We start from the raw sequence: 112831 nt of genomic DNA, 5'->3' as shown, positions 1-112831 counted from the left end.
GCCCGGTGCGCATCGACATCCCCGAGGTGCTGGTGCACCTGCGCTCGAAGGTCGTGGACAGCCACCGTGGCGACCGGATCCCGAAGCCGGAGGCGGTCGCGTTCAAGGCGGCCGGCTGGGCCTTCGGCGACGCCAAGCGCCTGGCCGCGGGGGAGCGTGTCTCCGGGATGGCTGGCAAGGTGCTCGGAGGACGCGCCGGCCGCAAGGGAAAGGTGCTCGGCCGGCTCCCCGGCCCGGGGGCGGCATGGACCGACGCCCGAGACCTCCCGGTGCCCCCGGCGGAGTCCTTCCGCGAGTGGTGGAACCGCACCGACGGCGGCCGCGACGAGGGGAGCGCCCGATGAACGCGCGGGAGGAGATCCTGGACCGGGTCCGAGCCGCCCTCGCGGACGCGACCCCGGCGCCGGAGCCGGTCGTCTCCCCGGCCGGAGCCGGGGGCGAGGACCCGCGGGAGGTCGTCCTGGACCGGTTCGCGGAGCGGGTCGCCGACTACCGCGCCCAGGTGGTGCGGTGCGCACCCGGCGAGGTCGCCGCCGCGGTGGCGGCGGCGGTCCCGGACCGAGCGCGCGTCGTGGTACCGGACGGGCTGGCGGCCGAGCTGGTGGCCGGCCTCGCGCCCGAGCAGCTGGTCGCCGACGACGGGCTCACCGCCGACCAGCTGGACCGGGTGGATGCGGTGGTCACCGCGTGCCGGGTCGGCATCGCCGAGACCGGCACCATCGTGCTCGACCACGAGCCCGACCAGGGCCGGCGCGCCCTCTCGCTGGTGCCCGACCGGCACGTCTGCGTGGTCCGCGCCGACCAGGTGGTCCCCGACGTGCCGGACGCGGTCGCGCTGCTGGACCCGCAGCGCCCGCTGACCTGGATCAGCGGACCCAGCGCGACCAGCGACATCGAGCTGAGCCGGGTCGAGGGCGTGCACGGGCCGCGGACGCTGGTGATGGTCCTCGTCGAAGCCGAGGGCGGCTGATGACGATGACGGTGCCCGGTCGCGCGGATCTCGCCGACGACGGCTGGGAGCCCGCGGATGAGGACCTCGCCATCCTCCGGCTGCTCGCCGAGGGCTTCACCACCGACGTGATCGCCGCGCGGGTGGGGCTCTCGGAGCGCACCGTGCGGCGCCGGCTGCGCCAGTGCGCCGACGAGCTCGGGCTCGACTCCTCGATCGAGGTGGTCGTCCACGCCGTACGTCGCGGCGTCATCTGAGATCGACCACGGTGTCGACGAAACGTCGAGCAGGTGCCGGCAGCATGCGGTCCGTGCGCCAGGTCAGGCCGATCGTCCGGCGCGCCAGCGGGCTGCTGATGTCCAGCCCGACCGTGCCGGAGGCGCCGGCGAGCTGAGCGGGCACGATCCCCACGCCGAGCCCTGCGGCCACCAGACCCTCGATGGTGGCCAGGTCGGCGCTCTCGAAGGACACCGGGAGACTGACGCCGGCCTCGGCGAGCATCCGGTTGACGTGGCTGCGGTAGCCGAAGCCGTTCGGCGTGGTGACCAGCTCGTCGCCGGCCAGGTCACGCAGCGAGATGCGGCGTCGTCCGCGTAGCGGGTGTGAGGCCGGGACGATCGCCTGCAGTCGCTCCTCCTGGATCGGAGCCCAGGCGTAGGGTCCGCTCGGGCGCACGGAGGTGATCGCGACCTCGACGCCGCCCTCCTCCAGATCACGCTGGATGTGGTGGGCCGGCTCCTGGGTGAGGACGACGCGGATCGCAGGGGCGACCTCGTGGAACCGACCCAGGACCCGCGGGACCAGCGAGGTCGCCATCGAGTCGAGGAAGGCCAGGCGCACCACGCCGCGCTCGGGATCGAGTCGAGCGTCGAGGTCGACGAGCAACTGCTGGTATCGACCGGCGACCTCCCGGGCGGTGGCCACGACGAGCTCGCCGTCGGGGGTGATCCGGAGGCCGTTCGGCACCCGGGTGAACAGCGTCGTGCCGAGTTCCCCCTCCACCCGCGCAAGGACCCGAGACAGGGTCGGCTGCGGCACCCGCAAGGCGGACGCGGCGTCGGTCACCTGCAGGTGTTCGGCCAGGACCACCAGCCACTCGAGATCGCGGATGCGCATCCCAGTAGCATACCGAAAACGTATGTGAGGTGAGCAGAGCTGCATTGGTGGTATGCAGGTTCAGCGCCGATCCTGGTTCGGTGAGCATCGCTTCCGCACCCGCGTCGACCCGAGCCGAGGAGCCACTTCCGACCGGTCACCTACCGGGCAGCCACGCCTATCGGCGGGTCCTCGCCGCGACGTTCGCCGCCGGCGTGGCGACCTTCGTCCTCCTCTACGACACCCAGGCTCTGTTGCCGGCCCTGCACCGTCAGTACGGCGTCACCCCGTCGGAAGCGACCCTCACCCTGTCGCTGGCGACCGCGGGACTCGCACTCGCGCTGCTCGTCGCCGGCCCGGCCTCGGAGGTGCTCGGCCGCACCGTGATGATCCGGACGGCGGTCTGGGCCGGCGGGGTCGTCGCGGTGCTGACCGCGCTCGCCCCGACCTGGCACCTGCTGCTCGGGGCGCGGTTCCTGCAAGGAGTGGTGATCGCCGGGATGCCGGCGGTGGCCACGGCCTACCTGCGTGAGGAGATGCACGGCTCGGTGCGGGCTCGCGCCGCGGGTCTCTACATCGGCGGCACCGCCGTGGGCGGGATGGCGAGCCGGCTGATCACGGCCCCGGTGGCCGAGGCGCTCGGGTGGCGGGCCGGCCTGGCCGCTGCAGCGGCCCTCGCGCTGGCCTGCGCGGTCGTCGTACAGCTGGCGCTGCCACCCTCGCGCCGCTTCCGGCCGCAGCGGCTGGACCGCCGTCGGCTGGTCGCGATGTCCTCGGCAGCGATGACCGACCGGGGTCTGTGGGCGCTCTACCTGCTGGGTGCCTGTGCGGTCGGGATGCTGGTGGCGGTCTGGAACGCGATCGGCTTCCGGCTCACCGCGGCGCCCTACGGGTTCGGTCTCGGTGCGGCGAGCCTGCTCTACGTGGTCTACGCCGGCGGCACCGTGAGCTCGGCCGCAGCGGGACGCTGGGCGGACCGGTTCGGCGCACGGGCGGTGCTCCCGGCAGGGTGGCTGCTGGCCGCGTCCGGAGTCGTGCTGACCGCAGCAGGGTCCCTCGCTCTGGTGGTGCTCGGCATGGCCCTGCTCACCGCCGGATTCTTCGTGACGCACTCGTTGGCGAGCGGATGGGTGGCGGCCCGGGCGCACGCCGTGGGCGCCAGCGCGAGTCAGGCGGCGGCGTTCTACCTCTGCGCGTACTACGTGGGCTCGTCGGTGTTCGGCAACGTGGGCACCCTGGTGTGGTCGGGCGGCGGCTGGGCCGCGGTGACCGCGCTGGGCCTGGTCCTGCTGGCCGCCTGCGGTGGCCTGAGCTTCTGTCTGCGGCGGACCCCGGAGCCGGTCGATGCCGGTGGCAGGCCGGTCGCCGGCAGCTGAGGGTTGGGGCCCGGGGGACGACCTGGCCGGATCCGGCCAACCTGCGCCGCAACGGTTGCCCCCACGAGTGACCACCGCCACACTCCGTCATGAAACGTTTCATGACTCGGAGTGGAGTTTCCATGCGATCAGATCGACCCGTCTCCCGGCCCCGGCGGGCCGGGCTGGCCGCCCTCGCCGTCACCCTCTCGGCCGGCACCCTGGGTGCACTCGCCCCCGGCGGGGCCCAGGCGGCGCCCGCCGGTGCCGCGCCGGACCAGCCGACCGGCCTCGTCGTCGACGACGTCGCGCACCCGCTCAACACCGACCTCACCCCGCGGTTCGGCTGGCTGCCCCAGGACAGCGACGGCAACGAGATCCAGAGTGCCTACGAGGTGGAGGTCCGTGATGCGTCGGGCGGCGTGGTCTGGGACAGCGGCAAGGTCGGCTCCGGCCAGCAGTCCTACGTCGACTACGCCGGATCCGAGCTCGAGCCCGGCGAGGCCTACGACTGGCGGGTGCGGACCTGGGACCGGACCGACCAGGAGTCCGGGTGGGCGGACGCCAGGTTCGAGACCGGCCTGGGCGACGGCGACTGGGAGGGCGCGGAGTGGATCCGGCGTCCCCCCGGCAACCCTGACCAGAACACCGGGCCGCTGCAGATCGTCGACGGCAAGGGCCGGATCACCGGCAGCAACAGTCAGCCGATCACGATCGCGGCCACGGGAGAGGACTGGACCGACTACGTCTACTCCGTGGACGTCACCGTGGTCAGCAACGCCGCCGCGGTGGTCTTCCGCACACCCGACGATCGCAGCGGTTACATGTGGCAGCTGCACGACGCCGACAACCAGCTGAAGACGCACCGGATGGTCAACGGGAGCTTCCCGACCGACGCTCGCCGTTCGACGCCGCTCGACGTCACCGCGGGGACGACGTACCGGCTGAGCATCCGGGTCGAGGGCCAGACCTTCACCACCAGCATCGACGGGGTCGAGGTCGACTCCTGGACCGACCCGGCAGCCACCGGATCGACCGCCGGGACCATCGGGTTCCGCCAGGCCAGCGGATCCCGCGGGGCCGAGGTCGCCGAGTTCGACAACCTCGAGGTGACCTCGCTGGACGGCAGCGAGACGCTCTTCACCGAGGACTTCTCCGGCGACCTGTCCGCCTGGGCCGCCCCCACGCCGACCCGGGAGGCCGACGAGTACACGCTGGCCCGCACCGAGGTCGCGGTCCCCGACGGCGAGATCGTGCGGGCCCGGAGCTATCTCTCCGCCAGCCACATCGCCGAGCTCTACCTCGACGGCGAGCGCGCCGACCGGATGACCAACTACGGCTACCCGGGCGAGGGCTACTACCAGGCGGCGGACATCACCGACCTGGTCACCGCCGGCGAGGACCTCTCCGTCGGGGCGATGCTGCACTGGTTCAGCTCCGGGCAGGGGCGCGCCGCCGGCGAGCCGGGTCTGCTCGCCCGGATCGTCGTCGAGTACGCCGACGGCTCCGAGTTCGTGGTCAGCACCGACGACACCTGGAAGGTCCGGCGCGGCCCCTACGAGCTGGAGGGCACCCGCAACGGCGAGGGCCTCTACATCGAGCACCTGCGCGGCGACCAGGCGGCCCGGATCGGCGACTGGACATCGCTCGGGTACGACGACAGCGGCTGGTCCGACGCCGTCGTGCTCGGCGCACACCCGGTCGCCCCGTTCACCCACCTCGAGGGCCAGCAGACCCGGCTGACCGAGGAGGTCGTGCACCCCGAGCGGATCCTCACCGCCGACGACGGCACCCCGGTCGCCGACTTCGGTGTGGTGATCCCGGCGCGCCCCGCGGTCCACTTCGAGGACGGTGTGGAGGGCCGCGAGATCGAGCTGCGCGCCAGCTATGGGCTCGCCGCGGACGGCCGGGTCTCCACCGCCGGCACCGACACCCAGGGCACCCGGATGACCTGGCCCTACACCCAGACCGAGGGCGCCCAGGACTTCGAGGCCTTCGGCCACCTGGGTTTCCGGTACCTGGAGATCCCCGGTGCCGGGGAGGAGATCACCGCCGACGACGTCACCGCGACGATCGTGCACACCGAGGTGCCGGAGGGCGGCGCCTCCACCTTCGACAGCTCCGACGACACCCTGGACTCGGTCTACGACCTGATGCAGCGCTCGCTGCTCTACTCGGTCCAGGAGACCTTCGTGGACACCCCGACCCGGGAGCAGGGCCAGTTCCTGCACGACACCGTCAACATCTCCCACGGCCTGATGACCTCCGCCGGTGAGCGGGTGGCCAGCCGACAGGCGATCCGTGAGTTCATGCTCAGCCAGGCTCGCTACTGGCAGACCGGCAACGACGCGGGCCGCTACAACGCCGTCTACCCCAACGGCGACGGCAAGCGCGACATCCCGGACTTCACCGAGGTCGTGCCGAGCTGGATCTGGAACTACTACCTCGACACCGGTGACCGCGCCCTGCTGGAGGAGACCTACGACGAGCTCGTCGCCACGGCCGGCTACGTGCGGCGCCATATCGCCACTGACGGAGCCACCGCCGGTCTGGTCACCCGACTGAGCGGCGGCTCGGGGCAGTACCTGTACGGCATCGTCGACTGGCCGGCGCACGGGCGCTTCGACTACGACATGAACGCCACCGCCCGCACCACCGTCAACGCGTTGGGCGTGGACGTCCTGCGCACCGTGGGCCGGATCGCGGAGGAGCTCGGGAAGCCGGCCGCGGAGGTCGACGCGTTCACCGCGGACGCCGACGCACTGGCGGCGGCGATGAACGCAAAGCTGCGCCGCGAGGACGGCGTCTACATCGACGGCATCGTGGCCGACGGCAGCCAGTCCACCCACGCGGGCCAGCACTCGACCTCCTATGCGATCGCGTTCGGCATCGCCCCGGCCGCGGACGTGCCCGCGCTCGGTGAGCACCTGGCATCGATGGGCATGAAGCAGGGCCCGATGACCGCCCACGTGCTGCTCGAGGCGCTCGCCGACTCCGGGAACCGGGAAGGTCTGCTGCGCCTGCTGACCAACGAGGACGACTTCGGCTGGGCAGGGTGGCTGGCCCAGGGCGGCACCTTCACCCCGAGGCCTGGGAGCTCAGCGGCTCGGCCAACAGCGCGTCCCACGGGTGGGGTTCGGAGGGCATCGTCGAGATCCACGAGTCGGTCCTCGGCATCGAGGTCACCGACCCCGGCGGGGCCGAGGTGCGCATCTCGGTGCCGGACACCGGCCTGGGCGAGGCGTCGGGGTCCCAGCTGACCCAGCGCGGACGGGTCAGCTCGTCCTGGACCCGTGACGGCGACGCGGTCGCGCTGAGCACCACGATCCCGGTGAACGTCTCCGCCGTGGTCGCGCTGCCCGAGGCACCCGAGGGCGTCGCCTACGAGGTGAGCGGGCCCGATGGCGCCGAGGCGGAGGAGCTGGGCACCGAGGCCGGCGTGACGTCGTACCGGATCGGGTCGGGGGAGTGGAGCTTCACCCAGACCGAGGACACCCCGGACCCGGACGCCCCGATCTCGGTCGAGGTGCCGTCCGTCAAGGGCGACGCGGTGGTCGGCGGGCGCCTGCGCGCCGACGACGGCGAGTGGGACCCGGCGGGCGCGACGACCACCGTGCAGTGGCTGCGCGACGGCGCCCCGATCTCCGGGGCCACCTCCTGGACGTACCGCCCGAAGGCCGCCGACGTGCGCGCCCGGCTGAGCGCCGAGGTCACCGCGGAGTACGACGGCACCACGGCGACCGCCTCCTCGGAGCCGACCGGTCGGGTGGTGAAGGCCACGAGCACGGTGCGGGCCAGCGTGAGGCCGGGCAGCGTCCGCGCCGGGCAGCGGGTGACGGTCACCGTGCGAGTCGGCGCCCACGGTGTGCAGCCCACCGGCACGGTGACCGTGCGGTCCGGGAAGGCCAAGCGGATCGTGCGCCTGCGCAACGGCCGGGCCAGTGCCTCGTTCCGGGCGAACGGCAAGGGCTGGAAGGTCGTCCGGGTCGCCTACGCCGGGTCCGACGCCGTCGCCCGCAGCGGCGACCGCGCCCGTTACCGAGTGCGCTGATCCGCGGGCGGCCGGGGTGGGGACGGGCCCACCCCGGCCGCGCGCGCGTCGCGCTCCCGTCATGATGGAGCCATGGGTACCCGCCTGTTCGCCGCCCTGATCCCGCCCGAGGACGCCGTCGAGCACCTCGACGCGTTTCTCGATCCGCGCCGGGACGCCGCCGACTTCCGCTGGACGCTCGCCGACCAGTTCCACGTGACGCTCGCCTTCCTGCCGGACGTGGCCGAGGACCGGGTCGACGACTACATCGACCGGCTGGCCGACGGGCTGGAGCGCACCCCGATCCCGGACCTGCGCCTGGCCGGTCCGGTGGTCTTCCCCGACGCGGCCGCGACGAAGGTGCTGGCGGTCGGAGTGCAGCCGGTCAGCGAGGCGGCCGACGTGGTGGTCGAGCGGATGGCGGGCCGCGCCCGCAACGCGGCCGTCCAGGTCGGCACGGTCGTCGACGGGCAGCGGTTCCGGGCCCACCTCACCGTCGCGCGGCTGCGTCGACCGGCCGACACCACCGACTGGGTGCGGCTGCTGGAGACCTACTCCGGCCCCGACTGGCCGGTCTACGAGGTGGCCGTGGTCGCCTCCCACCTCGGCGAGGGCCCCGGCGGCCGGCCGCGCTACCAGACGCTGGCCGAGATCCCGATCGGCGGCTGAGCGCCGTACCACGAGTTGTGCCGTCGTTCGGTGGCACCAGGAGCCACCGAACGACGGCACAAGCCTCGTTCAGCCGGATCAGCTGAGGTGGTGGACGATCTCCTCGACCTTGTCCTTGGCGTCGCCGAAGAGCATCTGGCTGTTCTCCCGGAAGAAGAGCGGGTTCTGCACGCCGGCGTAGCCCGCGGCCATCGACCGCTTGAACACGATGACGTCCTTGGCGTTCCAGACCTCCAGCACCGGCATCCCGGCGATCGGGGAGGTGGGGTCCTCGGACGCGGCCGGGTTGACCGTGTCGTTGGCGCCGATCACCAGGACGACGTCGGTCTCGCCGAAGTCGTCGTTGATCTCGTCCATCTCCAGCACGATGTCGTAGGGCAGCTTGGCCTCGGCCAGCAGCACGTTCATGTGACCGGGCAGGCGACCCGCGACCGGGTGGATGCCGAACCGTACGTCGACGCCCTTGGCGCGGAGCTTGGCGGTCAGGTCGGCCACCGGGTACTGCGCCTGGGCGACGGCCATCCCGTAGCCCGGGGTGATCACCACGGACGAAGCGCCGGCCAGCAGCTCGGCGGCGGCGTCGGCCTGGATCTCGCGGTGCTCGCCGTAGTCCTTGTCCTCGCCGGGTCCGGCCTCGATGCCGAAGCCGCCGGCGATCACGGAGATGAACGAGCGGTTCATCGCCTTGCACATGATGTAGGACAGGTAGGCACCCGAGGAGCCGACCAGCGCACCGGTGACGATCAGCAGGTCGTTGCCGAGCAGGAAGCCCGACGCGGCCGCGGCCCAACCGGAATAGCTGTTCAGCATCGAGACCACGACCGGCATGTCGCCGCCGCCGATCGAGGCGACCAGGTGCCAGCCGAGCAGCAGGGCGAGCAGGGTGATCGCGCCGAGCAGCAGCGTCGCGCCGGTGGAGGTCTCACCGCCGATGAAGTGGTGGGTGTCCATCGAGACGTAGATCGCGGTCAGGATCGCGAAGAGGACCAGCGAGCCGACGTTGATGTAGTTCTTGCCGGGCAGCATCAGCGGCGCCGACTTCATCTTCGCGGACAGCTTCAGGTTGGCCACGATCGAGCCGGTGAACGTGACCGCACCGATGAAGATGCCGATGGCCACCTCGGCCTCGTGGATGTTGATCAGCGCCTTGATGTCGCCCAGGGCGACCGAGTCACCCTGGGAGAGGTGGGCTCCGCCGATGTGGCCGTTCCAGCCGATCAGCACCGCGGCCAGACCGACGAAGGAGTGCAGCAGCGCGATCAGCTCGGGCATCCCGGTCATCTCGACGATGCGCGCGCGCCACAGGCCGATCACGGCGCCGACCGCGATCGCGGCCAGCATCAGGGTGATCACCAGCGCCCGGTGGTCGACGTACTTGCTGACGTCGATGGTCGCGGCGACCGTGGCGACCAGGGCGACCGCCATGCCGACGATGCCGTAGGTCAGGCCGTTCTTGGCCGACTCGTGCTTGGAGAGCCCGGCGAGGGAGAGGATGAAGAGCAGCGACGCGACGATGTACGCCGCGACGGTGACGGAGTTGATGTCCATGGCGCTCAGGCCCCCTTGCTGAACATGCTGAGCATGCGTCGGGTGACCGCGAAGCCACCGAAGATGTTGATCGAGGCCAGCAGGATGGCGACCGCGGAGAGCGACACGATGAGCAGGTCGTCACTCGCGATCTGCACCAGCGCCCCCACCACGACCACGCCCGAGATCGCGTTCGTCACCGACATGAGGGGCGTGTGCAGCGCGTGCGCCACCTTCCCGATCACGTAGTAGCCGATCACGATCGAGAGCATCAGCACGTTGAAGTGCTGCGGGATGTCACCCGGGGCCGCGGCGTTGACCAGCCAGAACAGCGCGATCGCACCGAGCACCAGGCCGACCTTCGTGCCGGCCGACATCGGCGGCTTGGCCGGCGCGGGCTGCGCGGCCGGGGCAGCGGCGTCCGGCTTGGGCGCGGCGGAGACCTGCACCGCCGGGGGCGGCCACATGCCCTCGCCGTTGTGGACCACGGTGATGCCCCGCTGGACGACGTCGTCGAAGTCCAGCGTCAGCACGCCGTCCTTCTCCGGGGTCAGCAGCTTGAGCAGGTTGACGACGTTGGTGCCGTAGAGCTGGCTGGTCTGCGCCGCCAGACGCCCGGCCAGGTCGGTGTAGCCGAGGATGGTGACCCCGTTGTCGGTCACGGTCCGCTCGTCGGTGACCGTGAGCGCGGCGTTGCCGCCGTTGGCCGCGGCCATGTCGACGATCACCGAGCCGCCGGCCATCGCGGCGATGGTCTCGGCGGTGATCAGCTTCGGCGCCGGGCGCCCCGGGATCAGCGCGGTGGTGATCACGATGTCGGCGGCACGGGCCTCCTCGTCGTACATCGCCGCGGTGGCGGCCTCCTGGGCGGCGGTCATCTCCTTGGCGTAGCCGTCGGAGGAGACCTCCTGCTCCATCTCGACGTGCACGAACTGCGCACCCATCGACTCGACCTGCTCGGCCACCTCGGGCCGTACGTCGAAGGCGCGGACGACCGCGCCCATCGCCGAGGCGGCACCGATCGCGGCCAGGCCGGCGACGCCCGCACCGACCACGAAGACGCGGGCCGGCGGGACCTTGCCCGCGGCCGTCACCTGGCCGGTGAACATCCGGCCGAACTCGTGCGCGGCCTCCACCACGGCGCGGTAGCCGGCGACGTTGGCCATCGAGGAGAGCACGTCCATCGACTGGGCGCGCGAGATCCGCGGCACCGCGTCCATCGCCAGGCCGGTGACACCGGCGGCCCGCAGCTGCTCCAGCAGCTCGGGGCTGCGGGCAGGGGCCATCATCGAGATCACCGTGGACCCCGGACGCATCCGGGCGATCTCCTCGCCGGTGGGGGCGTTGACCTTGACCACGACGTCGGCACCCCACACCTCCTCGGAGGTGCCGACACGGGCTCCGTCGTCACCTGTCTCGGTGTAGGCGTCGTCGAGCTGGTCGGCGGCGACGCCGGCGCCGGACTCGACGACCACGTCGTAGCCGAGCTTGCGCAGTTGGGCGGCTGTCTTCGCGGTCGCCGCGACCAGCGTCTCGCCGGCCTTGGACTCGCGGGGAATGCCGATGAGCACCGTTCCTCCAGGTGATCGGGGGCACAAATCGATCGTCAACGTACACAGCCCCCACGCGCGCGGGTCGGCGTCTCACGGTCAGTGGGATGTGACCTGGGACTCAACGGGCCGGAAGATCGATCCAATCCCCGCTGGTTCGTTCCAAAGCCGGGCGCGCCCCCGCACCCGAGGAGGTACGACGCTCAGCCGCCCGCGATGCCGTAGAGCCGGTCGCCTGCGTCGCCGAGGCCGGGCACGATGTAGCCCTTCTCGTTGAGGCGCTCGTCCATCGCCGCGGTGACGATGGTGATCGGCACGTCGAGGTCGTCGATCTGGGCGGCGAGCTTGTCGCAGCCCTCGGGGGCGGCGAGCAGGCAGACCGCGGTGATGTGGTCGGCGCCGCGGTCGGTGAGGAACCGGATCGCGGCGGCCAGGGTGCCGCCGGTCGCGAGCATCGGGTCGAGCACGTAGCACTGGCGGCCGGAGAGGTCGTCGGGCAGCCGCTCGGCGTAGGTGGAGGCCTCCAGGGTCTCCTCGTTGCGCACCATGCCGAGGAAGCCGACCTCGGCGGTGGGCAGCAGGCGCATCATCCCGTCGAGCATGCCGAGCCCAGCACGCAGGATCGGCACCACCAGCGGCCGCGGCGAGGCCAGCCGGACGCCGGTGGTCTCCGCCACCGGGGTGGTGATCCGGTGCGGCTCGACGCGCACGTCCCGGGTGGCCTCGTAGGCGAGGAGGGTGACCAGCTCGTCGGCCAGGTTGCGGAAGGTCGGCGAGTCGGTGTCCTGGTCGCGCAGGACGGTCAGCTTGTGGGCGACGAGCGGGTGGTCCACGACCTGGGTGCGCATGCACCGAACCCTAGATGATCGCCACGGCGAGCGGCGCGTCGATCGCCCGCGTGCGACCGGGCCGCACGGGTCAGAGCAGCAGGCTCGCGGCGACCGCGAACATCACCAGCGCGATCACCACGTCGAGTACCTGCCAGGCACGCGGCCGGGCGAGCAGCGGGGCCAGCCGGGTGGCCCCGAAGCCGAGCGCGGAGAACCAGACCAGGCTGCCGGCCGCGGCGCCGGCCCCGAACCACCACCGGCCGACGCTGCCGTGGGTCTGCGCGATCGAGCCGAGCAGCACCACGGTGTCCAGGTAGACGTGCGGGTTCAACCAGGTCAGCGCCAGCGTCTGCAGCACCACGGCACGGGCGGTGCCGCGACCGTTGCCGGCGGCCTCCAGCTGCTCGGTCCGCATCGCGCGGCGCAGGCAGGCCACGCCGTACCCGATCAGGAAGGCGGCGCCGAACCAGCGCAGCGCCTCGATCAGCCACCCCGCCCGGTCCACCAGCACGCCGACGCCGGCGACCCCGGCCAGGATCAGGACCAGGTCGGAGAGCGAGCAGACGGCCACCACGGGGAGCACGTGCGACCGGCGGATGCCCTGGCGCAGGACCAGGGCGTTCTGCGCCCCGATCACCACGATCAGGGAGAGGCCGGTGAGCATGCCGACGACGAAGGTCATGGGGTCGATCCTGAGGCGCGGCGGCCGACAAGGCCAGCGAATGTTTCTCAGGATCGTTAAGTGATCCTTAGGATGGGTCGGGTGGAGCCTCAGCCGAACCAGCTCGCCGCCCTGGTCGCGATCGCCGAGCACGGCACCTTCGAGGCCGCGGCCCGCGCGCTGCACGTGACGCCGAGCGCGATCAGCCAGCGCATCCGTGCGCTGGAAGCCCAGGCGGGCCGGGTGCTGGTCACCCGCGGCGCTCCGTGCCGACCCACCGACGCGGCGACCGGGCTGGTCCGCCTCGGACGCCAGCTGCGGCTCCTCTACGACGAGGCCGACCTCGGCGACCACGCGCCGACCGAGGTCAGCGTCGCGGTCAACGCCGACTCGCTGGCCGGGTGGTTCCGCGGCGTGCTCGCCGACGTCGGCGGGTGGGGCGACGTGGCCCTGCGGCTGGCGATCGAGGACCAGGCACACAGCCACGAGCTGCTCCGCGGCGGCGAGGTGATGGGCGCGGTCACCAGCGATCCGACCCCGGTCCAGGGCTGCTCGGTCCGGCCGCTGGGCACGCTGACCTACGTCGCCGCGGCGGCCCCCGCCCTGCTCGCCCGGTACGACGCCGCGCCGGACTGGCGGCGGATGCCGGTGGTCCGCTTCAACGACAAGGACCTGCTGCAGGACCAGGAGCTGGCGGCCCACGGGGTCCCGGCGCCGCCGCTGACCCACCGGGTGCCGTCCAGCGACGACTTCCTCGCCGCGGTGGTCGCCGGGCTGGGGTGGGGGATGCTGCCCGCCCACCAGCTGGTCCCGGCCGAGGAGCGCGGCGAGGTGGTCCGGATCGGCCGGCGGGCGGCGAGGGTCCCGCTGCACTGGCAGCGGTGGCGGCTCGACTCACCGGTCCTCGACCGGCTCACCGCGAGTGTGCTCGCGCACCGGCCCGGGTGAGCGGTCCGGCAGCCGTCCACGTCGCTGCGTCCAGTTGCCCTGCGGAACTGTCTGGCGGGTTGGGGGTCGGCCGTGCCACGCTGGACGCCCACGAGCCGAGCGGTGCGGCGATGGAGGCGGCGATGAACGACCTGGACGAGGTGGACGGGGCTGACGAGGTCGACTTCGCCGTGGCCGCCTACCGCGCGGACGGTGACTGGCAGGTCGCCGAGCTGACCCTCGACCACGCGCAGGACCTGCACACCCTGGTCGCGGCGCTCCGCCGTTTCCCGCTCGAGGAGGGGGCGGTCGGTCTGGTCGCGGTCGACGAGGACTTCTGCCTGATCGTCCGGGTCAGCCAGCACGAGACGCGGCTGATGCTCTCCGACATCACCGCCGCCACGGAGTGGGCACTCGCCGCCGAGGCGGTCGAGCTGCTCGGCCTGCCGCTGCCCGAGGACGACGAGGACGAGCCGGAGCCGGCCGGCGATCTGGACCTGCTGAGCGACCTGGGCATGTCGGCGCTGGACCTCGCGGTCCTGCTCGACGACGACGACGCCTACCCCGACGAGATGCTCTCCGACGTCGCCCGGGTGCTGGGCTTCGGCGACCTCTTCGACGACGCGGTGGGGCTCGCCTCGGCGTGAACGGTGGACGTTGGCGGCCCGCGATGCAGGCCGCGCTGGTGCAGGCGCGCGCCGCCCTGGCGGGCGGGGACGTGCCGATCGGCGCGGTGGTGCTCGACGCCGACGGCACCACGGTGGGCGTGGGGCACAACGTCCGCGAGGCCGAGGGTGACCCGACCGGTCACGCGGAGGTCGTCGCGCTGCGGGCGGCGGCCGCGGCTCTCGGCGAGTGGCGCCTGGCCGGCTGCACCCTGGTGGTCACCCTGGAGCCGTGCACCATGTGCTCCGGTGCCGCCGTGCTGAGCCGGGTCGACCGGGTCGTCTTCGGCGCCTACGACGACAAGGCGGGTGCGGTGGGCAGCCTGTGGGACGTCGTACGGGACCGTCGGCTCAACCATCGGCCCGAGGTGGTCGCCGGGGTGCTCGCCGAGGAGTCGACGGCCCTGCTCGAGGAGTTCTTCGCCCGCCAGCGCCGCTGACCGGGCTCAGCGCAGGGTGGCGGCCTCGGCGGCGAGCTTGGAGATCCGCTCCCAGTCGCCGGCGGCGACCGCGTCGCCCGGCGTGATCCAGGAGCCACCGACGCAACCGACGTTGGGCAGCGCGAGATAGCTCGGCGCCGACGCGGGGGTGATCCCGCCGGTGGGGCAGAAGCGGGCCTGCGGCAGCGGCCCGCCCACCGACTTCAGGTAGGGCGTGCCGCCGGCGGCCTCGGCCGGGAAGAACTTCATCTCCTGCTGACCGGACTCCAGCACGGCCAGCACCTCGGAGACCGTGGAGGTGCCGGGCAGGAACGGGACCCCGGTCGCCTGCATCCCGGCGAGCAGGGTCGGGGTGCAGCCGGGGGAGACCAGGAACCGGGCGCCGGCGGTGACCGCCGCCTCGGCCTCGGCCGGCGTGGTGATGGTGCCGGCACCGAGCAGGATCTCGGGCACCTCGCTCGCGATCGCGCGGATCGCGTCGAGCGCCACCGGGGTGCGCAGGGTCAGCTCGACCGCGGGCAGTCCTCCGGCGACCAGCGCCCGGGCCAACGGCACCGCGTCCTCGACGCGGTCCACGACGACGACCGGCAGCACCGGCACGGCGTCCAGCACGGAGGCGGTGGTGCCAGCGGGCTCAGTGGGTGTGGGCAGGCTGGACAACGGCGGCCTCCTCGGCGGCGGTGGGGACGGGGACGGGCAGTCCGAAGACGGACGCACCCTGATCGGCGGGACCGATCGTCGCACGGAACGCGGAGAACAGGTCGCGTCCGGTGCCGGCCCATTCCGCCTCGGTGGGCGCGTGGCCGGTGGCCGGGCGGTCGGCGAGCACGATCGCCTCGCCGTCGGCGTCGACGATGGTGAGCACATCCGCCTCGGCGTCGAGGGTGATCAGGTCGCCGTCGCGGACCCGGCTCAACGGTCCGCCGAGTGCCGCCTCCGGCGTCACGTGGATCGCGGCGGGCACCTTGCCCGAGGCTCCCGACATCCGGCCGTCGGTGACGATCGCGACCCTCTGGCCGCGGTCCTGCAGCACGCCGAGCGCAGGGGTGAGCTTGTGCAGCTCGGGCATCCCGTTGGCGGCCGGTCCCTGATAGCGGATCACCGCGACCAGGTCCTGACCGTCGAGCTCGCCGGCGCCGAACGCGTCCAGGAAGTGGTGCTGGTCGTCGAAGACCCGCGCCGGGGCGGAGACGTAGCGGTGCTCGACGGCGACCGCGGAGGTCTTGATCACGCCGGTGCCGAGCGGGCCGCGGACCACCTTGACCCCGCCGTCGGCGGAGAACGGGTCGTCGGCGGGGCGCAGCACGTCGGTGTCCAGGCTGTGGTCGGTGCCCGGGCGCCAGGTCAGCTCGCCGTCGATCAGGACCGGCTCGGTGGTGTAGCGGCGCAGTCCGGGGCCGGCGATGGTCTGCACGTTCTCGTGCAGCAGGCCGGCGTCGAGCAGGGTGCGGACCAGGAACCCGATCCCGCCGGCGGCGTGGAAGTGGTTCACGTCGGCGGAGCCGTTCGGGTAGATGCGGGCCAGCAGCGGCACCACGGCGGAGAGGTCGGCCAGGTCGTCCCAGGTCAGCTGGATGCCCGCGGCCCGGGCGATGGCGACCAGGTGCAGGGTGTGGTTGGTCGACCCGCCGCTGGCCAGCAGCGCGACGCAGGCGTTGAGGATCGCCAGCTCGTCGACCATCTCGCCGAGCGGCGGGGCGTCGTCGTGCTGCGGGGTGAGCGCGACCGCCCGCTCCGCGGCGGCGTCGGTCAGCGCCTCGCGCAGCGGCGTACCGGGGTTGACGAAGGAGGAGCCCGGCAGGTGCAGCCCGAGCACCTCCATCAGCAGCTGGTTGGAGTTCGCCGTGCCGTAGAAGGTGCACGTCCCGCGGGAGTGGTACGACGCCGACTCTGCCTCGAGCAGCTCCTCACGCCCCGCCTTCCCCTCGGCGAAGAGCTGGCGCACGTGCGCCTTCTCCTTGTTCGGCAGGCCCGAGGTCATCGGACCGGCCGGCACCCAGACCGACGGCAGGTGGCCGAAGGAGAGCGCGCCGATCAGGAGGCCGGGGACGATCTTGTCGCAGACCCCGAGCAGCAGTGCGCCGTCGAACATGTCGTGGGACAGTGCGATCGCGGTGGACATGGCGATCACGTCGCGGCTGTAGAGGGAGAGCTGCATCCCGTCGCGGCCCTGGGTGATGCCGTCGCACATCGCGGGCACGCCGCCGGCGACCTGGGCGATGCCGCCGGCGCGGATCACGGCCTGCTTCAGCACCGGCGGGTAGTCGCCGTAGGGCTGGTGCGCCGAGAGCATGTCGTTGTAGCTGGTGACGATGGCCAGGTTGGGCTTGCCGCCGCGCTTGAGCTCGGTCTTCTCCGCGCCCTCGGCGGCGGCGAACCCGTGGGCCAGGTTGGCGCAGGCCAGCCGGCCGCGGGCGGGCCCGCGCTGGCCTGCGGCCCGGATCTTGTCCAGGTAGGCGGCCCGGGTGCCGGCGCTGCGCTCGATCAGCCGGTCGGTCACCTCGGCGAGCACCGGGTGCAGCGGGACCGGAGTGGTCGTGGGGGTGGTCGGGATGTTCACTCAGCTCTCCTGCCAGGCGTGGCCGTCGGCGGCCAGCAGCGCTGCTGCCTCACCGGGACCGTGGGTGCCGTCGGGGTAGGGGATCGGGGTGGTCTCGGGTGCGGTCTCGGCCAGCTCCTGCCAGCGCTCGAGGATCGGGGTGACCCAGGCCCAGGCGGCCTCCACCTCGTCGCGGCGCATGAACAACGTCGGGATGCCGCGGATGACGTCCATCAGCAACCGCTCGTAGGGGTCCGGGCAGCGCTCGTCGAAGGCGGTGGCATAGCTGAGGTCCAGCGAGGTGGGGTGCAGCCGGATGCCGCCGGGGCCGGGCACCTTGGCGGTCAGGTGCAGCTGCATCCCCTCGTCCGGCTTGAGCCGGACGGTCAGCCGGTTGGGCTTGGTGGTGCCCTCGCTGTGCGGGAACATCGCGTGCGGCGGCTCCTTGAAGACCACCTCGATCGCGGACTCGTCCCGGGCCATCCGCTTGCCGGTGCGCAGGTAGAACGGCACCCCGGCCCAACGCCAGTTCTGCACGTCCGCGCGCAGCGCGACGAAGGTCTCGGTGTCGGTGGCGTGGCCGATCTCCTCGGCGTAGGAGGCGTACTGGCCGCGCACCACCCGCTGGTCGACCCCCGGCCCGGTGATCGGCGCCAGCGCCTGGAGCACCTTCAGCTTCTCGTCGCGCACCGTGTCCGGGCCGACGTAGGTGGGCGGCTCCATCGCCACCAGGCAGAGCAGCTGGAGCAGGTGGTTCTGCACCATGTCGCGCAGCGCGCCGGCGTCCTCGTAGTACGGCGCCCGGTGCTCGGCGACCCCCGGTGCCTCGGCGACGGTGATCTGCACGTGGTCCACCCAGCGGGAGTTCCACAACGGCTCGAGGAAGGTGTTGGCGAACCGGGTGACCAGCAGGTTCTGCACCGACTCCTTGCCGAGGTAGTGGTCGATCCGGAAGATCTGGTGCTCGGCGAAGACGGCGCCGACCGCGTCGTTGATCCGGCGGGAGGACTCCAGGCCGTCGCCGATCGGCTTCTCCAGCACCACTCGGCAGTCCGGGGTGACCATGTCCATCGCGGCGAGGTGCTCGGCGATCGCGCCGTAGAGGCCGGGGTCGACGGCCAGGTAGTAGATCCGGGTCGGGGCCGCCGGGTCGACGCCGTCCCGGGTGTCGCCGTCGGTGGTGAAGCCCTGGGTCACCGCGGGCGCGCGCTCGTGGTCCTTGAGCAGGCCGTGCAGACGGTCCCAGCCGTCGGTGCTGTCCACGTCGAGGGCGACGTGGTGCAGGCGGTGGATCAGCCGGTGCAGAGCGCCGACCTCCAGGTCGTCCTCGGGGATCGTGTCGAAGAGGACGCGGCTGACCATGTCGCGGTAGCCGGCGTCGTCGAGCGCGCTGCGCGAGACGCCGATGATCCGGGTCTCCGCGGGCAGCTGGCGCTCCCGCTCCCGGTGGTAGAGGCCGGGCAGCAGCTGGTACAGCGCGAGGTCGCCGGTCGCGCCGAAGACGGTGAAGTCGCAGGCAGGCAGCACGAGGTCGGGGGTGTGCTCGGTCATCGGAGTCAACGGTAGTCGTCGGGTCGCTCTCAGGGAACCCCACTTAGGTACTTTTCAGACAAAAGTGACCCGACTACAGTGTGGAACATGTCCGAAGCAGTGCTCGACGAGGCGGAGGCAGCGGCGGTACGCGCCGAAGGGCCCCGGGAGGCGGTGCGGGAGGCGGCGCGCGAGCTGGGTCGTGAGCTGCCCAGCGCCGGCGACCTGTTGCAGCTGCTGCGCACCGGACGGGCCACCACCCGCTCCGACCTGCGCCGGCTGACCGGACTCTCCCGGACGGCGATCGTCAACCGGGTCAGCGCGCTCTCCGACGCCGGGCTGGTGCTGCTCGGTGCCGAGCTCGCCTCGACCGGCGGCCGGCCCCCGGCAGCCTGGTCTTCAACCACACCGCCGGCGTGGTGCTGGCGGCCGCGATCGGCCGCTCCCGCTCGCAGGTGGCCGTCTTCGACCTCGCCGGCAACCAGCTCGCCGCGTCCGCGGTCGACCAGGAGATCGGGGCCGGGCCGGACGAGGTGATGCCGGTCGTCGCCGAGCAGCTCTCCGCGCTGCTCGAGCCCGGCTCCCCGCCGGTGCTGGGCATCGCGATCAGCCTGCCCGGCGTGGTCGACGCCGAGCACGGCACGAGCATCGACACCCCGGTGCTGCCGGGGTGGAACGACGTGCCGCTGGCGCCGTACCTGACCGCGGTGGCCGACGCCCCGCTCTTCCTGGCCAACGATGCCGACGCGATGGCGCGCTCGGAGTATCTCGGCCACGCCCACCCCGACGGTGGGATGCGGAACCTGCTGGTGGTGAAGGCCTCCACCGGGATCGGCCTCGGCGTGCTCGCCGACCGGGCCCTGGTCGCCGGCTTCCGCGGCGGCGCCGGGGACCTCGGCCACACCAAGGTGGCCGACGCGGCCGGACGTCCCTGCCGGTGCGGCGACACCGGCTGCCTGGAGACGATCGCGGCCGGCTGGGCGCTGGTCGCCCGCCTCCAGGAGGAGGGGCGCGCGGTGAGCCACGTGCGGGACCTGGTCACCCACGCCCGCGACGGCGACGCCGAGGCCAAGCAGCTCCTCCGCGAGAGCGGCCGGCAGGTGGGCGAGCTGCTCGCCGTCGCGATCAACCTGCTCAACCCCCAGGCCGTCGTCCTCGGCGGCGACATGTCCGAGGTGTACGACGTCTATGCCGCCGGCATCCGCGAGGCGGTCTACGCCCGCTCCTCGGCTTTCGCCACCCGCGAGCTCCAGTTCCTGCCGGCCACCTACGGCGACCGCGCCGGCCTGGTCGGCTGCGCGGCACTGGCGATCAAGCGGGTGCTGAGCCCGGCCGCGGTGGACGCCCGCCTGCTCACCGGCTGAGGCGCGCCCGGCACCCGCCACTGGGTCCGTGCGGCAGGATCGAGCCATGGAACATCGACCCTTCGGATCCACCGGCCGCACCGTCTCCGCCGTCGGCCTCGGCACCTGGCAGCTCGGCGCGGACTGGGGCGAGGTCAGCGAGACCGACGCCCGCGCCGTACTGGAGGCGTCTGCTGAGGCAGGGGTGACCTTCTACGACACCGCCGACGTCTACGGCGACGGGCGCAGCGAGCAGATCGTCGGCCGCTTCCTGGCCGACCACGGCGGCCCCGAGGGATCGGGCTTCACCGTGGTCACCAAGATGGGCCGCCGGGCCGAGCAGCTGCCCGACAACTACGTGCTCGACAACTTCCGGGGCTGGCTCGACCGCTCGCGGCGCAACCTCGGGGTCGAGGTCATCGACCTCGTCCAGCTGCACTGCCCGCCGTCGGCGGTGATCGAGAACGCCGCGACCTACGAGGCGCTGGACACGCTGGTCGCCGAGCAGGTGATCGCCGGCTACGGGGTGAGCGTGGAGACCTGCGACCAGGCGCTGGCCGCGATCGCCCGTCCCGGCGTGAGGTCGGTGCAGATCATCCTCAACGCGTTCCGGCTCAAGCCGCTGGACCGGGTGCTCCCCGCCGCCGCGGCGGCCGGGGTCGGCATCATCGCCCGGGTCCCCCTCGCCTCCGGGCTGCTCACCGGCAAGTACGACGCCAGCACGACCTTCGCCTCCGACGACCACCGCAATTACAACCGCGACGGCAGCGCGTTCGACGTCGGGGAGACCTTCTCCGGGGTGGACTACGCCACCGGGCTCGAGGCGGCGGCAGCCTTCACCGAACTGGTCCGGGACACCGTCGGCGACGACCTCACCCCGGCCCAGGCGGCGATCGCCTGGTGCTGGCAGCAGCCGGGCGTGACCACGGTGATCCCCGGCGCCAGCCGGCCGGCCCAGGCGGCCGCCAACGCCGCCGCCGGCGAGGCCGGACCGCTGCCCGCGGCGTTCCTCGACGGGGTCCGTGCGCTGTACGACGAGCGGCTGCGGGAGGCGATCCACCCGCGCTGGTGAGGCCGGGGTGCGATGAGTCCGGGCGGCGGTGTCGGTCGCACCGGGTATGAACTCCTCCATGACCCCTCTCGTGCTGACCCCCGATCCCGTGACCGGCGTCGAGACGGTCGAGGTGCCGCCCGGCATCACCACCGTCGAGCTCCGCCACGGCGGCGTGACCATCGACCGCCTGCCGGCCCTCTTCGACGCCGGATACGCCGTCCTGGCCGGGCTCGGCCCGATCGGCCCCGGATACGCCGTCTACGACGGCGACCCGAGCGTGACCTTCGACCTGACGATCGGATTCCCGGTGGCCCAGGTCCCCGGGGAGCTGCCGGACCGGGTGGTGGTCACCGAGTTCCCGCCGGGCCGCGCCCTGATGCACAGCCATGTCGGCGGCTTCGACGGCCTCGTCCGTGCCTGGAGCGAGCTCTCCGCCCACCCCGACGCGCAGGGCCGGGCCCGCTCGATCGAGATCTACGTGAACGATCCGTCGGTGACGCCGGCCGAGCAGCTGCGCACCGACCTGCTGGTGCCGCTGGGCTGATCGGACCGCCCGCCGGGGTCGCGGGGAGGGCACGATTTCGGCGGCCGGACCCGCTTCGGTAATGTTTCCCGCGGTGGCGTGTCCGAGAGGCCGAAGGTGCATCACTCGAAATGATGTGTGGGGCAACCCACCGTGGGTTCAAATCCCACCGCCACCGCAGCGATGTCCTCGCGGACATCACGATGGCCCGGACCTGATCAGGTCCGGGCCATCGTCGTCTCTACGGGTGGGCCGTCAGGGCGTCGCGTCGTCGTTGCGCACGGCGTGCTTGGCGTCCGCCGCGACCTCACTCGCCTTCTGCGCGGCGGCGTCTCCGACCTCGTGCGCCTTCTCCGCGGCGGCGTCACCGACCTCGCTCGCCTTCACCGCGGCCATGGTGCCGAGGTCGCCGGCCTTCTCCTTCGCGACCTGCTCGCCCTGGGCGACCTTCTCCTGGACCCGCGGGTCCTTCCAGACCTTCTGGGCCGAGCCGGTGATCTGCTCGTACCTCTCGCGGCCCGCCTTCGCGCCGAGGACATAGCCGGCGCCGAACCCGATCACGAACATGAGCTTCCCGGACATGTGCTCACCTCTTCTGCTGGGGTGCTTCCAGGCTAGCCGCGGGGCGAAGCGGCCGACTCCACCCGTTCGGGTTGCTTCCGCGAGCACGGGCCGAAGGTGGGCAGGACGGCTCGCCTCAGCGACGCTTCCGCACGCGCCACACCCGACCCGGCAGCTCCTCCACCTCGTAGTCGGGGTCGTGCACCCGATGGTGGTGCCACGGGCAGAGCAGCACCCCGTCCGCCAGATCCGTCCTGCCGCCCTGACTCCAGGGCTGACGATGGTGTGCGTCGCACCAGGTCGCCGGGACGGTGCAACCCTCGGCGCGACAATGTCGGTCGCGCAGTCGGAGCGCCTTGCGTTGCGCTGGGCGGAAGAGTCGGTCGGCGCGGCCGAGGTCGAGCACCTCGGAACGGTTGCCGAGGACCGCGGGGACGATCTTCGCGGCGCAGGCGAGGCGACGTGCCTCGCCTGCGGACAGGTTGGGCAGTGGCCGGCCCTCCACCTCGGGGGTGGGGAGGTCGAGCAGGGTCGCGGTGGCCAGGTCGGAGCGGAGCTGCTCGAGCGTCATCGTCACGATGACCGTGGTCGCATCGCCGGCCTGCTCCGGCAGCCGGGACGGGTCGGTCCGCTCCAGGAGTTGGACGAAGGCGTGCGCGAGTCGGCGCGAGTGGGGCACCCGGAGCGCCTCGTTGGTCGGGTCGCCCGGCTTGCCACGAGGCGAGGTGAAGGCCTCCAGGTAGGTGCGCAGGCGGGACGCCGCGGAATCCGGGATCAGACCGCTGATCCGCGTCGTTCCGTCCCCGTCCCGGCGCAGGGTGAGGCGCGACCTCTTCCAGGCACTGGCCTCCTCGTCCTGCAGGCGCCGGGCCCCGGCTGCCTCGGCGACCTCCGGCGCGACGTGGTCGAGGATGGCGCGGCCGAGGTGGCGCAGCTCGCTGGGTGAGTGGCGGGCGCACAGGCGGACGAGGTTGAGCTCGGCCTGGCGGCGGGTGTCCTGCTCGATCCAGTCCGGCAGTGCGTCGAGCGCCTCGACCACCACTCGGGCTTGGTCGAGGTTGGCCCGCCCGCCGGCCAGCGCCTCGGCGACGGCGGGGTGGTCGGCATCGAGGGAGTGCGCCAGCCTCTGGTCCGCGCGGGCGCGGCGCAGGTCGGCGTTGAGGCGGCTGGCCTGCCAGGCCGCGACGTCTCGGCAGGCGGTGTCCTCGGCGAGGTCCCCCGCCGCGGCCGTGACCCGGAGCCGCAGCGCGGCTGCCTCCGACTCGAGTGCGGCGAGATCGCGGAGCGCGGCCTCCTTCTCGGCGAGGGAGAGGTAGGTCGGCTGCAGATCGCGTGCCTCGCGCAGGGCGTGGCGCGATCGGTCGACGGCGTGGTTGATGGGATGGGTGACCGTGCTGCGTGTGCTGCTCAACCTCCGCACCTCCTGCGTGCCCGAGACAAGGTGACCTGCTGCTGTCCAGTCTCCGGGAGCGGTCCGACACATTCCCGGGCCGATGCCGTCCGGCGCGGGCGTCGCGCTCGCCGGTTGACCACCGCGGGATGCTGGGAGCGTGGCCGACCGAACGCGCGACGCTCGCGCCGCCGAGCACCCGATCTTCCCCCCGATCTTCGTGGTGCACCGGCACGACGCGTCCACCCTGCACTTCGACCTCCGGCTCGAGGTCGAGGGAGCCCTGGCCTCCTGGGCGGTGCCCAAGGGGCCGTCGCTGGACCCGAGGGACAAGCGGCTCGCCGTACGCGTCGATGATCACGACCTCGACTACGCCGACTTCGAGGGCCGCATCGGCGCCGGGTACGGCGAGGGCACCGTGATCGTGTGGGACACCGGCACCTTCGAGAACGCCACCGAGAAGGACGGGGAGGCCGTCGGGCCCGCCGAGGCGCTGCGGGCCGGTCACCTCAAGGTGGTGCTGCACGGTGAGAAGTTGCGCGGCGCCTTCGCGTTGACCCACACCAGGATGGGTGGTGACGAGGCGAACTGGCTGCTGGTCAAGGTCGACGACGAGGCGGCGGACCGGCGTCGCCGGCCGACCTCGACCCAGAACGAGTCGGTGCTGAGCGGGCGGACCAACGACGACCTGGCGTCCGGGTCCTAGGTCAGCACTTCGCGGCGGAGTTCCCGGCGCTGGGCGAGAGCGCGCGCAGCCACCCCTCGCCGATGTCCCACAGCGCGATCACCGCCGCCGTCACGGCGACGATGGTGTGGGTGAGCCCGGGGTCGAAGCCGGACCAGTCCTGCTGCACGGCGTCGACCATCGCCGGGTTCAGCAGCTCCTCGGCCCGGCTGAGGTGGATCAGGATGCCGGCGAACGCCAGCGAGAGCGCGGTGTTGGCGGCGGCGAGGGGGACGGTCCAGCGGCCGGTGCGGTACTTGGCGATCTCGAGGACCGCCTCGGCGACCATCAGCGCCAGCAGCAGGGGCAACCAGAGCGACCAGAGCTCCGGGTCGAGGATCGGGACGGACTCCCCGTCGGCGCCGTCGATCGGCGAGCGGAACTGCTGCCAGATCAGCAGGGCAGCCATGAAGGCGAGGAAGGCCAGACTCGTGACGGTGTCGCGGAGCCGACCGGGATGGGTGGGCAGCGGCGGCAGTTGGTCCGGGGTCCATTCCACGTCGAGGGAGTCGCGCAGGGCGTCGTGACCCGGCCCGGACCGTTCGATCAGCACGAAGGTGAGGGTCAGCCAGAAGCAGATCTGGACCAGGGCGGTGAGTCCGGCCCAGACGGCGCCGCCGATCACGTGCCCGATCGGGTCGCCGTCGAGCGCGTCGACAACGCCGACCGCGATCGTCACTGCCGGGACGGCGACGGCCAGGAGTTGCGCCAGCGTGCGCTGGAACGCGGGGTAGAGGTCGGGTCCGATCAGGTAGAGCCCGCGGCCGGAGTAGCCGGCGGCGAGGCGAGCGGGGTCGCCGAGCTCGGTCAGGGCGGCTCGCTCGCGGGCGTCCGTGTCGAGGTCGGGGCGCTCGTGCTCGAGCGCCTCGAGTCGGTCGGCGATGCCGCCGCGCAGCTCCTCGGCGACGTCGTCGCGCTGGGCTGCGGGCAGCCGGCGGGTGGCGGCGTGGACATAGCGCTCGGTCAACGTGGCGCCGGCGCGCTCGGTGGGGAGGGGAGAGGCGGGCATGGTGCTCACCGGAGCCTTTCGATCGACGTGTGCAGCGCCTGCCACTCCCGCAGCAGCGCATCGAGAAGGGCCTCGCCGTCCGGGCTGACCCGGTAGAACTTCCGCGGCCGCGACTCGTCGGTGTTCCACGCGCTGCTCAGCAGGCCCTGTTTCTCCAGGCGCCGCAGCAGCGGGTAGAGCGTGTTCGCGTCCACCGCGAACCCGGCCTCGGACAGCCTCTCGAGCAGCGCGTACCCGTAGGTGGGCTCGCGCAGGATCGCCAGCGCGGCCACCACCGCGGTGCCGCGTCGCAGCTCCTGGAGGTGGCCGGCGAGGAGGTCGTCCATGACGCGCACATTACTGTGTGTCACACACCATTGTCCATCGCGCAGCGTCGAGGTGCGGATGCAGATGCCTGCGCCCGGTGGCGCGCCCCATCCGGATCGGCGCGGAATTCGCCGAAATCCGGGCCAATCCGCATGGGGCGCGCGAAAGACCTCAGCCCAGGACGGTCCGGGTGCTCGCGGCGTTGACCGGGCGCTTGCGGGAGAACGCGCTGAGGTCGATCTTCAGCCCGGTGTGCTCGCCGACGTGATGGACCGGGTCGCGGTCGTGGTCGTGCCCGGCCTCCACCGCGGCCACGATCTCGGCGAGGAACCGGCCGGCCAGCGGCGCGTTCTTGAACTGGTTGCCGCTGGTGCCCATCGCCACGTAGAACCCGTCCGCATCGGTGCGGTCGTAGATCGGCGTCCAGTCGTCGGCCACGTCGTACACCCCGACCACTCCCGAGGGCCGGTTGGGCATGCGCAGCTCGGGCAGCCGCCGCGCGGCGCGGGTCACCTGGGCCTCGTAGCGGGCGTTCGTCACGTGCAGGTCGGCGTCGTCGGGGTCCTCCAGCCACTCGAAGGGGTCGCACTCCGGCTCGGTGCCGCCGACCACCCAGGCGCCGGCGGGGCCGGGCCGCATGTAGGTGCCGAGGTCGATGTCGAAGACACCCGGACCGGGCTCCTCGTCGGTGCCGTGGCCCGCCGGCCGGCCCACCTGGTGGACCTCCTGGCGCAGCGGCCGCACACCGACCGTGAACTCCTCGCCGACGCCGGCCATCCGGTTGAACGCGCCCGACCAGGGGCCCGCGGCGTTCACCACCACCGGCGCCTCCACGCGCCGCCCGTCGGCCAGTCCGAGCGTCCAGACCGACCCGACCCGCTCGGCGGAGGTGACCTCGGCCCGGAAGAGGGTGCGCGCCCCGCACCGCCGTGCCGCCTCGGCGAGGTTGTCCGCGGCGAGCCGCGGGTCGTCCATGTAGCCGGCGTCGGGGGTGTGGATGGCGCCGAGCGAGCTGGACGCCTCCTCCCAGAAGGCGTCGTCGGTGATCGGGTGGTTCGGCCAGTAGGCGCCGACGTCGACCTGGGGGAACCGGCGGGCGAGCTCCCCGGCGTCGTAGTAGGCGAACGGCACACCCGCGGCCCGCAGCAGGTCCTGGCTCTGCTCCAGCGGGACGGCGGGAACGTCGAGGTGCAGCATCCCGGTCCGCCGGAACCTGGTCAGCGGTGGCGTGTCCGCCGCGGCCGGGTCGAAGCCCAGGTGCTCGGCCCACTGCTCCCAGCAGAACTTCGCCTCCCAGGAGGTCGCGACGGTGTCGAAGGTGGAGTAGAGGAACCGGATGACGGCGCTCGACGCGCTGGTGGAGCCGTGGCCGGCGCCCCCGGCCTTGTCGAGCACGAGTACGTCGCGGCCCGCGCGGCTCAGCTCGTAGGCGATCGCGGAGCCGATCACACCGGAGCCGACGACGACGGCGTCGGCGGTCAGCGAGGTGGACATGCTCACCGGTCCTTCCCTGGGTTGACGTGCGGACGGATCTCGGGCGGCAGGCTCACGCGTCGACGACGATGTCGCCGATCGGGGTCGAGCAGCAGGGCAGGAAGCGCCCCGCCGCCACCTCCCGGGGCCGGATCCCGCCGGCGTGGCGCATGTCGACGTCTCCGGTGAGCAGGGTCGACTTGCAGGTGCCGCACAGGCCCTGGGCGCAGCCGGTCGGCAGCCGGACACCCGCGGCCGCGGCCGCGGCCAGCACCGTGGTGCCCGGGCGCAGTCGACCTCGCGGTCGCTGCGGGCGAAGCGGACGGTGGCACCCACCCCCTGCTCCGCCGCCGGTGCGGCGGTGTCCTCGGTCGGCGCCGGGGGCCGTCGATGACGAAGCGCTCCTCGTGCCGTCGCGCGGGGTCGGCGCCGAGGGCGTCGAGCGCGTCCCGGGCCGCGGCCAGGTAGCCGGGAGGTCCGCACAGGAAGACCTCCCGCTCGGTCAGGTCCGGCACCTCGGCGCGCAGCACCTCGGCCGACACCCGGCCCCGATGACCGTCCCAGGTCGCGTCGGGGGCGTCGGACTCGCACACCCACACCACGCGGACGCCCGGCTGGCCGGCGACCACCGCGTCAACCTCGGCCCGGTCGATCAGGTCCACCGGCGTGCGTGCGTGGTGCACCACCACCAGGTCGACCTGCTCGGCGAGGTCGGCGACCGCCCGCAGCGTGGACAGCGTCGGGGTGATCCCGCTGCCCGCCGACATCAGCAGGTACGACGTCGCCGGGTGCTCCACCACCGAGAACTCGCCCAGCGGCCCCCGCACCCGCAGCCGGTCGCCCGGCGCCAGGTGGTCGTGCAGCCACGACGACATGCGTCCCCCGGACTCCCGCTTCACGGTCAGGGTCAGCAGGTGGGGGCGGGTCGGCGGCGAGGAGATCGTGTAGCAGCGCTCGACCTGCTCGCCGTCGATCGTGGCGGTCAGCGTGACGTACTGCCCCGGCGCGAAGACGAACCCCGTGCGCGGACCCGGGGGAGCGGACCGACCGGGTCGAGCACCAGGGTGACCACGTCGTGGGTCACCCGGCGCACCCGGCGTACCGCGACCTCCAGGTCGAAGGGCACCGGCTCGGCCAGCACCCCGGCGCCGAGCGATCCGGCGACCGCGACGAGCCGGGGCGGTGGTGCCGGCGGGTGGAACGGTGCTGCCGACAGTTCGCTCATCGGGCAGCCTCCTCACGCACGCGGGCGTCGTACCAGCGGAGGAACGACTCGACGTGGCGCTCGGCCCGGCTGTAGGGACCGGGCAGGTAGGCCGGGTCGGTGACCCCGGCCTGGGTGCGGGCGACGAAGGTGGCGTCCTGCTCGTTGGTCCGCCGCCAGACCTCGGTGAGCGTGGGGACGTCGTAGTCGACCCCCTCGACGGCGTCCTCGTGGACCAGCCAGGTGGTCCGGACCAGGGTGCGGTCGACCGCGACGGGCAGCACCGAGAAGGTCACCACGTGGTCGGCGAGCAGGTGCACCCAGGCGTTGGGCTGGGTGTGCAGGGAGAGTCGGCCCATCCGGTGGTCGGGGAGCTCCCCGAGCAGCCGGCTGACCAGCCGGCTGCCGTCGCGGCTGAACGACTCCCCGGCGCCGTCGAGCGGCTCGCGCTGGACCCAGAAGCCGACCGGACGGTCCTCGAGGTCCTCGACCACGGCGTGCGGCAGGGAGCGGACGTCGCAGGCCCGCTGCAGGTCGGCCTCCGCGAGCAGGTACCGGTCGTGGTCGTGCTGCAGGTGCGGCGGGATCTGATCCGGATCGAGCCCCCAGGTGGGGAAGAACGTCCGGGTGAGCTCCGGGTGCCCGCCCTCGCAGTGGTAGCACTCCCGGTTGTTCTCCATGACGAGCTTCCAGTTGCCCTGCTCGACGATGTCGGTCTGCGCGGCCACCTTGGTGCGGGCCAGCCCGTGGGGTGCGACGTACGGCGCCACCACCCGGTCGACCTCGGCCAGGTCGGACGACGGCTCCGGGGAGAGGCTCACGTAGAGCAGCCCGGCGAGATCGTGCAGCGCGACGGCGCGCAGCGCGAGGCACGACGTGTCGACCTCCGCCGACAGCTGCGGGGCGTGCAGCAGCCGACCGTCGGTGCCGTAGGTCCACTGGTGATACCCGCAGACGATGTTGCCGACCGACCCGTGGTCGTCGGTCACCAGCCGGGAGCCGCGGTGCCGGCAGACGTTGTGGAACGCCCGGACCTGCTCGTCGTCGTCGCGCAGGACGAGCACCGAGGACGCGCCGAGGTCGACCGTGAAGTAGTCACCCGGCTCCCGCACCTCGGCGACCGAGCCGACGAAGAGCCACTGCCGCTGCCACAGCAACCGCAGCTCGCGCTGGAAGAGGCCCGGATCGGTGTAGAGCGGCGCCGGCAGCGAGTGGCCCGGGACGCGGCCGTCGAGCGCGGCGATCAGGGGGTCGGGGACGCGCCCGGGCCGGCCGCCCCGGGCGGCTCCGGGCGCTGCGTCCCCGCCGGCGTCGGTCCCACGACAGCGGTCATCGCATCTCCTCACACGGTCAGGCAGAGCCGCAGTGCGTCGTACACCGCGGCGTGGATGTTGCGACTGGCGACGGCGTCGCCGATCCGGAACAGCTGGTAGCGCCCGTCGGCATGGCGGACGGTGGTCTGCGCGGCCCCCGCCAGCAGGGCGTCCTGGTCGACCTCGCCGAGGTTGGTCGAGGCCGGCACCAGGTCGAGGTAGAGCTCGTCGTTGGGCGTCGTGCCGTGCTCGACGACCACGTGGTCAACCCTCCGCTCGACCAGTGCGTCGGAGTAGTCGCTGGCGAGCACGGCGACCAGCCCGCCCGCGTCGCGGCGTACGGCGCTGAGCCGGCGCGCCACCGTGAGGCGCACGTCGTGGTCGGCGAACGCGGTGAGGTACGCCGGGCTGTTCATCGAGCCCACGGCGATCCCCACCGTCCGCTCGGGGGTGACCAGCTCGACGGAGGCGCCGATCCGGGCGAGGTGCTCGGCGGCGTCCAGCGCCGGCTCGCCGCCGTGGTCGTCGTAGACCAGGACCCGCTCGCCGGGGCGCACCGCGGCCGCGCCGCCCATCACGTCCCAGGTGTCGTGCACCAGCTCGCGCCCGGTCGGCAGGCAGGAGGTGTCCGGCACTCCGCCCGTGGCCACGATGACCACGTCCGGATCGAGGGCCTGCACGCCGGCGGCGTCGGCGTAGGTGCCGAACCGGAATTCGACGCCGCTGTGCTTGGCCTCCTGGACCCGCCAGTCCACGATCCCGACCAGGTCGCGGCGGCGCATCGACGACGCGGCCAGGAGAACCTGGCCGCCGGGACGGTCGGCGGCCTCGAGCAGCACCACGCGGTGGCCGCGCTCGCCGAGCACCCGCGCGGCCTCGAGCCCCGCGGGACCCGCGCCGACCACCACCACGTCCCGTCGGCGACGGGCGGGCGGGGTGAGGTGCGGCAGCTGCTGCTCGCGACCTGTCGCCGGGTTGTGCACGCACTTGGCGTCGCCGGAGTCGTAGATCGCGTCCAGGCAGTAGCTGGCACCGACGCACGGCCGGATCCGGTCCTCGTCGCCGCGGGCGACCTTCGCGACCAGGTGCGGGTCGGCCATCTGCGGCCGGGTCATCCCGACCAGGTCGAGCAGGCCGTCGCGGACGGCGTGCCGCGCGGTCGCCACGTCGTTGATCCGGGCCGCATGCATGACCGGTACGTCGATCCGCCGGCGCACTTCGCCGGCGAACTCGAGGAACGGGGCCGACGGCGTGCCCATCGACGGGATCGTCTGCGCGAGCCGGGCGTCGGTGTCCAGGCCGCCCTTGATCACGGAGAGGAAGTCGACGCCGGCGGCGACGTAACGCTCCAGGACGCCGATGGTGTCGTCCATGCCGAGCCCGTCGGGCAGCCGCTCGTCCATCGCCATCCGCACGCCGAGCACGAACTCGGGTCCGACCGCCTCCCGGATCGCCCGCAGCACCCGGAGCGGGAACTGCAGGCGCGCCTCGGGGTCGCCCCCGAACTCGTCGTCGCGGTGGTTGGTGGCGGGGGAGACCCACGCGTCGAAGAGGTGGCTGTAGGACTCGATCTCGATCCCGTCCAGGCCGGCCTGCTGGCAGCGCTGGGCGGCCTCTGCGTAGTGGCGCACGATCCGGTCCACGTCCCAGGCCTCGGCCACCTTGGGGAAGGAGCGGTGCTGCGGCTCGCGCAGCCGGGACGGGTAGACCAGGGGCAGCCAGTCCCCGGTGAAGTTGCTGGTACGTCGACCGAGGTGGGTGACCTGGCACATCACCGCGGCCCCGGCCTCGTGGACGTCGTCGGCGAGCCGGCGCAGCCACGGCACCACCTCGTCGCGGTAGAGCAGCATGTTGCCGAAGGCCGGCGGGCTGTCCGGGGACACCACGGCCGAGCCGCCGATCATGGTGAGCGCCACCCCGCCGCGCGCCTTCTCGAGGTGATAGAGGCGGTAGCGGTCCTTCGGCATCCCGTCCTCGGTGTACGCCGGCTCGTGCGACGTGCTCACCACCCGGTTGCGCAGCACCAGGTGCCGGAGCTCGAAGCTCGTGAGCAACGGATCGATCGACGCCACGGCACCATGGTGAAACCGAAGAAACGTGCAAGAAAAGCGCACAGTTTTCACTTTCATCGTGCAATCTGGTCGCATGATCGATCAGCGTCTGCGGATGCTCCGGGTGGTGGCCGACCAGGGCACCATCTCGGCGGCCGCGGACGCGCTCGGCTACACCCCCTCGGCGGTGTCGCACCAGATGCGCACGCTCGCCCGGGACGTCGGCGTACCCCTGCTCGAGCACCAGGGGCGCGGCATCCGGCTCACCGGCGCCGCGCGCACCCTGCTGGAGCGCAGCCACCACCTCTTCGCGGAGTGGGAGGAGATCCGCGCCGAGGTGCAGCGCACCTCCGACTCGGCCTCGGGCTACCTGCGACTGGCCGGCTTCTCCACGGCTGCCTCGACCCTGCTGCCGCCCGTCGCGGTCGCGGTGCAGCGCACCTTCCCCCGCTCCGTGGTGCGGATCCTGGAGGCCGACCCCGAGGAGTGCTTCGACCTCCTGCTCGCCGACCAGGCGGATGTCGCGGTCGTGATCGGCACGGGTCTGCTGCCGCCGAGCTCGGACCCGAGATTCGACCAGCTCCCGCTGATGGAGGACCGGATCGACCTCCTGGTCTCGGCCCAGCACGAGCTCGCGAGCCGCGGCCGGGTGCGGCTCGCCGACGCGGCGGACGAGCCCTGGATCATGGACCGGCCGGGCCGGCCCTACCACCAGATGGCGCTGGCGGCCTGCGCGGCGGCCGGGTTCACCCCGCAGCACGCCCACGAGGTCGTCGAGTGGGACACCTGCGTGGCGATGGTGGCGTCGGGGCTCGGGATCGCCCTGGTCCCGAGGCTCGCCCGGATCCCGGCCGCCGAGGTGGTGCGGATACCGCTGCGCGGAGAGGCCAGTCCGGTGCGCCACGTCCGGACCAGCGTGCGGCGCGGGACCGCCGGCCAGCCCGAGATCGCCTGCGCGCTCGCCGAGCTGCGCAGCGCGGCCGACCTGCTCGGCTGATCCGAGGTATCTGAATAGCGCGGGGTCGGCGTCGCGTCGTACGATTTCGTCCCGTTATGGCTACCGACGCATCGGCCGAGAACGCGGCCCCCGACGACGACAAGCTCGACAAGAGCGTCCTACTCACCGCCGGGGTCGTTGTCCTCGGCGCGATCATGTCGATCCTCGACATCACCGTGGTCTCGGTCGCCCTGGAGACGTTCCAGGAGGAGTTCGACGCCACGTCGGCCGAGGTCGCCTGGACCATGACCGGCTACACGCTGGCCCTGGCCACGGTGATCCCGCTGACCGGCTGGGCCTCCGACCGCTTCGGCACCAAGCGGCTCTACCTGCTCGCGGTCACCCTGTTCACGATCGGCTCGATCCTCTGCGCGGTCGCGGACTCGCTTCCCATGCTCGTCGGCTTCCGCGTCGTGCAGGGCCTCGGTGGCGGCATGCTGATGCCGCTCGGCATGACGATCCTGACCCGGGCCGCCGGACCGCACCGGGTCGGACGGGTGATGGCGATCATGGGCATCCCGATGCTGCTCGGCCCGATCTTCGGCCCGATCCTCGGCGGCTGGCTGATCGAGGCCGCAAGCTGGCACTGGATCTTCCTGATCAACCTGCCGATCGGCATCGCCGCGATCATCTACGCCTCGATCGTGCTGCCCAAGGACAACGTCGAGCCGTCCGAGACCTTCGACTTCGTGGGCATGCTGCTGCTCTCGCCCGGTCTGGCCCTCTTCCTCTACGGCGTCTCCTCGATCCCCGAGGCCGGCACCGTCTGGGACGCCGAGGTGCTCGCCACCGGCATCGCCGGGCTGGTGCTGATCGGCCTCTTCGTGCCGTGGGCGCTCAACCAGCGCAACGTGCACCCATTGGTCGACCTGCGCCTCTTCGCGAACAAGAACATGACCGTCGCGATCATCGCGATGGCGCTCTTCGCGATCGCGTTCTTCGGCGCCAGCCTGCTCTTCCCGCTCTACTTCCAGCAGGTGCGTGACGAGTCCGCGCTGAGCGCCGGCGCGCTGCTCGCGCCGCAGGGCATCGGCGCCATGCTGACCATGCCGATCGCCGGCACCATCGCCGACCGCAAGGGGCCCGGCCGGGTGGTCATGGTCGGCATCTGCCTGGTCACCCTGGGCATGGGGCTGTTCACCCAGCTCGACGAGGGCACCTCCTACGCCTACATCCTGGGCGCGCTCTTCGTGATGGGCATGGGAATGGGCGCCACGATGATGCCGATCATGAGCGCGGCCCTCGCCACCCTGACCGCGCACAGCACCGCCCGCGGCACCACGCTGCTGAACATCACCCAGCAGACGGCCGCGTCGATCGGCACCGCGCTGTTCTCGGTGATCCTGACCAACTCGCTCAACGGCAAGGACCAGGCGGCGCTCGGGGCGGCGAACATCGAGCGGCTGGCGGGCGACCCCGAACGCCTGGACACCCTCGCCCAGATGACCGGCATCCCGCTGCAGCAGTTGCAGGCGATGAGCGTGGACGAGCGACTCTCCGCCGTCGCGCAGGGGATGGGCGTCACCCTCGACCAGTTCCAGGCCCTCGCGGCCGACGGGCTCGCCCAGATGGCCGACTCCTTCGCCACCGTCTTCATCGTCGGCACTGCGCTGGTCGCCTGCTGCCTGATCCCGGCGTTCTTCCTGCCCCGCAAGGCGGCGGAGGAGCCGGTGGACCCGGCCATGATGATGGGTCACTGAGCGGCTCCCGACGCGACGCGCTCCGGCGCCCCGGCCCCCGGGCCGAGGGCGCCGGAGTCGTTTCCGGGGCCGTGCGCGGGCATCCCCACGGTGGGCACCCGGGCCGCGGCGTGCCGGGTGCAGGCAGGATGGGGTCATGACCTGGTTCGACTCACCTGCCGACGCGGCGGCCCGGCTCACCGCGACCGGCTACCTGACCGACCACGCCACGGCGACCACCACGTTCCTCGCCGGCGCGCTGGAGAAGCCGCTGCTGCTGGAGGGGCCGGCGGGGGTGGGCAAGACCGAGCTGGCGAAGGCGGTCAGCCGCGCCACGGGTGCCGAGCTGGTCCGGCTGCAGTGCTACGAGGGGCTCGACGAGGCCCGCGCCCTCTACGAGTGGAACTACAAGAAGCAGTTGCTGCGGATCCAGGCGCAGACCGGCGGCGCCGGCGACGGCGTCGACTGGTCCGCCACCCACGACGACATCTTCACCGAGGAGTTCCTGCTCACCCGGCCGCTGCTGACCGCGATCCGCCGCGAGGAGCCCACCGTGCTCCTGATCGACGAGGTCGACAAGACCGACATCGAGGTCGAGGGTCTGCTGCTCGAGGTGCTCAGCGACTTCCAGGTCACCATCCCCGAGCTCGGCACCGTGGCCGCGGTACGACGCCCGTTCGTGGTGCTCACCTCCAACGCCAGCCGCGAGCTCTCCGAGGCGGTGAAGCGGCGCTGCCTCTACCTCCACCTGGACTACCCGGACGCGGCGCGCGAGCGGGACATCCTGGTCAGCCAGGTGCCCGGGATCGACGACAAGGTCGCCGAGCAGGTGGTGCACACCGTCGGCCGCCTGCGCGAGATCGACCTGAAGAAGGCGCCCTCGATCGCGGAGTCGGTGGACTGGGCGCGCACCCTGATCGCGCTGGAGATCCGCGAGCTCGACGACACCGCGATCACCGACACGCTCGGTGTGGTGCTCAAGCACGCCTCCGACCATGAGCGGGCGGTCAAGGAGCTCAAGCTGGGCCGCACCGTGCCGGGCAAGCGCTGAGCATGGCCGCGTCGCCGTCCCCCGGCCGCGAGCGCTCCGGGCTGCTCGACCGGCACCTCGCCTTCATCGAGGCGCTGCGCGGTGCGGGCCTGTCGGTGTCCCTGGCCGAGGACCTCGACAGCGTCGCCGCGCTGGGACTGCTGCACTGGAGCGACCGTGCGGAGGTGCGCGAGGCGTTCGCCGCGACGCTGCTGAAGAAGCAGGCGCACCGGACCACCTTCGACACCCTCTTCGACGTCTACTTCCCCCCACTGGTGGGCGACGGCGCCCGCGGGTCCGGCGCACCGGGTGGCGATGGCGGGGGTGACGACGCCGGCGAGGACGACGACGCCGGACCGCCCGCCGTCCGTGACAACGCCGCCGCGCTCCAGGAGTTCCGCGACCGACTGGCCGAGATGCTGCAGGCCGGGGAGTACGACGAGGCCGAGATGCGCCAGATGGCGGCGGAGATGATCGGCCGGTTCGGCGCGATGCCCGGCCGCGGTCCCGGGCTGTCGTCGTGGTCGGCCTACACCGCCTTGCAGCGGGTGGCGCCGCAGGAGCTCACCGACCAGATCGTCGCCGCCCTGCTCTCCAACCAGCTCGACGAGGACGAGGCCACCCGCACCGCGGCACGCCGGATCGGCAGGTTCACCCGCCAGGTCGAGGACGACGCACGACGCCGGATCGCGGAGGAGAAGGGGGCCGACCACGTCGCCGACGTCACCGTCCGCCCCAGCATCGACACCCTTGCCTTCACTTCCGCCCGCCGCGCCGACCTGGAGGAGATGCGCAAGGAGATCTTCCCGCTCGCGCGCAGGCTCGCGACCAAGCTCGCCAAGGAGCAGCACGCCAAGCGGCGCGGACCGCTCGACTTCCGTCGTACGGTGCGGGCGTCGATGGCCACCGGTGGCGTCCCGCTGACCACGCACCACCGGCCGAAGCGGCCGCACCGCACCGACCTGGTGGTGCTCTGCGACGTCAGCGGCTCGGTCGCCAACTTCGCGCAGTTCACGCTGCTCTTCGTCTTCGCCCTGCGCGAGGTCTTCCAGTCGATGCGGGCCTTCACCTTCATCGACCACGTGCACGAGGTGACGCCCTACTTCCGGCCGGGCGCCGATCCGGCCGACGTGCTGGCCGACCTCGCCGCCAGCACCAGTCACGCCGCGCTCTGGGGCCGCACCAACTACGGGCGGGCGTTCACGAAGTTCGACGAGGACTTCGGCGACGCGCTCGGCCCGAAGACCACCCTGCTGGTGCTCGGTGACGCCCGCAGCAACTACTCCGACCTGCACGAGGAGACGCTGGGCCGGATGGTCTCCTCGGTACGACGCGCCTGGTGGCTCAACCCCGAGCACCGCCGCAACTGGGGCACCGGCGACTCGGCGGCGCCCACCTACGCGGAGGTGATGCCGATGCTGGAGTGCCGCAACCTGGTCCAGCTGGAGGACTTCGTGCACCGGATCGTCGGGAGCGCCCCGCCGCGCTGAGCGCGGAGCCGCGCCGGATCAGCTGCCGAGGTAGCCGCGTTCGCGCCACCGCTGGTACGTGGCCCGCAGCGCTGCGTGCGGGGCCCGGTCGGCCTGGTGCGCGCCCGCCACCGGCCCCGCGCCGGGGGCGCTGTCCCCGGCGGCCGGCTCGGCGTCGTACACGATCGTGATGCGGTCGCCGGAGGAGGCGTTGACCAGGGAGCCGAGCAGCGCGACCGGGTCGTTGCGGTCCTCCAGTGCCAGCACCGGCAGCCCGGCGGGCAGCGCGGGCACCAGCGCGGTCGGTGCGCTGGTGGTGACCACTTCCTCGACCACGAAGGAGAGGGTCGTCCGGGTGGCGATGTCGATCGCGGCGACACCTCCGGGACCGGTGCCCGCGAGCAGCACCCGGGAGATCGACGAGCCGATCAGCACCTCCTCGAGGTGGCGCACCACGTCGTCGGCGTAGCCGGTGAGGTCGCCGGCGACCAGCCGCAGGTGCCGTCCGCTGCCGGGGAGCGGATCGGGTCCGGGGAGGTAGACGATCGCACGGCCCCCGCCGACCGGTTGCACCGCGACCGGCTGCGGGGTGCGCACCAGGCGCTCCACGAGCTCGCCCAGCCCGCGGGGCGGGTCCACGGTGCTCAGGTCCGCCGCGGGCAGGTCGTGCTCGGCATCGGCGAGCGTCGCGGCGGCACCGGGAAGCGCCACGGCGGCATCGGGAAGCGCCACGGCGGCATCGGGCAGCGCCACGGCGGCATCGCGCAGCGCGGAGCTGAACCGCGCCGGGAGCCGAGGTACCGCGATCGCCCGCAGGCCGCCGCGGCGGACCGCCTCCGCCTGCTCGCCGGCCAGCGCCGGCGCGGTGAGCAACCCGCGGACCAGCAGGCTCTCGGCGAGACCGCCGCCGGTGGTGACGTGCTCCATCAGGTCCGGGTTCGCGGTGGCCAGGTCGCCCAGGAAGGCCGCGATGCCGTCCCGGTCGAGCGTGTCGGTCTCGATCAGGCCCGCCGCGACGATCTCGCCGCCGAGCTCGACCTCGGGCGCGAGGTAGCCGATGGCGCGGCCGGCGATCGTGCCGAGGGTGGCATAGGCCACCGCCTGCAGGTCGTCGATCCACCGGTAGGTGTGCACCGTCGCGCGCAGCGCGGTGGCGTCGACGTCCAGGTCCTCCGCGCGACGCAGCAGGCCGCTCGGACCGTCCAGCGCGGCACGCAGCTCCTGCTCCGCGGTGGCCCAGGTGGCGGTGCTCAGCGGCGCGGAGTCGGCCACGTCCGGCTCGGCGAGGATCGCGTGACCCGCCTCGGCCCAGGCACGCAGCTGCTCACCGGCGCCGTCCAGCTCAGCGGCCAGCGCCAGCATCTGGGTGTACCGCTCCTCGAGGTCGGCCGCCTCGACGGCGGTCATCGGAGCTCCGCGCCGCTCCGTGGAGGCCGCGGCCACCGGGTCGTCGCGACGGTCGTTCATCGCCCCGCCTCGGCCAGTGCGGGGGTCAGCACCGCGCCCAGTTCCGCCGGCTCGACCGCACGGACCTCGACGCGCAGGGAGCCGTCGACGTGATGCGGCCGGAGCGCGTGCCACCCGTCGCCGAGCAACGTCCACGAGACCACTCCGGCTCGGTCGGGGCCGGCCTCGCCGATCCGGGCGACCAGCGCCCGCAGGCGGCCCCGGGCCTCGCCGGCGAGGGCCCGCAGCGCGGCAGCGGTGTCGACCTCGGTGAGCGACCGGTCGTCGGCGCGGACCTGGCCGGTCGTGCGCTGGACCAGCAGGTCGACCAGGTCGTCGCGGCCCTCGTCGAGCGCTTCGGCCGCGGCGTCGGCCAGCTCGAACGGCAGGTCGAGCCGAGCCGGCACCCGCGAGCCCGGCAGGGGGACCTGGTCGGGCACGGCCGCGACCCGGGTGAGCTCCGCCGCCCAGCCCTCCGCCGCGAACCAGGCGAGCTCGAAGGCGAGTCCGTCGAGCGTCGCGAGCGCCGCCACGGCGCCGCCCGCCTGCCGGTGCCACGCCTTCAGCTGGGTCGCCTCCGGCACGCCGAAGGCGACATCGATGTCGAGTGCCGTGGCGGGCGTGGCCAGCAGCCCGATCGCTCCGGCCAGTCCCGGGGAGAGGGCCCCGCCCTCGAGCAGCCCACGTCGCTCCAGGGAGTCGGCGGGGTCCCGCAGATCGCCCAGAGCGCGCCGGTGAGCCGTCTCCTCCGCGAGCGCCGCGGGCCCGCCGAGTCGCTCGGTCAGGTCGGTCAGGCCCGGGCGGGCGCCGCTCTCCACGACGGCCGACGCCTCGGGGCCGAACGGCAGCGGCGCATCGCCGCACAGCCGGGCCGCGTGCCGCAGCTCTGCCAGGGTCAGCCCGATCCGCCGGGGCGCGGCGTCCAGCGTCCCGGGCTCGCCGCGCTGCGGCGCCGTGCCGAGGTCGATCGTGGCCACCCTGAAACCCTCCGAGACTCCGGCCGGGTCAGCGACCCGGCAGCTCCACATCCAACCAGTCGCGGTGGCCGCGCGGCGGCGGTACGACGGCGGCGAGTCGCTCGTCGTCGGGGTCCGCGGCGCTTCCGGTGCCTTCCGCCTCGGCGGCCGCGGCGTTCGCCACCCGGGCCTGCGCGTCGGCGATCGCGCTGCGCGCCCGGACCTCGATCCGGTTGATCTCCTCCTTGACGGCGGTCACCGCCCGGCCGTGGGCGTCCAGCGCGTCGGCGGCGGTCTCGTGGCGGCTGGCCACCGAGCGGAGGTGGGCGGCGCGCGCGGCGACCCGCTCGCGCATCGCGTCGGCCGCCCGGCCGGCCCAGCCCAGCGCCTCGATCCGCGCCACCAGCCGGTCGGCGAGCGCCTGCAGGTCGGCGGCGTGCTCCCGCAGCCGGTCCGCCCGACGCGCGATCACCGCGCTGTCGCCGTACGACGCCGGGCGGGTCATCGGGCCGGGAGGGTCGGGCGATCGCCGGCGCCCTGGGTGTCGCGCACGCGCGGCTGCGCCGTCGGCGCCTTCGCTGCGCTCATCGTGCTCCCAGATAGCCGTCGATGCGGTCGAGTGCCGTCACGATATCGGCTCCGGCGCCGGCGAAGCTGAACCGCAGGAACCGTCCACCGTCGACGGTGTCGAAGTCGACCCCGGTGGCGACGGCGACACCGGTCGCGGCGAGCAGGTCGTGGGCGAAGGCCATCGAGTCGTGGGTCAGATGGCTGACATCGGCGTAGGCGTAGAAGGCGCCGTCGGCCGGGGCGAGGCGGTCCAGCCCGATCCGACGCAGGCCGTCGAGGAGCAGGGCGCGGTTCGCGCCGTACCGGCGGACGTGGGCGTCGAGCTCGGTCTGGGCCTGTGGGGTGAAGGCGGCGAGCGCGGCGCGCTGGGCCAGCACCGGGGGGCAGATCGAGAAGTTGCCGGTGAGCACGTCGACCGGTCGGCGCAGGTGGTCCGGCGCGAGCATCCAGCCCAGACGCCAGCCGGTCATCGAGAAGTACTTGGAGAACGAGCCGAACACCACGGCGTCGCGGCTGGTCTCCCAGGCGCAGCGGGCCCACCGCTCGTGCGCGTCGGCGTACTCGATGCCGTGGTAGATCTCGTCGGAGATCAGCTGGACCCGGTTCTCCTCGCACCAGCGGGCGATCGCCGCGAGCTCGTCGGGGGAGAGCATGGTGCCGGTGGGGTTGGCCGGGCTGGCGACCACCAGGCCGGCGAGCGGGGCGCTCGCGTGGGTGGCATCGAGCTGCTCGACCGTCGGCTGGAACCGGGTGTCGGGTCCGGTCGCGATCTCGACGACGTCGCAGCCCAGCGCCGCGAGGACGTTGCGGTAGCAGGGGTAGCCGGGGCGGGCGATGGCGACCCGGTCGCCGACCTCGAAGGCGGCGAGGAAGGCCAGCAGGAAGCCGCCGCTGGAGCCGGTGGTCACCACCACCTCGTCGGCGCTCACCTCGATCCCGTCGCGGGTCCGGTGGTGGGCCGCGATGGCTTCGCGCAGCTCGGCGATCCCGGTGGCCGGCGTGTAGCCGAGCGGGTCGCCGGAGCCGAGCAGTCGGATCGCCTCGGTGTTGACCGGTGCGGGGGCGCCGGTGCTCGGCTGCCCGGCGAGCAGGTTGAGCACGTCGCCGTGGGACTGCTGGCGGCGCGCCGACGCGGCGAGCAGGTCCATCACGTGGAACGGGGGGACGTTCGCCCGCTGGGCGGATGCGAGGCGGTCGAGACTCGTCATGGGGCCATCGTCTCCGACGCCGATCGGGGGTGGGTGAGGTGGTACTTGTCGGCCGAAACCCGCGCGACACGCCGATGCGCCCCGGCGTGTCGTGCGGGTTTCCCCGGCTGACCGGTGAAACCCGCACCGCTCAGGCGTTCCACCGCAGCACCACAGCCGTCTCCCGCTCGAACCCGAGCGCGGAGACGGTCGCGGTGTCCAGACGCAGCAGCCGACCGTCGCCGACGGGCAGACCGAGCCATCGGGCGGCGAGGGCGCGCAGCGAGTGACCGTGGGCGAAGACCAGGGTGCGCCGGACGCCGCGGGCACGTCGTACCACCCGGTCGAGGCGGGCGGCGACCTCGACGTCGCTCTCCCCGCCCGGCGCCGGGTGGGTCCAGATGGTCCAGCCGGGGACCTGCTCGCGGATCTGGGCGGTGGTCAGGCCCTCGTACTCGCCATAGCTCCACTCGGCCAGGTCCGGGTCCACCTCCGCTTCGGCGAACCCGGCGAGCTCGGCGGTACGACGTGCCCGCCGGCGCGGACTGGACAGCACCAGGTCGAAGCGTTGCGGGGCGAGCCGGCCGGCCAGCGCCCGGGCGCGGTCCTCGCCGGAGGGCAGCAGCGGCAGATCGGTGACGGAGGTGTGCCGCCCCGCCTCGCTCCACTCGGTCGGACCGTGCCGGACCAGCCACAGCTCGACGTCGTCCACGGGGCCAGTCTCTCCCGTCGTCCGTCCGAGAGTCACGCGCTCGCGGGATCCGGGGTCAGCCGGTGGCCCCGGCGGCGTGCCGGCCGGCCCGCCGCCCGAAGTACGAGCCCTCGCCCAGCTGGGTGCCGGAGCAGTAGCCGTTGCCGTCCTGGGCGATGTTGGAGGCGCAGGCCCCCGCGGCGTAGAGGCCGCCGATCACCGAGCCGTCGGTGCGGCGTACCCGTCCGTCGACGTCGGTGGCCATGCCGCCGAGGGTGAAGCCGGCGTAGAGCGCGACGCCGAGCGTGAGGTCGTAGACCCCCACGGCCCCTCGGTCTGCGGCGCCAGCCAGTCGGGGTGCTTGTGCAGGTCGGGGTCCTCGCCGCGGGCGGCGTACTCGTTGTAGCGCGCCATCGTCGCGGTCAGCGAGCCGGCGGGCAGGCCGAGCCCCTCCTCCATCTCCTCGATCGTCTCGTAGCCGTCCTTGAGCGGGACCAGCGGCATCCGCTGCTCCTCCATGTGCGCGCTGTCGGCGATCAGGTACGCCGTCGCACCGGGCTGCTGCAGCACCTGGTGGGAGGTGCGGGCGTGGTAGGAGTCCTCGGCCACGAACCGCTTGCCCTCCTGGTTCACGATCAGCCCCTTGACCAGCGAGGACGGCGGGTAGAACGGTGCGGTGATGAAGGGCTCCTCCATGTGCTCCAGGGCGGCGCCGACGGACTCGCCGAGCCGGATGCCGAGCCCGTCGTCGTAGGTGGAGCCGAGGGTGAAGAGCTTCTCGCCGAGGGCGGGGGTGTAGCGGGCGACCATGTCGGCGTTCATCACGAACCCGCCGGCCGCGATGACCACAGCGTCGCTGCGGATCAGCCCGGTCCGCTCGAACGAGCGCCAGGCGAGGCCGACCACGTCGCCGTCCTCGTCGACGCAGAGGTTGGTGGCGCCGGTCTCGAAGCGGACGTCGACCCCGGCCTCCAGCACCCGGTCCCGGAGCAGGTCCATCACGATCCGGGTGCCCTCGGTGTCGCCGGGCACCGGCACCTTGTGGCCGCGCGGCGCCGGCGGGATCTCGTCGCGGTAGGGCCAGACCTTCTCGTTGCCGGTGAACATCAGCCCCTCGGTGCCGGGCTGGATCACGGCCTTGCCGGGGAAGTAGCTGCGCTCGAACTCGAAGCCGAGGGACTCCAGCCAGTCGAAGTGCTCCACCGAGGACTCGGCGTAGGCCCGGATCTTCTCCTTGTCCGGTGCCTTCGTGCTGGCCTCCAGGTAGGCGATCATCGCCTCGACGGAGTCCTCGTGACCGGTCGCCCGCTGCACCGCGGTGCCGCCGCCGAGGTAGAAGTGACCCCCCGACATCGACGAGGTGCCGCCGTGCACGGCGGCCCGCTCGAGCAGCACCACCCGGGCGCCGGCGCGGGCCGCCTCGAGCGCGGCGCAGCCCCCGGAGATGCCGAAGCCGACCACGAGCACGTCGCACTGCTCGGCGTCGGCGAGCGCGCTGGCGGGCACGGTGGCGGGGATCGCGAGGCCGGCTGGAGTCGTCGTCATGCCCCGAATCTAGAACAAGTTCTATCTTGATGCGAGCCCTGGTGGACACCTGTCCAGTCCGGGTGCGGTCGATGCCTGGTCCCGTCGGCTCCCCGGGGCCGTCCGCGGCTCCGCGTCCGGACGACGACGGGGGAGCCGGACCGATAGACTGCGGCTCCGCCCGCCCGACCGCGAGGTGACATGACCTTCGACGTCCACCAGCTCGACACCTTCGTGTTGGGTGGCGCGGTCGTCACACTGCTGGCGGTGCTCGCGGTGCGGCTCTCCACCCGCGCCGGGCTGCCCAGCCTGCTGATCTACCTGCTGATGGGCGTGCTGCTGGGCGAGTCGGTGGTCGGCATCGGGTTCGAGGACGCGCAGCTCGCCCACGCCCTCGGCTTCGCCGCACTGGCGGTGATCCTGGCCGAAGGTGGCCTGACCACGAGCTGGCGGGAGACCCGACCGTCGATGCGGCTCGGACTGGCGCTGGCCACGATCGGCGTCACCGTCTCCGTCGGCGTGGTGGCGGTCGCCGCCCACTACGTGCTCGGACTGCCCTGGGAGCTCGCGGTGCTGCTCGGCGCGGTCTGCTCGCCGACGGACGCCGCCGCGGTGTTCTCGGTGCTGCGGGTGGTGCCGCTGCCGCGTCGGCTGACCGGGGCGCTGGAGGCCGAGTCCGGTCTCAACGACGCGCCCACCGTGGTCCTGGTGACGCTGATCTCCAGCGGCTCCGCCCTCGAGCACGGCGTGCTCGGCATGGTCGGGATCATCGCGTTCGAGCTGGTCGTCGGCATGCTCTTCGGGCTCGCCGCCGGATTCGGCGGCGCCTGGGTGATGCGCCGCGCCGCGCTGCCGTCCTCGGGTCTCTACCCGATCGCGGTGCTCTGCCTGGCGATGATCGCCTACGGCGCCTCCTCGGCGGTGCACGCCAGCGGCTTCGCGGCCGTGTACGTCGCCGCGCTGGTCCTCGGGAACGCGGACCTGCCGCACCGGCTGGCCACCCGCTCGTTCGTCGAGGGCCTGGCCTGGATCGCACAGATCGGGCTCTTCGTGATGCTCGGGCTGCTGTTCTCCCCGGACCGGATCAGCTGGTCCACGATCGGGCTGGCCGTGCTGGCCGGCCTGATCCTGACCTTCGTCGCCCGGCCGCTCTCGGTCCTGCTCAGCGCGGTGGTGCAGCCGATGTCGCTGCGCGACCTCTCGTTCATCTCCTGGGCGGGCCTGCGCGGCGCCGTACCGATCGTGCTGACCACGATCCCGCTGGCGGCCGGGGTCGAGGACGCCGACAACCTCTTCGACATCGTCTTCGTGATGGTCATCATCTACACGCTGCTGACCGGGCCGACGCTGCCGACGGTCGCTCGGGTGCTGAAGGTGGCCCGGCGCTCGGAGCCGCGCGACCTGGAGGTGGAGGCGGCGCCGCTGGAGCGGGTGGCGGCCGACCTGCTCCAGGTCACCATCAGCCCGGCGTCGAAGATGCACGGCGTCGAGGTCGGCGAGCTGCGGCTGCCCACGGGCGCGAGCGTCTCGATGGTGATCCGCGACGGCGCCGCGATGGTCCCGGAGCGGCGGACCGTGCTCCGGCACGGGGACGAGCTGCTGGTGGTCACCCCGCGCAAGCAGCGCGAGTCGACCGAGCGTCGGCTGCGTCAGGTCAGTGCCGGCGGTCGGCTGGCCCAGTGGCTCGGCGACTGAGCGGCTGGTGACCGAGCGGCCGGTGACTGAGCGGCTGGTGACTGAGCGGCTGGGCAGGTAGCCGCGCCGCACCGGTCAGGGGGTCTCCTCGGCCACCAGGACGGGGGCGCACACCGTGGTCTCCTCGGTGGCCTTCACCCGCTTGCGACCCTTGGTGACGTGGTCGAAGCGTTCGCCGACGACCACGGTGACGCCGGCGGTCCCGGCCTCCTGGTCGACGATCTCGACACCCTTCCCGAGATAGCTGCGGACCAGCGCCACCGACGGGTTCGACCGGTCGCTGGTCCAGATCTGGGCGCTCAGCGTCTTGGCGCCCGCCACCGAGACGTTGCCGCTCTCGCCCTTGCCGAAGCCACGCTCGACCAGGGCGTCCATGGTCTCGCCGGCCAGCCCGTTGCGGCCGCTGGCGTTGAGCACGCTGACCAGCACCTGGCCGGGGCGCACCGACGAGCCGGCCGAGACCGTCGTGTCGGTGCACAGCGGGGTCTCCTGCGCCTCCGGGAACGGCTCGGTGACCCGGCTCCAGGCCCAGGTGATGCCGCCGAGGAAGAGCACGGCCAGGACCACCAGGGTCACCGCCGAGCGGCCGGTCGCCGACAGACTCATCAGCCCTCCATCCGGATCACCCGAGCGTGCAGCACGTTGCGCTGCTGGAGCGCCGCGCGCAGGGCCCGGTGCAGGCCGTCCTCGAGGTAGTAGTCACCGCGCCACAGCACGACGTGGGCGAAGAGGTCGCCGAAGAACGTGGAGTCCTCGTCGAGCAGTGAGGTGAGCTGCAGGGTGTCCTTCGTGGTGACCAGGTCGTCGAGGCGCACCTGGCGCGGCGGAACGGCGGCCCACCCCTTCGCGGTCAGCCCGTGGTCGGGATAGGGACGCCCGTCCCCACGCGCTTGAAGATCACGTCGCCGGAGTCTAGTCGCCGACGGGTGAATGACGGTGTTCCGCGCGGCCACCCGGGTCGACCCGGAGCTCCGAGCGTGCCGCGCGGAGGGTCCGCGCCCGGCCGCTCGTGGAGCCGGTGGAGGAGACCGTCTCAGGCGGACCAGCGGACGGCGTCGTCGACGAAGTCGGCCAGCGCGTGCACGCCCCGCAGGTCGTCACGTTCGGTCATCAGCGTGGTGAGGTTGCGGGCGTGGCGGTCACGCAGCGCGTTGCGACGGGTCTGGGCGGCGGTGGCAGCGTCCTGGGCAGCCTGGTGGGCTGCGACCTTCTCGGCGTCCGTGGGTGCGGCACCGGGTCGGTAGAGGGAGGCGATCAGCTCGGTCATGGGAAGATCCTGCGCCGCCAAGATCGCCAGAAGGTTGACCCCCGGTTACGCCTGGATGTCCCGGGCCCGTGAGGGTGTGAGACGCCTCACCGCCGGGGGTCTCCGGCGGGTGTCGGAGGCCCGGGACCCGCTCAACGGAGGGCCAGGCACCCCGAGGTGGCGGGCTGCCAGCCGAGGCCGTCGTGCTCGGCGATGCGCTTGTCCATCGCCTCCGCGATCGCTCCCGGCCACGGCGCGGTCTGGCGCGGCTCGACGAGCACGTGGAGGAAGATCTCCTCGAAGACGCAGGCGAGCCGCTCGTTGGTGTCGTCGAGCAGGTAGACCAGCGCGTGCGCGGCCCTCTCGGAGCGGCCCAGCAGGCGCACCCGGACCGACATCTGGTCGCCGGTCTTGAGCTCGTGGAGGTACCGGACGTGGTGCTCGGCGGAGAGGCAGGCGTGCCCGTCGGCGACCGGCCAGTTCCACGGGATGCCCAGCTCGGCCAGTGACTCGTCCAGCCCCTCGCTGCCGATGCCCAGGTAGTGCCGCACGTTCAGGTACCCGTTGATGTCCTCGAACGCCGTCGGCACCGGCTGGTCGGCGTAGGCCGGGAGAGGTGCGAGTTCCGCGTACGTCGGCTGCGTGCTCATGCAGGTGACCCTACTCATCCCGCCGCCGACCCGCCGCCGGCCGCCGCCGACCCTTGGCCGGTGCGCGGCTCAGAGCGCCAGCGCGTCCGCGATCTCCCGGGCCAGCACCTCGCTGGTCCGCTCGACCATGGTCAGCACGTCGCGGAAGCCCGCCTCACCGCCGAAGTAGGGGTCCGGTACGTCGCTCCCCGGGCGGATCGGGTCGAAGTCCCGGAAGAGCCGCAGGCGACCGTCCGCGGTGGCGCCGCCGGTCTGGTCCAGCGCGCGCAGGTCGCCGAGGTTGGTCGCGTCCATGGCGAGCAGCAGGTCGTACTCCTCGATCCAGGCGGCCACGACCTGCTGCGCCCGGTGCCGGGAGGTGTCGTAGCCCTCCTCGGCGAGCAGGGCCGCGGCCCGGGCGTCCATCGGCTCGCCGACGTGCCAGTCGCCGGTGCCGGCGCTGACCACGTCGACCTGCTGGTCCAGACCCACCCCGCGGATCCGGTCCTCGAGCACCACGTCGGCCATCGGCGACCGGCAGATGTTGCCCAGGCAGATCAGTGCGATCCGGTAGCGACCCGGGGTCCGCGGCTCGGGAACGGTCACGACTCGACTCCGATCATCGCGTCCAGGAACCAGGTGGTGATGCTGATGATCAGGGCTCCGCCGATGGCCGGCCAGAAGCCCTCGACGTGGAACCCGATCCCGACCAGGTCGGCCAGCCACGCGGTGAGCTTCAGCAGCAGCGCGTTGAGCACGACCAGGAAGAGGCCCAGCGTGACCAGGATGAACGGGATCGACAGCAGCGTCATCAGCGGCTTGACGAACGCGGTCACCGCGCAGGAGATGAGCGCGACCAGGAGCAGCGGCACGATCTTGTGCTCGATCTCGGCCTGGCCGTTGCGGGGTCCCTCGAACCAGATGCCGCCGATCAGCTGCGCGGCGAGCGCGAGCGAGGCTGCCGTGATGGCCCAGCGGGAGAGGAAGGCGAGCATGCGGGCAAGTGTGGCATCACCGGCCACCTCGGCGGTGCGCTCCGCTCACTCCAGGCCGAGCGCGCCGATGATCTCGACCTCGGCGTCGTCGATGTGGTGGCGCAGGAACGAGCGGGCGCCGTCCTCGCCCTCGATCCGACCCGATTCCAGCAGGTCGACCAGCGCCTCGTGGGTGTCGGCCTGGTCGTGCGCGTTGCGGTTGAGCCGGTCGACCTGGGCGAGCGCCAGCTTGAGCTCGTCCATCAGGGCCTCGGCCATCTGCACCAGGCGGCTGCTCCCGGTCAGGCCGACCAGGGCGACGTGGAAGGCGAGGTGGCGCTCGTTGAGCTCCTCGTACGACGCGCCCTCGCGCACCGCCCGCGTGTAGGCGTCCAGCGTGGTGCGCACCCGGAGCCGGTCCTCGTCGCCCGCGCGGTCCCAGCCCTCGACGCCGGCGCCCTCGAGCACCTGACGTGCCCGGCACACGTCCCGGACCGACGATGCCTCGGGGGTGGCGACGCTGACCCCACGGTGCGGCTCGCGGGTGGCCAGTCCCTCCGCGACCAGCACCGTCAGCGCCTCGCGCACGGTGGGCCGGGAGACGCCGAGCGACTCGGCGAGCGCGATCTCGCGCAGTGCGGTGCCGCTCTCCAGCTCGCCCTCGAAGACCGCCCGTCGCAGCTCGGCTGCCACGCGCGCGGTGGTGGAGGCGTGCTCCACGCTGAGGGTCTCGAACCTCCCGGACATGGCGCCCATTGTGCCGCGCCCCGCGGATCGTGCGCGCTCCAGGCGGGTCGACTTGGCGCCGTGCGGCGAAGCGCCTACTCTCTTGTCAGATTGTCTGACAATATTGACGTAGGGAGGTTCCATGAACACGTCCGCCACCACCGACCTCACCCGCCACGGTGAGCTGCCCTGGGGCCGTTCCTACGCGATGGTCGAGCCGTCGCAGTTCCGCGTCGACTACGCGATCAACCCGTTCATGGACACCGCGGTGCAGCCGGACCCGACGCGGGCCACCGCGCAGTGGCACCGGCTGGTCGCCACCCTCCGCCGCTGCGGTGCCGAGGTGCGCGCGATCGAGGCCCGCCCCGACTCGCCCGACATGGTCTATGCGATGAACCTCGGGCTGCCCGTCGTCCGGCGCGGTGCGGACGGTGCGGGCGAGCCGACGGTGCTCCTCTCCCACATGCGCTACCCGGAGCGGCAGCAGGAGACCGGGTCCGCCGAGGCGTGGTTCGCCCAGCACGACCACCGCGCGGTGCGGATCGGCGGAGACGGTGCGGGGCCGCACTTCGAGGCCGGTGACGCGTTCGCCTGGCGTGGTGAGCTCGTGGTCGGCTTCGGGCCGCGCACCGAGGCCGCCGCACTGCCGCTGCTCGCCGCCGAGCTCGACGTCCGGGTCCGCGGGGTGCGGATCACCCACCCGGGCATGTATCACCTCGACCTCGCCTTCTGCCCCTCGACGACCGTCGCGCGCTGGTCTGCCCGGACGCCTTCGACCCCGTCTCCGCGCAGGCGCTGCTGGAGGTGATCCCCGAGCCGCTGGTGATCACCGAGGAGGAGGCGCTGACCACCTTCTGCGCGAACTCCGTGGTGATCGGCCGGACCGTCGTGATGCCCGCCTGCCCGCGACACGTCGCCGACCGGCTCGCCGGCTGGGGCTTCGAGGTGGTGGTGGTCGACGTCTCCGAGTTCCACCTCGGCGGCGGCTCCGTGCGCTGCCTGACCAACCCGCTCGACGTCACCCTGGACCGCGACCTGGCCCGGGTCTCCGGCGGCAGCGTGGTGCTCGCCGAGGAGGGCGAGAGCGCGGCCTAGCCATGACTGGCCTCGGAGCCGGTGATTCGATGCTTCACCGTTGTTCTAGGGTCGCTGCACCGGCCAGCACCAGGTGGAGGGACGAATGGCAGCCAGTCAGCACGCAGCGGATCGCGCGACGAGCAGCGGGGGCGTGCCGCGTCCCCGGCCGCAGTTGGACGACCTGCCGCCGTACGTCGCGGGGCGGCCGCCGAGCACCCCGCCCGGGCTGACGCCGTACAAGCTCTCCTCGAACGAGAACCCCTACCCGCCGCTGCCCGGTGTGCTCGAGGCCGCGACCGCGGCGGTCGGTGTGATGGAGCGCTACCCGGACATGGGGAACGGGGCGCTCTACCGGGCGCTGGCCGTCCGTCTCGACCTGCTGCCCGCGCAGATCTCCGCCGGCACCGGTTCGACGGCGGTGCTCTTCCAGCTGCTGAGCGCGTTCTGCGGCCCCGGTGACGAGGTGGTGGTGCCGTGGCGCTCCTTCGAGGCCTATCCGATCGCGATCACCGTGGCCGGCGCCCGGGCGGTCCAGGTGCCGCTGACCGCCGACGCCCGCCACGACCTCGACGCGATGGCGGCCGCGGTCACCGACCGGACCCGGGTGCTGGTGGTCTGCACCCGAACAACCCGACCGGCCCCGCCCTGCGACACAGCGAGCTGGAGGCCTTCCTGGACCGGATCCCTCCGCGGGTGCTGGTGGTCGTCGACGAGGCGTACGCCGAGTTCGTGCGCCACGACGACCCGGTGGACGGCCTGCGGCTGCTGGGCGAGCGGAGCAACGTCGCGCTGATGCGGACGTTCTCCAAGGCCTACGGACTGGCCGGTCTGCGGGTCGGCTACCTCGCGTCCACCGCGGCGATCGCGGGCGCGGTGCGGTCGGTCTCCCTGCCGTTCGGGGTCTCCTCGGTCGCCCAGGCCGCCGCGGTCGCCTCGCTGGACGCCCAGGACCTGCTGCTGGAGCGGGTCGACGCGCTGGTCGCGGAGCGGGAGCGCCTGGTCGCCGGTCTCTCCGCGCACGGCTGGCGCCTGCCGGAGGCGCAGGGCAACTTCGTCTGGTTCCCCGTCGGGCGGCGCACCCCCGAGCTGGTGGCGGCGGCCGAACGGGTCGGCCTCTCGGTCCGCGCCTTCGCCGGCGAGGGCGTCCGGGTCACCGTCGGCGAGGCCGAGGCGAACGCCCGGATCGTCGACACGCTGGGCCCGCTGGCGGGCTGAAACCCCCGCAGGGGCGGGGCTGCGCTGGTCTACGGTGGTGATCGCACGCTGCGCCGGCAGCACGGATCCAAGGAGTCCCGGTGTCCGGTTCGAACCCTGACCACCCGACTGCGGAGCTGCCGCAGCAGCCGCCGCCCTACCCGCAGCAGCCCCCGCCGTACGGCGCTCCGCAGCAGCCGCCGCCACCTCCTTACGGCGCGCAGCAGCCGGGCTACGGCGGACCGGGCGGACCGGGCGGACCCGGTGGCCCCGGCGGACCCGGTCAGCCACCGTGGACGCCGGGCCCCCCGCCGCCCGGCGACGGCAACAGCAAGAAGACCCTCGTCATCATCCTCGGGGTGATCGGTGCGCTGGTGATCGTGGCCGCGGTGGTGATCGCCGCGTTCCTGATCGTGGGCAACGGCGACGAGGACGAGACGGACCGCGGCGACGACGCCAGCAGCGAGGCCACCGAGGACACCCCCACCGAGGAGAGCACCGAGCCGGCGAGCCCGGACCCGACGGACTTCCCGACGGACCTGCCACCGGACCTGCCGACGGACCTGCCGACCGACTTCCTGACGGACCTGCCGACCGACCTGCTCAGCGACTTCCCCACCGATCCCTCCGAGTGGGAGTCCTACTTCGAGAGCTATCTCGACGACCTGACCGCGAACCCGTGAGGTGAAGCATGAGTACGCCGACGCCACCGCCCCCTGGTCCGCCGCAAGGGCCCCCGCCCTCCGGTCCGCCCGCAGGCCCGCCCGCAGGCCCGCCCTCCGGTCCGCCGCAGGGGCCCCGCCGGGCGGTCCTCCGCAGGGGCCACCGCCCGGTGGCTGGGCGGTGCCGACGCAACCCCCGCCGCCGCCCGGAGGGGCTCGAAGAAGGCGATCTGGATCATCCTCGGCGCACTGCTGGCGGTGCTGCTCATCGTCGGGGTGCTGCTGCTGGTGCTCCTGCTGCGCGATGACGACGACGCCCAGGAGGACGCCGTCTCCCGCGACCCGGTGAAGGTCGTCCAGGCCGTGATCGACGCGGCCGAGGCCGACGACTGCGAGGCGGCCGACGACCACCTCGAGGACCCGCTCGAGGACCAGGTCTGCACCAGCGACGACTGGGCGCTGCTGGCCTCGGGCGACGTCACCGCCGAGGTCGGTGAGGCCGAGATCGACGGCAGCAGCGCCGTCGTACCGGTCACCTTCACCTCGGAGGCGGGGACCGAGGAGTACTCCTTCGAGCTGACCGAGGAGGAGCGGGAGTGGGAGGTCGTCGCCTACGGGCCGGCCGACGCCGACCAGGGCGACGAGCCCACCGAGAGCCCGACCGACGCCACCGACCCGACGGACAGCCCGACCGACAGCCCGACCGACGCCTCCACCGACCTCCCGGACTTCCCGGAGGGCACCCCGGAGGCGACCATCGTCGCCTACGTCGAGGCCGCCCGCGCCGCCGACTGCGTCGAGGCGGAGAAGTGGGTGACCGACGCCTACCTGCGTCGTGAGGGCCGCTGCACCGTCGACGAGCTCGACCCGGACGAGGTCGCGCGCTACCGGTTCGACATCGGCGACGCGACCATCGACGGCGGCACCGCGACGGTGCGGGTCACCATCAGCTACCGCGGCGAGAGCGACACCGGCACGCTGACCCTGAAGAAGGAGGACGGCGTGTGGAAGATCGACGACGACGAGTGAGCAGCCGCGCGACGGGGTAGGGGCCGGGGCGACCGCCGTCGGCGATCGTCCGCCCCGTCCGTGAGCAAGCCCCGAGCCAGTCGTGAGGAAGTCGTGAGCACTCCGCCGCCACCGCCCACCGGGCCCCCGTCCGGCCCGCCGCAGGGACCGCCTCCCGGCTGGTCGGCGCCACCCCCGGGACCCCCGCAGGGGCCACCGGGAGGCGGCTGGTCGGTGCCGGTGCCACCGCCGCCCGGCCCGAGGAAGACGCTCTGGATCGTGCTCGCCGCGATCACCTCCGTGGTGCTGGTCGGCGCGGTCGTCCTGGTCCTGGTCCTCACCGGCGGTGACGACGAGGACACCAGCGCCGGTGGCGACGGCGCGACGTCGTCCGGCGCGCCGACGGACCCGGCCGACCCGGAACCCACCGAGCCGACCGATCCGACCGAGCCGACCGAGCCGACCGAGCCGACCGATCCGACGCAGCCGACGCAGCCGACGCAGCCGACGCAGCCCACCGATCCCGGAGGAAGCGGCCAGAAGTTCGCCGCGGGCACCCCGGAGGCCTCGCTGCAGGCCTATCTCGACGCGGTGATCGCGGGCAGGTGCACCGAGGCCGACACCTGGGTCACCGACGCCTACCTGCGCGAGTACGGCCGCTGCGACCCGGACACCTTCGACGGTGGGGACTTCGACCAGATCGACTTCCGGATCGGCGCCGCTACGGTCGACGGCGACACCGCCCGGGTGCCGGTGACCACCGCGGTCGCCGGCGTCGACGAGGAGTACACCACCACGCTGGTGCTCGAGCGGGTCGGCGGTGTGTGGAAGATCGACCGCGAGGCCGGCTGAGCGCTGCCCGGGCTTGCCCGCGCGGTGGGCCGGCTCAGGGCTCGGGGTGTCCGTGGACGCGTCCCCGCGATCGAGCCGGATCAGCGGCTTCTTCCCCCGCAGCCGGCGACCGACCTCGCCCTCGTCGCTGACCAGCACCTGACCGAGCACTGCCGCGGCCAGGTAGACCCAGGCGATCACGTAGAACCAGGCGAGGTAGGTGAACGCCACGCCGATCGAGCCGTAGCGCACCGCGCTGGCTTCGAGCGCGTGCGGCAGCCAGACGTTGGAGAACGGGCGGACCAGCAGCATCACCACGGCGAAGAGGACCGCGCCGGTGAGCACGGCGCGCATGGTGACCACACCCTTGAGCAGGATCCACGGCACCAGCACCCCCATCGCCAGGTAGAGCAGGGTGACCAGCACGATCGTCCACAGCTGCTGCGGGGGGAGCTCGTCGGTGACCGACTGCATCCGCCGCAGCGCCACCACCATGATCGCCAGACCGAGCACGACCGCCACCCACCGCCACGCGGAGGCCACGTTGCTCTTGGGGCGGGGGATCGACCAGATGGTCGCGTAGGCACGGGCCAGCGCGCGGGAGAGGCTGGTGGCGGAGGCGAGCACGATGATCCCGCCGATGATCCCGAAGGTCGTGTTGCCCCCGTCGTCGAGGGAGTCCCCGACGGCGGAGCTGGCCTCCTGGGGCATGTTGAAGGTCTCGACCAGCACCACGTCGGCATTGCCGACCCACGACGCCATCATGATCAGGACCGGGAAGACCGAGGTGAAGAGTTGAGCGGCGACGGCCATCGATCGGTCGAAGATCTCGATGCGCTGCATGCTCCAGGCGAACCCCAGGCCGACCCGGCCGAACCAGGTCCCCAGGAGGTAGTCCGCGATGCGTCGGATCCGGGCCGGGAAGAGGCGCAGCGCGCGGTCGAGCTGAGCCTGCTGCTGAGGCGTGGGTGCGGGCACGCTGCGTCTGCCTTCGTCTGTTCCGGGCGCGGTGGTCGGGTGAAGGCTACCGACACCGAGGACCGGGTTCTGGGATGCAGGGGACCGCGAGGACGTCACCGCGACGAAACCCGTCCTGCCGCCCCGTTCCCTAGGGTGTCCCCATGGCGATCAAGGTGGCACTGGAGCACCGGACGACGTACCGCTTCGAGCGACCCGTCGCGGTCGGTCCGCACGTGGTGCGGCTCCGTCCGGCTCCGCACTGCCGGACCCCGATCGAGGCCTACTCGCTGAAGGTGGAGCCGGCCGGCCACTTCCTGAACTGGCAGCAGGACCCGTTCGGCAACTGGATGGCCCGACTCGTCTTCCCGGAGAAGGTCGCCGAGCTGGACATCACCGTCGGGCTGGTCGCCGACATGATGGTGATCAACCCGTTCGACTTCTTCATCGAGGAGCACGCCGAGCGGTTCCCGTTCGACTACGAGCCCGGGTTGGCCGCGGACCTGGCGCCCTACCTGCGGGCGGTGCCGGGGGCCGAGGAGACGGCCCGCTGGCGGGAGAAGCTGCCCGCGCTGCCCGACGACGGCGTCCCGACCGTGCAGTTCCTGGCCGGCCTCAACGCCGCCGTCCACGGTGACGTGGCCTACTCGGTCCGGATGGAGCCGGGTGTGCAGTCGCCGGACGACACGCTGCGGATCGGGATCGGCTCGTGTCGCGACAGCGCCTGGCTGCTGGTCAGCCTGCTGCGCCAGTACGGTCTGGCCGCCCGGTTCGTCTCCGGCTACCTGGTCCAGCTCGCCCCGGACGCCTACGCGACCGAAGGGGTGGACGGACCCGCCGGGCCCACCGAGGACTTCACCGACCTGCACGCCTGGGCCGAGGTGTTCATCCCCGGCGCCGGGTGGGTCGGCATGGACCCGACCAGCGCCCTCTTCGCCGGCGAGGGGCACATCCCGCTCAGCGCCACCCCGCACCCGAGCTCCGCCGCGCCGATCGAGGGCGCCACCGACCCCGTCGAGGTCGCCTTCGCGTTCCACAACCGGGTGACCCGGATCCACGAGGACCCCCGGGTCACCGCGCCCTACGCCGACGAGCAGTGGCAGCGCATCGACGCCCTCGGCGCCGCGGTCGACGAGCGGCTGGTCGCCGGCGACGTACGACTCACGATGGGCGGGGAGCCCACCTTCGTGTCGATGGCGGACGCCTCCACCCCGGAGTGGAACACCGACGCCGACGGTCCGGCCAAGCGCGAGCTGGCCGCGGCGCTGGCCGACCGGCTCACCGACACCTTCGCCCGCGGCGGCCTGGTCCACCGGGGCCAGGGCAAGTGGTATCCGGGGGAGCCGCTGCCGCGGTGGAGCATCGCCCTGCAGTGGCGCGCCGACGGCGTTCCGCTGTGGCGCGAGCCGTCCTGGCTCGCCGACCCGTGGGACGAGGGGACCGCGCTGGCCGACGCCGCCACCCGGGCCGAGGAGCTGGCCCGCCGCTTCGCCCACCTGCTCTCGCTGCCGGACAGCCAGGTCCGCCCCGCCTTCGAGGACCCGTTCGCCGCGCTCGTCGACCACGTCCGCCAGCCGTACGGCGACCCGCCCGACACCGACCTCGACCGACTCGACGAGGACGCCACCGACCTGCTCGCCCGGCTCGACGCGGAGGTCCGCACGCCGACCGGCTGGGTGGTGCCGCTGGCGCTGGCCGAGACCGGCTGGACCTCGCCGGTGTGGCGGTTGCGCCGGGGCCGGCTGGTGCTGACCCCCGGCACCAGCGCGGTCGGACTGCGACTGCCGCTGGACTCGATCGACTGGGTCGACCCGGAGGCCCCGGCCCAGCCGTCGTACCTGGAGGCGGGCGAGGCCGCGGAGCCCGGCGTGCCGGCGGTGGCGCTGGCCGACCCGCGCGGCGCCGACCGGACCGCGGTGGCCTTCGAGGCCCGCGACGGGCACGTCCACGTCTTCCTGCCGCCGACCACCCGCTTCGAGGACTACGTCGACCTGGTGCACGTCGTGGAGAGCGCGGCGGCCGGCACCGGGTGCCCGGTGGTCGTCGAGGGCTATCCGCCGCCGCCGGACCCGAGGCTGACCACGCTGTCGGTGACGCCCGACCCGGGCGTCGTCGAGGTCAACGTGCAGCCGACGAGCAGCTGGGGCGAGCAGCGCGACCTGGTCACCCGCCTCTACTCCGAGGCGCGGCACGCGGGCCTGACCTGCGAGAAGTTCGACCTGGACGGGCTGCACACCGGCACCGGCGGCGGCAACCACCTCACCCTGGGTGGGCGGGCGCCGATCGACTCGCCGCTGCTGCGCCGCCCCGACCTGCTGGTCAGCCTGATCGCCTACTGGCAGCAGCACCCCGCGCTCTCCTACCTCTTCTCCGGCCGCTTCATCGGCCCGACCAGCCAGGCGCCCCGCTTCGACGAGGGTCGCCCGGAGGCCGTCTACGAGATGGAGATCGCCATCGCCGAGGTCGGCCGGATCGCCGCGGAGGCCGCCTCCTCGGGCGACCCGGTCGCGCCGTGGACGGTCGACCGGGCCCTGCGCCACCTGCTCACCGACCTGACCGGCAACACCCACCGTGCGGAGTTCTGCGTCGACAAGCTCTACAGCCCCGACTCGAGCCGCGGCCGCCTCGGCCTGCTGGAGCTGCGCGGGTTCGAGATGCCGCCGCACCCGCAGATGGCGCTGGTCCAGGCGCTGCTGGTGCGCAGCCTGGTCGCGATGTTCTGGGAGCAGCCGCTCGACATCGCCCGGCGCCCGCTGGTCCGCTGGGGCACCCGGTTGCACGAGGACTTCCTGCTGCCGCAGGGCGCGGTCGCCGACATCACCGCCGTCGTCGCCGACCTGAACGCCGCCGGGATCGCCTTCGACGTGGACTGGCTGGCCCCGTTCACCGAGTTCCGCTTCCCCCGGATCGGCTTCTCCGACGTCACCGACGGCGCCGGGGGCGGCGCCCCGATCCGGATGGAGCTGCGCCAGGGCGTGGAGCCCTGGCACGTGCTGGGGGAGGAGGCCACCGGCGGCGGCACGTCGCGCTACGTCGACTCCTCGGTGGAGCGGATCCAGGTCAGCGTCGCCGGCATCGACCCGCACCGGCACCTGGTGACGTGTCAGGGTGTCCCCGTGCCGATGACACCGACCGCGACCGCCGTCCCCGGGCTTCCCGGCGACGGGTTCTACGGCGGGGTCCGCTACAAGGCCTGGCAGCCCTGGTCCGGCCTGCACCCGTCCATCCCGGTGCACTCGCCGCTGACCTTCGACGTGGTCGACCTGCACGCCGGGGTCAGCCTGGGCGGTGCGACGTACCACGTGGTCCACCCGGGCGGACGTACCTACGACCACCCGCCGGTCAACGCCAACGAGGCCGAGGCCCGCCGGGCCGGCCGCTTCGAGGCCCGGCGCAACACCGCCGGGACCGTCGACGTCGCCGCCCTGACCGCGCTGCGCGACCGCGCCGGGGACCAGGAGTACCCGCACACCCTCGACCTCCGGCGGGTGCCGGCGCCGCGGTGAGAAGGTGACCGTCTTCCGCGACTACGTCGCCGGCCTGCACCAGCCTGCGCTCGTCCCGACCGCAGGCTCCTCGAGCCCCCGGTACGACGAGCTGGTCGAGCCCGACGGCAGCCTGCGCCCCGGCTGGAAGCCGCTGGCGGAGGTGGCCGTCGCGATCAGCGCGCGCGAGCTGGAGCGGGTCGACGACGAGATCGCCCGGTTCCTCGCCGACGACGGCGTCACCTACTCCCGCCCCGGCCAGCGGCCCGCGCCGTGGCGGCTGGACCCGATGCCCTTGGTGCTCGACGCGACCGCGTGGAAGTCGCTGGAGATCGGTCTCGCCCAGCGCGCCGAGCTGCTCAACGCGATCCTGGTCGACCTCTACGGCGAGCAGACCCTGCTGGCGCACGGGGTGCTGCCACCGGCGCTGGTCTACGGGCACAACGGCTTCACCCGGATCATGGCGCGCAGCGGCGCGATCGACCCCCGCCCGCTGGTGCTGTCGGCCGCCGACCTGGGCCGCGACGCCGACGGGGAGTGGCGGGTCCTCGCCGACCGCACCCAGGCCCCGTCGGGCCTCGGCTACGCCGCGGAGAACCGCAAGGTGCTCTCCCGGGTGATGCCCGAGCTCTACCGTGAGGCCGACCTGCACCGGATGGCGCCGTACCTCTGGGCGCTGCGCTCGGCGCTGCTCCAGTCCGGGCCGGAGGACCTGGCCGACCCGCGGGTGGTGGTGCTCAGCCCGGGGTCCCACTCGGAGACCTTCTACGACCAGGCGACCATCGCGGCCAACCTCGGCTTCCCGCTGGTCCAGGGCAGCGACCTGGTGGTGCGCGACGGCTGGGTGCTGATGCGCACGCCGCTGCGGCTGGAGCGGGTCGACGTGATCCTGCGCCGGGTGGACAGCGCCTGGAGCGATCCCCTCGAGCTGCGCGGCGACTCCCAGCTCGGGGTGGCCGGCCTGGCCGAGGCGGTACGACGCGGGCGGGTCCGCGTGGTCAACAGCCTGGGTGCCGGCGTGCTGGAGAACCCCGGCCTGCTGGCCTACATGGACGCGATGTGCGAGCACCTGCTCGGGGAGGCGCTGCGGCTGGACTCGGTGCCGACCTGGTGGTGCGGCGACCCGGAGAGCCTGGACCACGTGCTCGGCCGGCTCGACGAGCTCGCGATCCGGACCACCGATGGCACCGGGGTGCAGATCACCGAGCTCGCCCCGGACCTGCTGCGCCGCCGGATCCTGGCCGCGCCGCACCGCTACGTCGGCCAGCTGCGGTTGCCGCTCTCCCAGGCCCCGGCCTGGTCGCGGGGGAGGCCCGGCCCGCCGACATCAGCCTGCGCACCTTCACCCTGCGCTACGGCTCCTCCTACCGTCCGCTGCTCGGGGGCATGGCCAGCATCCGCGACGGCGGCCGCGCGGTGGGCAGCAAGGACGTCTGGGTGCTCAAGTCGAGCGCCGCCGAGGCGGACCAGGGGCTGGCCGAGGTGCGGCCGATGACCTCGGTCCGGTCCACGCCCTCGACGGTCCCGCGGATCCTCGAGGACATGTTCTGGGTCGGCCGCTACGCCGAGCGGGCCGAGGACATGCTGCGCCTGGTGCTGGCCGCCCACGTGCTCGCCGAGGACTACCGCACCCGCCCCCGCACCACCGGCGGGATGAGCCTGGAGATCATGCTCGGCGTACTGGCCTCGCTGGCCGGCCGCAGCAGCGACGACCTCGGCCAGGAGTTCCGCTCGGTGCTGCTCGACGCCGACCGGGAGGGCTCGGCGGCGCAGTCGCTCTCCGCGTTGCGCGACGCGCTGGCGGGGGTGCGCGACCAGCTCTCGCTCGACGTGTGGCGGGTCTTCGGCATCACCGCCCGCGCTGGGTCGGCCCTGCGCGCCTCCCCGCACAGCCATGCCATCGGCGAGTCCGCGGGCCGGATGCTGGCCGGGGTGCTCTCGCTGCAGGGGGTCACCGCGAGCATGATCCGCGACCCGGGCTGGCACATGATCGGCCTCGGGCGGCACCTGGAGCGGGCACTGCAGCTGTGCCGGCTGCTCCGGGTGGTCACCGTGCGCCGCGGGCTGGAGGTGGACCGCGAGGTGCTCAGCGCGGTGCTGGCCAGCTCGGAGAGCGCGGTCACCCACCGCCGTCGCTACCGCGACTACGTGCGTCCCGCCGGCGTCCTCGACCTGCTGCTGATGGACGGCGACAACCCGCGGTCGCTGACCTTCAGCCTGACCGAGGCGGCCCGCCACCTGGCCGCCCAGCAGGCCTCGACCGGCTCCACCCGACCCGAACGGTTGCTCGACGAGCTGATCGCGGAGGTCGCCGCGACCGACTCCGCCACCCTGGTCGCGATCGGTGGTGCGGACCGGCCGAACCTGACCGGGTTCCTCGACTCGGTGGAGGCGCAGGTCAGCCGGATCACCGAGGCGGCCGGTGCGCTGCACTTCGCCACCGGCCCGCGTCCCCGGCCGTTCGGCTCGCTGCAGACCCGCGCGGTCGTCGAGGAGGAGGTGTCGTGAGATACCAGGTCACCCACCACACCACCTACACCTACGACGAGGACGTCACCGACAGCCTGGGCGTGGCGCACCTGGTCCCGCGCGAGCTGCCCTGGCAACGGGTCGGGGCCGCGGAGGCGCCGTACCGGGTGGGGCTGCGGCCGGAGCCGACCGACCTCTCCACCTCGGTCGACTTCCACGGCAACCGGGTCACCTACTTCCAGGTCGTCGAGGCGCACACGGAGCTGGTGATCACCGGGCAGGGCGAGGTGGAGGTGGTCGCCCCTGAGCCGCGCGCCGACCTGCTCGCCCGGCCGTGGGAGGCGAATCGCCCGCTGGTCGACCCGCTCGCGCCCGGTGCCTGGCGGGCCACCGACTTCGCGCTGGCCAGCCCGGCGGTGCCGATGCACCCGGGGGCGCGCGAGTACGCCGCCGCGTCGCTCACCCCGGGGCGTCCGGTCGGTGAGGCGGTGACCGAGCTGATCCACCGGATCCACACCGACTTCGAGTACGACGCCACCGCCACCACGGTCACCTCGACGGTGCCCGAGATCCTGCACCGCCGGGCGGGCGTCTGCCAGGACTTCGCGCACTTCACGCTGGCCGGCCTGCGGGCGCACGGGCTGGCCGCCCGCTACGTGAGCGGCTACCTGGCCACCGACCCGCCGCCGGGCAAGGAGCGGGTGGTCGGCGCGGACGCGTCGCACGCCTGGCTCGCCGTCTGGCTCGGGGAGGAGGAGTGGCTCTCGCTCGACCCGACCAACGACCAGTGGCAGAACGACCGGTACGTCACGGTGGCCTGGGGGCGCGACTACGGTGACGTACCGCCGGTCAAAGGCGTCATCTTCACCGAGGCGAGCACCTCCACGCTGACGGTCTCGGTCGATGTGGCGCCACTGGGTACCGGTACCCAGGACGCCGGGCCGACCGGCCCGGCGCCGACCACGAGGAAGGGAGACCGCGGGTGAAGTCGTTCCGCTGCCGCGCCTGCGGCAACCAGCTCTACCTGGAGAACTCGCTGTGCTACTCCTGCGGGAGCGCGCTGGGCTTCTCCCGCGCCGAGCGGGAGATCGTCCCCGTCGACGACGCGGGCCGGTACGTCGACGCCGACGGGCTGGTCTGGCACGTCTGCGCGAACCTGAACCTGACCGGGTGCACCTGGCTGGCGCGGCACGAGGGCGGCCAGTGCTCGGCCTGCGACCTGACCCGCACCCGACCCGCGGACACCGACGCCGAGGGATGGGGCAGCTCCCGGACGCGGAGGCGGCCAAGCGCCACCTGCTGGTGGAGCTCGACGCGCGAGGGATCTCCACCGACGGCCTGGTCTTCGACCTGCTCTCCTCCAGCGCCGAGGCGGGCGAGGACGTGGTGATCGGCCATGCCGACGGGGTGATCACGATCGACCTGGCCGAGTCCGACGACGCCCGCCGGGAGCGGATCCGGGTCGACCTCGGCGAGCCGTACCGGACCATGCTCGGCCACCTGCGCCACGAGACCGGGCACTTCGTCCAGATGGGGCTGCTGCAGTCCGGCGACCAGGAGCAGGTGGCCCGGTGCCGCGAGCTGTTCGGCGACGACACCGCCGACTACCAGGCGGCGATCGACCGGCACTACGCCGAGGGTGCGCCGGAGGGCTGGGAGCAGTCCTACATCAGCACCTACGCCACGATGCACCCGTTCGAGGACTTCGCGGAGACGTTCGCCCACGTGCTGCACATCTCCGACACCTGCGAGACCGCCGCCGAGCACGGTCTCCTCTCGGTCGACCCGTCCGCGTTCTCCTCGTTCGGCGACCTGGTGCGCGGCGTCTGGGTGCCGTTCTCGATCGCGCTGAACCAGATCAACCGCTCGATGGGGAAGGCGGACGTCTACCCCTTCGTGATCCCCGACCGCGTGGTCGAGAAGCTCGAGTTCGTCGCCGGACTCTTCCCCGGTCCGCAACGCTGACGGGGCGGGCAGGGTCGGCACCGCGCGTGCGAGGATGGCCCACGATCCGCCACCACACGATCTGCCACGACGATCTTCGCGAGGAGATGCCATGTCCGACCCGAACCAGCCCTCGACCCCTCCCGGGTGGTACCCCGACGGACAGGGCAACCAGCGCTGGTGGGACGGCACCCAGTGGACCGACCACACGCAGCCGGGGACCGGCGCCGACGGTGGCGCGGGCGCCGGTGGCAGCGTGCACGACCAGCCCACCCAGATCGCCCCGAACCGGGCTGCCGACCACGGCAGCGGTGCGGCGGCGGGCGGTGCGGCGGCGGGCGCGGCCGGCCAGGGCGGGTACGACCCGAACCAGCAGGGCGGCTACGCCCAGCAGGGGGGCTACCCGCAGCAGGGGGGCTACGACCCGAACCAGCAGGGCGGCTACGCCCAGCAGGGCGGCTACCCGCAACAGGGCTACGGCCAGCAGGGCTACGGCCAGCAGGGCTACGGCGCGCCCGGTCAGCCGGGGTACGGCGGCGGCTCGAGCGGCGGAAGCAAGAAGGGCCTCTGGATCGGCCTCGCCGCCGGCGGCGCCGCGCTGCTCCTGCTGATCTGCGGCATCGGCGGGTTCCTGCTCCTCTCCGGCAACAGCCCGGAGGACACGGCGAAGGACTACGTCGAGGCGATCCTGGACGACGACTACGAGGAGGCGTGCGGCCTGCTCACCGAGGACCGCAAGAAGGAGGCCCTCGACTCCGAGGAGGTCGACTCCTGCAAGGAGCTCGGCGACAAGCAGGAGGAGGCGGCCGAGGACTTCGGAGAGTACGGCCAGCAGTTCGAGGACACCTACGGCGAGTCGATCGAGGACATCCAGGACGACATCGACTACTCCTCCGAGGTCGTCGAGGTGCACGACGAGACCGACTCCAAGGCGATCGTCGAGTTCGACGTGACCACCGAGTACACCGGTGACAACCAGGACTACATCGACGACGAGCTCGACGGCGAGACCAAGAGCACCGACCCGGCGTTCATCCACCTCGCCAAGGAGGACGGCGACTGGCTCGTCTCCGACGAGTGCAACTCCAAGGACTGCGACGACTCCTCCTCCCCGAGGGTGAGTGACCTGATCCAGCCCGACCGGGCACCGGGAGCGCGCTGAGGTGCGAGCATTCTTCGCCGCCGCCCTGGTCGTGGTGGCGACGGTGCTCGCACCGTTCGTGATCACGGCCGCCTGGGGCTACGAGCGCACCAGCGACGTCGACGCCTACGTGGAGACCGTCGCCCCGCTGGCCGAGGAACCGGAGCTGCGCGACGAGCTCGCCGACGAGCTCGGTGTCGCGACCGTCGCGGCGCTGGAGGAGAACCTGCCCTTCGCCCTGCCCGACCAGGTCGACCAGCAGGTCGCCGACGCGGCCGAGGCCGTGGTGCGGAGCCCGGGCTTCCCGGAGTTCTGGCGGGAGGCCAACCGCGACCTGCACGCCGAGTTCATGGCCCTGGCGCACGACGGCACCGACGCCGACGACGACGCCTGGGTGCGGATCGACATCAGCCCGCTCTTCCAGGACGTCCTGGAACGACTCGCCGGCCAGGGGCTCTCCGCGCTGAGCCTGCCCGAGATGACCCTCGAGGTGCCGCTGGTGCGCGAGTCCACCCTCCTCGAGCAGCGCGACAACTACCTGCTCCTCGAGGACGTCGCCCGGATCGGACCGTGGGTGGTCGGCGGGCTGCTGCTGGCCGCCGTCGTCATCGCCCCCGGCGTCCGGGGGCGGCTGCGCACCGCGGGCTTCGGGAGCCTCGGCATCGCTCTCGCGGCCGGCGTCACCATGCTCGCCTCCGGCCCGCTCAGCGACCGGGCCGCGGAGGAGGCCGAGCAGGGCCGGTCCGGGCTGGTGCGGCTGATCACCGAGGTGGTGCTGGAGTCGCTGGGCCCGCACGCACGCAACATCGGCCTGGTCGCGCTCGCGGTGGGCATCGTGCTGCTGCTGGCGTCGTACTGGTCGCGGAGGGCGCGGGGCTGAGCCCCCTGCGGATTGGGGACCGGACCTAGGCTCGCAGCGTGAGCGACCACGACGTCGACCGCGGCGAGGAGCCCCGAGGCCGGATGCGTCCGGCGATCTGGGCGACGCTGACCGTCGGGGTGGTGCTGCTCGGTCTGGTGGCCGTCGTGGCGCTCGGCGGCGCCGAGGACGACCCAGCGGCCGGCGACCGGTCCCGGAGCACGGCGGGCGCGTCCACGCCGGGCGCGTCGGACGGCTCGCCCGGGGCGACGGACGGGACGGCCGGCGGGACGGCGCCGGCGCCGCTCCCCGAGGACACCCCCGGCGCCACGGTGGAGACGCTGCTCCGTGCGATCGCCGACGGCGACTGCGCCGCCGCGATGGCGGTGGTCACCGACACCTTCCTCGACCACAACGGGGAGTGCACCGCCGCGCTGCCCGAGCGGTTCGACTGGGCCCTGGGCGGTGAGACCGTCGACGAGTCGACGGCGACCGCGGTGGTGGTCTGCCGGATGGACGGCGCCGAGCACCGGGAGCAGTACCGGTTCCACCTCGTCGCGGAGGACGGGACCTGGAAGGTCGACACGATCTCCTGACGCTGCTGCCTACCCTGGTGGCATGGGACACGGGCACGGCCACGGGCACGCAGCGGGTCGCGCCGCCGATCGCCGGCGGCTGCGCTGGGCGCTCGCCGTCACCGCGACGGTCCTGGTCGTCGAGCTGGTCGGGGCCGCGGTCACCGGGTCGCTCGCGCTGCTCGCCGACGCCGGGCACATGGCCACCGACGCCGGAGCGGTGGTGCTGGCCCTGGGTGCGTCCTACGTGGCGACCCTGCCGGGCGGACGCCGCTCGACCTTCGGCTATCACCGGGTCGAGGTGATCGCAGCCGGGCTCAACGGCGTCATCCTGCTGGTGGTCTGCGGCTACATCGCGGTCAGCGGCCTGCAGCGGCTCAGCGACCCGCCCGAGGTAGACGGACTGCCGCTGGTCGGGTTCGCCCTGGTCGGCCTGGTCGCCAACGCGGTCTCGCTGGCCATCCTCAGCCGCGGCGACCGGGGCTCGCTCAACCTGCGCGGCGCGCTCAACGAGGTGCTCGCCGACCTGCTGGGATCGGTCCTCGCCGTGCTGGTGGGAGTGCTGGTCTGGCTCGGCGGCTGGTACGTCGCCGACCCGATCGCCTCACTGGTGATCGCGGCGCTGATCCTGCCGCGGGCCTTCGTGCTGATCCGCGACGTCGCCCGGGTGCTGCTGGAGATCGCGCCCGTCGACCTCGAGCTCGACGAGGTGCGCCACCACCTGATGCACGCCCCCGGCGTGGTCGAGGTGCACGACCTGCACGCCTGGACGATCACCAGCGGGATGGCCAGCCTCTCCGCCCACGTCACCGTCACCGACGAGGCGCTCGCGGCCCGGGGGGTCGGGGAGATCCTGGACGCCCTCGACGCGTGCATGAGCACCCACTTCGACGTGCAGCACACCACCTTCCAGGTGGAGCCGCTCTCGCACCGGGACCACGAGGACCTCGGCGCCCTGCACGAGCAGCGCTGAGCGATCGGTGGTGGACCCGACCACGGAGCGGCGGCGCAGGAGGCGCAGGGGGCAGCCTCGTCGGCGGTGCCGAGTACGCGTTCGGGAGGCGGGGCGGTAGCGTGGCACCACGGTGTGTCCGCGGTCACAGACGCCACCCCTGTCCCGTGACCCGGCTGCACTGCCTGGACGACCCGGACGAGGCGGACAACCCGCCGAGCCGGCCCGCTTGGAAGAGGTGCCTGACGTGAACGACCCCGTCTTCGGACCGGCCCCGACCGCCGCCGGCGCGGACGACGACCTGGTCCAGCTGCTCACCCCGGAGGGGGAGCGGGTCCACCACCCGGAGTTCGATCTCGACCTCACTCCGGAGATGCTGCGGACCTTCTACCGCGACATGTTCCTGGTGCGCCGCCTCGACGTCGAGGCCACCGCCCTGCAGCGGCACGGAGAGCTCGGCCTGTGGGCGCAGCTGCTCGGCCAGGAGGCCGCGCAGATCGGCGCCGGCCACGCGCTGGCCCGGCAGGACTTCGTCTTCCCGACCTACCGCGAGCACGGCGTCGCCTGGGTGCGCGGGGTCGACCCGGTCGCACTCCTCGGACTGTTCCGCGGTGTCGACAACGGCGGCTGGGACCCCCACGAGCACGGCTTCAACCTCTACACGATCGTGATCGGCGCCCAGGTGCTGCACGCCGCCGGCTACGCGATGGCGCTGCAGCGCGACGGGGTGGTCGGCACCGGGGACGGTGAGCGCGACGCCGCCGTGCTGGCGCACTTCGGTGACGGCGCCTCCTCCCAGGGCGATGTCAGCGAGGCGTTCATCTTCGCCGGCTGGGCGAACGCGCCGGTCGTCTTCTTCTGCCAGAACAACCAGTGGGCGATCTCCGAGCCGATCGAGAAGGTCTCCCGGATCCCGCTCTACCAGCGCGCCAACGGCTTCGGCTTCCCCGGCGTCCGGGTCGACGGCAACGACGTCCTCGCCACCTACGCGGTCACCCAGGCCGCGCTCAAGCGTGCCCGGGAGGGTCAGGGGCCGATGCTGATCGAGGCCTACACCTACCGGATGGGCGCCCACACCACGACCGACGACCCCACCCGCTACCGGTTGATGGAGGACGTCGAGCACTGGAAGCTCAAGGACCCGTTGGCCCGCGTCGAGGTGCACCTGCGCCGCAACGGCCTGGTCGACGACCAGTTCTTCACCGACCTCGCCGCGGAGGCCGACGCCCTCGGCGACCGGATGCGCCGGGAGTGCCACCAGCTCCCGGACCCGCAGCCGCTGGACATCTTCGATCGCGTCTACGCCGAGCAGACCGAGGAGCTCGCCGCCCAGCAGGCCGAGGTGGCGACGTACCTCTCCTCGTTCGCCGACCATGCGCCGGCAGGCGCCGAGGGAGGTGCGGCCTGATGGCCACCACGACGATGAGCATGGCCAAGGCCCTCAACGCGGGGTTGCGGCGGGCGATGGAGCACGACTCGAAGGTCGTGGTGATGGGCGAGGACGTGGGCCGGCTCGGCGGCGTCTTCCGGATCACCGACGGCCTGCAGAAGGACTTCGGCGAGGACCGGGTGATGGACACCCCGCTGGCCGAGTCCGGGATCGTCGGCACCGCGGTCGGCATGGCGATGCGCGGCTACCGGCCGGTGGTCGAGATCCAGTTCGACGGCTTCGTCTACCCCGCCTACGACCAGATCGTCTGCCAGGTCGCCAAGTTCCACTCCCGCTCCCAGGGCCGGGTGCCGATGCCGATGGTCATCCGGATCCCGTTCGGCGGCGGGATCGGCGCGGTCGAGCACCACAGCGAGTCCCCGGAGGCGCAGTTCGCGCACACGCCCGGCCTGAAGGTGGTCGCCTGCTCCAACCCGGCCGACGCCTACTGGATGCTGCAGCAGGCGATCGCCAGCGACGACCCGGTGATCTTCCTGGAGCCGAAGCGGCACTATCACTCCACCCGCGCCGAGATCGACGACGCCGCCACCCCCGGCTCGCTGTGGGCCTCCCGGGTGGTGCGCTCCGGCGAGGACGCCACCCTGATCGCCTACGGTCCCACCGTGGGCACCTGCGTGGACGCCGCTGCGGTCGCCGCGGAGGAGGGCCGCTCGCTCGAGGTGATCGACCTGCGCACCCTCTCCCCGCTGGACATGGGTCCGGTCGAGGAGTCGGTACGACGCACCGGCCGCGCCGTCGTCGTGCACGAGGCCCACGTCAACCTCGGGCTCGGCGCCGAGGTCGCCGCGCGGCTGACCGAGTCGTGCTTCTACTCCCTGGAGGCGCCGGTGCTGCGGGTCGGCGGCTGGGACACGCCGTACCCGCCGGCCCGGGTCGAGGAGGCGTACCTGCCCGACCTCGACCGGGTGCTGGACGCCGTCGACCGCAGCCTGGCCTTCTGAGCGCCGTACCGGAGGAGATTCCCTGTGCCTGAGTTCAAGCTTCCCGATGTCGGCGAGGGCCTCACCGAGGCCGAGATCGTGGTGTGGCGGGTCGCCGTCGGCGACACCGTCGCGGTCAACGACATCGTCGTGGAGATCGAGACCGCCAAGTCCATCGTCGAGCTGCCCTCGCCCTACGCCGGAGAGGTGACCGCACTGCTGGTCCCCGAGGGCGAGATGGTGGAGGTCGGCACCCCGATCATCACCATCGGCGAGGCGGTGGAGAAGGTGGTCGATCCGGTGGCGCCGACGGTGCCCGACCGGCCGACCGTCCCCGCCGCGCCCGCGACGCCGATCGACACCAACGTCCCGCCCGAGGGCAACCCGACCCTGGTCGGCTACGGGCCCAAGCAGCGCGACCTGAAGCGTCGGCCGCGCAGCGGTGGAGGGGCGCCGCCCGCGTCCGCCGAGCCCGCCGCACCGACCGCGCCTGCCGCGCCGGCCGCGCCGGCCGCGCCTGTCGCATCGGCTGAGCCGGTCGCGTCGGGAGCGGTGCGGGTGCTGGCCAAGCCCCCGGTGCGCAAGCTGGCCAAGGACCTCGGGATCGACCTCGCCTCGCTCACCCCGACCGGTCCCGGTGGCACCGTCCGCCGCGCCGACGTCGAGCAGGCAGGTACGGCGCCCGCCGCGCCGACCGCGGAAGCCGGTTCTGGTGGTGGTGTTGGTGATGGTGCGGGCGAGACCCGCGAGCCGATCAAGGGCGTGCGCAAGCAGATGGCGGCCGCGATGGTCTCCTCGGCGTTCACCGCCCCGCACGTGACCGAGTGGGTCACCGTGGACGCCACCGCGACGGTCGACTTGGTCGCCCGTCTGCGCTCGCGACGCGAGTTCGCCGAGGTCAAGGTCTCTCCGCTGCTGGTCGCCGCCCGCGCCACCCTGCTCGCGCTGCGTCGCAGCCCGCTGATCAACTCCACCTGGGACGAGCAGGCCCAGGAGGTCGTGATCAAGCACCGGGTGAACCTCGGGATCGCCGCGGACACCCCGCGCGGACTCGTGGTGCCGAACATCAAGGACGCCCAGGCACTGGACCTGCTCGGGCTGGCCGGCGCGCTGGACGAGCTGACCGCGACCGCGCGGGCAGGCCGGACCCAGCCCGCGGAGCTGAGCGGCGGGTCGATGACGATCACCAACGTCGGCGTCTTCGGCGTCGACGCCGGCACCCCGATCATCAACCCCGGCGAGTCCGCGATCCTCTGCCTCGGCGCGATCAAGCCGCGGCCGTGGGTGGTCGGCGACCAGGTGCTGCCGCGCCAGGTGATGACGCTGGCGCTCTCCTTCGACCACCGCCACATCGACGGCGCCACCGGCTCCCGGTTCCTCGCCGACGTGGCCGGGGTGATCGAGGACCCGGGGACGGCGTTGCTCTACTGATCGGGCTCGGGAGGGGCTTCCCCGGCGGGGGGCCGCGTGCCAGGCTCTCGACGAGATGGCCGCACCGAACGGCGGCCCCGACCGGGAGGTGCAGACCATGACCGTGCAGCGACTGATGGTGGCAGGCGGCGGGATGATGGGTTCCCAGGTGACCTGGCAGGCCGCGCGGCACGGCCTGGAGGTCACCGTGTACGACGCCTTCGACGCCGGCCTCGCCCGATGCCGCGAGCTCGAGGAGTCCTACCGCGACCTCTTCGTCGCGGAGCGCGGTGCCGATGCCGCCGAGATGGATGCGGCCCTGGCGCGCATCTCCTACACCACGGACCTGGAGTCGTCCGCGGCAGCCGCGGACGCGATCATCGAGCAGGTGCCGGAGGACCTCGGGATCAAGCAGGGCTTCTGGGAGCGGGCGTCCGCCGCAGCCACCCCGGAGGCGCTGCTGCTGTGCAACAGCTCGTCGCTGGTGCCCAGTGCCATCGCCCCCGTCGTCGCCGCTCCGGAGAGGTTCCTCTCGCTGCACTACTGCGTGCCGGTCTGGGACGCCAACATCGGCGAGGTGATGGGGCACGAGGGGACCGCCTCGGACCACTACGACCGGACGGTCACGCTCGCCGAACAGATGGGACTGGTGCCGATCAAGATCCGGCGGGAGTGGCCCGGCTACGTGCTGAACGCGCTGCTGATCCCGTTCCTGGTCGCCGGTGTCGAACTGGTCCGCAACGGGGTCTCCGACCCCGCTGACATCGACCAGGTCTGGCGCATCTGCAACCGCTCGGAGATCGGACCGTGCCAGATGGTGGACATGACGGGGATGAACGCGGCGTACCACGTGGCGATCACGGTCGGGCAGACCGAGGTGGCGGAGTGGCTCAAGCGCGAGTACATCGACAAGGGACGGATGGGTGTGGAGACCGGAGCCGGGTTCTACGACTACTGATCCGGGCTCGCGGAGCGCGATCGCGCGGCGTGTGGCCCGCGACGGCCGTGGGGAGACCGGTTGGTGAAGACGGCTCGCGGCGGGTAGGAATACCGTCGTGCCCACCCCCGCGCCACCGCCGCTGAGCCCCGGCGACCAGCTCGGTCCGTACCGGATCCTCCGCCGGCTCGGGCAGGGCGGGATGGGCACCGTCTTCGAGGCGGTCGACGTCGGGCTCAACCGACGGCTCGCGCTGAAGGTGATCGCCTCCGACGTCGCCGGCGACCCGCTCTTCCGTGCGCGGTTCACCCGGGAGGCCCAGGCCCAGGCCTCGCTGGACTCACCGCACGTGGTGCAGGTCTTCGCCTACGGGGAGGTCGACGGCCGGCTCTACATCGCCTCCCAGCTGATCCCGGACGGCGACCTCGGCGCGATGCTGCGCGCGCACGGCGCACCACCGCCGCGGATCGCGGTGTCGATGATGGCTCAGGTCGCCGACGGGCTCGCCGAGGCGCATCGGGTCGGACTCGTGCACCGCGACATCAAGCCGGCCAACGTGCTGCTGCGCAACCGTGGCGACAGCATCGCGGCCTACCTCGGCGACTTCGGCATCGCCCGCCGGGTCGACGGCGTCAGCGGCCTGACCACCGACGGATTCACCGTCGGCACCCCCAGCTACATGGCGCCGGAGCTGCACACCGGCGGCGTCCCCGGGCCGCTCAGCGACCTGTACTCGCTCGGCTGCCTGCTGTGGGCCTGCCTCGTCGGCACCGCCCCCTATCCGGGCACCACCGACTACCAGGTGGTCACCGCGCACGTCAGCGCTCCGGTGCCGCAGCTGCAGGTCACCGGCCCGTTCGGGCGCGAGCTGAACCGGATCCTGGCCACCGCACTGGCCAAGGATCCCGCCCGGCGCTACCCCAGCGCGGCCGCGCTGCGCGACGACCTGCGGGCGCTGGAGCGCAACCTCCCCGCGCCGGCCGGGGTCCACTCCGGCCGACCGCCCGGCGGACCGCCCTCGCTGGCACCCACCGCCGGCTACGCGGGTGGTCCGGCGGGTGCGCCGGGCGTGCGTCGTCACCGATCACGGGTGGGGTGGATCGTCGCCGCCGCGGTGGCCGCGGTGCTGCTGCTCGGAGGAGGCGCCGCCGTGGCCGTGGTCCTGGCCGGGGACGACGGCGACGAGGACCGCGGGGCGTCCAGCACCGCCACTCCCGGCGATCCTGGCGGCGCCCCGAGCGGCGACCCGAGCGGCGATCCCAGCGGGTCGGCCAGCGAGACCACGAGCGGTGCGCCCGCTCCCGGCGGGGACGAGCAGACCGCGATCGACAACATCGCCGCGGCGCTGGGCGAGGACCCGGAGATCGACCAGCGGACCGCGACCTGCGTGGCCACCGAGCTGGTCGACTCCCGCGGGGTCGACGGGCTCCAGGAGGCCGGCTTCATCGACGCCGACCTCCAGGTGGTCACCGACGGCAGCGGGGTGCCCGACGCGGACCTGCTCTCCGAGGTCTTCACCCTCGCCTTCAACTGCGTCCTGGACTCCGCCGACCTCGGCTGACACCGGGCTGAGCTCGGTGCTGAGCTCGGTGGTTCCAGGCTGAGGGCGGGCCGGTCGAACGGTCAGCGGGCGTGGCGGGCCCGCTTGTCGACGTACATCTCGGCGTCGGCGAGGCGGAAGGCCTCGTGCACCGTGCGATCGCCGGGGCCGGCGAAGGCGTGGCCGAGCGAGGCGGCGATGCCGTCGGCGCGCAGGCGGTCGGCGAACCGGGCGTAGTGGGCGGGCAGATCGCCGACGCCGACGTCGTCGGTGAGCACGGTGAACTCGTCGCCGCCGTAGCGAGCCACCCGGTCGTGGTCCGAGGCGGCGGAGCGCAGCGCGGCCCCGGTGCGCCGGAGCAGGTCGTCCCCGGCGGTGTGCCCGTCGGCGTCGTTGACCTGCTTGAGCCCGTCGAGGTCGATCACGGCGACCGCGACCGGGTCCCCGTAGGCGTCGACGCGCTGTTGCGCGTCGGCGACCAGCTTGTCCCACCCGCGCCGGTTGACCAGGCCGGTGAGGGCGTCGGTGTCGGCGAGTGCCGCGGCCACCTCCTCGTCGTGCCGCACCCGGTCCGCGGCGCGGGCCACGGCAAGGTGGGAGGAGAGCAGGCCGCTCAGCAGCGCGATCAGCTCGGCGTCGACCGCCGCCGAACTCTCCAGGGGGTCGAGGTCGGCGCCGCAGAGCACCCCGAACAGCCCACCCTGCTCGTCGCCGATCGGGAAGCCCACGTAGGCGCGGACGACCTCCGAGACCGGCTGGCAGGAGTAGTCCTCGTCCGCCCTGGTGTCCGGTACGACGTGCGCGGCTCCCGCGGTCATCCGGCTGCACAGCGTCTCGTCCCAGGGGACCCGGCTGCCGGGGCGATCAGGTTCTCGTGGTGCACGTGCACGTGCACCTGCTCACCGCCGGCGACGCGGGAGACCGACCAGTCCCGCAGCGGGGTGTGCTTGTTGAGGAAGTCGACGACCTGCTGGGCGGCGGCACCGAACGCGTCGGCGCCGTCCATCGTGCGTGGGCTCACCGTTCGATTCTCACCCGAAGTCGGGGATGACCGGGTGAATTCGGCCGTGCTAGTGGTCTTCGACCCGATCAGCCCGGCACGGGCTCGACCGGGCGGTGCCTGGCAGGCTGGGACCGTGCAGCGGGTGCGGTTCCGAGGTGACATCGCCGGCGTCGGGTCGACCAGCGGCGTGCGGATCGTGATCGGTCGGTGGCCGTCCTCGCCGTTCGGGGACGTCGCCGACGTGATGGTGGAGACCGCCGCTGGGCACCGGGTCCTGCTCGCCCCCGATCCGGCGCTGGCCGACTTCGTCGCGGCCACCTATCACTTCGACGAGATCCGGATCGAGCCGGTCAGCGTGGGCCCGCTGGGCGACCACGGCCGTCAGGTCACCTCGCCGTCGCTGCGGCTGCGGATCACGGTCGGCGGGCCGACGCTGCTCGGGCGCCTGATCGCGGTGGTGCCGCGACGCTGGGCCGAGAGCCCCACCTGGTGCGCCCTCACCGACCCGATCGCGCGGGTCGCGCTGCGCGGCGTCCGCACCCGCGGCACCGCCGGCGGCGGCCGCCGGGAGTGGTACGGCGCCACCCGCGTTCGCGGCATCACCGCGATGTCGGGCTCCTTCGACGGCGCGGACCTCGGCAGGCTCGCGCCGGTCGACCCGCCGTGCCGGTTCGGGTTCAGCTCGACGCCGGCCCGGCCGTCGGTGACCGAGGTGTGCACCACCATCGAGCTGCCCGGCGACGGATGATCCCCGTCCCGGCCCGGCCGGAGATCAGTCGGTCGGCGGTGTCGTCTCGCTGAGCAGCCAGTCGGCGAAGAACGCGTCCAGATCCTCCCCGGTCTGCTCCTCGATCCAGGCCACGTACTCGTAGCGGTCGGCGATGTCGTTCTCCTGCGCCAGCGGCCACTCCCGGAGCAGGTCGAAGAAGCGCTCGTCCCCGACCTCCTCGCGCAGCTCCTGCCACATCAGGGCCGGGCCCAGGTAGACGTTGGCATCGACGAACCGGTCCGGGTCGTAGTCTCCCGGCGGTCCGGCCGCCTCCCGTGCCGCGGCCTCGCTCTCGCGCCACTGGTCGATCTTCTGCTCGATGCCCACCCCCTCCTGCTCGGCCTCCCACATCGCCTGCAGGTAGGTCGCCATCCCCTCGTTCATCCACACCTCCGACCAGTCCGCGGGGCTGACGGTGTCGCCGTACCACTGGTGGGCGATCTCGTGCACGATCACCGGCGCGGAGAGGGAGTAGGCGGAGTTGCCGAGGGTGACCATGGTCTGGGTCTCCATCCCGACCTGCGAGCGGCCGGCGACGACGATGCCGAACGTCTCGAACGGATACGCACCGAGGATCTCCTCGACCCACCCCATCGCCTCGGCGGTCACCCCCGTCTCGCCGGGCAACGCGGGCCCCTGCGCCGGCGCCCAGATCTGGATCGGCACCCCGGACGGCCCGGTCTGGCCGGTGACCTGGAAGTCGTCGAAGGCGACGGTGACCAGGTACGACGACGCCGGCTCGGCCAGGTGCCAGCTCGTCCTCCGGCGGGGCCCTGAGCGAGGTGGTCGGTGTTCTCACCGTTCGCGACCCCGGTCAGCCCGCCGGTGGAGGTGAGGGTGAAGTCGTAGAGGGCCTTGTCGGAGGGGTGGTCGTTGACGGCGTACCAGGTGAATGCCCCGTAGGGCTCCTGCAGCGTCCAGGTGCTGCCGTCGGTGTCGGTGATCCAGCCGACGCCCTGCGCGAAGCTGCTGAGGTCGTTGGGCGCGGGGGTCGGCTGCGGGGTGCCGGCGTAGTCGATCCGGACGGTGTGCACGTCCCCGGCGGTGACCGGCGCCGCCAGGGTCAGGTCGGTGCCCCGGTGGCGGAAACCCACGTCGGTCCCGTCGACCGCGACGGCGTCGACGTCGAGGGAGTCGCCCAGCTCGAGCGGGATCGCGGGGGCGTCGGTGGCCGCCCGCAGGACCAGTGTCTGCACGCCGGTCAGGTGGCGCCGCCCGGGGTGCCAGGTGAGGTCGAGGTCGTAGTGCAGCGCATCGACCACCTCGTTGCCGTGCTCGGGATAGACCGAGTCCGTCCGCGGGTGGCTGACCGCCTCGCGGAGCTCGGCCGGCACCTCGGCGATGTCGTCGGTGGGCCGCGCCGGCGCCGGTGCGGTGCGCTCGCCGAGGGCTCCCTCCGCGTCCGCCTGCTCGTCGGTGCCGGAGCAGGCGGCCAGGGCGAGGGAGCTCAGGAGCAGGCAGGCCAGCGCCACCACGCACCTCGGCCTCCGGCTCCCGGTCACGTCCCGACCCTCCTCCTCGACGGCGTCCCGGTCCATGATGGTCCACCCGCCCGACACGAGCCCTCGACGAGCCCGCCGCGACGGGCTCGCCGGCGGCCGAGGCGGAACCTCCCGCGGACTGGGTCGTTGGGTGGGCAGGCGCTCGGCGCGGACTCGGTGCGTGGAGCCAGGCTCAGGGGAGCGGGATGACCACACGGGAGAACCAGGCAGCGACACCGACGGCACCGACACCGACGACCGGTGTGCGGCGTGGGGCGGCGGCGATGCGGATCGGGACGGCGCTCGTGCTGGCCGGGGGAGTGCTGGCGGTGGTCACCACCGTGCCCACCACCCAGACCGGGCGCACCGTCGACCTGGTCCAGGCCGACGAGGCGGCCAAGGCCGCACTGGGCCTGCCGCACGTCGACCCGCCGGGGACCGGGCCGCACCGGCACGACGACCCGGCCACCAAGAACCTGGTCTCCCGCGGTGAGACCGTGGGGACGAGGCCACCGACCCGACCACCGCCGCCGAGCGTCGCCGATCCGTCGCCTACGTCGACCGGGAGCGGGCCCTGCCCGACCCGCGGCTGCGTACGGCGCCGGTGCGGGCGTCGCGGGCCCTGGTGCCGCAGAGCCGCTATGCGATGGCCGACGGCTGCTACACGCTGCGGGCGCCCTCGGGCGGCTACCTGGTCCGCCAGGGCGAGGAGGTCGCGGTGGGCGCGGTCGGTGCCGGACGCGCCGCACCGTTCTTCTTCAAGGCCACCCGGCTCGGCGGCTACCTGCTGCACACCGCCGCCGGCGAGCTGGCCGACACCCGCTCCGGCGTCCGGATCGCGGCCGAGCCGAGTCCCGCCGCCGACTGGACCGTACGACGCCACGGCACGCGCTTCCAGCTCCGGCTCCCCGACGGCGGGCTGCGGGTGGCCTCGGGTCGACTGGAGGTCGGTGGGACGCCGACCGGGTTCGCGTTGCGTCGTACCTCCGGCTGCGCCGGCTATCCGGAGGCGAAGGTCAACGTCGCCGGCCGGCCGCACGCCGGGGTGACCGACTTCCAGGAGGTGCGCGGCTACATCGACGCGCACACCCACGGGATGGCGTTCGAGTTCCTCGGCGGGAAGGTGCACTGCGGCCGTCCGTGGCACAGCTACGGTGCGCCGTTCGCGCTGGAGGACTGCCCCGACCACACCCTGACCGGCGGCAACGGCGCCCTGCTCGAGGCGGTGCTGTCCGGCAACCCGACGCACGACCCGGTCGGCTGGCCGACGTTCCGGGACTGGCCCTCGCCGGAGTCGCTGACCCACGAGGGCACCTACTGGAGGTGGCTGGAGCGGGCCTGGCGCGGCGGGCAGCGGATCTTCGTGAACCTGCTGGTGGAGAACAACCAGCTGTGCCAGCTCTACCCGCTCCGGAGGAACTCGTGCGACGACATGGACTCGGTGCGGCTCCAGGCCCGTGACATGTACGCGATGCAGGACTACATCGACGCCCAGTACGGCGGCCCGGGGCGGGGTTCTACCGGATCGTCACCGACCCCTACCAGGCGCGCCGGGTGATCAACGCGGGCAAGATGGCCGTGGTGATGGGGGTGGAGACCTCGATCCCGTTCGGCTGCACCTACAAGACCGTGCTGGGCGGGACCTCCCCGCCTGCAACGCGGCCGACATCGACGCCTCGCTCGACGAGCTGCACGCGATGGGGGTGCGGCAGATGGAGCTGGTGAACAAGTTCGACAACGCGCTCGCGGGGTGGCCGGCGACGCGGGCGCCACCGGGATCGCGGTCAACCTCGCCAACTTCCTGGAGACCGGGTCGTTCTGGCGGATGGAGCACTGCGAGCCCGCTGACGGGGAGAGCGCGGACCGCACCCAGCTGGCGCTCCCGGACATCAGCGGTGGACAGCAGGACGCACTGTTCGGCGCGATCGGCCAGCTCTTCGGCGACATCCTGCCGGCGCTTCCCCTCTACGGGACGCCGCTGCACTGCAACAAGCGCGGCCTGACCGACCTCGGCGTGCACACCATCGGGTCGCTGGCCGACCGCCGGATCATCTTCGACCCGGACCACCTCAGCGTGAAGGCGCGGAAGGCGTCGATGGACGTGATCGAGGACCTCGGCTATCCGGGAGTGATCTCCAGCCACTCCTGGTCCACCCCGGACACCTACCCCCGGATCTACGCCGGCGGCGGCTTCATCACCCCCTACGCGGGCGACTCGACCGGGTTCGTCGCCAAGTGGCGGCGTCACCTGGAGTGGGCCGACCGCAACTTCTACTTCGGCTTCGGGTTCGGGGCCGACATCAACGGGCTCGGCGCCCAGGGCAACCCGCGGGGTGCCGACGTGGCCAACCCGGTGGAGTATCCGTTCACCGGCCTCAACGGAGTCCGGGTCTCCCAGCAGCGTGCCGGGCAGCGCACCTGGGACATCAACGTGGACGGCGTCGCACAGTACGGCCTCTACCCGGACTGGATCGAGGACCTGCGCCAGATCGCCGAGTCCGACCACCCCGGTGACGGCGCGAAGATCGTCGACGACATGGCGCGCGGCGCCGAGGCCTACCTGCAGATGTGGGAGCGGACCTACGGCGTGGCCCCCGACTCCTGCCGCAACCCGGGGCTGCGACGGCGACCGTCGGTGATCCGCCAGCGGGTCCGGGTCGGGATGAGCGACGAGCAGGTGCTGCGTGCGGTGGGGCAACCCTGGCAGCGGCTCGGTACGACGTACACGATCTGTGCCCGGACGAAGAAGCGGGAGCGCGTGCCGATGCGGATCCGGTTCAGCGCCGCGGGGCGTGTGCTGGACGTCACCGGCACCTGACCTGGTCACCCCTGGCCCGGAAGTTACCTGCGGGTAGTATCGCCTTCCGACGGTGCTGGGATGCCCGAGTTGTTAGGTCAGCCTTCGCAGACCCTGGGACCGGAACCGCCGTAGGCTTCGCCCCGCGTGCAGTCTGTGCGCACCCTGACGACGAGGAGCCGTTGGAACCATGCAGCTCGTAGCGATCGTGATCTCGTTCGCCTTCACCGCAGTCGCGGTGGCCCTCACCGTCCGCGCCGTCCGGTCGATGCTGGGGGTGATCCGCAAGGGTCAGCCGGCGCCCGGTCGCACGGACAACCCGGTCGGGCGGCTGGGGACGATGCTCAAGGAGACCGTCCTCCACACCCGGATGCTGCAGTGGACCTGGGTCGGCATCCTGCACTGGTTCGCTTTTGCGGCGTTCATCTTCCTCTCCACCGCGGTGGCCGCGGCCTTCCCGCAGCTCTTCGACCCCGAGTGGACCCTGCCGGTGGTCGGCCAGGGCTTCATCTACGAGTGGCCCGCCGAGATCCTCGGCCTGCTCGGCTCGCTGGCGATCATCCCGCTGATCATCTACCGGCTCACCCACCGCCCGGACCAGATGGGGCGGCAGAGCCGGTTCTTCGGCTCCACCATGTGGCAGGCCTACTTCGTCGAGGCGATGGTGCTGCTGGAGAGCTCCGCGATCCTCTTCATCCGCGGCGCGGAGTACAACCTCGCCAAGGCGCACGGCGGCGAGACCGCCGAGCACGCCACCGCCGCGCACTTCCCGGTCTCCCAGTTCTTCGGCAACCTCTACCCGACCGGTGAGGACTCGATCGGGACGCTGGAGAACATCATCTTCTTCATCGCCATGGTGAAGATCGTCTCGGCGATGGTCTGGCTGATGGTGATCTCCACCAACCTGACCATGGGCGTGGCCTGGCACCGGTTCACCGCCTGGTTCAACATCTTCTTCAAGCGCGAGCCCTCCGGCCGTACGGCGCTCGGCGCGGTCAAGCCGCTCACCTCCGGCGGCAAGCCGATCACGCTGGACGCCATCGACGATCTCGACGAGGACTCGGTGCTGGGCGTCGGCACCATCTGGGACTTCTCCTGGAAGGACATCCTCGACTTCACGACCTGCACCGAGTGCGGTCGCTGCCAGTCCCAGTGCCCGGCCTGGAACACCGAGAAGCCGCTGTCGCCCAAGCTGATGATGATGGGCCTGCGCGAGCACGCGTACGCCGCCGCCGGTGGTGTCGAGGGCGCCGAGGAGCGGGCGCTGATCGGGCAGCCCGGCGAGAACACCGACGGCGTCGCCGCGGACGACTGGTTCTACAACCCCGACGGCGGTGACTTCGTGCTCAGCGCGGACGCGCTGTGGGACTGCACCAACTGCGGCGCCTGCGTGCAGCAGTGCCCGGTCGACATCGAGCACGTCGACCACTTCGTCGACATGCGCCGCTACCAGGTGCTGGTCGAGTCGAACTTCCCCTCCGAGCTCAACGGCCTCTTCAAGGGCCTGGAGAACAAGGGCAACCCGTGGAACATGTCGCCCACGGCGCGGATGGACTGGGCCAAGGACCTGCCGTTCGAGGTGAAGGTCGTCGGCGACGACATCGAGTCCCTCGACGAGGTCGAGTGGCTCTTCTGGGTCGGCTGCGCCGGTGCCTACGAGGACCGGGCGAAGAAGACCACTCGTGCGGTCGCGGAGCTGCTCGACACGGCGGGCGTCAGCTTCGGCGTGCTCGGCAACGGCGAGACCTGCACCGGTGACTCGGCCCGCCGCGCCGGCAACGAGTTCGTCTTCCAGGGCCTGGCGCAGCAGAACGTCGAGACCTTCAAGGAGTACAAGGTCAAGAAGGTCGTCTCGACCTGCGCCCACTGCTTCAACACCCTGAAGAACGAGTACAAGGACTTCGGCATCGAGCTCGAGGTCGTGCACCACACCCAGCTGCTCAACCGCCTCGTGCGCGAGGGCAAGCTGACCCCGATGAACTCCGGTGAGGGCACCCACCAGCGCTCGATCACCTACCACGACCCCTGCTTCCTGGGCCGGCACAACCAGGTCTACTCGCCCCCGCGCGACCTGCTCCAGATCCTCCCCGGCGCCGAGTACAAGGAGATGGAGCGCAGCAACGAGCGCTCCTTCTGCTGCGGTGCGGGCGGTGCCCGGATGTGGATGGAGGAGAAGGTCGGGGAGCGGATCAACCTCAACCGCACCAACGAGGCGGTCGGCACCGGCGCGGACCAGATCGCGGTCGGCTGCCCGTTCTGCCGGGTGATGCTGGCCGACGGACTGACGAAGATGCAGGCCGACGGCGAGGCCCGCGAGGAGGTCGAGGTCCTCGACGTGGCGCAGATGCTGCTCGCCTCGGTCAAGGGCGAGGTGGCCACCAAGCTCAGGCCGGGCGAGGGTGCCCCGCTGGCCGCTCCGGCGGCGAAGAAGGCGGCCCGGCCGGTCGAGACCAAGGCGGAGCCGGAGGCCGGCGACGTGACGGTCACCGACGACACGGTCACCGCCACCGAGGACGTCGGCCCGGCCGCCAAGGCGTCGGGCGGATCGAGCATGTTCGACGACCCGGGCTCGATGTTCGACGAGCCGTCCGCCAAGGCCGCTCCGGCAGCGGAGACGCCGGAGAAGACCGCCGAGAAGACGGCGGAGCCCGCCTCCGGTGGGTCGCTCTTCGACGACGCCGGATCGCTGTTCGACACCTCGGCGGAGAAGCAGGCCGAGAAGCAGGCGGAGAAGCCGTCCGCGAAGGCGGCGCCCGCCGCGGAGAAGCCGGCGGACTCCGGATCGCTCTTCGACGAGGGCGGGTCGCTCTTCGACACCCCGGCACCGGCCGAGGCGAAGACCGAGACCCAGACGGCGGCGAAGAACGAGACCCAGCCGGCGGCGAAGTCGGAGCCGGCCGCGAAGGCGGAGCCGGCGGCGAAGTCGGAGTCGGCGGCGAAGGCGCAGCCGGCTGCCGAGATCCCGGAGGGTGGCTCGCTGTTCGACATCGCCGCCCCGGAAGCGCCGACGGCCGCGGAGCCGAAGGCCGCGGAGCCGAAGGCCGCGGAGCCGAAGGCCGCGGAGCCGAAGGCCGCGGAGCCCGCCACGCCGAAGCCCGCCCCGGCGACAGCCGCGGAGGACCAGCCGGCCCCCGCCCCGGCCGCTGCCGCGGCGCCTGCCGCGGGCGGCTCGGCCGAGGCCAGCCAGCCGCACACCGACGTGGACATCGCCGGTGCAGGCTCGCTGTTCGACATCGCTGCGCCGGAGGCGGTCACGGTCCAGAAGGCGACGCCGACGGCGCAGGCCGAGGTGGCGGCTGAGCCCGAGGCGGCGGTCGAGCCCGAGGCGGCGGTCGAGCCCGAGGCGGCGGCCGAGCCGGTGACGGAGCCCGCCGCTGCTGCGACGCCAGCCGCGGGCGGTCCTGTCGAGGCCAGCCAGCCGCACACCGATGTGGACATCGCCGGCGCAGGCTCGCTGTTCGACATCGCGGCGCCGGAGGCGGTAACCGTGGAGCGGGCGGCGCCTGCCCCGGCAGTGCAGCCCGAGGTCGGGTCGGCGGCCGAGCCTGAGCCCGAGCCCGAGGTGGAGACGGCGCCCGAGGCGGAGGCCGAACCGGCGGCCGAGCCCGAGGACGAGGCAGAAGCAGAGTCCGCGGTCGAGCCCGAGCCCGAGGACGAGGCAGAAGCAGAGTCGGTGGTCGAGCCCGAGCAGGCGGCCGAGAAGCCGAAGCCTGTCGCCTCCGGCGAGGCCCACCAGCCCCGCACCGACGCCGACATCCACGGCGCGGAGTCGCTCTTCGACCTCTGAGGTCATGTCCCTCGACGCCGGGTCCGTACCTTCACCGGTGCGGGCCCGGCGTCGTTGTCGGTCGCTGACGCAGCGACCCCCGCGGGCGAGACCCCGCGCAGTGTCGCACCGGCACCTGGACGAGTCGCCGCGCAGCGCCGTACCGGCGTCAGTGTGGTCGGCACCTCGATGGCTGGCACCCTGGCTCCGGCCTTCGACCCCTGCCCTTGACCCGCACGCGCCGCCGGCATGCGACAGCGCCCCGGCCTTGACCCCTCGGCTTCGTCCGCTCGACCGCTCTGGAGCGACCCCTCGGGCGGTCGGCAGCGACCCCTCGTCCCCACGGCAGCGACTCCTCGACCTTCCGGCAGCGACTCCTCGACCTTCCGGCAGCGACCCCTCGGCCGGTCGGGCCTGACCTCTCGGCCGGTCGGGCCTGACCTCTCGGCAGCGACCACGCCCCAGACCGCGCCGGCGATCCGCGGCGCGGGCTAGGCTCGTCGCGTGGAACCAGTGGACGCCCCCGGGCCCAACGCGGTCGACGCGTTGTGGGGGAGCGCCCTGCGCCGGTTGCGGAGCACCAGTGGTGCGGCGGTCGGCTTCGGCGGGTCGGTCCAGGACGGCGCGCTCCGGCTGACCCGCTTCGACGGGGTCCGGGGGCGTGCGCTCGAGGACCTGGCGGTGGTGAGCGGCCGCGGTGTGGGCGGCCGGGTCTGGGAGCGGCGGGCGGCGTTCGGGGTGGCCGACTACGGGCGTGCCGCCGACATCTCCCACCACTACGACCGGCCCGTGCTCAGCGAGGGGCTGCGGTCGGTCGTCGCGGCCCCGATCGTGATCGGCCGCGACGTCCGCGGCGTCGTCTACGCCGGTGTCCGGGAGTCGGTGACCGCGGGCGACCGGCTGCTCGACGCGGTCAACCGCACCGGACTCTGGCTGGCCAGGGAGCTGGCCATCGAGGACGAGGTCAACCGCCGCCTCGCGGAGCGGACCGCGGTCCTGCAGCAGGCGGAGTCGGCGGCCAGCGAGCGGTGGCGTCGCGCACACGCCGGCCTGCGCGAGCTGCGGGCCAGCACCACCGACGCGGCCACCCGCTCGGCCCTCGCGCGGCTCCTGGAAGACCTGCAGCCCGCGGCCGCGGACGGGGAGGCTCCGGCGCTGACCCCGCGGGAGACCGACGTCCTCACCCAGGTCGCCACGGGCGCGTCGTACGCCCAGGTCGGCGCGCGCCTGGGGATCGCGCCGCAGACGGTCAAGTCCTACATGCGGGACCTGATCGCGCGGTTCGAGGTGCACTCGCGGCACGAGGCCGTCGTGGCGGCACGTCGACGCGGCCTGTTGCCGTAGCGGGCGGACCCCCATCGGGGGTGTGATCGCACTCACAGCCGGGGCACGATGGGGCCATGACCGATCCGCGTGCCGAGCTGTCCGTCGCCGCCGGCGAGACCACCACCCCGTTGCTCGAGGAGACCATCGGCGCCTGCCTGGAGCGCACCGTCGCGGCGTATCCCGACCGGGAGGCGCTGGTCGAGGTGGCCACCGGGAGGCGCTGGACCTGGCGTGCCTTCGACGAGGACGTCGACCGCGTCGCTCGCGGGCTGATCGGCCTCGGTGTCGAGAAGGGGGACCGGGTCGGGATGTGGGCACCGAATTGTGCCGCGTGGACCATCGTCCAGTTCGCCACCGCCAAGATCGGCGCGATCCTGGTGAACATCAACCCGGCCTACCGCACCCACGAGCTCGCCTACGCCCTCAACCAGTCCGGTACGACGCTCCTGATCGCCGCGAGCAGCTTCAAGTCCAGCGACTACCGCAGCATGGTCACCGAGGTGGTCGACGCGGGCCGGACGGCCGCTCTGCGCCGCACCGTCTACGTCGACACCGACGACTGGGCCGACCTGATCGCCGCCGGTGACGCGGTGCCCGCCGGTGCGGTGGCCGAGCGGGCGGCGACGCTGCGGCCCGAGGATCCGATCAACATCCAGTACACCTCGGGCACCACCGGCTACCCCAAGGGGGCGACCCTGAGCCACCGCAACATCCTGAACAACGGCTTCTTCGTCACCGAGCTGATCGGGTTCACCGAGCAGGACCGGCTCTGCATCCCGGTGCCGTTCTACCACTGCTTCGGGATGGTGATGGGCAACCTCGGGTGCGTCTCCCACGGGGCGACGATGGTGATCCCCGGGCCCGGGTTCGATCCGGCGACCACGCTCGCCGCGGTGCGGGACGAGCGCTGCAGCGCCGTCTACGGGGTGCCGACGATGTTCATCGCGATGCAGCAAGCGCTGCTCGACGCCGGCGGCGCCGTCACCGCCGACGACCTCTCCACGCTGCGCACCGGGATCATGGCCGGGGCTGTCTGCCCGGTCGAGGTGATGAAGCGCTGCATCAACGACATGCACATGGCGGAGGTCTCCATCGCCTACGGCATGACCGAGACCAGTCCGGTGAGCTGCCAGACCCGCAGCGACGACGACTTGGAGCGTCGTACCGCGACGATCGGGCGGGCGGCACCGCACGTGGAGATCAAGGTGGTCGACCCGGTCACCGGGGAGACACTGCCGCGTGGCGAGGCCGGTGAGTTCTGCACCCGCGGCTACTCGGTGATGCTCGGCTACTGGGAGGACGAGGCGAAGACCGCCGAGGCGATCGACGCGGACGGCTGGATGCACACCGGCGATCTGGCGGTGATGCGCGAGGACGGCTACTGCACCGTCGTCGGCCGGATCAAGGACATGGTGATCCGAGGCGGGGAGAACATCTATCCGCGCGAGATCGAGGAGTTCCTCTACGGCCACCCCGACATCGAGGACGTCCAGGTGATCGGCGTGCCCGACGACCGCTTCGGCGAGGAACTCTGCGCCTGGGTGAAGGTGCGGGCAGGCGCGGAGCCGCTGGACGCCGAGGCGGTGCGGTCCTATGCGGACGGCAGGCTGGCCCACTACAAGATCCCGCGCTACGTGATGGTCGTCGAGGAGTTCCCGATGACGGTCACCGGGAAGATCCGCAAGGTGCAGATGCGGGAGGAGTCGGCGCGGGCGCTCGGTCTCGGGTGACCCACCCGCGCGGATGCCGGAGTGGGGAGGTCCCGATCAACCTGCTTGACCGGAAGTTCCCCACTCCACCGTGCCGGGGCAGTCGGGGCAGGGGTGGCCCTCGCCGGCCCACCCGCGACGCTGGAGCAGGCGCGCCACCTTCGTCGCGGTGAGGCAGGGTCGCCCGAGCACCTGCGGGTAGCCGAGACGGACGGTGGGATGATCGGTCAGGCTGGCGTCCAGATCCCGCTCGAGGTCACGGTCGCGCTGCCGCGCCGAGGTGTGGAACGCGCGCCCGTCCAGCTCGACGACCTGGCGCCAGCGCGGTCGCTCGCCTCCGTAGAGCACGTCGCGCAGCAGTCGCCGACCGGCGTCGTCCCTCGCTTCGGCCTGACGGAGGCTCCGGGGCAGGCCGTGCGCCCGTTCGACCTGGGTGAGATAGGCGTGCTCGAGGACCGAGCAGGTGCCCGTCGCGGCGTCGGCGAGCACGGAACCGAGCCGTTCGCGCTGATGCAGCCACGGGATCTCGTCGACCCGTTCCAGGAGTCGCGCGGCGGTGGTGCGTCGCCCGCCCACGGCGTCGGTGAGCACCGCAACGGTCGTCAGCGGGTCGCCGGCGTCGGCGAGCGCGAGCACCGCGTCCTCGTAGCGGAGGCGTGGCGGGGAGAGGTGCCACTGGATGGCCTGCTCCAGGCGCCGGGTGCGCCGGACCCGCACGCCCGAGGGCGCGCGGACCCGACGTCGATGGTCCACGACGACCTCGATCGGCCCGTCGTCGCGTGCGGTACGACGCCCGGGGCCCTCGTGCGCGCGGAGAGCGGACCCGGCGTCGAGCCCGGAGGGCCAGCAGGCGAGGACCGCCGCCCAGGCCCGCTGGGTCCAGGTGAGCGGTCCGTTGTGGTCGACGTACACACCGGGATGCACCGCCACCCAGTCGCGTCGCCGCAGCAGCCGGGCGATCGCGGTGGGAGTCAGGCCGGCGGCGAGCGCCTGCCGGCGCCCGATCAGGCCGTCCTGCCGGTCCAGGAGTCGACGGATCTCGTCGTGGGGCGTCATGCCCGAGCCGGTGCCCACGACCTCGGGGGCTCACACCCGCGGCCGCGGCGGCTGTGGACGCGGGCGTGCCGGAGGCACCGGTGGGCCGCGGCGCCAGATCAGACCTCGCCGGACTCCACCAGCTCGGTCACGTCCTTGATCGAGTCGGCGATCCGGGTCGCGCGGTAGGGGAAGACGTCGACCGCGTCGGCCTTGGTGGAGCCGGTGAGCACCAGCACCGTGCGCAGGCCGGCCTCCAGCCCGGCGATGATGTCGGTGTCCATCCGGTCGCCGACCATCACGGTGGTCTCGGAGTGGGCCTCGATCCGGTTCAGCGCGCTGCGCATCATCAGCGAGTTCGGCTTGCCGACGTAGTAGGGGTCGCGGCCGGTGGCGCGGGTGATCAGTGCGGCGACCGCACCGGTGGCGGGCAGCTTGCCGTCCTGGGAGGGCCCGCTCGGGTCCGGGTTGGTGGCGATGAACCGGGCTCCGGCGTCGATCAGCCGGATCGCCTTGGTGATCGCCTCGAAGGAGTAGGTGCGGGTCTCGCCGAGCACCACGTAGTCGGGGTCGCGGTCGGTCATCACGTAGCCGACCTCGTGCAGCGCGGTGGTCAGCCCGGCCTCACCGACGACGTAGGCGGTGCCGCCGGGGCGCTGGTCGAGCAGGAATTGCGCGGTGGCCAGCGCCGAGGTCCAGATCGCCTCCTCCGGCACGTCGATCCCGCTGCCGAGCAGCCGCGCGCGCAGGTCGCGAGGGGTGAAGATCGAGTTGTTGGTGAGCACCAGGAAGCGCCGACCACTCTCCTTGAGGGTCTCGATGAACTCGGCAGCACCCGGGATCGGGTGCTCCTCGTGCACGAGCACGCCGTCCATGTCGGTCAGCCAGGTCTCCACCGGTCGGGTCACGGGTCCATCCTGCCTGATGCCGGAGCTGACATCACAAGAGGTTGCAATGACAGCATTATGATGTCATTATGGTGCGTATGGACATCACGCCCTACGTCGACAGCCTCCGTCGGGACCTCCTCTCCGCCGCCGAGAGTGCCGGCCCCGAGGCGCGGGAGGTCGCCGAGCGCCTCGGCTTCGCGCTCGACCCCGCCGCGCGGCTCGCGATGATGGAGGCGATCAGTCAGGCCGCCGCCGAGATCACCGCGGCGATGCCGTCCGGCGGCGTCGACGTACGACTCGACGGGCGCGACCTGGACTTCGCCGTACACGCGCCCACCCCCGAGCCGCCGGTGGAGTCGACGCCCGCCGCGCCCCAGCCGGTCGACGAGGGTGACCTCGCCCGGGTCAGCCTCCGGATCCCGGAGTCGGTCAAGGCGCGGGCCGAGGAGGCCGCCGCCGCAGCCGGTCAGTCCCTCAACACGTGGCTGGTGAACGCGGTGCGCGCCGCCACCAGTGAGCGCGCGGTCCGGGTCGACGTGGACCTGTCCAGCGTCCCGTTCGGCGGGGACTTCCCGTTCGGCGGCAAGCGCGGCGAGCGCCGGATGACCGGCTGGCTCTGACCGCGGTCCCGGTCCCGCCTCGAGCCACCACCCACCCACCTCAGATCAGGAGAGAGCGATGAACGACAGCAACGTCGCCGAGTACGGCTTCGACACCCCCGGCCCGGTCCGGCTCTACGTCGAGCTGGGCGAGGGCCTGCTCGAGGTGACCGCCTCCGAGCGCGCCACCAGCACCGTCCACATCGAGGGCCGCCGCGCTCGCGAGGTGGTCGTCGAGCAGACCCAGGACGGGATCAGCGTGATCGCCCCGAGGAACCGCACCGGCATCTTCTCCGGGGACCAACGCCTCACCCTGCGCGTGGAGGTCCCCAGCGGCAGCGGCCTGACCGTCAGGACCGGCAGTGCCGACGTGGTCGCCGCCGGTGCCTACGGCGACGTGCGGGTCAAGAACGGCTCCGGTGACGTGCGCCTGGACCAGGTGGGCGGCGTCGCCGTCCTGGACACCGGCTCCGGGGCTGTGCAGGTGGCGTCCGGCGAGGGCGAGCTGCGCATCCGCAGCGGCTCCGGTGACGTCGCTGTGGGTCGCGCCGGTGCGGCCAGCTCGATCTCCACCGGCTCCGGCGACGTGCGCCTCGGGGCCGCGCTTGCCGACGTCGTGGTCAAGACCGGCTCCGGCGGCCTCGCCATCGAGCAGGCCGAGGCCGACGTCGCGATGACCACCGGCTCCGGCAGTCTGGTGATCGGCGCAGCGAGCCGCGGCCGGATCACCGCCAAGGGCGCCTCGGGCGACCTGCGCATCGGCGTCCCCGACGGCACCCCGGTGTGGACCGACATCTCGACGGTCACCGGACGGGTCCGCTCCGACCTGCGCAGCGTCGGCGAGCCGCAGCCGGGCCAGGACCACCTCGAGCTGCGCGCGGTCACCGTGAGCGGCGACGTCACCCTGGCTGCGGTCTGACGGACACCGGCCTGCAAGACAGGGATTGTGGTGCTCGCTGGTGTCACCGGCTGACACCGACGGGCACCACAAGGGCTCGACAACGAGAACGTGTTCCAGTTTGATGCGCCCATGAACACCTACGTGGTCAGTGGAGCAGCATCGGGCATCGGCGCGGCGACGGCGGCCTGGCTGCGCACCGCCGGACACCGAGTGATCGGACTCGACCTGCGCGAGGGGGACGGTGTCGAGATCGGCGCCGACCTCGGCACGCCCGCCGGCCGCACGGACGCCGTACGACGCATCGGGGAGCTCGCCCCCGATGGGCTGGACGGGATCGCGCCCTGCGCCGGACTGGGGCCGGTCACCGGCCTCGACCCGCAGACCATGGTGTCGGTGAACTACTTCGGCAGCGTCGACCTGGTCGAGGCGCTCCGCCCCTCGCTGCGGCCGGGCGCGGCGGTGGTGATGGTCTCGTCGAACTCGGTGACCGGCCAGCCGGGCTGGAACGCCGAGGTCGCGCAGGCCTGCTTGACCGGCGGGGAGGAGGTCGCCCGCAAGGTGGCGGGCGGTGTCGAGGTGGTCCACATCTACGCCGCCACCAAAGCGGCCGTGGCCTACTGGGCCCGCCGCGCCAGCGCGAGCCCCGAGTGGGGCGGCGCCGGCCTGCGGCTCAACGCGGTCGCCCCGGGCTTCATCGCCACGCCGATGGGTGAGGCGATGACGAAGGACCCGGTGCTCGGCCAGTTCGTGCAGGCCTACCCGTCGGCCCTGGGGCGACCCGGACGGCCGGAGGAGGTGGCCGAGGTGATCGGGTTCCTGCTCTCCGACCGTGCCTCCCTGATCACCGGATCGGTGGTCTTCGTCGACGGGGGCACCGACGCGCTGCTCCGTCCGATCGCGCCCACCGGACTGGACGTCCCGCCGATCCACGCGAGGTGAGTCCAGGCTGATTCCAGGCTGAGCCCGGGGCCCGGCCGCCCGCATCAGCGCGGCTGCACCGGCTCCGGTGCCGGCAGCGCCTGCAGTGCGATCCACGCCCTGACCCGGTGCTCGGCGTCGTCGAGGTGGAGCCCGGTGAGCATCTCCACCTGCTGGATCCGGTGCCGCACGGTGTTGCGGTGGACGCCGAGCTCCTCGGCCACCTTCAGCCGCGACCCGTGGTGGCTGAGGAAGGCCAGCAGGGTGGCGCGCAGCTCGGGGGAGGCCGCCAGGGGTGCGAGGAGGGTGTGCGCGAAGTCGGCGGCGCGGTCGGGCTCGAGCAGCCCGAGGATCCCGGTGTGCATCACCTGCTCCCAGGCCACCACCGGCGCGCCGTCCGCGGTGCGGGCCAGTGCATGGCCGGCGGTCCGGTGTCCCGCCGCGACATCCTCGAGCGCCACCGGCTCGCCGATGCCGACCCGCGCTCCGGCTGCCACCGCGTCGGCGGCGAGCGCCTCCGCGCGGTCCGGAGCCACCAGCGCCACCAGGCCGTCGTCCTCGCCGCTGATCATCAGGCCGTCGTCCTCCACGGCTTCGAGCAGGTCGCTCAGCCCGGTGCGGACCGCCCCGGCCGCCACGCTCGGCCGGGACAGCACCACGCACACCCGCTCCGGTACGACGACCGGGCGGGACGCCGCACCGAGGACGAGCACGGCTCCGTGGGAGTCGCCGGCGAGGAACAGCGCGAGCGCCCGGGCCCGCAACGCCCGGTCGGCGTCGCGCCGCTCCGCGGCCCGCTCGCCGGCGAGCCCGAGCAGCGCGACCGCGGTGCGCACCGCGCTGCGCCGTGCCTCGCCGGCGCCGGCGGGCAGCAGCACCGCGAGGTAGGCCGACGGGCGGGTGCGCACCCCGATCGGGTGCAGCTCCACCGCCGCGTCCGAGGTCGCCACCGCGGAGGCGGCCCGCAGGCCCCGTGGCCGGATCCGGGCCAGCTCGGCGGTGAGGCTCGCCAGGTCCAGGTCGTCCGACCGCGGCCCGGACGGGTCGACCAGGAGTGTGCCGTCGGGTGCGAGCACGGCCGCCGCTCCGCGCAGCAGGCCGGCCAGCCGTCGGGGGACGGCGCTGCCGTCGTGAGCGTCCAGTGCCGCGGTGATCAGCTCGCGCTGATACCTGCTCGCGTCGCGCGCCTCCCGCCGGTCCTCCTCCTCGAGCAGGTCGGCGATCGCCCGGCTGACCGCCACGAACGGAGTGTCGTGCGGCACCTCGATCAGGTTCAGGTGGTGCCGCTCGCAGGCGCGGACCAGCCCGACGGGCGGGCGGGCGTGGGTGAGCCCGGTGGCCAGGCCGAGCGCACAGATGCCGCGGGCGACCAGCCGTTCGACGTACCCGTCCCACTCGCGGCGCCATCCGCGCGCCGCGAGGCCCGTGGTGAGCAACAGCTCGCCGCCCTCGAGGAAGGGCGCGGGGTCGTCGAGCTCGCTGGTGGCGACCCAGCGCACCGCGGCGTCCGGATCCACGGCGTGGGTGGGGCGCAGCGCGAGTGCCGGCAGCGCGAGCACGTCGACCAGGCTGACCATGGGTGACATGGTTGCACAGACTGAGCAGATGAATTGTGCAGAGCGGACCCTGCCGCCGGCGTGCGCGTCGCCCTACCGTCGAGGCATGACCAGCCACGCCGACACCGCCACCACCGTTGCCCTGGGGGCCCGGATCTTCCCCAGGAGCGACGCCTGGTCACCGAGATCCCCGGTCCTCGCTCGATCGAGCTGCACGAGCGCAAGCAGCGGGCGGTCTCCGCGGGCGTCGGCACGGTGCTGCCGGTCTACACCGTCGCCTCCGGGGCGGTGTGGTCGTCGACGTCGACGGCAACTCCCTGATCGACTTCGGCTCCGGCATCGCGGTGACCACGGTCGGCAACAGCAACCCGCGCGTGGTGGCGGCCGTCGCCGAGCAGGTCGCCGCGTTCACCCACACCTGCTTCATGGTCACCCCCTACGACGGCTACCTCCGGGTCGCAGAGCGGCTCAACGCGATCACCCCCGGCGACCACGAGAAGCGCACCGTGCTCTTCAACTCCGGGGCCGAGGCGGTGGAGAACGCGGTCAAGATCGCCCGCGCCCACACCGGCCGCCAGGCGGTCGTGGTCTTCGACCACGCCTATCACGGCCGGACCAACCTCACCATGGCGATGACCGCCAAGAACATGCCCTACAAGCACGGCTTCGGGCCGTTCGCCGGCGAGGTCTACCGGGCCCCGCTGTCCTACCCGTTCCGCGACGGCGGCCTGGACGGCGCCGCGGCGGCGGCACGGGCGATCGACACCATCGACAAGCAGGTCGGCGCCACCAACACCGCCGCCGTGGTGATCGAGCCGATCCAGGGGGAGGGAGGCTTCGTCGTGCCGGCACCCGGCTTCCTCGCCGCGATGGCCGCGTGGTGCCGCGACCACGGCGTGGTCTTCGTCGCCGACGAGGTGCAGACCGGCGTCGCCCGGACCGGGGCACTCTTCGCCTGCGAGCACGAGGAGGTCATGCCGGACCTGATCGTCACCGCGAAGGGTCTGGCCGGCGGCATGCCCCTCTCCGCGGTCACCGGCCGCGCCGAGGTCATGGACGCGCCGCACACCGGCGGACTCGGCGGCACCTACGGCGGCAACCCGGTCGCCTGCGCCGCCGCGCTGGCCGTGCTGGACGCGGTCGAGGAGGACGGTCTGGTCGAGCGCGCCCGCGCGATCGAGGCCACGATGGTCCCCCGGCTGCGCGCGCTGCAGCAGGGCGACGCCCGGGTCGGCGACGTCCGGGGACGCGGCGCGATGATCGCCGTCGAGCTGGTCCGTCCGGGCACCACCGAGCCCGACGCCGCGCTCACCGCCCAAGTCGCCGCCGCCGCGCACGCCGAGGGGCTGATCGTGCTCACCTGCGGCACCTGGGGCAACGTGCTGCGGTTCCTGCCGCCGCTCTCGATCCCGGACCACCTGCTCGACGAGGGTCTGGACATCCTCGAGCGGATCTTCCGCGCCACCCGCTGACCACCCCGCTGACCACCCCGCTGGCCACCCCGCTGACCACCCCCGGCCTCACCGCCGCGCCCCGCCGCGCCGCCGACCCGACGGCCCGCAGCACACCGGCGCGTTCGGTCGGCCGCGGGGTCGGTGCGCCGCCACCCCAGGAGCCCTGATGAGCACCACCACCGAGACCACCCTCCCCACCGACTCCACCCTGGACCGGTACGTCGCCGGCCTGGCGCCCGAGCACGGCCTGCGCATCGGCGGCGGGAAGCACGGCGTCGCGGCCACCTTCGCCGTCCGGGACCCGGCGACGACCGCGGTGGTCGCCGAGGTCGCCGACGCCGGGACCGCAGAGGCGGCCGCGGCCGTCGACGCGGCCGCCGCGGCCTTCCCGGGATGGCGGGACACGCCACCGCGGCAGCGTGCCGAGGTGCTGCGCCGGGCGTTCGAGCTGATCCTCGCCGATAGCGACCGGCTGGTCGCGCTGATCGCCTGCGAGAACGGCAAGTCCCGCGCCGACGCGCGGGCCGAGGTCGCCTACGCCGCCGAGTTCTTCCGGTGGTTCGCCGAGGAGGCGGTCCGCACGGACGGTGACTTCGGTCCGGCTCCGGCCGGTGGCGCGCACACGCTGGTCACCCACCGGCCGGTGGGGGTGGCCGCGCTGGTCACCCCGTGGAACTTCCCGGCGGCGATGGCCACCCGCAAGATCGCGCCGGCGCTGGCGGCAGGGTGCACGGTGGTGCTCAAGCCGGCCGCCGAGACCCCGCTGACCGCGATCGCTTTGGCCGACCTGCTGCGCGAGGCGGGGGTGCCGTCCGGGGTGGTGAACGTGGTGCCGACCACCGCCGCCGCCGAGGTGGTCGGCACCTGGACGGCCGATCCCCGGGTCCGCAAGATCTCCTTCACCGGCTCCACCGGCGTGGGCCGCACCCTGCTCGGGCAGGCCGCCGACCGGGTGCTCAACGCCAGCCTGGAGCTCGGTGGCAATGCGCCGTTCGTGGTCACCGCCGATGCCGACCTCGACGCCGCCGTCGCCGGCGCGATGATCGCCAAGTTCCGCAACGGCGGCCAGGCCTGCACCGCCGCCAACCGGTTCTACGTGCACGCGGAGGTCCACGACGCCTTCGTGGCGAGGTTCGGAGCCGCGATCGAGGCGTTGCGGGTGGGTCCCGCCGCCGACGCCGACTCCGAGATCGGGCCGCTGATCACGCCGGCGGCCCGGGACCGGGTGGCAGCGAGCGTCGACGCCGCCGTCACCGCCGGCGCCCGGATCGCTCACCGCGCGAGCGCCCCGGCATCGGGTTGGTTCTACCCACCGACCCTGTTGACCGGCGTCCGCGCCGAGGATCCGCTGCTCGCCGAGGAGATCTTCGGTCCGGTCGCCCCGGTGGTCGCCTGGCAGGAGGAGGACGAGCTGGTCCGCCTCGCCAACGACACCGAGTTCGGTCTCGCCGCCTACGTGTACGCCGGCCGCCTCCAGGACGCGCTGCGCATCGCCGGCCGGATCGAGGCGGGCATGGTCGGCGTCAACCGTGGGGTGGTCTCGGACCCGTCCGCGCCCTTCGGCGGCGTCAAGCAGAGCGGCCTCGGCCGGGAGGGGGCCCGCGACGGCATCCGGGAGTATCAGGAGGTCCAGTACTTCAGCGTCGACCTCGGGGTCTGACCCGGGCGCACGGGTGCGTCAGGAACGCATCGCGACGCCCTCGCGCCAGTAGCCCATGAACGCCACCTGGGAGCGGTCCAGGCCGAGCTCCTTGACCAGCGTGCGGCGCAGCCCGGTGACCACCTTGGACTCGCCGGCGATCCAGGCGTAGAGACCGGGGAACGGGCCCTCGCCGGTGGGCACGGTGGTCGCCGCGGCGACCTCCTCGCCCGAGGAGGAGTAGACCGGGGTCTCCCAGAGGTCGGGGTCGATGTCGTCCTCGGTGACCTCGCCGAACGCCGGGGCCGAGCGGCCCTGCTGGTCGGCGAGGTGCGCGAGCACCGTCGGCGCGAGGTCCGCGCCGCGCCCGCCACCGGCACGGGGCAGCCAGGTCACCGAGACACCCTCGGGGCCGGCATGTCGTCGTACTGGTCGGCGGGGGAGACGGTCTCCAGGAAGACCGCCCCGCGGGCGTCGGCGGGCAGGTCGCGCAGGATGCCGCGGATCGCCGGCGCCGCGGTCTCGTCCCCGACGATGAGCAGGCGTTCGGCGTCGCCGGGGGACCACTCGATGCCGCCGAAGAGGTGGCCCTTGCGCGGGCAGAGGACGATCAGCTCCTGGCCGGGGGTGGCCTGGAGGGCCCAGGCGTTGCCGGCGCCGGACGGCTCCTCGCCGGCGGCGGGCTCGTGCACGACGATGTCGACCACCAGGCGGGTGTCGGTGCCGCTGCCGACCGCGTCGCGGATCGTGTAGGTGCGGATCGACCCGCGCTCGTCCTCGGGGATCTGCTGCCAGGTGGTCCACCAGGAGTCGTCCATGCCGTCGAACGAGGGCAGGTCGCCGGCGGCGTTGGGGAAGATCAGCTTGATCCGCTGGTCCAGGATCGGGCCGTCGACCCCGAACTCCGCCAGCCGGTCGCAGCCGATCTCGATGCGGACCACCGAGGGGCTCACCCGATCCACGGAGTGGACCGTCACGCGGTCGAGGATCATGGGCAGCTCGTCGACGTAGGTACTCACGCCGACGACTGTACTAAGGCGAGCCTAACCTGGGCAATCCGGCCGCCCGGCGGGCCGGCGAGGTCAGATCGACGTCCGGTGGAAGCTCTGGAAGGACCGCGACGGCGTCGGGCCCCGCTGGCCCTGGTAGCGCGAGCCGTACTTCTCCGAGCCGTAGGGGTGCTGCGAGGCGGAGGTGAGCCTGAAGAAGCAGAACTGCCCGATCTTCATCCCGGGGTAGAGCTTGATCGGCAGGGTCGCCACGTTCGCGAGCTCCAGGGTCACGTGCCCGGAGAAGCCGGGGTCGACGAAGCCGGCGGTGGCGTGGGTGAGCAGCCCCAGGCGGCCCAGCGACGACTTGCCCTCGACCCGCGCCGCGACGTCGTCGGGCAGCGAGACCACCTCGTACGTCGAGCCCAGCACGAACTCGCCCGGGTGCAGGATGAACGGCTCGTCGCCGTTCGGCTCGACCTCGCGGGTCAGGTCCGACTGGTCTGCGGCCGGGTCGATGTGCGGGTACTTGTGGTTGTCGAAGACCCGGAAGAACCGGTCCAGGCGCACGTCGATGCTGGACGGCTGCACCATCGACGGCTCCCACGGATCGAGGGCGATCCGGCCGGAGTCGATCTCGGCAAGGATGTCGCGGTCGCTGAGCAGCACGCGCCGTACCTTATCCGAGCAGTGACCCGTCCCACGGGCTCCCGGCGGGACGTGGACCCGCTGCCGCCCCGAGGTGCCCGGCGGCGCACAATGGCGCGGTGGTCCTCGATGCACTGATCCCCGGTCGGTTCCGCCGCTACGTCGCCGTCGGCGACTCCTTCACCGAAGGCGTCGGCGACCCCGACCCGGGCCGGCCCAACGGCGTGCGCGGCTGGGCCGACCGGTTCGCCGAGGCCCTCGCCGCCGGCGACCCCGCGGTGGGCTACGCCAACCTCGCCATCCGGGGCCGCAAGCTCGCCGGCATCCTCGACGAGCAGCTCGCCCCCGCGGTCGCGCTCCGCCCCGACCTGGTCACCGTCTACGCCGGCGGCAACGACATCCTCCGCCCGCGGGTCGACATCGACGCCCTGATCACCCGGTACGACGACGCGATCGCCCAGCTGCGCGGCACCGGCGCCACCGTCCTCGTCTGGTCCGCGTTCGGCGCCCGATCGTCGAAGGCGTGGAAGCCGATGCGCGGTCGCTTCGCCTACTACAACGAGGGCGTCCGGGAGATCGCCGACAGCCGGGGCGCGGTGCTCGTCGACTACTGGCGGATGCGCGAGTACGACGACTGGGGCTACTGGGACGTCGACCGGCTGCACATGTCCTCGGCCGGCCACGCGCTGATGGCGATCAAGGTGCTCGAGCGCCTCGGTATCCGGCACGACCTGCCGCACCCCGAGCCGATCGTCCGCCCCGTCCTCGACGCTCGCGCGCAGCGGGCCGCCAACCGGCAGTGGGCCCGTGAGCACCTCGGTCCGTGGGTGCAGCGCCGGGTCACCGGACGCTCCTCCGGCGACGGCCTGTCCCCGAAGTACCCCGACTACGTGTCCCCGCTGACCTGGGCCCCGCTGGAGTCCGCGCAGCAGTGAGGTAGCATCCTCCACGCCTCGGCGGTTGAGCCGACCGGGTGCATGCGGATGTAGCTCAGTTGGTAGAGCGCGACCTTCCCAAGGTCGATGTCGCGAGTTCGAATCTCGTCATCCGCTCCAGTTCTTCCTTGCTCGTCATCCGCTCCAGTCCGTCCTCACCCGTGCTCGTCGGTCGCCCGCGAGTCGGTCAGGCTCAGCGCTCCCCATCCCGCGATGACCCCCACCACCACGGCCAGCAACGCGTAGGTGATCCGCTCACCGTGGAAGAACGAGGTGACCAACGCGTGGCTCCACGCGCCGGCGGGCAGCGCGACGGTCACCAGTGCGGCGATCAGGGTGCCCACCACCGCCGTACCGACGCTGGTGCCGACCTCCTGTGCGGTGTCGTTGAGGGCGGCGCCGAGCGAGGTGCGGTTGCTGGGCATCGCCTCGACCAGGGCCACCGCGCAGATCGTCATCACGGTGCGCAGTCCGACGGTCAGCGTGACCATGCAGACCGCGATCGGCAGGTATCCGTGGTCGACCGACCAGGCCAGTCCGGCCAGCGATCCGGCCAGCAGGCCGGCGCCCACCAGGCAGGCGATCCGGTGGCCGAACCGCCGGACCAGGCCCTCCGAGATCGGGGTGGCGGCGATCATGGTGATGATCAGGGGCAGGTTGGCGAGGCCGGCGCGGACCGGACTCCAGCCGTAGGCGAACTGGAAGTGCAGGATCAGGCCGAACATCACTCCGGCCATCGCGATGGAGGTCCCGACCTGGGCGATCGCGGCTCCGCGCACCGTACCGTCGCGGAAGAGGGTCAGGTCGAGCATCGGGCTCGGGGTGCGCCGCTCGTGCCGGACGAAGCCGATCAGTGCGAGCACCGCGCCGAGCACGGAGCCGACGGTCAGGACGGAGAGCCAGCCGTGCTCCACGCCGCTGGTGAGTGCGTAGCAGCCGAGGCCGATCGCGGCGATGCTCAGCAGGGCCCCGGGCAGGTCGAGCCGGTCGTCGGTCAGGTCCTCGGGCCGGTCGGCGGGGACACCGAGCCGCACCCCGAGCCAGGCGATGAGTGCGATCGGGGCGTTGACCAGCAGCAGCCACTCCCACCCGACGTGGGCGAGGGCGGTGCCGCCCAGCAGCGGGCCGAGGATGAAGCCGCTCATCCCGACCACGATCATCAGCGTCATCGCCCGCATCCGCAGGGCCTGGTCGTCGAAGAGGCGGAACACCAGGGAGTTGGTGATCGGGGCCATCATCGCGGCGGCGATGCCGAGGGCGGCGCGCAGGGCGATGAGCTCGCCGGGGGAGTGCACGGCGATCACGGCGAGGCTGATCGTGCCGAACGCGGCCAGTCCGACCAGCAGCACGCGCCGCCGGCCGAGGCGGTCGGCCGCCGAGCCTGCGGTGAGCAGCAGGCCGCCGAAAGTGAGCGAGTACGCCGCGGTCACCCACTGCAGCCCGGTGGTGCCGGAGCCGAGGTCGCGGCCGATGGTCGGCAGCGCGATGGTCAGCAGCGTGTTGTCGACCATCTCGACGAAGAAGGCGAGGCACAGCGCGAGGAGCGGGATCCAGGCGGCTTTGAGGGAGCCGTAGGTGCGGACGGCGCGAGAGGCGGTGATGGAGCTCATGGGACACCTCCTGGTATCGAACGCCGTTCGACTATCGAACGACGTTCGAAGAATAGAACAATGTTCGATGATCACCAACTCTGTGATGGGATGAGGGCCATGGCACCAGCGGCACGCACCACCGGCGACCGGCGACGACGGGCCTCCCACTCCATGGAGGCCGTGCTCGCCGAGGCGGTCCGCCTCCTCGACGAGGCCGGCGAGCCGGCCCTCACCTTCCGGGCGCTGGCCGGGCGGCTCGGCGGCGGCGTCGCCAGCATCTACTGGTACGTCTCCAGCAAGGAGGAGCTGCTCGACCGGGCCACGGACCACGTGCTCGAAGGGGTGCTCACCGCGACCGACGACCTCCCCGTCGGCGACGACCCGCTGGCCGACCTCCGGGTGATCGCGGTGACCCTGTTCGACGCCATCGCCGAACGGCCCTGGCTCGGGGCCTACTTCATGCGCAACACCGACGTGCAGCCGCACGCGCTGCGGCTCTACGAGCGGCTCGGCCAGCAGGTCCTCCGTCTCGACCTCGACCCACGGCAGAGCTTCCATGCCGTCTCGGCGGTGGTCGGTTACGTGGTCGGGGTCGCCGCCGACATGGGCCGCCAGCCCCCCCGGGAGGTCCTCGACGGAGAGCTCGACCAGGCCGAGTACCTCGCCCGGTACGCCGAGCACTGGCGGGCCATGGACGCCGAGGAGTTCCCGTTCCTCCACGTCATCGTCGACGAGTTCGCCGACCACGACGATGCCGACCAGTTCAGTGCCGGCCTCGACCTGCTGCTCGCCGGCCTGCGTCTCCAGGCCGACGCGGGTCGTCGTACGCTCGGGACGTGACCTTCGAGGGCTTCCCCGTCGCCGCGCTCGACTTCTACGACGACCTCGAGGTCGACAACACCAAGTCGTTCTGGGAGGCGCACAAGGCGACGTACCTGGAGCAGGTGCGGGCGCCGATGACCGCGCTCACCGACGAGCTGGCCCGGGAGTTCGGGTCGGCGAAGGTGTTCCGCCCTTATCGCGACGTCCGCTTCGCGAAGGACAAGACGCCGTACAAGACCCATCAGGGTGCGTTCGTCGGCGTGACCTCCGCCTGCGGCTGGTACGTCGAGGTCGCAGCGCCCGGTGTCCGGGTCGGGGCCGGCGTCTACGAGGCGTCCGGGGACCGGCTCGCCGCGCTGCGCGAGGCGATGGCCGACGATCGGACCGGGCCGCAGCTCGCCAAGATCCTGCGCGGGCTGGAGCGCGCCGGCTTCGAGGTCACCGGCGACCGACTGAAGACCGCGCCCCGTGGCTACGAGAAGGACCACCCGCGGATCGAGCTGCTGCGGATGCGCACGGTGCTGGGGATGCGGTCCTACGGCTTCGAGCCGTTCGTGCACACCCCGGAGCTGCTGGACCGGGTACGGGCCGACTGGCGGGCGCTGCGGCCGCTGGTCAACTGGCTCAGCGACGCGCTGGATTGAGCGAGCCCCATTCGGTTTGGTCGCGGATCCGCCGTTGTCCCGACCGATCCGAATGGGGCTCGGCGAGGTCAGCCCGCGGCGGTGAAGCTGGCCATCGTCCGCTCCGGCTCCCAGAACGCCTTCATCGACGCCACTCGGCCCTCCTCGTCGACGACGTAGACCATGATCAGGTCGGTCACGGTGAAGGACCCGTCGGGGAACGAGGTCTTGATCCGGCCGATGTTGGCGCAGGTGTTGGATCCCGGATTGGCGAACGAGTCGTCGATGGTGAACTCGAAGGTCGCGATCGGGGCGATGGCCTTCTCCCAGAACGCCGAGATGCCGGCGTGGCCGTGATGTCCCTTGCCGTCCGGGTCGAACATGGACGGTCCGACGGGGTCCTCGAGCACCGCGTCCTCGGCGTACACGGTGAGCCACTCGGCCAGATCGCCCTTGGCGACCGCGGAGTAGGAGCGCTGCGAGGCCTCCCGGGCGGGATGCGGGTCGTTCGGTGCGTTCCAGACGATGGCGTCGGAGGAGATCATGAGCGCATCGTAGGCGAGCAATAGAACGTGTTCTACCCCTGGGAAGGGTGCGACTGTCGGTCGACGCGAGTCCACGGGCGGTTCACCGTGCGGACATGCGGGACTGGAATCGTGCCGGTATGAGCAAGAAGCGGAAGGCTTGGGTCCACGTCGGCCTGCCCGGCTCCGCCGATGTCGTCGAGGGAGCCCTGGCGCACCACCGCGAGGCGCTCCTCGAGCTCGGGTTCGCCTCGGTCGCGCACACGACCTCGGAGAGTTTCGGTGCCGCTGTGGAGATCCTCCGCGCGCACAAGGAGTGGGGCCTGGCGCGCGCAGACGTCGAAGGTGAGTGGACGCGCCAGGTCCGGCGTGCCGACAAGGAGCGGGCCGACCTCGTGTTCAGCCAGCACCTGCTCGCCGCGGCGTCCCCGGACCAGGCCGACCTCCTGGTCGACGCCCTCGCCGGCTACCAGGTGCACGTGGTGATCACCGCGGGGCCGGCAGGCGACGTCGACGTCGACGCCGACGGGGTCGACGGGATCCGGCGGCGGTGGTCCTCCGCGGTCCGCAAGCCGGAGCGGGTGCACGTCCTCGAGGTGGGTACGGACCCCGCGGCCACCTGGAAGGCGTTCGGCAAGCTGCTCGGCTTCGGTACGGCGTCCCTGGGGCTGGCCGGCGTGCCCGCGACGGTGCCGCCGTGCACCTCGCTCGCCGAGGCGCAGCGCGAGATCGAGAAGCTGGCCCGACGCAACGCCGCGCTCGAGGTGCGGCTGGAGGAGCTGGACCGCAAGCGCCGGAAGCTGAAGAAGAAGCTGGCGAAGCGCAAGAAGGACGCCACCGCGGAGGGGACGCTCGGGGACGCTGCCTGAGCCGGTCGGCCAGGCCCTCGGGCCGGGCGCGCGACCGTCGGTCAGTGCGGCTGCCAGGCATCCTCGTCGGAGGTCATCGCCGCCACCGCCTCAGGCAGCTTGCCGTCGGCGAGCTGCTGCAGCGAGACCTGCTCGAACACCTCGCGCAGAGAGCGCCGGGCGGCGATCCAGACGTGCTGGAGCACCTCGGCGGAGTCGTTGTAGCTGACGGCCTCCGGTCGCAGCCCGTAGACCGAGACCAGCGGGCCGTCGACGGCGCGGATCACGTCGGCGACCGAGACGTCCCCGGCAGCGCGCGCCATCCGCCACCCACCCGACTGACCCCGCTGGGAGATGACGATGCCGGCGCGACGCAGGTCGGCGAGGATCGCCTGGAGGAATCCGTGCGGGATCTCCTGGAGGCGGCCGAGCTCCTCGGCACTGACGGCCCGTCCGTCGGGGCGGTCCGCCATCTCGATCAACGCTCGCAGCGCATAGTCGGACTTGGCGGAAACACGCATAGGTCCATCATGTCAGATTTCTCGATCGGTTCAGTCGACCTGGGCGACTCCACGGTGGCCCCGGCGGGAGGTCGGTGGCGGCCCCGGCGGCGGGGGGCAGTGGTGGCCTTGGCGGCGAGGCTGGTGGGGGCCCGGCGGTCGGCTCCGGCGCCAGGTCGGTGGGCTCGGACAGGGGCCCCGACGGGGTGGTGGGCGTCAGCCCGACGGACCTGTCGGCCGAAACCCGCACGACACGCCGAGGCGCCTCGGCGTGTCGTGCGGGTTTCACCGGTCAGCCGGTGAAACCCGCACCCCCCGGCGCCCCCGCACCCACCCCGTTTGCTCGGACCGCCTCCGACTCGTATCATTGAAGTTACCGACGAGTAGGCCCCATCCCAACAAGGAATCGGTGGAACTGTGAGCCACTACAAGAGCAACCTTCGCGACATCGAGTTCAACCTCTTCGAGCTCCTGGGTCGTGACGAGTTCTACGGCACCGGCATGTTCGAGGAGTTCGACCAGGCCACTGCCAGCGAGATCCTCTCCGAAGTCGAGCGCCTGTCCCGCGAGGACCTGGCCGCCTCCTTCGAGGACAGCGACCGGAACCCGCCGGTCTTCGACCCGGCCACCAACACCGCCCCGGTCGGGGAGCCCTTCAAGAAGAGCTACCAGGCGTGGATGGACGCCGAGTTCTGGCGCCTCCAGATCAACGAGGACCTCGGCGGCACGCCCGCCCCCAGCTCCCTGATCTGGGCGCTGGGCGAGATGGTGCTCGGCGCCAACGCCCCGGTGTGGATGTACGCCGCCGGCGCTCCCTTCGCCGGCGTGGTGTGGAACAACGCCAACGGCGTGGAGCGCGACAAGCGCGTCGCCCAGCTCATGGTCGAGCGCCAGTGGGGATGCACCATGGTGCTCACCGAGCCCGACGCCGGCTCCGACGTTGGTGCCGGCCGCGCGAAGGCCACCCCCAACGAGGACGGCTCCTGGAACATCACCGGCGTCAAGCGCTTCATCACCAGCGCCGAGTCGGACCTCCAGGAGAACATCATGCACCTGGTGCTCGCCCGCCCCGAGGGCGTCGAGGGCGCCGGTGGGCCGGGCACCAAGGGCCTCTCGCTCTTCTGGATGCCGAAGCACCACTTCGACCACGAGACCGGCGAGCTCACCGGCGAGCGCAACGGGGTCTACGTGACCAACGTCGAGCACAAGATGGGCATCAAGGTCTCCAACACCTGCGAGGTCACCTTCGGCGACCCGCAGGTCGGTGGCGGCGAGCCGGCCAAGGGCTGGCTCCTCGGCGAGGTGCACGACGGCATCGCGCAGATGTTCGACGTCATCGAGAACGCCCGGATGATGGTGGGCACCAAGGCCATCGCGACGCTCTCCACCGGCTACCTCAACGCCCTGGAGTACGCCAAGGAGCGGGTGCAGGGTGCCGACCTGACCCAGGCCGCGGACAAGACCGCCCCCGGGTCACGATCACCCACCACCCCGACGTGCGGCGCTCGCTGCTCACCCAGAAGTCGTTCGCCGAGGCGATGCGCAGCCTGGTGCTCTACACCGCCACCTGGCAGGACCGGGTCCAGGCTGCCACCGCCGCCGGCGAGAAGGACGAGCTGGCCGTCGCGGTCAACGACCTGCTGCTGCCGATCGTCAAGGGCTACGGGTCGGAGCGCTCCTGGGTGCTGCTCGGCACCGAGTCGCTGCAGACCTTCGGTGGGTCGGGCTTCCTGCAGGAGTACCCGATCGAGCAGTACGTCCGCGACGCCAAGATCGACACCCTCTACGAGGGCACCACCGCGATCCAGGGCCAGGACTTCTTCTTCCGCAAGATCGTCAAGGACCAGGGTCGGGCGCTGGGGCACATCGCCGGCGAGATCAAGGCGTTCCTGGACTCCGAGGCCGGCAACGGTCGGCTCAAGGTGGAGCGCGAGCTGCTCGCCACCGCGCTGGCCGACGCCGAGGCGATGGTCGGCCTGATGATCAACGACCTGATGTCGGCCCAGGACGACCTGCGCAACATGTACAAGGTCGGGCTCAACACCACGCGCCTGCTGATGGTGCTCGGTGACGTGGTCTGCGGCTGGCTGCTGCTCCGCGGCGCCGAGGTGGCCCTGGAGAAGCTGGGCGGCGACGCCGGCAAGGACACCGCGTTCTACGAGGGCAAGGTCGCCGCGGCCCGCTTCTTCGCGCAGAACAACCTGCCGAAGATCGCCGCTGAGCGCGCCATGGCCGAGGCCGTGGACCTCTACGTGATGGACCTCGACGAGGCCGCGTTCTGAGGCATTCGTCCGGGGCGTGAGGCCCCACCCGACGCGACGCGAGGCCGTCCGGACCGCAGGGTCCGGGCGGCCTTCGTCGTACCTCGGCCGGGTGGCGGGCGCTGCGGACGGCGGCGGGTTCACCCGGGCCGGCGCGGGGTAGGTTCCCCGGCATGTCGCAGCCCCCGCCGCCGTACCAGCCCTACCAGCAGCCGATGCCGCCCTCGCCGTACCAGAAGCCGAAGAGCAACGGCGGCAAGATCGCGGCGATCGTGATCGCCGCGGTGCTCGGCGGGATGCTGATCTTCTGCGGCGGTCCCGCCCTCGCGTTCTTCCTGCTCGCCAGCAGCGTCGAGGACTCGATCAGCGAGTTCGACGGTGACCGGCGCGGGGGACCCGACAACCCGATCGCCCTCGAGGAGGGCGAGGCGTTCACCATCGACGGCATCCAGTACGACGAGGGGTGGCGGGTCCAGCCACCCGCCGATGAGTACTCCCGCGCCGAGGTCGTCGGGCTGCGCGGCACCAACGAGCGCGACAGCGAGGACTCCAAGTCGGTCAGCCTCGACTTCACCTTCCTGCGCGACAACGAGGAGGTCGGGGAGATCAGCTGCAGCTCCGAGGGTCAGATCTCCTACACCCGTTCGGAGACCCTCGACTGCCGCAGCTACACCGATCTGGGCGACTGGCGCAGCATCGAGGTGAGCGCGGCGTACTGACCGAGCGGCGACGAGGAGCGGACCACCCGGTGTCGGTGGGTCGGGGGTTCCCTTTAGAGTCGCCCGGGTGAGCGATCGCGAGCAACTCGTCGGTTACATCGACGCCTGGGCCTCATCCGTCGACGACTTCGTCGCCCTGCTGGAGTCCCTCTCCCCGGAGGAGTGGGCGCTGCCGACCGACCTCCCGGGCTGGGACGTGCGGGCGGTGGCGGCGCACACGGCGCACCTGGAGTGCGTGCTCGCCGGCCGAGGGGAGGAGGCCGCCGAGATCGGTGAACCGGAGCACGTCACCGGGATGATGGGCCTCTACACCGAGATCGGCGTGGTCAACCGCCGCGAGGTCCCCACCGCGACGATCATCGAGGAGATCCGCAGCGCCACGGCCGAGCGGCTGCGCTCCCTGCGTGCCGAGCCGCCCACCGACGCGGCGGCCACGCCCGCCACCATCTTCGCCGGCGTTCCCTGGAACTGGGGCACCCTGCTGCGCAACCGGCCGCTGGATGTGTGGATGCACGAGCAGGACGTCCGCCGCGCCGTCGGTCGGCCCGGTGGCATGGACACGCCCGGCGCCCAGCACACCGCCGACTACCTCGCCGAGAGCTTCGGGTACGTCGTCGGCAAGCGGGTGGCACCCCCGGCCGGCACCACCGCCGTGCTCGCCGTCGAGGGCAGCCCGGAGATCGCGGTCCGCGTCGACGAGAACGGGCGCGCCCAGAGGCTCGCCGAGACCCCCGAGGCGCCGACGGTCCGGGTGGAGATCGACCGACCGAACTTCATCGTCGCGGCCGGCGGCCGCCGGGCCGCCGAGCCCGACGCGGTCCGGTACGTCGGCGACGCCGACCTCGGCGCCCGGATCCTGGCCGCGCTCGCCACCACCCCTGAGCCGTCCCCGACGTCCGCTGCCGGCCGGCCGTGACGGCGCCCCGCCCGCCCCGTTGAGCCACCGTTGAGCCAGCGTGAAGCAGGGGACGCACCCGAGCCCCGCGCCCCGAGGAGAAGGATCTGCATGCACTGGGAACCCGCCGACATCCCCGACCAGACCGGCCGCACCGCGTTGGTCACCGGGCCGACCGTGGGCGGCCTGGGCCACTTCACCGCGCTCGAGCTCGCCCGCAAGGGTGCTCGGGTGGTGCTGGCCGGGCGGAGCCCGGAGAAGGTCGAGACGGCGTCGCGGGAGATCCGCCGCGAGGTGCCCGACGCGGCGCTGGAGTCGTTGACCCTGGACGTCTCCCGGCTGGACTCGGTGCGGCGTGCTGCGGCCGAGGCCGGACGCTTCGGTGCGATCGACCTGCTGGTCAACAACGCCGGCGTGATGGGGACGCCGTACGAGCGGACCGACGAGGGCCTGGAGATGCAGATGGCGACCAACCACTTCGGCCCCTTCCTGCTCACCGGTCTGCTGCTGCCCCAGCTGGTCGCGAGCGGGGACGCCCGGGTGGTGACGGTCTCCTCGACGTTCCACCGGCTCGCGGGCAGTCCGCCGCTGGGTGACCCGCGGCAGCCGGGCGGCCGCTACCACCGGTGGCGGGTCTACGGACAGTCCAAGCTGGCCAACCTGCTGTTCGTCGGCGAGCTCGACCGGCGGATGACCGCGGCCGGCCTGCCGGTCCGGGCGCTGGCGGCGCACCCCGGCTTCGCCGGCACCCACCTCGCCGCGAACGGGCAGTACGGCCGCTCCTCCGGGGGCATCGCCAGCATCCTGGACGCCGGCATCCGGGCGGTCTCGCAGTCGGCCGCGGCCGGTGCCGCCCCGACCCTGATGGCCGCCACGGCCGACCTGCCCGGGGACACCTTCGTCGGGCCGAGCAACCTGGGACAGATGCAGGGCCCCCGCGCACCGTGGGCCGGGCCCGGCTGGCGCAGGACCGGGTCGCCGCCGCGCGCCTGTGGGAGATCAGCGAGGAGACGGTGGGTCTGGAGTACCCCTGATCCACGGGTCCTCGACCGGTGCGCGGCTGCGGCCCCGCAGCCACCGGTCCGCCCGGGACGATGGTCCTGGGCATCGGCAACTCGCCCGGGCCGGAGGCGTCGGGGTGCCACGCTGTCCCGGTGAGCACCGTCGCGGAGGCCCGCCGATCCGGTCGGCGGGTCCTCGCCCTGACCGCCGGCTTCTCGGTGCTCTACGCGATCGCGATGCTGGTCGGTCGCTCCACCCACGTCGAGCCGTCGCAACTCTCGGTGGTCTTCCCGGGCGCAGGGGTGGGCGTCGTCTGGGCCCTCGTCACGCGCTCGCGCGCCGAGCTGCTGGTGGCGATGACGGCGCTGGTGCTGGTCAGCGGGGTGATCAACCAGGTCTCCGGGGTGGAGCCGGTCGGAGGCTGGCTCTTCGGACTCGTCAACGCCGCCAACGCGGTGGTCGGGGCCTGGATCTGCCGTCGGGTCGGCGGGGGCCGGTGGCCCCGCCCGGTGGTCTCGGTGACCGAGGTGTCGGCGCTGGCCGCTGCGTCGCTGGCCGGCGCCGCGGTCAGCGCCTTCACCGGCGGGGTGGTGGCCCGGCTCCGTTTCGGTGACGACCTGTGGGACGGCATCGGGCTGATCGGGTTCCGCAACGCGCTGAGCACCTATGTGCTCGCCGCCGCCCTGCTGGCGGCACCGCGGGTGCCGGCCCTGTGGGCGGCGCACCGCAGGCGGGCGCTGCCGGCGGTGACGGTGGCGCTGGTGGTCTCGGCGTCGCTGATGGCGCTGCCCTGGCCGATCACCTACGTGCTGATCCCGGCGCTGGTGTTGGTGGCGCTGCGCTGCGGCCCGGAGATCACCGCCCTGGTCGTCGCGGCCCAGGGCGTCCTGGTGGTCGCGGCGACGTCGCAGGGGCACGGGCCCTTCGGCGACATCGCGGACCCGGCCGTCCGGGTGCTGGTGGCGCAGGGTCTGGTGGTGGTGCTCGCCGTGGTGGGGACCGCGGTCGCGGTCACCCAGCGCGGCCGCGAGCGGGCCCTCGCGGCCAGCCGGGCCGACCGGGACCGGCTGCACAACCACATGGAGGCGGCCCTGGTCTCCTCCGCGCACGTCGTCGTCGACGAGGACGGCGGCCGGCGCGCGGTCGCGGTCAATCCGTCGCTCGCCGCGCTGACCGGCCGGGCGCGCGAGGAGCTGCTCGGGACCGACCCCGCGACCTGGCTGGTCGCGGACAGCGCGCGCCTGATGGACGCCGGCACCGCCGCGCTCCGCGACGCCGCCGGTACGGCGGGGTGGCGCTCCCAGCTGCGCCTGGACGAGTGCCACGGCGGCGGGTGGGTGGACGCGGCCCTCTCCCTCGTGGAGCACGACCCGGGCGAGGCCGGACGCGATCGGGAGCCGGCGACGACCGAGTTCCACCTGCAGATGGTCGACATCACCGCGCAGCGGGACGCCGAGGTGCTGCTCGCCCACGCGGCCCTGCACGACGACCTCACCGGGCTCGCCAACCGTGCGCTGTGGGCCGACCGGCTCGACGCGGCGCTGCTGGCCGGCCGGCGTGGCGGAGGCCGGGTGGCGGCGATGTATGTCGACGTGGACCGGTTCAAGAGCATCAACGACACCTACGGGCACGTGGTCGGGGACGAGGTCCTCAAGGTGATCGCGCACCGGATCGGGGAGGTGGCCGGCCCCGGGCGCACGGTCGCCCGGCTGGGCGGCGACGAGTTCGCGGTGCTGTGTCCGGCGGTGACCGACCAGCAGGAGACCGCCGCGCTCGCGGACGCCCTGCAGCGCGCGGTCCGACCCGACGTGGTGGTCGGCGACCGGCACGTGCGCGTCGAGGTGTCGATCGGGATCGCCCTCACCGCGCCCGGGGAGGCCGACGACCGGCACCTGCTGCGCCACGCGGACACCGCGCTCTACGCCGCCAAGCAGAACGGACGCTCCCGATCGGAGCTCTACAGCGCCGAGCTGGAGTCCGAGGTGGACCGGGAGAGCCGGGTCCTGGCCGACCTGGAGCGCGGCTTCGGTGCCGACGAGCTGGTGGTGCACTACCAGCCGATCGTCGACGCCCGCAGCCGCGAGATCGTCGCGTTGGAGGCGCTGCTGCGCTGGCAGCACCCGGACCGCGGGCTGCTCGAGCCGGAGGAGTTCATCGACGTGCTGGAGGGCTCAGACCTGGTCCACGACGTCGGCGCGCAGGTGCTGACCCGGGCCTGCTGCGACGCTGCCGAGCTGGCGGCGGGAGGCTGCGTCGTACCGGTGCATGTGAACGTGTGCGCCCCGGAGCTGGCGCGTCCGGGGTATGTGGGCACGGTGCGGTCCGCGCTCGCGGCGTCCGGGCTGCCGCCGGAGCTGCTGGTCCTGGAGATCACCGAGACCCGGCTGATCACGGTGACCGGCTCGTTGCGCCGCGACCTGCTGGAGGTCCGGGAGATGGGTGTGCAACTCGCGGTGGACGACTTCGGCACCGGCTACAGCGCGCTCACCCACCTGGTCGACCTGCCGGTCGGCATCGTCAAGATCGATCGCAGCTTCGTCGCCGAGGTCGCCACCAGCCGCAGCGCCCACGCGGTGTGCAGCGGGGTGCGGGCGATGGCCGACGGCCTGGGAATCCGGGCCGTCGCCGAGGGGGTGGAGCGGGAGGAGCAGGCGGAGATCCTCGCCGCACTCGGCTACGACCAGCTCCAGGGGTTCGGCTACGGACGGCCGGCGCCGCTGGACCGGCTCGGCCTGCTGGTCAGCCGCGCGGGCTGATCGGTCGTACGGTCACCGGGGGATCCGGGATCCCGGGCGTGCCGCGTGCCCTCAGCGACCGCGGGGGCCGTAGCTGGGCTCCTTCTTGCCGAACGCCGCCTCCCGGGCGGCCCTGGTGTTCCGCGCGGCGAGCAGGAACAGCTGCTCCACCCGCTCCCGGGCGAAGGTACGACGCGGGCCCGAGGTCCAGGTGTCGTTGAACAGCCGCTTGGCGGCCGCGAGCGCGTCCGGCGACCGTGTGGCGAGCTCCTCGGCCAGGCGCATCGCGCCGGCGATCGGGTCGTTGTCGAGCCGGGTGACCAGGCCGAGCTCGTGGGCCCGGGAGCCGTCGAAGGTCTCGGCCGTCATGGTGAGCAGCTTGGCCTGGTCGATGCCGACCAGTTCGGAGAGGCTCTGGATGCCCGACATGTCGGGGATCAGGCCCCACTTGCCCTCGAGCACCGACCAGCGCGAGTCGGGCGTGGCGATCCGGAAGTCGGCGCCGAGGGCGATCTGCAACCCGCCGCCGAGGCAATGGCCGTGCACCGCGGCGATCACCGGGACCGGGATCCGTCGCAGGGCCCAGGGCGCCTCCTGGAAGGTGTTGGTGCCGCGCCACGGGCGGGGGAGGAAGCCCTTCGCGATGGTGGCCGGGTCACGCAGCACGGCGGCGAAGTCCAGGCCGGCGCAGAACGCGTCGCCCTCGCCGCTGACCACGACCGCCCGCAGCTCCTTGTCCCTGCGGAGCTGACCGGCGGTGGCGACCAGCTGGTCGAGGGTGTCCATGGTCAGCGCGTTGAGCTTGTCCGGCCGGTTCAGCCGGACATGGGCGATGCCGTCCGCGGTCGTGCAGGTCACCAGGGTCATGGGCGACATCCTACCGGCCGGTAACCAGGCGCGTGGAGGGTCGGTGTGGTGTCGCGCCCCATTCGGATTGGTCGTGGATCCGCACGAAAGCGCGCCATTCCGAATGGGGCTCGCCGACAACCGGGAGCCGGCACCCTCAGAGGTGGTCGGGGACGATCAGCGCATCGGGGTCGGCGCGCGGCGGCATCGCTCCGATGGCGAGCTTGACCAGGGCGACCCGGGCGGCCAGCAGCGCCTTGCGCCGCAGTCCGCGCTCCTCGCCCAGGCGCTCCTCGACCGTCGCCCGGATCTCGTCGTCGGTGTAGGTCGCCCGCTCGCCGGAGGGGATCTCCACGTCGGGCAGCGCGACCAGCACCGGCAGCAGCTGGTCGCCGAGACCGTCGAGCAGCTGGAAGCGCTGGAACTTGCCGAGCTCCTCCCACGCCTCGTCGGCCGTCCGCTGACCCTTGCGGACCTGCTTGTCCTGGGCGGCGTGCACGTTCTTGGCCGCGCCGGTGAGTGCCGCCGTCAGCTCGTGCTCGGTGAAGCGCATGGCACCAGTGTCCACGATGCCGGTCGTGCCACGACGACAGGCCGGACGCACGCGTGCCCGGGACCGTGACGGTCCCGGGCACGCGTGTCAGGGGCAGGTGCGCGACGTGTCCCGGATCAGGCGGCCGCGGGGGCCTTCGTCGTACCGGTGGCGTCGGCCTGCTTGCGCGCCTGGCGCTCCAGGTGCAGCTGCGCCACGCGTCGGGTACGCCGGTCGCCGGTCGCCATGCCGTAGAGCAGCTTGAGCTGGCTGGGCAGGTTCTTGGCGTTGGTGGTGGCCAGCCAGCCGTTCGGCAGGGACAGCCGGACGACCTTGTGCCAGGCCGAGCCGACCTGCGCGGGCAGGGAGGCCGAGTGGTAGTTGAGTCCGTACTTGTCGAAGACCGCCTGCACCTTCGGCGCGACCTCGGAGTACCGGTTGCTCGGCAGGTCCGGGTAGAGGTGGTGCTCGATCTGGTGCGAGAGGTTGCCGGTCATGATGTGCATCGCCTTGGAGCCGGAGATGTTGGCGCTGCCGAGCATCTGCCGCACGTACCACTGGCCGCGGGTCTCGGAGTCGGGGATCGCCTTCAGCTCGAAGGTCTCCACGCCCTCGGGGAAGTGGCCGCACATGATCACCGAGTGCGACCAGATGTTGCGTACCAGGTTGGCGGTGAAGTTGGCGGCCAGCGCCGGCAGCGCGGAGCCGAACGGCAGCGCGAGCGCCGGGTTGACCACGTAGTCCTTGGTGGCCTGCTTGCGGATCTTCCTCAGCGTGTTCGCCGCGCTGCGCTTGAAGGCCGCGGAGCGCTTCTCCTTGGGCACGCGCAGGTTCTTGCCGAGCTCGAGGTCGTAGGCGGCGATGCCGTACTCGAAGAAGCAGGCGTTGATGAAGTTCCACACCGGCTGCCCCAGGTGCATCGGGTGCCAGCGCTGGTCCTCGTCGACGCGCATGATGCCGTAGCCGAGGTCGTTGTCCTTGCCCACGATGTTCGTGTAGGTGTGGTGGATCTCGTTGTGCGAGTGCTTCCAGCCCTCGGCGGTCGAGGCGTTGTCCCACTCCCAGGTGGTCGAGTGGATCTTCGGGTCGCGCATCCAGTCCCACTGGCCGTGCATGACGTTGTGGCCGATCTCCATGTTCTCCAGGATCTTGGCCACGCTCAGGCCCACGGTGCCGACGATCCAGGCCGGCGGCAGCGCGCTGAAGAGCAGGACGGCACGCGAGCCGAGCTCGAGCTTGCGCTGCACGTCGACGACCTTGCGGATGTACGCCGCGTCCGACTCACCGCGGTCGTCGATGACCTGCTGGCGGATCGCGTCGAGCTCGGCGCCGAGCGCCTCGATGTCGGCCTCGGTGAGGTGGGCGGTCGGGTTCTCGGGCTTCTTGGTGATGGCAGTCATTCGCGGAGCTCCTTGGCGTCGACTTCGTGGAGACGTTCGGGTCAGTGGTTGATCTGGCAGTCACCGGCGGCTGCGTTGATGCAGGTCTGGATGGAGACGCCGCCGGCCGCGGTCTCACCCGGTACGGCGACGGTGACCTCGCCGGTGCGCAGGTCGCGCACCGCGCCGGAGGTCATCGGGAGGACACAGCCCATGCAGATGCCCATCCGGCACCCGCTGGGCATCAGGACGCCGGCGTCCTCGGCGGCGTCGAGGATCGGGGTGGAGCCGTCGGCGGTGAGCGTGGTGCCCCCGCGAAGGTCACCGTGCCGCCGGCGGCGCCGTCGGTGTCGACCAGCGCCGGGCGGAACCGCTCGGTGTGCAGCGGCAGCCGCTGCTCGGCGTAGTACTCCTCGAGGGCGTCGAGCAGCCCGACCGGCCCGCAGGCGTAGGCGACCCGGTCCGCGAGGTCGGGGACCGCGGCGGCCAGGTCGGCGGTGGTGAGCAGGCCGTCGGTGTCGGTGTGGCGCTCGATCAGGCGCAGCCGTCCGGTGGCCGCGTGGCGTCGCATCTCGGCGCCGAAGATGACCTCGTCGCGCGCCATCGCGGAGTGCACCAGGACGATGTCGGTGGCCGGAAGGGCGGCCTTGGAGAAGAGGTTGCGGAGCATGCCGATCACCGGGGTGATCCCGGAGCCGGCGGTGACCAGCAGCATCTTCGCCGGCAGCGGGTCGGGCAGCACGAACTCGCCCTCGGCCTGCGCCAGGTGCACCATCTCCCCGGCCTCGGCGCGGCGGACGAGGTACTGCGAGACGGTGCCGCCGGGGATCGCCTTGACGGTGATGCTGATCCGCCCGTCGGGCCGCGGGCCGTGGGTCAGCGAGTAGCAGCGCCACAGCCGGATGCCGTCGACGTCCACACCGATCCGGACGTACTGCCCGGGGATGTGGCCGGACCAGTCGCGACCCGGCTTGATCACGATGGTCGCGGCGTCCGCGGTCTCCGCCTGCACGGCCACGATCCGGCCCTTGACCTGGTCCGCCCCGGTGCCGCCGCGCAGCGGGTGGAAGTGGTCGAGGAGGTCGTCCACGCTGAGCGGGCTGACCGCCGCGTCGGCGAACCGGCGCAGCAGGCCGCGGGTGCCGACCCGGTGGGGTGCGGCGGTGCGGGTGGCGGCGGTGATGCTCATA

The 112831-nt window shown here is 72.7% G+C and carries 109 protein-coding genes, 2 tRNA genes and 4 pseudogenes (1 of these 115 cut by a window edge); 64 read left to right on the top strand and 51 right to left on the bottom strand.

The genetic code is table 11. The annotated features are described in order from the left end of the window. The 3 genes in view from FIV43_RS14240 to FIV43_RS14230 are tightly spaced (each overlapping or abutting the next) and all read left to right on the top strand, a layout consistent with a single transcriptional unit that may run on beyond the window. Positions 1-344 carry the 3' end of a lactate utilization protein B gene (locus tag FIV43_RS14240; protein WP_141014663.1) on the top strand. It extends 1141 nt beyond the left edge of the window, so the window shows 344 of its 1485 coding nt (coding positions 1142-1485); the start codon falls outside the window, past its left edge; the stop codon is at positions 342-344. Continuing rightward, entirely contained in the window at positions 341-970 is a 630-nt protein-coding gene (locus FIV43_RS14235) for a LutC/YkgG family protein (protein ID WP_141014662.1), read from the top strand. The genes FIV43_RS14240 and FIV43_RS14235 overlap by 4 nt, the downstream gene beginning before the upstream one ends. Continuing rightward, on the top strand, positions 970-1206 hold the full coding sequence (locus FIV43_RS14230; protein WP_141014661.1) for a helix-turn-helix domain-containing protein: 237 nt from the start codon (positions 970-972) through the stop codon (positions 1204-1206). Before FIV43_RS14235 ends, FIV43_RS14230 begins: the two co-directional genes overlap by 1 nt. Here the strand turns inward: FIV43_RS14230 and FIV43_RS14225 are convergent. After that, complete coding sequence (locus tag FIV43_RS14225; protein WP_141014660.1) at positions 1199-2065, bottom strand: LysR family transcriptional regulator; 867 nt, start codon at positions 2063-2065, stop codon at positions 1199-1201. The two genes, FIV43_RS14230 and FIV43_RS14225, sit on opposite strands and share 8 nt — an antisense overlap. Positions 2066-2145: 80 nt before the next feature. On the opposite strand from FIV43_RS14225, the gene FIV43_RS14220 reads away from it, so the two are divergent. The 4 genes from FIV43_RS14220 (at position 2146) to thpR (ending at position 8098) form a co-directional block, all read left to right on the top strand. Beyond that, positions 2146-3420 carry an MFS transporter gene (locus FIV43_RS14220; protein WP_196780814.1) on the top strand — a complete coding sequence of 425 codons (1275 nt, stop codon included), beginning with the start codon at positions 2146-2148 and terminating at the stop codon, positions 3418-3420. 122 nt (positions 3421-3542) lie between these two features. Further along, positions 3543-6659 carry a family 78 glycoside hydrolase catalytic domain gene (locus tag FIV43_RS14215; protein ID WP_181407501.1) on the top strand — a complete coding sequence of 1039 codons (3117 nt, stop codon included), beginning with the start codon at positions 3543-3545 and terminating at the stop codon, positions 6657-6659. Continuing rightward, positions 6617-7450 carry an alpha-L-rhamnosidase C-terminal domain-containing protein gene (locus FIV43_RS14210; RefSeq protein ID WP_231123399.1) on the top strand — a complete coding sequence of 278 codons (834 nt, stop codon included), beginning with the start codon at positions 6617-6619 and terminating at the stop codon, positions 7448-7450. The genes FIV43_RS14215 and FIV43_RS14210 overlap by 43 nt, the downstream gene beginning before the upstream one ends. Before the next feature lie 72 nt (positions 7451-7522). Then, entirely contained in the window at positions 7523-8098 is a 576-nt protein-coding gene (gene thpR / locus FIV43_RS14205) for an RNA 2',3'-cyclic phosphodiesterase (protein WP_141014657.1), read from the top strand. 78 nt (positions 8099-8176) lie between these two features. On the opposite strand, the gene pntB is transcribed toward thpR, so the two are convergent. The 4 genes from pntB to FIV43_RS14185 form a co-directional block, all read right to left on the bottom strand. After that, positions 8177-9646, bottom strand: a complete 1470-nt coding sequence (gene pntB / locus FIV43_RS14200) for a Re/Si-specific NAD(P)(+) transhydrogenase subunit beta (RefSeq protein WP_141014656.1) — start codon at positions 9644-9646, stop codon at positions 8177-8179. A 5-nt stretch (positions 9647-9651) separates the two neighbouring features. Continuing rightward, positions 9652-11196 carry a Re/Si-specific NAD(P)(+) transhydrogenase subunit alpha gene (locus FIV43_RS14195; RefSeq protein WP_141014655.1) on the bottom strand — a complete coding sequence of 515 codons (1545 nt, stop codon included), beginning with the start codon at positions 11194-11196 and terminating at the stop codon, positions 9652-9654. Positions 11197-11378: 182 nt separating this feature from the next. Beyond that, entirely contained in the window at positions 11379-12023 is a 645-nt protein-coding gene (gene upp, locus FIV43_RS14190; protein ID WP_141014654.1) for a uracil phosphoribosyltransferase, read from the bottom strand. Between the two features lie 70 nt (positions 12024-12093). Further along, positions 12094-12687 carry a LysE/ArgO family amino acid transporter gene (locus tag FIV43_RS14185; protein ID WP_141014653.1) on the bottom strand — a complete coding sequence of 198 codons (594 nt, stop codon included), beginning with the start codon at positions 12685-12687 and terminating at the stop codon, positions 12094-12096. Between the two features lie 81 nt (positions 12688-12768). Between FIV43_RS14185 and FIV43_RS14180 the strand changes: the two genes are divergently transcribed. Genes FIV43_RS14180 through FIV43_RS14170 form a run of 3 tightly spaced genes read left to right on the top strand, consistent with a single transcriptional unit; the run spans position 12769 to position 14698 of the window. After that, the gene (locus FIV43_RS14180) at positions 12769-13614 is read left to right on the top strand and encodes an ArgP/LysG family DNA-binding transcriptional regulator (RefSeq protein WP_196780813.1); all 846 of its coding nucleotides are present in this window, start codon (positions 12769-12771) and stop codon (positions 13612-13614) included. A gap of 59 nt (positions 13615-13673) precedes the next feature. Beyond that, positions 13674-14240, top strand: coding sequence for a tRNA adenosine deaminase-associated protein (locus FIV43_RS14175; protein WP_231123398.1), 567 nt, complete (start codon positions 13674-13676; stop codon positions 14238-14240). Positions 14241-14263: 23 nt separating this feature from the next. Next, on the top strand, positions 14264-14698 hold the full coding sequence (locus tag FIV43_RS14170) for a nucleoside deaminase (RefSeq protein ID WP_141015958.1): 435 nt from the start codon (positions 14264-14266) through the stop codon (positions 14696-14698). A 6-nt stretch (positions 14699-14704) separates the two neighbouring features. On the opposite strand, the gene eda is transcribed toward FIV43_RS14170, so the two are convergent. The 3 genes from eda to zwf are packed head-to-tail and all read right to left on the bottom strand — an operon-like array spanning position 14705 to position 18788. Beyond that, positions 14705-15358 (bottom strand): bifunctional 4-hydroxy-2-oxoglutarate aldolase/2-dehydro-3-deoxy-phosphogluconate aldolase, encoded by a 654-nt coding sequence (gene eda, locus FIV43_RS14165; protein WP_141014651.1) that lies wholly within the window; start codon positions 15356-15358, stop codon positions 14705-14707. Next, on the bottom strand, positions 15333-17258 hold the full coding sequence (gene edd, locus FIV43_RS21550; protein WP_231123397.1) for a phosphogluconate dehydratase: 1926 nt from the start codon (positions 17256-17258) through the stop codon (positions 15333-15335). Before edd ends, eda begins: the two co-directional genes overlap by 26 nt. Next, the gene (gene zwf, locus FIV43_RS14155; protein ID WP_141014650.1) at positions 17259-18788 is read right to left on the bottom strand and encodes a glucose-6-phosphate dehydrogenase; all 1530 of its coding nucleotides are present in this window, start codon (positions 18786-18788) and stop codon (positions 17259-17261) included. Between the two features lie 87 nt (positions 18789-18875). Between zwf and FIV43_RS22580 the strand changes: the two genes are divergently transcribed. The 5 genes from FIV43_RS22580 to FIV43_RS14135 all read left to right on the top strand — a co-directional run bounded on the left by FIV43_RS22580 (position 18876) and on the right by FIV43_RS14135 (position 21865). Further along, positions 18876-19304, top strand: coding sequence for a hypothetical protein (locus tag FIV43_RS22580; protein ID WP_231123396.1), 429 nt, complete (start codon positions 18876-18878; stop codon positions 19302-19304). Beyond that, positions 19187-20131: an ROK family protein gene (locus tag FIV43_RS14150; protein WP_231123966.1), complete on the top strand. Its 945-nt coding sequence runs from the start codon at positions 19187-19189 to the stop codon at positions 20129-20131. Before FIV43_RS22580 ends, FIV43_RS14150 begins: the two co-directional genes overlap by 118 nt. A 46-nt stretch (positions 20132-20177) precedes the next feature. Further along, positions 20178-21182: an aldo/keto reductase gene (locus tag FIV43_RS14145; RefSeq protein ID WP_141014649.1), complete on the top strand. Its 1005-nt coding sequence runs from the start codon at positions 20178-20180 to the stop codon at positions 21180-21182. A 58-nt stretch (positions 21183-21240) separates the two neighbouring features. Then, entirely contained in the window at positions 21241-21708 is a 468-nt protein-coding gene (locus FIV43_RS14140) for a GyrI-like domain-containing protein (protein WP_181407498.1), read from the top strand. A gap of 72 nt (positions 21709-21780) precedes the next feature. Continuing rightward, positions 21781-21865: transfer RNA gene (locus FIV43_RS14135), tRNA-Ser, on the top strand. A 77-nt stretch (positions 21866-21942) separates the two neighbouring features. On the opposite strand, the gene FIV43_RS14130 is transcribed toward FIV43_RS14135, so the two are convergent. Both FIV43_RS14130 and FIV43_RS14125 read right to left on the bottom strand, forming a co-directional pair. Beyond that, positions 21943-22269, bottom strand: a complete 327-nt coding sequence (locus FIV43_RS14130) for a YtxH domain-containing protein (RefSeq protein ID WP_141014647.1) — start codon at positions 22267-22269, stop codon at positions 21943-21945. Between the two features lie 115 nt (positions 22270-22384). Next, entirely contained in the window at positions 22385-23659 is a 1275-nt protein-coding gene (locus FIV43_RS14125; RefSeq protein ID WP_181407497.1) for an HNH endonuclease signature motif containing protein, read from the bottom strand. 139 nt (positions 23660-23798) lie between these two features. On the opposite strand from FIV43_RS14125, the gene FIV43_RS14120 reads away from it, so the two are divergent. After that, positions 23799-24344: a DNA polymerase ligase N-terminal domain-containing protein gene (locus FIV43_RS14120; protein ID WP_196780812.1), complete on the top strand. Its 546-nt coding sequence runs from the start codon at positions 23799-23801 to the stop codon at positions 24342-24344. A 1-nt stretch (position 24345) separates the two neighbouring features. On the opposite strand, the gene FIV43_RS14115 is transcribed toward FIV43_RS14120, so the two are convergent. The 7 genes from FIV43_RS14115 to FIV43_RS14080 all read right to left on the bottom strand — a co-directional run bounded on the left by FIV43_RS14115 (position 24346) and on the right by FIV43_RS14080 (position 31739). After that, positions 24346-25371: an HAAS signaling domain-containing protein gene (locus FIV43_RS14115; RefSeq protein ID WP_141014645.1), complete on the bottom strand. Its 1026-nt coding sequence runs from the start codon at positions 25369-25371 to the stop codon at positions 24346-24348. Between the two features lie 5 nt (positions 25372-25376). Further along, entirely contained in the window at positions 25377-25697 is a 321-nt protein-coding gene (locus FIV43_RS14110) for a PadR family transcriptional regulator (RefSeq protein ID WP_141014644.1), read from the bottom strand. A gap of 151 nt (positions 25698-25848) precedes the next feature. Further along, complete coding sequence (locus tag FIV43_RS14105) at positions 25849-27171, bottom strand: NAD(P)/FAD-dependent oxidoreductase (protein ID WP_141014643.1); 1323 nt, start codon at positions 27169-27171, stop codon at positions 25849-25851. 2 nt (positions 27172-27173) lie between these two features. Beyond that, positions 27174-28124, bottom strand: coding sequence for an FAD-binding oxidoreductase (locus tag FIV43_RS24085; RefSeq protein ID WP_456237762.1), 951 nt, complete (start codon positions 28122-28124; stop codon positions 27174-27176). An 8-nt stretch (positions 28125-28132) separates the two neighbouring features. Next, on the bottom strand, positions 28133-28375 hold the full coding sequence (locus FIV43_RS22565) for a hypothetical protein (RefSeq protein ID WP_141014641.1): 243 nt from the start codon (positions 28373-28375) through the stop codon (positions 28133-28135). Continuing rightward, on the bottom strand, positions 28372-29700 hold the full coding sequence (locus FIV43_RS14085) for an aromatic ring-hydroxylating oxygenase subunit alpha (protein ID WP_196780810.1): 1329 nt from the start codon (positions 29698-29700) through the stop codon (positions 28372-28374). The genes FIV43_RS22565 and FIV43_RS14085 overlap by 4 nt, the downstream gene beginning before the upstream one ends. Next, positions 29697-31739, bottom strand: coding sequence for an oxidoreductase (locus FIV43_RS14080; RefSeq protein WP_141014640.1), 2043 nt, complete (start codon positions 31737-31739; stop codon positions 29697-29699). The genes FIV43_RS14085 and FIV43_RS14080 overlap by 4 nt, the downstream gene beginning before the upstream one ends. A gap of 73 nt (positions 31740-31812) precedes the next feature. Between FIV43_RS14080 and FIV43_RS14075 the strand changes: the two genes are divergently transcribed. From FIV43_RS14075 to FIV43_RS14060, 4 genes are all read left to right on the top strand, one after another. After that, the gene (locus FIV43_RS14075) at positions 31813-32715 is read left to right on the top strand and encodes a LysR family transcriptional regulator (RefSeq protein ID WP_141014639.1); all 903 of its coding nucleotides are present in this window, start codon (positions 31813-31815) and stop codon (positions 32713-32715) included. 56 nt (positions 32716-32771) lie between these two features. Beyond that, entirely contained in the window at positions 32772-34415 is a 1644-nt protein-coding gene (locus tag FIV43_RS14070; RefSeq protein WP_141014638.1) for a DHA2 family efflux MFS transporter permease subunit, read from the top strand. 136 nt (positions 34416-34551) lie between these two features. Further along, positions 34552-35445: an AAA family ATPase gene (locus FIV43_RS14065; protein ID WP_141014637.1), complete on the top strand. Its 894-nt coding sequence runs from the start codon at positions 34552-34554 to the stop codon at positions 35443-35445. Between the two features lie 2 nt (positions 35446-35447). Then, positions 35448-36914, top strand: a complete 1467-nt coding sequence (locus FIV43_RS14060; protein WP_141014636.1) for a VWA domain-containing protein — start codon at positions 35448-35450, stop codon at positions 36912-36914. Positions 36915-36932: 18 nt separating this feature from the next. On the opposite strand, the gene FIV43_RS14055 is transcribed toward FIV43_RS14060, so the two are convergent. The 7 genes from FIV43_RS14055 to FIV43_RS14030 form a co-directional block, all read right to left on the bottom strand. Next, positions 36933-38360 carry a hypothetical protein gene (locus FIV43_RS14055; RefSeq protein WP_141014635.1) on the bottom strand — a complete coding sequence of 476 codons (1428 nt, stop codon included), beginning with the start codon at positions 38358-38360 and terminating at the stop codon, positions 36933-36935. Then, the gene (locus tag FIV43_RS14050) at positions 38357-39316 is read right to left on the bottom strand and encodes a hypothetical protein (protein ID WP_141014634.1); all 960 of its coding nucleotides are present in this window, start codon (positions 39314-39316) and stop codon (positions 38357-38359) included. Before FIV43_RS14050 ends, FIV43_RS14055 begins: the two co-directional genes overlap by 4 nt. 28 nt (positions 39317-39344) lie before the next feature. After that, positions 39345-39800: a WXG100 family type VII secretion target gene (locus tag FIV43_RS14045; RefSeq protein ID WP_141014633.1), complete on the bottom strand. Its 456-nt coding sequence runs from the start codon at positions 39798-39800 to the stop codon at positions 39345-39347. A 79-nt stretch (positions 39801-39879) separates the two neighbouring features. Further along, entirely contained in the window at positions 39880-41073 is a 1194-nt protein-coding gene (locus tag FIV43_RS14040) for a pyridoxal phosphate-dependent aminotransferase (protein WP_141014632.1), read from the bottom strand. A 130-nt stretch (positions 41074-41203) separates the two neighbouring features. Beyond that, the gene (locus tag FIV43_RS14035; protein ID WP_141014631.1) at positions 41204-41764 is read right to left on the bottom strand and encodes a histidine phosphatase family protein; all 561 of its coding nucleotides are present in this window, start codon (positions 41762-41764) and stop codon (positions 41204-41206) included. Positions 41765-41819: 55 nt separating this feature from the next. Further along, positions 41820-42008, bottom strand: a complete 189-nt coding sequence (locus tag FIV43_RS23220; RefSeq protein ID WP_269204018.1) for an FAD-binding protein — start codon at positions 42006-42008, stop codon at positions 41820-41822. Beyond that, positions 41960-43288, bottom strand: a complete 1329-nt coding sequence (locus tag FIV43_RS14030) for an FAD-binding protein (RefSeq protein ID WP_269204017.1) — start codon at positions 43286-43288, stop codon at positions 41960-41962. Before FIV43_RS14030 ends, FIV43_RS23220 begins: the two co-directional genes overlap by 49 nt. 180 nt (positions 43289-43468) lie before the next feature. Between FIV43_RS14030 and FIV43_RS14025 the strand changes: the two genes are divergently transcribed. Next, positions 43469-44962, top strand: coding sequence for a potassium/proton antiporter (locus FIV43_RS14025; RefSeq protein ID WP_141014630.1), 1494 nt, complete (start codon positions 43469-43471; stop codon positions 44960-44962). Between the two features lie 75 nt (positions 44963-45037). Here the strand turns inward: FIV43_RS14025 and FIV43_RS14020 are convergent, their stop codons facing one another. From FIV43_RS14020 to FIV43_RS13990, 7 genes and pseudogenes are all read right to left on the bottom strand, one after another. Further along, positions 45038-45568, bottom strand: coding sequence for a LytR C-terminal domain-containing protein (locus FIV43_RS14020; protein WP_141014629.1), 531 nt, complete (start codon positions 45566-45568; stop codon positions 45038-45040). Next, positions 45568-45863 (bottom strand): annotated as a pseudogene (locus tag FIV43_RS14015) (type II toxin-antitoxin system VapB family antitoxin). The gene FIV43_RS14020 and the pseudogene FIV43_RS14015 overlap by 1 nt, the downstream one beginning before the upstream one ends. 132 nt (positions 45864-45995) lie before the next feature. Continuing rightward, positions 45996-46229, bottom strand: a complete 234-nt coding sequence (locus FIV43_RS14010) for a hypothetical protein (protein WP_141014628.1) — start codon at positions 46227-46229, stop codon at positions 45996-45998. A 131-nt stretch (positions 46230-46360) separates the two neighbouring features. Further along, entirely contained in the window at positions 46361-46858 is a 498-nt protein-coding gene (locus tag FIV43_RS14005; RefSeq protein WP_181407495.1) for a thioesterase family protein, read from the bottom strand. 69 nt (positions 46859-46927) lie between these two features. Then, positions 46928-47443: a low molecular weight protein-tyrosine-phosphatase gene (locus FIV43_RS14000; protein ID WP_141014624.1), complete on the bottom strand. Its 516-nt coding sequence runs from the start codon at positions 47441-47443 to the stop codon at positions 46928-46930. Then, positions 47440-47832, bottom strand: a complete 393-nt coding sequence (locus FIV43_RS13995; RefSeq protein WP_141014623.1) for a phage holin family protein — start codon at positions 47830-47832, stop codon at positions 47440-47442. Before FIV43_RS13995 ends, FIV43_RS14000 begins: the two co-directional genes overlap by 4 nt. A gap of 45 nt (positions 47833-47877) precedes the next feature. Beyond that, a complete protein-coding gene (locus FIV43_RS13990) occupies positions 47878-48558 on the bottom strand; it encodes a GntR family transcriptional regulator (RefSeq protein WP_181407494.1) in 681 nt (226 codons plus the stop codon). Between the two features lie 121 nt (positions 48559-48679). Here FIV43_RS13990 and FIV43_RS13985 point away from each other — a divergent pair, with 121 nt between their 5' ends. From FIV43_RS13985 to FIV43_RS13965, 6 genes and pseudogenes are all read left to right on the top strand, one after another. Then, positions 48680-49345: a dimethylarginine dimethylaminohydrolase family protein gene (locus tag FIV43_RS13985; protein ID WP_231123395.1), complete on the top strand. Its 666-nt coding sequence runs from the start codon at positions 48680-48682 to the stop codon at positions 49343-49345. Beyond that, complete coding sequence (locus FIV43_RS22560) at positions 49342-49632, top strand: hypothetical protein (RefSeq protein ID WP_231123394.1); 291 nt, start codon at positions 49342-49344, stop codon at positions 49630-49632. Before FIV43_RS13985 ends, FIV43_RS22560 begins: the two co-directional genes overlap by 4 nt. A gap of 85 nt (positions 49633-49717) precedes the next feature. Next, positions 49718-50829: pseudogene (gene hisC, locus FIV43_RS13980) on the top strand (histidinol-phosphate transaminase). A gap of 80 nt (positions 50830-50909) precedes the next feature. Next, a complete protein-coding gene (locus FIV43_RS13975) occupies positions 50910-51491 on the top strand; it encodes a hypothetical protein (protein ID WP_141014621.1) in 582 nt (193 codons plus the stop codon). Between the two features lie 237 nt (positions 51492-51728). Further along, on the top strand, positions 51729-52499 hold the full coding sequence (locus FIV43_RS13970) for a DUF3828 domain-containing protein (RefSeq protein WP_181407493.1): 771 nt from the start codon (positions 51729-51731) through the stop codon (positions 52497-52499). 213 nt (positions 52500-52712) lie between these two features. After that, entirely contained in the window at positions 52713-53330 is a 618-nt protein-coding gene (locus FIV43_RS13965) for a hypothetical protein (RefSeq protein WP_181407492.1), read from the top strand. 195 nt (positions 53331-53525) lie between these two features. Here FIV43_RS13965 and FIV43_RS23875 read toward each other — a convergent pair. After that, positions 53526-54122: pseudogene (locus FIV43_RS23875) on the bottom strand (hypothetical protein); the annotation flags it as partial. A gap of 308 nt (positions 54123-54430) precedes the next feature. Between FIV43_RS23875 and FIV43_RS13955 the strand changes: the two are divergent. From FIV43_RS13955 to FIV43_RS13895, 15 genes are all read left to right on the top strand, one after another. After that, entirely contained in the window at positions 54431-57772 is a 3342-nt protein-coding gene (locus FIV43_RS13955; RefSeq protein ID WP_141014618.1) for a transglutaminase family protein, read from the top strand. A gap of 4 nt (positions 57773-57776) precedes the next feature. Beyond that, the gene (locus tag FIV43_RS21540) at positions 57777-59246 is read left to right on the top strand and encodes a circularly permuted type 2 ATP-grasp protein (RefSeq protein ID WP_196780809.1); all 1470 of its coding nucleotides are present in this window, start codon (positions 57777-57779) and stop codon (positions 59244-59246) included. Continuing rightward, positions 59138-60259 carry an alpha-E domain-containing protein gene (locus FIV43_RS21535; protein WP_196780808.1) on the top strand — a complete coding sequence of 374 codons (1122 nt, stop codon included), beginning with the start codon at positions 59138-59140 and terminating at the stop codon, positions 60257-60259. Before FIV43_RS21540 ends, FIV43_RS21535 begins: the two co-directional genes overlap by 109 nt. After that, the gene (locus FIV43_RS13945; RefSeq protein ID WP_141014617.1) at positions 60256-61206 is read left to right on the top strand and encodes a transglutaminase family protein; all 951 of its coding nucleotides are present in this window, start codon (positions 60256-60258) and stop codon (positions 61204-61206) included. Before FIV43_RS21535 ends, FIV43_RS13945 begins: the two co-directional genes overlap by 4 nt. Next, the gene (locus tag FIV43_RS22550; protein ID WP_231123392.1) at positions 61203-61610 is read left to right on the top strand and encodes a zinc-ribbon domain-containing protein; all 408 of its coding nucleotides are present in this window, start codon (positions 61203-61205) and stop codon (positions 61608-61610) included. Before FIV43_RS13945 ends, FIV43_RS22550 begins: the two co-directional genes overlap by 4 nt. After that, positions 61523-62185, top strand: a complete 663-nt coding sequence (locus FIV43_RS13940; RefSeq protein WP_231123965.1) for a putative zinc-binding metallopeptidase — start codon at positions 61523-61525, stop codon at positions 62183-62185. The genes FIV43_RS22550 and FIV43_RS13940 overlap by 88 nt, the downstream gene beginning before the upstream one ends. Positions 62186-62276: 91 nt before the next feature. Next, on the top strand, positions 62277-63326 hold the full coding sequence (locus FIV43_RS13935; RefSeq protein WP_181407491.1) for a DUF2510 domain-containing protein: 1050 nt from the start codon (positions 62277-62279) through the stop codon (positions 63324-63326). A 1-nt stretch (position 63327) separates the two neighbouring features. Then, positions 63328-64185 (top strand): hypothetical protein, encoded by an 858-nt coding sequence (locus FIV43_RS13930; protein ID WP_141014615.1) that lies wholly within the window; start codon positions 63328-63330, stop codon positions 64183-64185. Between the two features lie 38 nt (positions 64186-64223). After that, the gene (locus FIV43_RS13925) at positions 64224-64760 is read left to right on the top strand and encodes a hypothetical protein (protein ID WP_141014614.1); all 537 of its coding nucleotides are present in this window, start codon (positions 64224-64226) and stop codon (positions 64758-64760) included. Positions 64761-64782: 22 nt separating this feature from the next. Then, a complete protein-coding gene (locus FIV43_RS13920) occupies positions 64783-65712 on the top strand; it encodes a cation diffusion facilitator family transporter (protein WP_141014613.1) in 930 nt (309 codons plus the stop codon). A 217-nt stretch (positions 65713-65929) separates the two neighbouring features. Beyond that, positions 65930-67099 (top strand): pyruvate dehydrogenase (acetyl-transferring) E1 component subunit alpha, encoded by a 1170-nt coding sequence (gene pdhA / locus FIV43_RS13915; RefSeq protein WP_181407490.1) that lies wholly within the window; start codon positions 65930-65932, stop codon positions 67097-67099. Continuing rightward, positions 67099-68082, top strand: a complete 984-nt coding sequence (locus FIV43_RS13910; RefSeq protein WP_141014611.1) for an alpha-ketoacid dehydrogenase subunit beta — start codon at positions 67099-67101, stop codon at positions 68080-68082. The genes pdhA and FIV43_RS13910 overlap by 1 nt, the downstream gene beginning before the upstream one ends. Before the next feature lie 24 nt (positions 68083-68106). Beyond that, positions 68107-69492, top strand: a complete 1386-nt coding sequence (locus FIV43_RS13905; protein ID WP_141014610.1) for a dihydrolipoamide acetyltransferase family protein — start codon at positions 68107-68109, stop codon at positions 69490-69492. A 55-nt stretch (positions 69493-69547) separates the two neighbouring features. Then, positions 69548-70429: a 3-hydroxyacyl-CoA dehydrogenase NAD-binding domain-containing protein gene (locus tag FIV43_RS13900; RefSeq protein ID WP_196780806.1), complete on the top strand. Its 882-nt coding sequence runs from the start codon at positions 69548-69550 to the stop codon at positions 70427-70429. A gap of 97 nt (positions 70430-70526) precedes the next feature. Next, positions 70527-71969, top strand: a complete 1443-nt coding sequence (locus FIV43_RS13895) for a serine/threonine-protein kinase (protein WP_141014609.1) — start codon at positions 70527-70529, stop codon at positions 71967-71969. A 62-nt stretch (positions 71970-72031) separates the two neighbouring features. Here the strand turns inward: FIV43_RS13895 and FIV43_RS13890 are convergent, their stop codons facing one another. Together FIV43_RS13890 and FIV43_RS13885 are read right to left on the bottom strand one after the other, a co-directional pair. After that, the gene (locus FIV43_RS13890; protein ID WP_141014608.1) at positions 72032-72766 is read right to left on the bottom strand and encodes a GGDEF domain-containing protein; all 735 of its coding nucleotides are present in this window, start codon (positions 72764-72766) and stop codon (positions 72032-72034) included. Further along, positions 72763-72969 (bottom strand): hypothetical protein, encoded by a 207-nt coding sequence (locus FIV43_RS13885; protein ID WP_141014607.1) that lies wholly within the window; start codon positions 72967-72969, stop codon positions 72763-72765. The genes FIV43_RS13890 and FIV43_RS13885 overlap by 4 nt, the downstream gene beginning before the upstream one ends. A 124-nt stretch (positions 72970-73093) precedes the next feature. On the opposite strand from FIV43_RS13885, the gene FIV43_RS13880 reads away from it, so the two are divergent. Then, complete coding sequence (locus FIV43_RS13880; RefSeq protein WP_196780805.1) at positions 73094-73699, top strand: hypothetical protein; 606 nt, start codon at positions 73094-73096, stop codon at positions 73697-73699. Positions 73700-73723: 24 nt separating this feature from the next. Here the strand turns inward: FIV43_RS13880 and FIV43_RS13875 are convergent, their stop codons facing one another. From FIV43_RS13875 to FIV43_RS13870, 3 genes are all read right to left on the bottom strand, one after another. Beyond that, positions 73724-74347 (bottom strand): M1 family aminopeptidase, encoded by a 624-nt coding sequence (locus tag FIV43_RS13875; RefSeq protein WP_181407489.1) that lies wholly within the window; start codon positions 74345-74347, stop codon positions 73724-73726. Further along, a complete protein-coding gene (locus tag FIV43_RS21065; protein WP_181407488.1) occupies positions 74326-75258 on the bottom strand; it encodes a gluzincin family metallopeptidase in 933 nt (310 codons plus the stop codon). The genes FIV43_RS13875 and FIV43_RS21065 overlap by 22 nt, the downstream gene beginning before the upstream one ends. A 136-nt stretch (positions 75259-75394) precedes the next feature. Beyond that, a complete protein-coding gene (locus FIV43_RS13870) occupies positions 75395-75601 on the bottom strand; it encodes a hypothetical protein (RefSeq protein WP_141014604.1) in 207 nt (68 codons plus the stop codon). A gap of 204 nt (positions 75602-75805) precedes the next feature. Between FIV43_RS13870 and FIV43_RS13865 the strand changes: the two genes are divergently transcribed. The 5 genes from FIV43_RS13865 to FIV43_RS13845 all read left to right on the top strand — a co-directional run bounded on the left by FIV43_RS13865 (position 75806) and on the right by FIV43_RS13845 (position 84820). Then, complete coding sequence (locus FIV43_RS13865; protein ID WP_141014603.1) at positions 75806-76759, top strand: hypothetical protein; 954 nt, start codon at positions 75806-75808, stop codon at positions 76757-76759. A 192-nt stretch (positions 76760-76951) separates the two neighbouring features. After that, complete coding sequence (locus FIV43_RS13860) at positions 76952-78019, top strand: hypothetical protein (RefSeq protein ID WP_141014602.1); 1068 nt, start codon at positions 76952-76954, stop codon at positions 78017-78019. Between the two features lie 169 nt (positions 78020-78188). Next, complete coding sequence (locus FIV43_RS13855) at positions 78189-81785, top strand: (Fe-S)-binding protein (RefSeq protein WP_141014601.1); 3597 nt, start codon at positions 78189-78191, stop codon at positions 81783-81785. A gap of 483 nt (positions 81786-82268) precedes the next feature. Beyond that, positions 82269-83108 (top strand): helix-turn-helix transcriptional regulator, encoded by an 840-nt coding sequence (locus tag FIV43_RS13850; RefSeq protein WP_141014600.1) that lies wholly within the window; start codon positions 82269-82271, stop codon positions 83106-83108. 56 nt (positions 83109-83164) lie between these two features. Beyond that, positions 83165-84820, top strand: coding sequence for an AMP-binding protein (locus tag FIV43_RS13845; RefSeq protein ID WP_141014599.1), 1656 nt, complete (start codon positions 83165-83167; stop codon positions 84818-84820). A 36-nt stretch (positions 84821-84856) separates the two neighbouring features. Here FIV43_RS13845 and FIV43_RS13840 read toward each other — a convergent pair whose 3' ends face one another. Together FIV43_RS13840 and FIV43_RS13835 are read right to left on the bottom strand one after the other, a co-directional pair. Continuing rightward, on the bottom strand, positions 84857-85855 hold the full coding sequence (locus FIV43_RS13840; protein ID WP_141014598.1) for a type IV toxin-antitoxin system AbiEi family antitoxin domain-containing protein: 999 nt from the start codon (positions 85853-85855) through the stop codon (positions 84857-84859). 98 nt (positions 85856-85953) lie between these two features. Continuing rightward, positions 85954-86709 (bottom strand): HAD-IIA family hydrolase, encoded by a 756-nt coding sequence (locus FIV43_RS13835; RefSeq protein WP_141015952.1) that lies wholly within the window; start codon positions 86707-86709, stop codon positions 85954-85956. A 101-nt stretch (positions 86710-86810) separates the two neighbouring features. Here FIV43_RS13835 and FIV43_RS13830 point away from each other — a divergent pair, with 101 nt between their 5' ends. The 3 genes from FIV43_RS13830 to FIV43_RS13820 all read left to right on the top strand — a co-directional run bounded on the left by FIV43_RS13830 (position 86811) and on the right by FIV43_RS13820 (position 89163). Continuing rightward, positions 86811-87344: a toxin-antitoxin system HicB family antitoxin gene (locus FIV43_RS13830; RefSeq protein WP_231123391.1), complete on the top strand. Its 534-nt coding sequence runs from the start codon at positions 86811-86813 to the stop codon at positions 87342-87344. A gap of 58 nt (positions 87345-87402) precedes the next feature. Further along, positions 87403-88242, top strand: coding sequence for a DUF4097 family beta strand repeat-containing protein (locus tag FIV43_RS13825; protein ID WP_141014597.1), 840 nt, complete (start codon positions 87403-87405; stop codon positions 88240-88242). A 111-nt stretch (positions 88243-88353) separates the two neighbouring features. Further along, a complete protein-coding gene (locus tag FIV43_RS13820) occupies positions 88354-89163 on the top strand; it encodes an SDR family oxidoreductase (protein ID WP_141014596.1) in 810 nt (269 codons plus the stop codon). Positions 89164-89207: 44 nt separating this feature from the next. Here FIV43_RS13820 and FIV43_RS13815 read toward each other — a convergent pair whose 3' ends face one another. Then, positions 89208-90728 (bottom strand): PucR family transcriptional regulator, encoded by a 1521-nt coding sequence (locus FIV43_RS13815; RefSeq protein ID WP_141014595.1) that lies wholly within the window; start codon positions 90726-90728, stop codon positions 89208-89210. A gap of 260 nt (positions 90729-90988) precedes the next feature. On the opposite strand from FIV43_RS13815, the gene gabT reads away from it, so the two are divergent. Both gabT and FIV43_RS13805 read left to right on the top strand, forming a co-directional pair. Next, on the top strand, positions 90989-92170 hold the full coding sequence (gene gabT, locus FIV43_RS13810; RefSeq protein ID WP_456237733.1) for a 4-aminobutyrate--2-oxoglutarate transaminase: 1182 nt from the start codon (positions 90989-90991) through the stop codon (positions 92168-92170). Between the two features lie 148 nt (positions 92171-92318). Further along, positions 92319-93812, top strand: a complete 1494-nt coding sequence (locus FIV43_RS13805) for an NAD-dependent succinate-semialdehyde dehydrogenase (protein WP_141014594.1) — start codon at positions 92319-92321, stop codon at positions 93810-93812. Between the two features lie 18 nt (positions 93813-93830). On the opposite strand, the gene FIV43_RS23870 is transcribed toward FIV43_RS13805, so the two are convergent. The 3 genes from FIV43_RS23870 to dcd form a co-directional block, all read right to left on the bottom strand. Beyond that, positions 93831-94187, bottom strand: coding sequence for an SIP domain-containing protein (locus FIV43_RS23870; protein WP_196780804.1), 357 nt, complete (start codon positions 94185-94187; stop codon positions 93831-93833). Further along, positions 94184-94810, bottom strand: a complete 627-nt coding sequence (locus FIV43_RS23865) for a siderophore-interacting protein (protein WP_196780803.1) — start codon at positions 94808-94810, stop codon at positions 94184-94186. The genes FIV43_RS23870 and FIV43_RS23865 overlap by 4 nt, the downstream gene beginning before the upstream one ends. 63 nt (positions 94811-94873) lie before the next feature. Continuing rightward, entirely contained in the window at positions 94874-95449 is a 576-nt protein-coding gene (gene dcd, locus FIV43_RS13795; protein WP_141014593.1) for a dCTP deaminase, read from the bottom strand. Positions 95450-95547: 98 nt separating this feature from the next. Between dcd and FIV43_RS13790 the strand changes: the two genes are divergently transcribed. Together FIV43_RS13790 and FIV43_RS13785 are read left to right on the top strand one after the other, a co-directional pair. Further along, entirely contained in the window at positions 95548-96363 is an 816-nt protein-coding gene (locus FIV43_RS13790; RefSeq protein WP_231123384.1) for an SGNH/GDSL hydrolase family protein, read from the top strand. Positions 96364-96407: 44 nt separating this feature from the next. Continuing rightward, positions 96408-96483, top strand: a tRNA-Gly gene (locus tag FIV43_RS13785). Positions 96484-96518: 35 nt separating this feature from the next. Here FIV43_RS13785 and FIV43_RS13780 read toward each other — a convergent pair. Next, on the bottom strand, positions 96519-97973 hold the full coding sequence (locus FIV43_RS13780; RefSeq protein ID WP_141014592.1) for an MFS transporter: 1455 nt from the start codon (positions 97971-97973) through the stop codon (positions 96519-96521). A 99-nt stretch (positions 97974-98072) separates the two neighbouring features. On the opposite strand from FIV43_RS13780, the gene FIV43_RS13775 reads away from it, so the two are divergent. Together FIV43_RS13775 and FIV43_RS13770 are read left to right on the top strand one after the other, a co-directional pair. After that, positions 98073-98795: a TetR/AcrR family transcriptional regulator gene (locus tag FIV43_RS13775; RefSeq protein WP_231123382.1), complete on the top strand. Its 723-nt coding sequence runs from the start codon at positions 98073-98075 to the stop codon at positions 98793-98795. Beyond that, a complete protein-coding gene (locus FIV43_RS13770; RefSeq protein ID WP_141014591.1) occupies positions 98792-99421 on the top strand; it encodes a DUF2461 domain-containing protein in 630 nt (209 codons plus the stop codon). The genes FIV43_RS13775 and FIV43_RS13770 overlap by 4 nt, the downstream gene beginning before the upstream one ends. A gap of 68 nt (positions 99422-99489) precedes the next feature. Here FIV43_RS13770 and FIV43_RS13765 read toward each other — a convergent pair whose 3' ends face one another. Further along, positions 99490-99945 (bottom strand): nuclear transport factor 2 family protein, encoded by a 456-nt coding sequence (locus FIV43_RS13765; RefSeq protein ID WP_141014590.1) that lies wholly within the window; start codon positions 99943-99945, stop codon positions 99490-99492. Positions 99946-100064: 119 nt separating this feature from the next. Here FIV43_RS13765 and FIV43_RS13760 point away from each other — a divergent pair, with 119 nt between their 5' ends. After that, positions 100065-100793, top strand: a complete 729-nt coding sequence (locus FIV43_RS13760) for a hypothetical protein (protein WP_141014589.1) — start codon at positions 100065-100067, stop codon at positions 100791-100793. Positions 100794-100834: 41 nt separating this feature from the next. Here the strand turns inward: FIV43_RS13760 and FIV43_RS13755 are convergent, their stop codons facing one another. Next, positions 100835-101293: an RrF2 family transcriptional regulator gene (locus FIV43_RS13755; protein ID WP_141014588.1), complete on the bottom strand. Its 459-nt coding sequence runs from the start codon at positions 101291-101293 to the stop codon at positions 100835-100837. A gap of 480 nt (positions 101294-101773) precedes the next feature. Between FIV43_RS13755 and FIV43_RS24080 the strand changes: the two are divergent. The 6 genes and pseudogenes from FIV43_RS24080 to FIV43_RS13730 all read left to right on the top strand — a co-directional run. Continuing rightward, positions 101774-102463: pseudogene (locus FIV43_RS24080) on the top strand (acyl-CoA dehydrogenase family protein); the annotation flags it as partial. A 305-nt stretch (positions 102464-102768) separates the two neighbouring features. Continuing rightward, positions 102769-103554, top strand: coding sequence for an acyl-CoA dehydrogenase (locus FIV43_RS24075; protein ID WP_456237732.1), 786 nt, complete (start codon positions 102769-102771; stop codon positions 103552-103554). 152 nt (positions 103555-103706) lie between these two features. Continuing rightward, positions 103707-104252, top strand: a complete 546-nt coding sequence (locus tag FIV43_RS13745) for a hypothetical protein (protein ID WP_141014587.1) — start codon at positions 103707-103709, stop codon at positions 104250-104252. A 67-nt stretch (positions 104253-104319) separates the two neighbouring features. After that, positions 104320-105168 carry a maleylpyruvate isomerase family mycothiol-dependent enzyme gene (locus FIV43_RS13740; RefSeq protein WP_141014586.1) on the top strand — a complete coding sequence of 283 codons (849 nt, stop codon included), beginning with the start codon at positions 104320-104322 and terminating at the stop codon, positions 105166-105168. Between the two features lie 90 nt (positions 105169-105258). Continuing rightward, complete coding sequence (locus tag FIV43_RS13735) at positions 105259-106305, top strand: SDR family NAD(P)-dependent oxidoreductase (RefSeq protein ID WP_231123381.1); 1047 nt, start codon at positions 105259-105261, stop codon at positions 106303-106305. Next, positions 106302-108905: a bifunctional diguanylate cyclase/phosphodiesterase gene (locus tag FIV43_RS13730; protein WP_181407487.1), complete on the top strand. Its 2604-nt coding sequence runs from the start codon at positions 106302-106304 to the stop codon at positions 108903-108905. The genes FIV43_RS13735 and FIV43_RS13730 overlap by 4 nt, the downstream gene beginning before the upstream one ends. Before the next feature lie 51 nt (positions 108906-108956). Here the strand turns inward: FIV43_RS13730 and FIV43_RS13725 are convergent, their stop codons facing one another. The 5 genes from FIV43_RS13725 to FIV43_RS13710 form a co-directional block, all read right to left on the bottom strand. Then, the gene (locus FIV43_RS13725) at positions 108957-109751 is read right to left on the bottom strand and encodes a crotonase/enoyl-CoA hydratase family protein (protein WP_141014584.1); all 795 of its coding nucleotides are present in this window, start codon (positions 109749-109751) and stop codon (positions 108957-108959) included. A gap of 136 nt (positions 109752-109887) precedes the next feature. Beyond that, positions 109888-110283, bottom strand: coding sequence for a hypothetical protein (locus FIV43_RS13720; protein ID WP_181407486.1), 396 nt, complete (start codon positions 110281-110283; stop codon positions 109888-109890). Between the two features lie 116 nt (positions 110284-110399). Then, a complete protein-coding gene (locus FIV43_RS13715; RefSeq protein WP_141014583.1) occupies positions 110400-111662 on the bottom strand; it encodes a fatty acid desaturase family protein in 1263 nt (420 codons plus the stop codon). A 41-nt stretch (positions 111663-111703) separates the two neighbouring features. Then, positions 111704-111889, bottom strand: coding sequence for a hypothetical protein (locus FIV43_RS22540; RefSeq protein WP_331251075.1), 186 nt, complete (start codon positions 111887-111889; stop codon positions 111704-111706). Beyond that, a complete protein-coding gene (locus FIV43_RS13710; protein WP_231123371.1) occupies positions 111886-112830 on the bottom strand; it encodes a ferredoxin reductase in 945 nt (314 codons plus the stop codon). Before FIV43_RS13710 ends, FIV43_RS22540 begins: the two co-directional genes overlap by 4 nt. Position 112831: the final 1 nt, after the last annotated feature.

The organism is Nocardioides sambongensis, from assembly GCF_006494815.1.
GTDB lineage: Bacteria > Actinomycetota > Actinomycetes > Propionibacteriales > Nocardioidaceae > Nocardioides > Nocardioides sambongensis.
Note: the sequence above shows the minus strand (reverse complement) of the source record. Positions and strands in the feature narration are given on the sequence as shown.

Excerpts from the sequence above, each read along its gene's own strand:
- FIV43_RS13835 (WP_141015952.1), bottom strand. The coding sequence starts at position 86,709 with ATGGACGGCGTGCTCGTGCACGAGGAGCACCCGATCCCGGGTGCTGCC.
- FIV43_RS14030 (WP_269204017.1), bottom strand. The coding sequence starts at position 43,288 with ATGACGACGACTCCAGCCGGCCTCGCGATCCCCGCCACCGTGCCCGCC.
- FIV43_RS14110 (WP_141014644.1), bottom strand. The coding sequence starts at position 25,697 with ATGGACGACCTCCTCGCCGGCCACCTCCAGGAGCTGCGACGCGGCACC.
- FIV43_RS13985 (WP_231123395.1), top strand. The coding sequence starts at position 48,680 with ATGAACACGTCCGCCACCACCGACCTCACCCGCCACGGTGAGCTGCCC.
- FIV43_RS14025 (WP_141014630.1), top strand. The coding sequence starts at position 43,469 with ATGACCTTCGACGTCCACCAGCTCGACACCTTCGTGTTGGGTGGCGCG.
- FIV43_RS13710 (WP_231123371.1), bottom strand. The coding sequence starts at position 112,830 with ATGAGCATCACCGCCGCCACCCGCACCGCCGCACCCCACCGGGTCGGC.
- FIV43_RS22580 (WP_231123396.1), top strand. The coding sequence starts at position 18,876 with ATGTCCGAAGCAGTGCTCGACGAGGCGGAGGCAGCGGCGGTACGCGCC.
- FIV43_RS13720 (WP_181407486.1), bottom strand. The coding sequence starts at position 110,283 with ATGCGCTTCACCGAGCACGAGCTGACGGCGGCACTCACCGGCGCGGCC.
- FIV43_RS13990 (WP_181407494.1), bottom strand. The coding sequence starts at position 48,558 with ATGTCCGGGAGGTTCGAGACCCTCAGCGTGGAGCACGCCTCCACCACC.
- FIV43_RS14060 (WP_141014636.1), top strand. The coding sequence starts at position 35,448 with ATGGCCGCGTCGCCGTCCCCCGGCCGCGAGCGCTCCGGGCTGCTCGAC.
- FIV43_RS13890 (WP_141014608.1), bottom strand. The coding sequence starts at position 72,766 with ATGACCGCGGGAGCCGCGCACGTCGTACCGGACACCAGGGCGGACGAG.
- FIV43_RS14115 (WP_141014645.1), bottom strand. The coding sequence starts at position 25,371 with ATGCCCGCCTCTCCCCTCCCCACCGAGCGCGCCGGCGCCACGTTGACC.
- FIV43_RS14075 (WP_141014639.1), top strand. The coding sequence starts at position 31,813 with ATGATCGATCAGCGTCTGCGGATGCTCCGGGTGGTGGCCGACCAGGGC.
- FIV43_RS14145 (WP_141014649.1), top strand. The coding sequence starts at position 20,178 with ATGGAACATCGACCCTTCGGATCCACCGGCCGCACCGTCTCCGCCGTC.
- FIV43_RS13995 (WP_141014623.1), bottom strand. The coding sequence starts at position 47,832 with ATGCTCGCCTTCCTCTCCCGCTGGGCCATCACGGCAGCCTCGCTCGCG.
- FIV43_RS14020 (WP_141014629.1), bottom strand. The coding sequence starts at position 45,568 with ATGAGTCTGTCGGCGACCGGCCGCTCGGCGGTGACCCTGGTGGTCCTG.
- FIV43_RS14105 (WP_141014643.1), bottom strand. The coding sequence starts at position 27,171 with ATGTCCACCTCGCTGACCGCCGACGCCGTCGTCGTCGGCTCCGGTGTG.
- FIV43_RS14170 (WP_141015958.1), top strand. The coding sequence starts at position 14,264 with ATGCAGGCCGCGCTGGTGCAGGCGCGCGCCGCCCTGGCGGGCGGGGAC.
- FIV43_RS13815 (WP_141014595.1), bottom strand. The coding sequence starts at position 90,728 with ATGTCACCCATGGTCAGCCTGGTCGACGTGCTCGCGCTGCCGGCACTC.
- FIV43_RS14040 (WP_141014632.1), bottom strand. The coding sequence starts at position 41,073 with ATGACGAGTCTCGACCGCCTCGCATCCGCCCAGCGGGCGAACGTCCCC.
- FIV43_RS21535 (WP_196780808.1), top strand. The coding sequence starts at position 59,138 with ATGGCCAGCATCCGCGACGGCGGCCGCGCGGTGGGCAGCAAGGACGTC.
- pntB (WP_141014656.1), bottom strand. The coding sequence starts at position 9,646 with ATGGACATCAACTCCGTCACCGTCGCGGCGTACATCGTCGCGTCGCTG.
- zwf (WP_141014650.1), bottom strand. The coding sequence starts at position 18,788 with ATGACCGAGCACACCCCCGACCTCGTGCTGCCTGCCTGCGACTTCACC.
- FIV43_RS13775 (WP_231123382.1), top strand. The coding sequence starts at position 98,073 with ATGGCACCAGCGGCACGCACCACCGGCGACCGGCGACGACGGGCCTCC.
- FIV43_RS14005 (WP_181407495.1), bottom strand. The coding sequence starts at position 46,858 with ATGAGCACGCAGCCGACGTACGCGGAACTCGCACCTCTCCCGGCCTAC.
- FIV43_RS14185 (WP_141014653.1), bottom strand. The coding sequence starts at position 12,687 with ATGACCTTCGTCGTCGGCATGCTCACCGGCCTCTCCCTGATCGTGGTG.
- FIV43_RS13780 (WP_141014592.1), bottom strand. The coding sequence starts at position 97,973 with ATGAGCTCCATCACCGCCTCTCGCGCCGTCCGCACCTACGGCTCCCTC.
- FIV43_RS13765 (WP_141014590.1), bottom strand. The coding sequence starts at position 99,945 with ATGATCTCCTCCGACGCCATCGTCTGGAACGCACCGAACGACCCGCAT.
- FIV43_RS14045 (WP_141014633.1), bottom strand. The coding sequence starts at position 39,800 with ATGACCCGCCCGGCGTCGTACGGCGACAGCGCGGTGATCGCGCGTCGG.
- FIV43_RS13715 (WP_141014583.1), bottom strand. The coding sequence starts at position 111,662 with ATGACTGCCATCACCAAGAAGCCCGAGAACCCGACCGCCCACCTCACC.
- FIV43_RS14225 (WP_141014660.1), bottom strand. The coding sequence starts at position 2,065 with ATGCGCATCCGCGATCTCGAGTGGCTGGTGGTCCTGGCCGAACACCTG.
- FIV43_RS14055 (WP_141014635.1), bottom strand. The coding sequence starts at position 38,360 with ATGAACGACCGTCGCGACGACCCGGTGGCCGCGGCCTCCACGGAGCGG.
- FIV43_RS13760 (WP_141014589.1), top strand. The coding sequence starts at position 100,065 with ATGAGCAAGAAGCGGAAGGCTTGGGTCCACGTCGGCCTGCCCGGCTCC.
- thpR (WP_141014657.1), top strand. The coding sequence starts at position 7,523 with ATGGGTACCCGCCTGTTCGCCGCCCTGATCCCGCCCGAGGACGCCGTC.
- upp (WP_141014654.1), bottom strand. The coding sequence starts at position 12,023 with ATGCGCACCCAGGTCGTGGACCACCCGCTCGTCGCCCACAAGCTGACC.
- FIV43_RS13910 (WP_141014611.1), top strand. The coding sequence starts at position 67,099 with ATGGCCACCACGACGATGAGCATGGCCAAGGCCCTCAACGCGGGGTTG.
- FIV43_RS13935 (WP_181407491.1), top strand. The coding sequence starts at position 62,277 with ATGTCCGACCCGAACCAGCCCTCGACCCCTCCCGGGTGGTACCCCGAC.
- FIV43_RS13900 (WP_196780806.1), top strand. The coding sequence starts at position 69,548 with ATGGCCGCACCGAACGGCGGCCCCGACCGGGAGGTGCAGACCATGACC.
- FIV43_RS22565 (WP_141014641.1), bottom strand. The coding sequence starts at position 28,375 with ATGAGCGAACTGTCGGCAGCACCGTTCCACCCGCCGGCACCACCGCCC.
- FIV43_RS13845 (WP_141014599.1), top strand. The coding sequence starts at position 83,165 with ATGACCGATCCGCGTGCCGAGCTGTCCGTCGCCGCCGGCGAGACCACC.
- FIV43_RS13920 (WP_141014613.1), top strand. The coding sequence starts at position 64,783 with ATGGGACACGGGCACGGCCACGGGCACGCAGCGGGTCGCGCCGCCGAT.
- FIV43_RS14070 (WP_141014638.1), top strand. The coding sequence starts at position 32,772 with ATGGCTACCGACGCATCGGCCGAGAACGCGGCCCCCGACGACGACAAG.
- FIV43_RS13805 (WP_141014594.1), top strand. The coding sequence starts at position 92,319 with ATGAGCACCACCACCGAGACCACCCTCCCCACCGACTCCACCCTGGAC.
- FIV43_RS13820 (WP_141014596.1), top strand. The coding sequence starts at position 88,354 with ATGAACACCTACGTGGTCAGTGGAGCAGCATCGGGCATCGGCGCGGCG.
- FIV43_RS13830 (WP_231123391.1), top strand. The coding sequence starts at position 86,811 with ATGGTGCGTATGGACATCACGCCCTACGTCGACAGCCTCCGTCGGGAC.
- FIV43_RS13855 (WP_141014601.1), top strand. The coding sequence starts at position 78,189 with ATGCAGCTCGTAGCGATCGTGATCTCGTTCGCCTTCACCGCAGTCGCG.
- FIV43_RS14215 (WP_181407501.1), top strand. The coding sequence starts at position 3,543 with ATGCGATCAGATCGACCCGTCTCCCGGCCCCGGCGGGCCGGGCTGGCC.
- FIV43_RS13825 (WP_141014597.1), top strand. The coding sequence starts at position 87,403 with ATGAACGACAGCAACGTCGCCGAGTACGGCTTCGACACCCCCGGCCCG.
- FIV43_RS23220 (WP_269204018.1), bottom strand. The coding sequence starts at position 42,008 with ATGGCCACCGACGTCGACGGACGGGTACGCCGCACCGACGGCTCGGTG.
- FIV43_RS13955 (WP_141014618.1), top strand. The coding sequence starts at position 54,431 with ATGGCGATCAAGGTGGCACTGGAGCACCGGACGACGTACCGCTTCGAG.
- FIV43_RS14230 (WP_141014661.1), top strand. The coding sequence starts at position 970 with ATGACGATGACGGTGCCCGGTCGCGCGGATCTCGCCGACGACGGCTGG.
- FIV43_RS13755 (WP_141014588.1), bottom strand. The coding sequence starts at position 101,293 with ATGCGTGTTTCCGCCAAGTCCGACTATGCGCTGCGAGCGTTGATCGAG.
- FIV43_RS13840 (WP_141014598.1), bottom strand. The coding sequence starts at position 85,855 with ATGACGCCCCACGACGAGATCCGTCGACTCCTGGACCGGCAGGACGGC.
- FIV43_RS14235 (WP_141014662.1), top strand. The coding sequence starts at position 341 with ATGAACGCGCGGGAGGAGATCCTGGACCGGGTCCGAGCCGCCCTCGCG.
- FIV43_RS13725 (WP_141014584.1), bottom strand. The coding sequence starts at position 109,751 with ATGACCCTGGTGACCTGCACGACCGCGGACGGCATCGCCCATGTCCGG.
- FIV43_RS14010 (WP_141014628.1), bottom strand. The coding sequence starts at position 46,229 with ATGACCGAGCTGATCGCCTCCCTCTACCGACCCGGTGCCGCACCCACG.
- FIV43_RS13745 (WP_141014587.1), top strand. The coding sequence starts at position 103,707 with ATGTCGCAGCCCCCGCCGCCGTACCAGCCCTACCAGCAGCCGATGCCG.
- FIV43_RS21065 (WP_181407488.1), bottom strand. The coding sequence starts at position 75,258 with ATGGACCGGGACGCCGTCGAGGAGGAGGGTCGGGACGTGACCGGGAGC.
- FIV43_RS14140 (WP_181407498.1), top strand. The coding sequence starts at position 21,241 with ATGACCCCTCTCGTGCTGACCCCCGATCCCGTGACCGGCGTCGAGACG.
- FIV43_RS13735 (WP_231123381.1), top strand. The coding sequence starts at position 105,259 with ATGCACTGGGAACCCGCCGACATCCCCGACCAGACCGGCCGCACCGCG.
- FIV43_RS14065 (WP_141014637.1), top strand. The coding sequence starts at position 34,552 with ATGACCTGGTTCGACTCACCTGCCGACGCGGCGGCCCGGCTCACCGCG.
- FIV43_RS14130 (WP_141014647.1), bottom strand. The coding sequence starts at position 22,269 with ATGTCCGGGAAGCTCATGTTCGTGATCGGGTTCGGCGCCGGCTATGTC.